Origin of the sequence: Bartonella rhinolophi (assembly GCF_036576165.1) — a bacterium.
Classification (GTDB): Bacteria; Pseudomonadota; Alphaproteobacteria; order Rhizobiales; family Rhizobiaceae; genus Bartonella.
On the sequence record NZ_JBAFWY010000003.1, the window covers coordinates 57,672 to 154,062 of the forward strand.

A 96,391-nucleotide genomic window follows, 5' to 3' on the forward strand; every position below is an offset into this window, starting at 1 on the left:
AACTTCATCCATAGCAACACGAATATCATCTCTCTTTCCTTGCCACCCCTCCAACAAAGCAGCAGTGAAAATGAGATCTTCAGAAACATCACAATGACGATAAGAATAATGCATATCTGCCAAACTCAAGATATGACGCTGTCCTTTACGATCAAGTGCATAAACCTCAACAACACGCGCAGCTGTTTCAATACCATTGGCTCCTGCATTCATTTTAAGTGCTCCTCCAAGACCACCAGGAATACCATGATAAAAATGAAATCCTGCAATCTCAGCTTCTAAAGCTGCTGCTGCTAAATGTTTATCTGCCGTAGCAGCACCAACCCAAAGACGCTTTAAAGAAACTTGCCGCACTTGCCCGAAACCTTTTGCTGAAAGACGAATCACAACTCCAGGAACACCCCCATCACGCACGAGAAGATTAGAACCAATTCCTACAATGGTGATAGGAACAGATTTAGGCAAAACTTGAAGAAAAAGAGCTAAATCTGCCTCATCAGTAGGTTGATAAAAAAGCTCTGCCAACCCACCAGTGCGAAACCACGTCACCTTCCGCATATCAACATTAGGCGTAAGCTTACCCTTGATACCACCTAACACCGGTTGCAATCGCGCCAAAAGCGCATCACCATCAATCTGTTGAAAATTTATCATTTTTATCAAGCACCATCAACTTATTAGGTAACGCATAAGCCCATTGTGTGATATTACCCGCCCCAAGAAAAACAATATAATCACCAGACTTAGCAGATGTAGAGACGATGGAAACAACATCCTCCAAAAAATTAATCAGACATACATCGCGATGGCCTGCCATTTGCAAATGTTCAACCAATTCTTTAGCACCAAAGCCAGCAATTGGCTCTTCACCTGCTGCATAAATTGGTGCAATCATCACTGTATCTGCGTCATTAAAACAAGCAGCAAAATCATCAAATAAATCACGTAAACGTGAATAACGGTGCGGCTGTACAACTGCAATAACCTGTCTTTTTGCACTCTCACGCGCTGCACGTAAAACAGCTTTTATTTCAACAGGATGATGCGCATAATCATCAAAAATCTCAATGCCGCGCCAACTCCCTGTTTTTGTGAAACGCCGTTTCACTCCACCAAATTCTGCCAAACCTTTTCTTATAGACTCACTTGAAATGCCAAGTTCATGCGCAATAGCAATTGCTGCAGTCGCATTAGAAACATTATGCTGCCCAGCCATTGGCAAAATTAAATTTTTAAACTCAGTCTCTTTCCCTGTTTTGCGCGAACGAACAAGAACATCAAAACACGTTTTTTGACCATCCATTGACAAATTTAAAAAACGAACATCAGCTTGTGGATTTGCACCATAAGTAATAACCCAGCGATCATCAATACGACTCGCCAACGCCTGAACCTCTGGATGATCAAGGCATAACACAGCAAAACCGTAAAAAGGAACATTTTCTACAAACTGCCGAAAAGCATCACGCACAGCACTAAAATTACCATAATGATCCAAGTGTTCAGAATCAATATTTGTAACAACAGCAATATCAGCAGGCAACTTTAAGAATGTACCATCACTTTCATCAGCTTCAACCACCATCCAATCACCGTCCCCCACACGAGCATTGGTACCATAAGCATTGATAATACCGCCATTAATCACCATTGGATCAAAATTACCCGCATCAAGGAGCGCTGCTACCATTGACGTAGTTGTTGTCTTCCCATGCGTACCGCCAACAGCAATTGCCCGACGAAACCGCATCAACTCTGCAAGCATTTCTGCACGCTTTACAACTGGTAAATGCCTCTTTTTCGCAGCTATATATTCAGAATTTGTTTTTTTTATAGCGGTAGAAATCACAACAACCTCTGCAGCTCCTAAATTTTCAGCAGAGTGACCTATATGAACATTAATTCCTTTATTTCGTAAACGTTCAACATTTGCATTATTAACTTGGTCAGACCCTTGAACTTTATAACCAAGATTATGAAAAACCTCAGCAATTCCACTCATGCCTATCCCGCCAATTCCAACAAAATGGATAAGACCGATATTAAGCGGCATTTTCATCAAAAAACTCCTCTCTAATATCTGACAGCGATTGCCCCACAATCAATGCCTCAGCTATATCTGCAAGACGACTAGTCGCATAAGGTTTTCCAACTTTTTTTGCAGCCAGCGCTTGTTTTTCCAGTAAACTTGGTGCGTAACAAGCTTCCATTAAAACAGCAGCAAGCCTTTGCGCACTTAAATCTTTTTCTGGTACAATTTGAGCAGCCCCCACTGCAGAAAGCAACGCTGCATTGGCTGTTTGGTCATGATCCAAAGCATGAGGATATGGAATAAGCAAAGCTGGTCGCCCAATGACAGCTATTTCACAAACGGATGAGGCACCAGCGCGTGATAAAATAAAATGAGAAAGTGCCATACGTTTAGCCATATCATCAAAAAAAGGTGCAATTTCTGCTTGCACACCCATATCGCGATAGATTTTTACCAACTCTACAGCTTCATCCCGAACTTGCTGAACAATGCGTAAGCGTTTACGTATCTTACTATCCAGTAAAGCAATTGCTTCAGGTACAATATGTGAAAAAAAAGAAGCTCCTTGACTCCCTCCAAAAACCAAAAAATGAAATGGCTTTTCACCAACAGCAGGAGAATAAGGAACTTTTGCTACTTTAAGAACAGCCTCACGTACAGGATTACCAGTTAAAAACGTTTTATGAGCGTGAGCACCGTTTGACAATAACAGACCACCTGCTATCGCGTGCACCACAGCTGCCAACACGCGATTAGCACGTCCCATAACAGCATTTTGTTCATGAATAAATGTTATACGCCTCGTTAAAAAGGCAACCAAAAGAGGAGGAACGGTAGGATAACCACCAAACCCACCCACAAGAACAGGACGCAGTTTATAAAAAAGAGCGCACGACTGCCCCATTCCCTTTAACAAATACCAAAGTGTTTTTATCAATGCCAAAGGGTGACGCCGTGCAAATGTTGCCGATGAAATAATATGGGTATGCTCTTCATCAAAGCAGCGCACAAAACGCTTAGCTCTTTCATCTGTTGCCAAATGCACATCATATCCGCGTCGCCTAAATTCAACAGCAAGAGCTTCTGCAGGAAAAAGATGTCCACCTGTACCACCAGCAACCAAAACAATCACTTTTTTATTTGTCATAAGCAGCGTCCGAAACAACAGATGAAGAAAAAGCTGAAAGACGCGCTTCTGGCCAGCGACGTGTCAAACTAAGCAAAATACCCATTGAAATAGCAATTGCTACCATAGATGAGCCACCATAAGAAATAAACGGCAATGTCATGCCTTTTGGAGGCATTAAATGAAGATTAACAGCCATATTAATCCCTGATTGAAAGCCGATCATCATTGCTATGCCAGTAATACCGAGACGCGTAAATGAATCACGCGTATTCAATGCTATATAAAGCGAGCGTATAACGATAAAGCCAAAAAGCATCATAATTAATATACAAAGGATAATACCATATTCTTCAGCAGCAACGGAAAACACAAAATCTGTATGGCTATCGGGAATAATACGTTTCACGGTTCCCTCACCTGGTCCTTGTCCAAACCAACCACCATTCAAAATAGCCTCACGTCCTACATCTACTTGAAAGGTATCGCCCTCACCTGTCAAAAAGCCATTAATACGTTCACGCACATGATGAAGAAAAAGATATGCGAAAATCCCCCCGACAACACCTAAAATAAGAAATAAAAAAATGACAGCAAGAGATACACCTGCAACAAAAAATAAACCGCCCCATGCGGCACTCACCAAAAGTGTTTGACCAATATCAGGTTGAAGAACAAGAAGCACACAACAAAAAGCATAAAGTGCAATCGCTAGCATGTAGTTAAGAATAATCTTACGTTGTACCTGCCCTGAAAAAAGCCAAGCTGACATAACCACAAAAGCAGGCTTCATAAACTCTGAAGCTTGTACAGAAACGCCAAATATAGAAATCCACCGCCGTGCTCCTTTTAATTCAGGACCAAAAAATAAAGTTGCAACCATAAGAGCAAGGGTCGTAACTAATAAAAGGGCACATAAACGACGAATATTACGGGGTGAAAAAAAAGAAATCGTAACCAAAGTAAAAAATGCAGAAGCACTAAAAATGATATGCCAGCGAACAAAGTAAAAACTATCGTCAATTCCAATTTTTTTCGCAATGGTGGGACTTGCTGCAAAAGAAAGCATAATCCCAATTCCCATCAAAAGTAAACAAGCAGCAAAAATGGAACGATCAATTGTCCACCACCAATTGGCAATCGGATCTCGATCTGCACGAGTAACCATCATATTCGCTTGATCCTTTTCATTTTTCTACTCAAAGTGATATATTTTCCCTATTTTTAGGCAAATACTTCAGCAATTGAATTACATGAAAAAAGATTCTGGAATGTTAACATAAATCATTTTTTTATATTTTGTGTTCCTTTCAATTGCGTAACAAAAGAAATAAACGCTTCCCCACGCGCTTCATAATTTTTGAATTGATCATAACTTGCACAAGCTGGCGAAAAGAGAACAACAACTTCTTTCGCCTTGCAAAAAGTTGCATCAATAGCTGCTTCATGCACTGCATTTTCCAAAGTTAAACTCATCGAAAAAGGAAAAATGGATCCAATAACACCAGAAAATTCTTCTGCCGAACTTCCAATCAAATAGGCTTTACGAATTTTATGAAAAAATCCTTTAAGAGCATCAATCCCACCTTTTTTCGCCTGCCCTCCAACAATCCAAAAAATATTATTAAACGCAGAAAGTGCGGGAGCTGATGCATCTGCATTGGTCGCTTTGCTATCATTGATAAACAAAACTGACCCAATTTTACGCACCTGCTGCATACGATGCGCCAATCCTTTATAACTCGCTAAATGCTTTTCTATATGTGGATCAGTAATTTTTAAAGCCTGCAATGTTGCCAATACCATGAGAGCATTTTGCGCGTTATGGCTACCACGCAATGCAGTCATACTCGCAAGATCCGCAATCATCTGACATTGCCCGTGGCGAACAGAAAAAAGTTTAGTTCCATCCGCATAAAAACCATTTTCAATAAAGCGTTCTTTAGAAATTGCCTCCACTTGACAACCTTTGTGAACCAATTGTTGGTACAAAACCTGACACGCCGTATCATCAACAGCAATACAGGCATGAGAAGCCTCAGCAACTAAATGTCTTTTGGCTTGCACATATTGAGCAAAACTGCCATGGCGGTCAATATGATCAGGCGTTAAATTCAATAAAAGACCAACAGTTGGCTTCAGAGATGGTGCCAAATCAATCTGAAACGATGAACATTCAATCACATAAATACATTTTTTAACAAATGGCTTAAGCATCAATATTGCAGTTCCAATATTTCCTCCCATCTGCACATCATAACCCATCTGTTTTAACAAATGGGCAAGCAAAGCTGTCGTTGTCGATTTTCCATTCGTACCTGTAATAGCAATGAATGGAACATCCTGATCGCAAAGGTTATAGTTCTGTAAAAAACGATTACGCGCACGGACAAATAATTCAATATCACCGATAATTTCTATATTTGCTTGACGTGCTTTATCAACAACCCAATGAGGCTTAGGGTAAGTTAAAGGAACTCCAGGCGCTAAAATCAACGCAGAAAACTCTGACCAATCCTCAAATTGGAGATCCCTTGTTGAAATATTTTTTTGACAAGCTGCTTGTACACCTGAAGGATTATCATCCCATGCAATCACTTCTGCACCACCATGCATCAATGCCTGCGCTGCCGCTAATCCTGATCGCCCTAATCCAAATAAAGCAACTTTTTTTCCCTTATAACATTCAACAGAAATCAAAACTTCACCTTAATTTAAGTGTTGAAAGACCAATCAAAGCGAGAACAATTGAAATGATCCAAAAGCGTATTACGATTTGGCTTTCAGTCCAGCCTTTTTTTTCAAAATGATGATGTATCGGCGCCATAAGGAACACACGCTTTTTTGTTAATTTGAAATAACCAACCTGAATAACAACTGAGAATGCTTCCAAAACAAAAAGCCCGCCAATGAAAACCAAAACAAGTTCATGCTTAGTTGCTACAGCAACAACACCCAACAGTCCTCCAAGTGCTAGTGAACCAGTATCTCCCATAAAAATAGCCGCTGGAGGTGCATTAAACCATAAAAAACCAAGACCAGCACCAACAACAGCGCCCAAAAGAACAGCCAATTCACCTGTTCCTGACACATAATGGATTTGTAGATAATCAGCAAAATTTATATTACCAGAAAGGTAAGCAATAAGAGCAAAAGAGAGAGCCGCAACCATCACAGGAACGATAGCAAGTCCGTCAAGACCATCAGTCAAATTAACTGCATTACCAGTTCCTACAATAACAAGAGTAGAAAAAGGAAGAAAAAACCAGCTCAAATTGATAAAGTAATCTTTCACGAAGGGCAACGCTAACCCAGGAGAGCCAACTTGTAAGATAGCAAAAGCAGCAATTGCTGCAATCAAAAACTCTAAGCTTAACCGTGCCTTACCAGAAAAGCCCTTCTCCGTTTGTTTTGTTACCTTAAGATAATCATCATAAAAACCAATTGCGCCAAAAGAAAGCATAACGCACAGCGATATCCAAAAATAAATATTCAATAAATTACACCACAAAAACGCTGAGACAACAATGCCAGTTAAAATCATTAACCCACCCATAGTAGGTGTTCCAGCCTTTTTAAAATGTGTTTGAGGACCATCAGCTCGAATAGGCTGTCCTTTTCCCTGCCGCAATTTGAGAGCAGCAATGATACTAGGACCAAACAAAAACACAATTAACCCTGATGTAAGCATAGCTGCCACAGTACGAAAGGTAATGTAACGAAAAACATTAACACCTGGGAGCCAATCACTAAGCGAAGAAAAGAATAGCAGCATAGTATAAAACCCTACTAAAATTATAGAGGAACCACTTTATAATGATCTAAAAGCGCAGTCACAATATTTGACGAATAAATACTATGGGATGATTTAATCATGATAAGATCTCCATCTGAAATTTCTGAAAAAATAAGTTGTAAAAGCTTTTCAATATTCTCAGCATAATGAACCGTGACATAAGCAGACAGATCGGTAATTAAACACTTCATTGCCTCACCAAATAAAAAAACCAAATGAGCACCAGAAGTACGTATTGGCTCTACTAGGTCACGATGAAGTTTTTCACTATAGGCTCCCAATTCGAGCATATCACCCAAAACAGCAATCCGCCTTCCCTTCTTTCCTACAGGTCCTGTAGTAAGAAGGTTAAGAGCAGCCTGCATGGAAGCAGGGTTAGCATTATAACTTTCATCAATTAAATGAAAAACACCACTATTTGGTAAAGACAACCGATAATGAATACCGCGACCTTTTTGGAGAGAAAAACGGCTCAACGAAAGGGCTGCACGCGTTAAATCAGCACCCACTGCATCACAAGCCGCAAGAACACCTAAACTATTTTGTACAATATGTCGGCCAGGGGCACCAATTTTAATCATCATATCACAACCGGAAATGCACACAGTCATATGGGAAGAATCTGTAAAAAGATGAAGTTCCTTTACTTGATAATCAGCAAACTTACTTTCACCAAAACTCAAAATCTTTTTCACACCATATTGTTCTGCTTTGTGAACTAAATAGGGGAAAAAATTATCATCTGCATTTAAAACAGCAACGCCTTCCTCATCAAATCCTTCAAAAATTTCAGCTTTTGCCTCTGCAATTTCTTCAAGATTTTTAAAAAAACCCATATGTCCAGCAGCAATACGAGTAATCAAAGCCACATGTGGACGAACCATCTTCACGAGAGGGCGAATTTCATTTTTATGATTCATACCAATTTCGAAAACACCGTAATCACTATCTGCAGGCATTCGCGCTAAAGTGAGTGGAACACCCCAACAATTATTCAAAGAAGCAAGATTAGCATGAACCTTCCCAACAGTTTCAAGTGCTTGTTTAAGAGCTTCTTTTGTCGTTGTTTTTCCAACAGAACCTGTTATCGCTATAATTTTAGCTTTTGAACGCTTACGTGCTGCTTGCGCAAGCTTTTCTAGTGCTTGTAAAACATCAGGAACAACAATCAATGGAAGAGATAATTTCTCCATTTTAGACAAGTGATCTTGCGCAATTACAACAGCTCCAGCGCCTTGATCATGAGCTTGTAGTGCAAAATCATGACCATCAAAACGATCACCTTTTATACAAAAAAAAATATCGCCTTTTAAAAGTGTGCGACTATCGATAGAAACTCCAGAAAAAGCTTCTGCTACACACCCAATTGCAAAACCATCCATTGCAGCTAAGAGTGCCTGTTTATCCCATAAAGCAGTCATTTATATCTTTCCTTTAAAGCAGAAAGCGCATGCAAACGATCTGAAAAAGGATATGTCTTCTGCCCTACAATCTGACCGTCCTCATGACCTTTTCCAGCTATAATCAATGTATCTCCTGCCTCAAGAATCCCCACTGCATAGGAAATTGCTTCACCACGGTCTGCTATTTCTATCGCTTCTGGTGCGGTCTGTAAAATATCTTTTCGAATTTTCTCTGGTGTTTCAGTGCGAGGATTATCATCAGTTACAATAACAATATCAGCCCTATTGGCTGCAATTTTTCCCATTAAAGGTCTTTTCCCCTGATCACGATCACCACCACAACCAAAAATAAGAATTAAACGCCCCTGCGTAAAAGGGCGAACAGAAAGCAATACTTGCTCCAAAGCTTCTGGCTTATGCGCATAATCTACATAAACAGGAGCATTATTTTCTGTCTTTCCAACCAATTCTAACCGACCAGGTGCTCCTTGCAAATTTTCAAGAGCACGAAAAACTTTATCAGAAGATACACCTGTTGCAATTGCTAATCCCGCAGCCACCAATGCATTAGCTACCTGAAAATCTCCAGCTAGAGGCAAGTCAAATGTATAAATATCATTGTCCATACGGCATTCAACACACTGTTTTGACCGTTGATGCTCAACACGATTAATTGTGATAAACTGCCCTTTACGCCCAACTGTTAATACACGACGATACGCCTGTTTGACATAATCAATAACTTTTTGCGAATAAATATCATCGGCAAAAATCACAGCAGGAGAATTTTGTGGCAAAAGCGTATCAAATAGTCTCATTTTAGCACGCAAATAATCCTCTACACACGTGTGATAATCCATATGGTCACGCCCTAAATTCGTAAAAGCAGCCGCCGCCAAATGAACCCCATCGAGTCGACTCTGATCCAATCCATGCGAAGAAGCTTCAAGGGCTGCATGTGTAACACCATCTTTGGTAATTTCATATAATAAACGCTGCAAAACTACTGGATCTGGCGTCGTAAGAGATCCATAATCGTTCCGTTTAGGAGAAATAACACCTATCGTTCCAATGCTGGCTGCACAAAACCCAGCATATTTCCAAATTTGCTGAACAAAAGATACAACTGATGTTTTCCCACTTGTACCTGTCACAGCCACTACAGTTTCAGGTTGAGAACCGTAAAAACGTGCAGCAGCTACCGCTAAACTATGACGAACATCTAAAACACGTAAAACTGGAACAGATAAGTTTTCGAACGTAAAATTACAATCTGTAACGATTGCTCGTGCACCGCGTTTTATCGCATCACTTATATATTGCCTACCATCGCTTTTACTTCCCTGAACAGCCACAAAAACATAACCTGGTAATATTTGTCGAGAATCTGCACTTATTCCCGTAACTTCAATGTGTCCAAGATAATCTTCCTTAATATCTTCTGAAAATAGCGCTCCAAGTAACATGACCACACACCTATCTTATGTTAGTTTTTTACCACTGTTTTTTAACAATCACATATTGCCATTTGGACTTAAAATTGGTTCATATTCTTTCTTAAAATCTGGTTTAATCTCTAAAAAACTAGCGGAACGGCGAATAATATTAGCAAGCATCGGTCCTGCATTCATCGCTGCTGTTGCCAATTTTTTTCCATCTTCAGGCTGAGGTTCATCAATAATTGTTAAGACAACATAAGCAGGATCATCAATGGGAAAAGCAGCGAGAAAACTATTGAAATTTTTTGTCTTAGAATATTTTCCATTTTCAACTTTTTCAGCTGTTCCCGTTTTACCACCAATGCGATAGCCCTCTACTTTTGCATTACGCCCAGAACCAATATTGCTGTTTAACTTATAAAGGTAACGCATATTTTGACTCGTTTTAGCACGCAGAACCGATTTTGCATGCTTCAAAGCTTGTTCTTTTGTATTTTTTAAAAATGTAGGTGCAATCAACAAACCACCATTCATTAAAGCAGCTGCTGCTACTGCCGTTTGCAAGGGCGTTGTTGCCATACCGTGTCCAAAAGAAATTGTCATAGAATGGATATCTTTCCAACGATGCGGCTCAACAGGATGGGCAACTTCAGGCAATTGTGTTACCATACGATCAAGTAAACCAAACCGTTTCAAAAAATCACGATGTCCATCAATTCCTATCGTCAATGCTTCTTTAGCAGAACCAATGTTAGAAGAATAAATAAAAACTTCCCATAATGTTAGAGGACGATTTTTTCCATGAAAATCACGAATAAAGTAATTTCGACTTGCTTGAATGGGTCGTGAAGCATCAATAATACTGTTTAAATGAAAAATATCCGAATCAAGTGCCATTGCAGTTGTAAAACTTTTAATGATAGATCCCATTTCAAAAACCCCAGCAGTCATCCGATTTAGGCGATCACTTTTCAAAGCATCCACAGGATTGCCAGGGTTAAAGTCAGGTATAGACGCCATAGCCAAAACTTCACCAGTGTGAATATTTAAAATAACTGCTCCTGCAGCAATCGCTTTATAACGCTTAATTGCTTGGGTTAATTCATCATGCACAATTGTCTGAATGCGAACATCTAGCGAAAGCTGAACCGGTTTTAATGACGATTCAGTTACAAAACCCGCAGCACGCAAAACACTCAAGCTAGCATCATCAATATATTTCTCCATACCTGCTATGCCCTGATTGTCAACATTAACCATGCCGAGAATATGTGAAGCTACAGAACCACCTGGATAAAAACGACGAATCTCAGTACGAAAACCAATACCTGGGATACCAAGTGCCATAATTTGCGATTTTTGCGTTGGCGTTAACCCACGTTGTATCCAAGAAAAACCAGACTTTCTTTTTAAACGCTTATAAGTTTCCTGCCAATTAAGATTGGGCAAAACTGTTGAAAGCAATTCTATTGTTTCATCCACATCAATAATGCGTCTTGGTTCAGCAAAAAGTGAGTAAGTTTTAATATCCGTTGCCAGTAAGCGACCGTTACGATCAACGATATCAGGTCGGGTTGCCAACTGAATAACTCTTGGCCCTTTTGCTTCTTCAATTTGTCCGCCTTTCATTCCATAAGAAATAAGACAGGCACCCATAATGCCGTACAAAATAAGAAAACATGACAAAGAAAAAAGCAAACGTAGGCGACTAGAATGCAAACGACGAGCAGAAAAATTATGAACGTCCAATTTATTATTTAAATGCTCTTTCTTCCACGAAAATAGAAATAATGTTTTTATCACTGCACGCCCTTTTGAATAACGCTACCCATACGTGAGACATGATTATCAGCCCCAAAATCTTTATTGTTTTCCAAAGTATTTTTTTTAATCACTTCTGCAATTTGATCATGTTGTACACGTACAGGAATATCTTCAAATTCAACAATTTGGCGTGGTTGAATTATATCTAAAGCAAGCTCTTTTTGATAACGCTTTGCAAGTCTTTGCATACGTGAAGGCTCTATCATTACAGCCCATTCAGCACGAAGTAGATGAACCATATTTTTTTCTGCAGAAATTTCACGTTCAAGACGACGAACTTCACTAATTCGTTTTTGAACATCATATTTTACCTTATAAGTGAAACCTGCTGTACAAATCATAATTATCGTTAAAATCATATCCACTGTGCGAAAAACTGTCATTTTTTTCGGCCTTCAAAACTGACAACCTCGCTCAAACCAAATAATTTCATATCTGCAGCAAAACACTCTGCTTCAGTGCGTACACCAACACGCAACTTTGCAGAACGCGCACGGGGATTTCGTTGTAATTCCTCTTCACTTGCAGTTACTGTACCTTTAAACAGAGGAAAAAATGTCGCTGGAGGAATTTTTATTTCAGGAAAGTAGCGTGATCTCCCACGTCCGCCTGAGCGAGCAGAAAAAAATCTTTTAACCATACGGTCTTCAAGAGAATGAAAACTAACAACCCCTAAACGACCTCCCGCTTTCAAAACACGTTCAGCAGCAAATAAGCCACGCGCCAATTCGCCAATTTCATCATTCACATACATACGAAGAGCCTGAAACACACGTGTTGCAGGATGAATGCGGTCTTTTGGGTTACGACCCACAAGTGCTTCAATGGCATTGGCAAGATCACCTGTACGCAAAAAAGGCCGAATACAGCGACGTTTCTCTATCATACGTGCAATTCTACCTGCATAACGCTCTTCTCCAAATATTTTAAATATCCGCGCTAAATCCTCTACTTTTAAATGATTCACAACATCGCTGGCTGTAAAACCAATCTGAGCCATTCGCATATCCAACGGACCATCTCTTTGAAAAGAAAACCCTCTTTCAGCTTCATCAAGCTGCATTGAAGAAACACCAATATCTAGAATAACCGCATCTACCTTCTTTTCAACTACGCGATCTAATTGCGAAAATTCCATTTGCACCAAACGAAGTCGTGGAAAAAATGTATCAACAAGCGGTTGTCCACCACGAATCGCGTGAGGATCACGATCAAGAGCAATAACATCTGCTCCCGCGCTTAACAGAGCACGTGTATAACCACCAGCACCAAAGGTGCCATCAATCACTTTTGCTCCAACCAATGGTTCAAGCCCAGCTAAAACTGGCTGTAACAACACTGGAATATGGCGTTCAGCTCTGTTACTCTGTTCTATCAAAATAATCCGTCTTGATTTATGCTTGTTCAAATCAATAGCCATCAAGGGCAGCTTATGCCATGATAACTAAAATTCAATCTCCATATCCATCACAATGAAAGAAAATGGAGCTAAAGTTGACCTGATGCATATATTGACGCACTATACTTAAAAAAATGTTATAATTTTCTAAAAATACACTCTTTATTTGAGTGTAGAGCAAAAAACACAAACCTTCATAAAAGCTCATATGCAATACTGAGTGTATACAATACCCATCACGCAAGTACCAGCTAGCATGTAGGTTAGATTCTGTATGGTAAAAATTACACTGATACAAAAACTATTCATCTAAAACGAATATACCATCTGCCTTACTGCAGTCTACCTAAATAAACTTACCTAAAAATTAGCTGTAAATTAAATCTTGCATATCATTTCTGTTCGATCTTGCTCCCAATGAAATGGAGATTACCTTGTTACATTCATTACTAAAAAAACCATATGCACTATACGCAATACTAGATGTATGCAATACCAATCACGCAAATATCAGTCGGCCTGTAAGCCGGGTTCTGTATAGTAAAGCTTACACTCTACATGGCAGCCATTCATCTGGGACGGATGTTACCACCCGCCTCGTGCAACCTACCCGAATGACTCGCCTGGAAACTGGCTGCAAGTTAAACCTTGCGCGTCATTTCTATTCGGTCTTGCTCCCAGTGGGGTTTACCTTGCCACATTCATTACTGAATGCGCGGTGGGCTCTTACCCCACCCTTTCACCCTTACCTATAAAAACAGGCGGTTTGCTTTCTGTGGCACTTTCCCTAGGGTCGCCCCCGCCGGGTGTTACCCGGCACCGTTTTTCCATGGAGCCCGGACTTTCCTCACTTGCCACCTTTAGGCATTGGACAAGCGCGGCTGCCTAGCCGACTGACACGCTACTTATAAAGCATTTTTCATGAAGTGAAAATAGCCTCTCATCAAGATATTTCACAAATCCTGTCAGAAAATTCTCATCTTTAAAGTATATCATTATCTTAATGAAGCGAGATAAGTTTTAACTTTAAGGCAATATTTTGCTGAAGTAGAATTCATTTTTTTTGCAGCATGGCCTGCATTATATTTAAGGATTGTGCCACATGTATTGCCACCACTCAATTTATATGCCCGCGCCAAATAACGCATACCATATTCAAGATTGGTCGCAGGATCATAAAGATCTTGTACAGAACCATTAAAACCCAACCCGCGTGCAGTAGATGGTTTAATTTGCATTAAACCTATCTCACCAGCAGCTCCCTTGGTATATGCTTTATAACTACTTTCAACATGCACAACAGCATGCGCTAAATTAACAGGAACATTATATTTGGCTGCCAATTTTTGAATGAGAGACTCGTAAGGACGAACAGCTACTTTAGAAGAAGTTATTACCGATTTATTACCTGAATTTGCAACATTTAATATTGCATAAGCCCAGCTCATCTCAAATACACATGATATAGCAAATGCCACACTTAGAACGATTTTCAAAAATTGCATTCTCTCTCTCTTCATGAATAATTCTTAAATTAAGACACAAAAAACCTACAGGTGTATTATATTTAGAAAAAAAGCTAAAGAGCGTTATAAAAATGAAAATATTAAGACAATTTCAATATAATTTTAATTACCAAAAGAAGCACGCTCACCTCATTTACTTTATATTTTTATATCGCAAAAATATCGAAAAATAAAAAAACTATAATGAAGATTTTAACGCACTTAATAAAGCACTATAATATATCCATTACTAATACAGCTGCCCCGTACCCAATTTTTAACTAATGAAAATACACTTGAAAAGCCTCTGTTACTTTTCACGCCCGATTATTAAATCCCCATTTATGTTAATTTCATAATCGCAACAAGCTAACATAAACCAAAATGCTTTCACCAAAACACCATAAGTTTCGTATATCATTTTAGAAAAAACAAAAACCACTATCCGCTCTTTCAGAAGCAGATAGACACTAGTTACACAAAATTTATGCCAAACAATATCGTTTGCCAAAATTAACCATTTTATAGAAAATAATACATCAGCTTTTAAATACACAGCATAGCTGAATAAACACTTTCATCCGCTTTTGGAAAATTTTATAAAACCAGCATAAAAAACTTCAATACCCATCGAGTAAAAGTTTATATTACTGACTCTCCGCCCGAAAATATTTTTCTTGTATATAATTATGGCACAATCACCCTTGTAACCATTTGTACTACACATGTCCATATTCAAGAATCGTACAAATAACTGATACTCTAAAAACGGTACTTTAATAGTTTAACTATCTCCCCTCTCCGTATAATGCTAAATAAAAAGTCAGAGAATCTCCCCGCACATTTTTCAAGGATGCTACATAGAGCATAACATTCACAGAGAATCAACAATAAATGTGATTTTTCTCAAAAAATAGCTAAAAATAAGCATCACTAATGTAAGGATGAAAAATAGCTTTTGATAAAGCGACAGAAATAACCTCACCAAATTTTTGCGCATCCTCATCGCTTTGACCATTCGCAGAAGCTATAATAACCGCATCCTGCCGTACTAACTCAACCAATTGCCGTTTTTGTTGAGGACTCATCTTAGAAAGGTTAGCTACAACATCTGGAAAAAATAACACTAATCTCTCTAAAAATATATCCCCTATTTTTGTTATGCTCACTTGACGAGAAGGCAGGGTTTCGTTGAATATAACTCGGTAAGGCCCCTTAATTTTAGGAATAAAAAAACTCGCTCCAAAGACAAAAAATATAAAAAAAACACAAACAATACGATGCATACAGCTCACTTATAAACATTATAAGACATAAAGCGCGCATCCCCCTATACGAAGAAAAATCTTCAACAACGAATCAAACTCCCACCCTTAAGAAAAACCAACCTCCCCCAATTTAATAATCCTCAATACTCCCCCTCACCATTTCACGCTATACAACACCAGATAGCTCACACTTTTTCAAAATCCCGCTTATAACACTTCATAAGACTTTCATATCACCCCCCCCAAAAGCCCGGCTGAGGATTCCCTCAGTCAGGCCAGACAATCTAAGGGATCCACGCGGGGGGGGGGAGGAGGCTCCCTGATCGTCCTCTCGCATCAACCACTAAGATAGCCGATGCAATATTTCTGCTATGGAATAAAATATTCTCAACAACAAGAAATTATTATCATCTCTCATGCGAAAAAATATAAAAAAGTTATGAATTGTTAAAAAGTGGAAATATTGAGGCAAAAAAATACTTAAATTGATCCAATTTGAAGCAATATTATTTTAAATACGCTAAAAAACATCTGTTGACCATCTTAACCTTTATTATTTTGCTAAAAAATCTATCACTGTAAAAATTTTAAAAACACAAGTAATTTTTATAAATCAAACTGCTATAAAGAGAAAATCATATCAACACAGTTATCACTTATTCGACAATGCCATCATTGAAATAAAAATATCTTTTAATCTATGCAAACCATATCAAAGATCAGAACACACGCACTAATGTAGGTATTAACGGCTCTCATCTTCCCAAAACAATAAACTAACATAACCTCAATACAATCAAAATAAAAATACTAAACCTTACATGTTTTCATTATAGATATTGAGAATCATCATCAAAAAAATTGTTACCTATAACGACATCAATGGTAAGCTTGAAAAATTAATTGCCGCACAAGACTAAAATTTTCAGTATATTTATTTTGAATCACTCATCGTCATAATCCAAGATAACTACAGATTATTTTGTAAACGATCAATAAACCCCAACGCATTACCTTGCAAGCAGCGATGAATATGAACGTTTTTTCGTCATCTTTCTTGCCTGCACTACTTTCATAAAATGATAAAATGGAAAATTTTTGTACTTAAAATTGCTGTGCTATATCTCATTCAACACACACTGTATCAACGCGAGCTAGATGACTTCACCTCTGTAAAAATCCTTGTTTATGTCTCCATATATTGAAACACTAGCACTGTATTTCATAAAAGATACGATAGTGAGAATGATAACCATTCAATAATTCTCTCAGTTCCTTCTTTGCACTTTCAACCAAGAAAAGTCAAAATCGGTAAAGTACTGTAGCAAATATAATTTATGCAAACTCCACGTGTTTATCTTTTATATCATCTATTAATAAACGCGGATCACGAGCAAGCCAAAGCTTAACCATCAACCCTTCTTTGTTTTCATTTTGCATAGGGACAAGACAAACTGTTTGTTCTAGAATAAGTCCTACATTTTTTAGCCATTGTTTTATTTGTAAATCTGAAAATCCAAGATGCATATAAGCATGGTGAGTATGTGAAGATTTAGTTTTATGGAAACAAAAATCCACAATTAAGAAACGTCCATTAGGGCGCAAAACACGCGCTACTTCATTAAATATTTCCTGAGGTCTATCAAGAAAATGTGAAACCCAATGAAGAATTACCAAATCAAAAATTGTATTCCCAACAGATAAATGCAAAGCATCGCTTCCAATAGCGATTTCAACTGCATGCGTATAAAGACCTGAAAACAATTTTAATACAGAGCCTGTACCTGCACCAATATCTAACATCGCCTCAAATGGTTTATTGCCGACAATTTCAAGCAAAGCATTTTCTACAACATAATCTGCAATATATGATGATAGCCGTAACGCATCCCACTGCGCAGCATTTTGTAAAAAATGCTTCTCAATCTTTTTTTGATGCTGCTTTTTAAGGTCTACTAAACGCGCTAAATCGTGCGCTAACATCACATCGCTCTCTGGCAAAGCTAAAATTGCAGCCATCACAATGTCTTTATCCCAACAACCATGGCAAAGCTTAAAATAAACTTCCTCCCCCTTTTGATAACGTTCAACCAACCGTGCCTCATACAATAAACGCAGATGCCAAGATACAAGAAACCGTGATTTATCAAGTATAAAAGTAAGCTCTGAAACCGTTAAATCTTCATGATACAAAAGCGCAAGAACACGCAAACGACTTGATTGTGCCATCGCTTTCAGCAACACAGTCATCGTATTCAAACTTGCCACTTTCCTCATAAATACTCCCTCTATCACTCATATAAACATTTGTTTCTATTAATAAAAAGTCAAGCAAAAGGCATACATATTTGCATTATTTTCGAGTGATTTTTGATGATAACATGAAAAATTAGACAACTGCTAAAGAGCTGACGATATGCATTTCACTATCACTTCACTGTAATAGCTAAAATGTTCGTACCCTACAGCGCACCAACTTTATACGAAAAATTTACCATTCCCCATCATAATTTAATAAGCAACAATTGGCTTATATATATCATCACCATAAAATATGATTATTTACTGCATGGAGGATATAATTCAAGATCGGCACTCTTTTTTATAACCCTATAGCTCTCATTGATACTCTATAACCTGTTATAGAAGAGTCTCTGCCTGCCTATAATAATAACATGCAGAAACTACTCTACGAAAGCCTATAAAGTCGTACCACAGAATGGAATTTTTTACTGATGAGGTTGAACGACCAAAACTCTATAACTTAATGGTCTCCATGCAAGTCATAATATGTAATGTATGCGATGATTTACATCAGATGGGTTTACTTCTATCAATTTTGATTTAAGCGTGATCAACAAAAATTTTACAAACGCACAATTCCCTTTTGAAAAACAAAGAGGACACAGACATCATCAATATTTTTTCAATTCAGCTTATAAACTTAAGACAAGATAGAAAATGCTAACGTGTAAGCGGCTTATAACTTACACGCTTATTGAGAGCATCTGAACCAAGACGGCGAATTTTATCAGCCTCATATTCGGCAAAATTACCTTCAAACCACTCCACATGACCATTCCCTTCAAAAGCTAAAATATGCGTTGCCAATCGGTCAAGAAACATACGATCATGCGATATAATGACCGCGCAACCAGCAAAATTCTCCAATGCATCTTCCAATGCACCCAACGTTTCAGTATCAAGATCATTTGTCGGTTCGTCAAGAAGAAGAATATTGCCTCCCTCTTTTAAAAGCTTAGCCAAATGTACACGATTACGCTGTCCTCCTGACAAATTTGCCACTTTTTGCTGTTGATCTGCACCCTTAAAATTAAACGCACCACAATAAGCGCGACTATTCATCTCATGTTTACCTAATTTAACAATGTCATTGCCGCCAGAAATTTCCTCCCAAACGGTTTTATCACCTGCCAATGAATCACGACTCTGATCAACATAACTCATCTGAGCAGTCTCACCGATGCGTATTTGACCCGAATCTGGTTGTTCTTGCCCCGTTAACATTTTAAACAAGGTAGATTTTCCCATACCATTAGCACCAATAACTCCCACAATCCCACCAGCAGGAAGCTTGAAAGAGAGAGAATCAATCAACACACGTTCGCCATATGCTTTAGAAAGATTATCAACTTCAATAACAACCTGCCCCAACCTTTCACCAATAGGAATAATGATTTGCGCTTCTTCGGGACGACGCTCATGTGCAGCCTGAACCAACTCGTCATAAGCCTTAATTCGAGCCTTTGACTTTGCTTGCCGACCTTTAGGGCTAGAAGCTATCCATTCTTGCTCACGTGACAATGCACGCTGACGAGCTGCCTCTTCACGTCCTTCCTGAGCTATACGTTTGGCTTTAGCCTTCAAATAAGCAGAATAATTCCCCTCATAAGGAATACCTTTACCGCGATCTAATTCCAATATCCAACCCGTCACATTATCAAGGAAATAACGATCATGTGTGACCAAAAGCACCGCACCAGAATATTCACGCAAGTGCCTTTCAAGCCAAGCTGTCGTTTCAGCATCCAAATGGTTTGTTGGTTCATCCAAAAGTAATAAATCAGGTTTCGACAACAGTAATTTACAAAGCGCAACACGCCGCTTTTCACCTCCTGAAAGTTTTGTCACTTCCTCATTGGCTGGCGGACAACCAAGGGCAGCCATAGCCATTTCTACTTGATTCTCTAAATCCCAAAGATTCTGACTGTCAATGATATCCTGCAGCCGCGCACTTTCATCAGCTGTTTCTTCAGTATAATTCATCATCAATTCGTTATAACGTTCTAAAATTGCCTGCTTATCCGCAACACCTTCCATCACATTGCCACGCACATCTTTGCTCGTATCCAGAATAGGCTCTTGCGGAAGGTAGCCACAACGCGCACCCTCAGCAAGCCATGCTTCTCCCGTATATTCTTTATCTAATCCAGCCATGATACGTAAAATGGTTGACTTTCCTGCACCATTTGGCCCCAAAATACCGATTTTTGCATCTGGATAAAAAGACAGATGAATATTTTCCAAAATTTTTTTATTGTTGTAAGCCTTACTAAGCCCAGCCATGTGATAGATAAATTGACGTGCCATAAATTTCTCTTATATCGTGTATACTATATTATTATTTATATTGTGCAGTATTAAATATTATGCGGCAATAGAGGTTAGAATTTTAAAAATATTTTACTTTTCTTAAACCTTGCGATAAACAACGCTTACTTCATATCAAGAGCTGTTAGCTTTATATTGATACATTTTTTTAATCTCACAAGCTTTACTATAATTCTGAATGCAAAAACATACCCCTTCGACGAGCAAAAAACAAATCTTTTTAGCTGTACCTGAAACATGCTATCAAACGCCATCTCTTTTTTCCATACCAGATATAAAACTATGTTTTTATCGTATCAAACCAACCTATCAGTGTGATATAATACCACAAAGAAAATCAATTCTCTACGCTCCCTCTTTTCTTGCTTTGTGGGCTTTACAATATACCATAGAAAATCCCTATCTCTTTTCATCGCTTTTGTGTCACGGAAAACAATGGTATTCACCTCTTGCCTTAATGTGGCTCAAGTTGCGTTTACAAAAAGACCGTTGCCTTATGGGATCTGATGTAGCAAGTCCTATGATCATTAAAGCCCTGCACCAACATGTAGCTATAAGTGACTACACTGCACTCTCCATTGGCACGTGGTTGCAATTAGTGAAAAATTATAAAACTAATTGTAAAAATTTATCCCAGCCTCTCTTTTGGCTTGATAATTATAAAAATTATACCAACATCCGCCAAATTATCTCCAAACTTTAAGACAAAATAGAGTCTTTAAAGGCTATCAAAAAAATAAACTTCCTACAGGAACATATTCATGGAAAAAAAAGCCTTAATCGTCATTGACATTCAAAATGACTTCTTGCCTGGTGGAGCACTTGCAGTACCGCAAAGTGAGACCGTTTTATCTCCTATCAATAATCTCATGGATCATTTTGATCATATCATTTTAACCCAAGACTGGCATCCAAAAAATCATTCTAGCTTTGCTTCTTTTTATCCTGAAAAAACGCCCTATGATACCATAAATCTTGACTATGGTTCCCAAATACTTTGGCCTGATCATTGTATACAAGGAACACAAGGGGCAGACTTTCATACATCTCTCAAAGTTGAGAAAGCACAACTTATCCTTCGAAAAGGTTATAATCAAAAAATTGATAGCTATTCCGCATTTTTTGAAAATGATCAAAAAACACCAACAGGCTTACAAAGCTATCTCAAAGAACACGGTTTTACAAAATTAATCATGTGCGGCTTAGCGACTGATTTTTGTGTCGGTTTTTCTGCACTCCATGCTATAAAATGCGACTTTCAAGTCAGCGTTTCATTAAATGCCTGTGCCGGTATTGATCTAAACGGATCGCTTAACACAATGCTCAAAACTATGAATGAAGCTGGCGTAGAACTTTTGATGACCTCTTAAAATTTTCTCTTACGCTACTGCAACGATAATAAAAATTTTTAACCTATCCAGACACAACATGTTTATTGAGATGGTGACGCTTAAAGCGAATAGAAGAATAAAACGCCATCCCAATAATACACACCCCAACAAATCCCGTTAACACCTCAGGAACCGATATAATGGTTTGCATATACATAATCACTGCAAGTACCAAGATCGCATAAAAAGCACCATGTTCTAAATAGCGATAATGCAACAATGTTTCTGATTCGACCAATATAATCGTCATAGAACGCACATAAAATGCACCTATACCAAGACCAATTGCTATAATAAAAAGGTTGTGTGAAAAAGCAAAAGCACCAATGACACCATCAAAAGAAAAACTTGCATCCAAAACTTCTAAGTAAAAAAATGAACCCAACCCCCCTTTTGTGACTGCAGATAAAGTGACTTTTGGAGCATCCAAAAGCGAACCAACGATTGCAACGCTTATAAATGTCAAAAGCCCATAAAGCGCAGCAAATAAAAAAGTCATTTTATCTTCTGGTGCAATCCACCTTGAAAAAAGTAACATCAGCATCAACATAATGGCAATATCAATCCCGACAAGCGACCCTAATTTTTGAGCAGGTTTTTCAATAAATGTTAACCAATGCACTTTTTTTTCAGAATCAAAAAAATATTTCAAACCAACCATCATGAGGAAAGTTCCTCCAAAAGCGGCAATACCCACATGCGCATTCGTTAAAATTGCAGCATACCGATGTGGTTCCCATATCGCTAATTTTACTGCCGCAATTGGATTAACCCCAATAGCCACAGCAACCACCAAAACCGGAAAAACAATTCGCATCCCAAATACTGCCACCAAAATACCCCATATTAGAAAGCGACGGCGCCATATCTGATTCATCTCTCCAAGGATACGCGCATTGACAATAGCATTGTCAAAAGACAAAGAAATTTCTAAAATCCCTAAAACACAACAAACAAAAAAATATTTAAGAAACCCAGCAGCACTTCCTGTTTCAAACCAACCAATCCCCCCACCTGCGAAAATGCCAATAATTGTGCAAAAAAAAGCTCCCCTAAAATAGCTAAATAGAGCCATCATCATTCCTCAAAATTTATTCTGTGACTCATTGCGCAAATCCAAAAAGTGCATCCTTCTTAATATAAAGATAGAATATACACGAAAATTTACATGGAATTTTTCCAAAGGAAAGCAAGAGAAAAATTGACAAATGCACTTTTTATTTGAAATGAATACCACTCTTAAATAAGATACGATAAGTTTAAAATTATTGCCTACTTACTAAAATTTTAAAAATAAAGAAACAAAAATTATAAATATTGACTACAAATATTGACATTACATAATAAGTTATTAATACATAGTGTGCTTTTATTAGTCAAAGCTTACACCATGATGATTTACTGAGGGAGATAATTCGTGGCACGTCCTGAAACTGAAGCAAAAACTATATTTGGAAAACGTTTACGTTATGTACGCCTCGCTTTAGGGGATCCATCACGTGAAGCATTAGCTAAAAGTTTTAGCATGACAAAAAACTCTATCGCTTTTTATGAGCGTGGAGAAAGGGAGCCTAATCTTAGTGTCTTACAAACATATCACACATTGTATGGGGTCAATATTAATTGGCTACTAACTGGGCAAGGAAAAATGTTTGACACTGAGTATACTAAAAGTGACTTTGACTGGAATTATTTTATTAAAAAAATTGAAAAGCTTGAAGAGATTCTTACCAACAGCGGCCGTAACGAAGAACCAAACAAAGAAAAAATTGAGAGCTCTTATGAAAAATTGCAGCAATATCTGTTGCCACAGAATTCATCCAATGATCTCAATCCCAAAGCGGCAACTTCTCTGATTGACATGAAAGCAAAGATGGCTAATTCTTATGCTCTTAGCCTTTTTATTGATTTACTCATTCGAAGCATATCACAAAAGGAGGTTATAGCTAATCAATAGACCTTTATATTATGAAATAATAATAAAAAACTCGAACTTTACTTGCATAGCAAAACACTTTGATTATTTTACGCAAGTAAAGTTCTAGGTGGCAAATAAAGTTTGTTTTTAGAATAGCATAACTAAATATGTTGCTAAAAATAAAAAAAAATCTTTCTATTTTAAATAAAAAAAAATAAAATTGCTTCGCGTATAAAGTATTTTTTAGCTTATTAACAGTAAACATTTTCTCATTACAGGATATAATTTTTATAGAATTTATTGTAAAATATTTATAAAATTTATTGTAAAATAAAAAAAATTAAGAGAAGTATATTGACTGCTTATTACAGTGACATACCTAACATTTATAAATCAGATGAATTGTATACTTATCTAGTCAATCGACGACTATTTTTGAGGTAGGAAGCATGTATTTTGAAGTGTTTCAGGGGGTTCATAATCAATGGTATTGGCGTTTAATCTCAGGAGACAAACAGAAAATTGCTTTCTCGAGTAGAGGCTATCCAACAAAGCAAGATATTCTAATGAATATTGAACAGATCAAAAAAATTACGCATAAAGCCTTTATTAGAGAGCTACAATCTTAGATTTTTTTGTTATTAAGATGAGATTTACTTTGTATATTACTTCTCATCACATTTTTATAATGAACAGCAAGGTAATGGATTTTTTTTCAATAATAAAATAACCCATTAACCAGCAAGAGTATTAGTTGTTATGAATTTAAAAAAATTGAAATAATTCCACTCTGCATAAAAATACATTATTATTACTTCATTTTAAAATAATTTGTACTATATACTATTTTTTCTAGCTCGCAATCCGATCCCACACGAAAATATAAAACTAACTTAAATTTCAAGAATTAAAAAAATAAATAAATCAATGTTAAAAATTGAATTAAAAACTTAAAGTTTAATTTATTCAATAATTGAAGTAATTCCTATATTTATCTAAAAAATACTATATTATGACTGTGGAATACAAATTCATAACTAAGCACAAAAAAAACCACATACTTGTCTCTTATTTTTAGCTTAGCCAAGCTCCCCTCAATTAAATAAAAAATATACAGATAACGATAATATTAGCGTGAACATTAACTTCACCATAGAATATTTGGATGAATAAAAATCTTTATAGCTTAGCATATTTTACAACTTCGCGAGAGGATATAACCATAATTCCATCCGGCAATATCACAAATCACAAGCGCGCTAAAAATCGTGTAAAGAAGTGAAGCTCAGGATATAAAAACTTCAAAAGCTTGTAGAATTAATGATTACAAAATCTCTTCATATTGTAACGAAGGGGAACGTGGGCCCGGAGGGACTCGAACCCCCAACCAAGCGGTTATGAGCCGCTGGCTCTAACCAATTGAGCTACAGGCCCCACAGACTGTTTTTCTCTAAACTAAAATGTTTCATGATACAAGAGCTTGCTTCAATTATAAGCCATCTTTTTCTCTTTTTTATCAGCTTTTGTTATCAAAACCCTAATTTCTTTACAAGAACTTCGGAAGATGAGAGAATGATAAATTGACAAATATAGAGGAATAGATATGACAAAAATAATTTTTCAACTATTAAATAGTTATCAAATGAGAGTAGCTATGATAGCATTCACACTGCTAGCTACTTCGTTTACCGTACATTCTGAAGAAAGCAAAATTAAAAATTCAACTATTACAGTTACTGCAACTGGCGAAAGCAAAGCAGCACCAGATATGGCAATTATTAATTTAGCCATTGTTACTTCCAATAAAATTGCCCAAAAAGCGTTAGCAGCTAATAATAAATCTATGACCAATGTTATAAACGCTTTAAAAAAAAGCGGTATTCAAGAAAATGATTTGCAAACTTCAGGACTATCCATTTATCAATCAAGTCCAGATACACATAATGCAAAACAAAATAATGAAAGCCTCTATTACGTTTCAAAATCTTTAACAGTGCGTATTCGTGATCTTTCTAATGCTGGGAAAATATTTGATCAAGCAATGGCGCTTGGTGTTAATTCTGTTAATGGTATTACCTTCACCAATACCAATACAAAACCTTTTTATAAAGAGGCACGGGAAAGAGCTATTGCTGAAGCGATTGAAAAAGCTGAAACTATTGCACAAGCAGCGCATTTAAAATTAGGAAAAATTATTAAAATCAATGAAAGCGATGATGGCTATCATCCAACACCGCGTCTCATGAGTAGTGCAATAAATACAAGCTCTGCAGATACAAATTTCTCAAGTGGTGAATTGAGCTATAATGTCAATGTTACTGTAACATTTGTTATTGAATAAGTCATATAATCAATACTAAATAATCAATTACCGTGTAAAACAATTATATCACTGGTCTTCATGTATAATACCAGTGATATATTGGAGATAATCTTCTTCAGACGATAATTCATCTTCATAAACTTCTATCTGTCCACGTGCAGAAAATGGTGTTTGATGCACCGTCTGAGAGCTTCTTGACACCAGCGGATGCCACCACTGAAGATCTTTTCCCTCATAAATCAATCGATAAGCACAACTTTCAGGAAGCCAACATGCTGTTTTAATCGTTTCAATATCTAGCGATATACAATCTGGGACTATTGCTTTACGGTGAGCATAATTCTGACATTGGCAAGTTTCTCCATCTAAGAGACGGCAAGCAACACTGGTTGTATAGATCTTACCTGTATCATCATCTTCCACTTTGTGTAAACAGCAACGCCCACAACCGTCGCAGAGGCTCTCCCACTCAGCAGTAGAAAATTCTTCCAGTTTTTTTACTTTCCAAAAAGGAATCTCTTTGCTCATAAAAATTGGCTGTGCCTTTTTCAAATAAAAAATTGATTAAAAAATGGAATAAATGAAACTTAATCTCAATAACTGCAGACATTTTTGTCTCTCTAAAAACCATTTAATTCAATATACTGCCTCAAAATAATTTTCTCAAAATCCAGTTTAATAAAAATGAAAGGCATTTTCAGTAAACATTTTATAAAAATAAACAATAACCCATCTCAATATCTTTCATGAGCAAACATTAACATAAACCATCATGCATGATTGTAAATATTGTACAGCATAAAACAATCACATAGTTTAAATGAAATTTTTAAACACTTACATGTTTAAGCATAAGTGCTTTTATAATGCCTCCATAAAGCAGAGTTTCCTTATTCATCGGGAAATGAATGTCGTTTAACATCAAATACTCTTAATACATTACTTTATGCATAAATGCACTTGCGCATACAAAGTAATGCATTAGATATCACACATCCCTTTTTTAATTACTACAACCCCCCCCCTGCAATTTTTGATCCGCTGCTTTATAGGTCACAGTATAAGTAGTAACAAAGCTAAAAGACAGTTTTACCAAGATTATTCAATATCTGCCCCGCAACCTTTCTCAAAAAGATATCTCAAAAACGATAATGATATATCTTTTATTCTTATTTATTAATAAATGGCGCATTTTTTAAAATGCGCCATAGACATTAAGAATCAAGAAAGCTACGCAATTTACGAGAACGGCTTGGATGCTTTAATTTACGAAGCGCCTTTGCTTCAATTTGACGAATACGCTCTCGTGTGACTGAAAATTGTTGACCAACTTCTTCCAACGTATGATCAGTGTTCATCCCTATACCAAAACGCATGCGTAAAACACGTTCTTCACGTGGTGTAAGTGAAGCAAGAACACGAGTCGTTGTATCACGCAAATTTGCCTGAATAGCTGCATCAATCGGCAATAATGCATTCCTGTCTTCAATAAAGTCACCTAAATGAGAATCATCCTCATCCCCAACGGGTGTTTCAAGTGAAATTGGCTCTTTTGCAATTTTAAGTACTTTCCGTACTTTTTCCAACGGCATAGAAAGTTTACTAGACAATTCTTCTGGCGTAGGTTCTCTTCCAACTTCATGGAGGATTTGGCGTGATGTGCGAACAATTTTGTTAATTGTTTCAATCATGTGAACAGGAATACGAATGGTACGTGCTTGATCAGCAATTGAACGCGTAATTGCCTGACGGATCCACCACGTTGCATAAGTTGAAAACTTGTACCCACGCCGATATTCAAACTTATCCACAGCCTTCATCAAACCGATATTACCTTCTTGGATAAGGTCAAGAAACTGCAAACCACGGTTAGTGTATTTTTTTGCAATTGAAATGACAAGGCGCAAATTAGCCTCCACCATTTCTTTTTTAGCAATTGTTGATTCGCGCTCACCTTTTTGCACTTGCGTAACAATCCGACGAAACTCGCCAATTGAAATGGCAGTTTCTTGTGCAAGATTTTGTATCTCGCTACGCAAACTTTGAATTTTTTTAGCTTCACGCGTTGAAAATTCTTTCCAACCACGCCCTGACAGAGACGCAACATAGTCAAGCCAATCTGCATCCAACTCACGACCTTGGTATTCTTTTAAAAAATCTTCATGACCAACACCGTAATTATTAGCAATCCGCTTCAGCTTACCCTCATTATGAATCAATCTCTTATTAATGTCGTAAAGCTGCTCAACCAAAGCTTCAATACGATTCTGATTCAAAGAAAGGGATTTTACTGCTTGAACCAGTTTATTCTTCAACTGAGTATATGTTTTTTTCTGAGAAGATGAAAGAGCTCCTTCTTTACGCTCTGCCAAGCTGCTTTCAACATGCTGATCTTGTAATTTTCGCAACTTTATATAAGTTTCAGCAATAAAGTCCAATGTTGCCATAACCTGAGGGCAAAGTTCATTTTCCATTGCAGTAAGCGATAAATTCACTTCATCTTCATCTTCATCCTCATCTTCAATGTCTATATTCCTCGCAATCCCTTCCATATCACGCGCATTATGAGATGACCGTTCCTCTTTTATTTTTTCAACTTCACTCCGTTCAATAAGTGGAGCCTGTTTAGCCTCTGGACCAGCATAAGTCATTTCAAGATCAATAATCTCACGAAGAAGAATGCGCTGCTCTTTTAATTCTTCACGCCAAATAATGAGGGCTTGAAAAGTCAAGGGACTCTCACAAAGTCCAGCGATCATTGTCTCACGCCCTGCCTCAATACGCTTGGCAATAGCAATCTCACCTTCTCGCGAAAGCAGCTCAACCGCCCCCATCTCACGCAAATACATGCGCACTGGATCATCAGTACTGTCTGTTCCGTCACGCTTAGTTGTTGTTGCAACTGCACGGCTAGTGGCCTCTACTAAATCACCACCCTCCATAGCAGATTCTTCATCATAATGCTCGGACTTAGCCTCATCTTCATCATCCACAACATTAATGCCCATCTCAGAGAACATCGCCAAAGTATCTTCAATTTGTTCAGACGTCACTTCATCAGGAGGAAGAACCGCATTCAGTTCATCCATCGTCACGTAACCATTTTTCTTGGCGAGTTTAATCATTTTTTTGATGGCATCATCAGAAAAATCGAGAAGAGGACTATCCAAACTCGCTTGGCCCTTTACTTCTGTATTATCTTTCTGTTTAACCTTTGTTGCCATACCGTTAACTCCACTTGACCACTACACAGCTTTTATGTGACCAATCTTTTACGTCCTTATTTAGCGTACCAACAATTTTTATATGCTTCCCTCCTCTTAGAGGAGACCTTTATTGAAAAGAATATATTTTGTATAAACTTTTCATTCACACAAAAACGCGGGAAAACCACAGAAGCTTCCCCGACACCTCTCAGTTTTTCTGAGACAATCTCTGCATCATACAATTAAGAACCAATTTCCCGCTTTTCCCAAAACTTAGTTGCCATTTTTATAAAAATGCCACAGCTACATAAACTTCCTCATACTAAAAGCTTTAGGTGACTGATTCGTTCAAAAAAAGCGAATCATTTTATCTTATCTTGCCTATTCCCGTCTATTTTTTCATCAAATTAGCGTCCAAGTTTCTCAATTAAAGCTTCTATTGCTTGCACCTGCTTCAGCTCAACTTGTATTTCATGAAGCAGACCAAAAACTTCATTATCAGGATTTTTAATGAGTTGCTCTTCAATATCTTGTAATCTCTTATGTAGGTGGTGTTCTCGAAGATGCAAGTAGATAGCTTGTTTTAATACAGTGCGAACATCTTCTATATCCCCTCCAGAAAAGACCGTACGCATACCAACACTTTGCACAAGATTTACCATACGTTCTAAAAGAGCTTTTTGTCCCCTTGTTTCTAGAAGAGCAATCATTGTCTCTCGATCATGAGGCTGTTGAATCCCAAGAATTTCCAACATAGTTTGATGAAAGCTCACCAATTGAGCACTTTGCAACTCCAATTTAGCAAGAAACTCAAAATTTTCATGCCATAACTCAGGATAGTAAGCTAAGATTAGTAAAATAACTGCCTCACGAACAGGAACAAAATGCGATGAATTACGCACCATATTAGAATTTTCCAACGAAGAAAAAGACTGACCTTTTAATATTTTATTCGAGGAGTTAGGATTATATTGTTCTGCACCTCTTTTTTTCGAAAAAGATGGACGAAAAAAATTAAAGAGCCGCTTCTTTATATCTTGAAAATAATAGCGGCGTACATCCTCATCCTTAATCGTAAAGATTTGCTGCTTCAATTGTTTTTCCAGCGCTGCCCGTGCATCTGGAGTTTCAAAATGCTTTCCATATATTGCGCGCCTCCATAGAAGCTCAATCAGCGGGATTGACTTTTGCAATAAAGAAGAAAAAAGTTGTGCACCACCTGCACAAATAATTTCATCTGGATCTTTGCCTTGTGGCAATAAAATAAAGCGTACTGACACTCCCGCCTTTAAAAGAGGCAATACATGATCAGCAACACGAAAAGCAGCGTTTAAACCCGCATCATCTCCATCAAAACATAAAATTGGGTTAGAGTCCATCTGCCATAAAAGTCCAATTTGCGCTTCCGTTAACGCTGTCCCCAAAGGTGCTACCACTCTTTGAAAACCAGCTTTAGTTAATGCGATGACATCCATATAGCCTTCAACAACAAGAACAGAGAAAGCTTTTGCATCTCCAACAGAACGGCTATTTTTGCGAGCTGCTGCTGCATTATAAAGCATATTTCCTTTATGAAACAGTACTGTTTCAGGACTATTAAGATATTTCGCCCGTGTATTTTTATTTAATGCACGGCCTCCAAAAGCGACTACACGTCCACGCAAATCTTCAATAGGAAACATAATACGATTTCTAAATCGATCATAAGAAACCGTGCTATCTTCACTTGATTGAAGAAGCCCACAATTTTCCATTTGTTTTATTGAAATCCCACGTGCACTCAAAGCTTCTTTTAAAGCTGTACGTCCCATTGGAGCAAAACCAATCCGAAAACGCTCTGCAAGTTTTGGTGTCACACCACGCGCATCAAGATAATTCCGCGCTTGTTCTCCTCCTTTATTGTGTAAATTATATTGGAAAAAGTCTGTAGCTATTTTCATAACATCATAAAGATCAGCCTTTTCCACTTGACGCTTATGGCTTTGTGGATCAAAGATAGGTAACGTCATCCCTGCAAAATCAGCTAAACGCTCTACACTTTCCGAAAAGCGTAATCCATCAAGTTCGCAAAGAAAGGTAAAAATATCACCACTTACACCACAACCAAAACAGTAATAACGGCCTTTGCGGTCATCACAATGAAAACTAGGCGTTTTTTCACCATGAAATGGACAACAACACCAAAAATCTCCTCGCGAAGGCTTGCTTTTTTTGGGATCAAACATCACCCTTTTGCCAATAACTGTTGAAATTGGTAACCTAGCGCGAATCTCATCAAGAAAATCAGGAGGAAAACGCATTATCTCTCACAGAGTTTAAAATTCTTTTTTGCATGTTTAACGACTTTGGAGCATAATTCCAATACTTCATATTATTTAAGCGGTTGAAAAATTTTAAAAGCTCAGCAGCATATCATTTAGAAATGGAGATAGAAAAAGTGATCAACTTCTTTGTTCAGTATCCGTTGTTAGAAACTATTATTTGGCTCATTGCTCTCATTCTCATTGCGCTTTTAATTAATTTTTTAGCACGAAACCTGCTTATTCATGGAGCAAAACGGCTTTCTTCTTTTCTTCCTCAAAATACAACCGCTGATATTGAGCGTGCCATTCAATACATGGCTAATATTACTGCAGCTTTTATACTTTCAGTCGGAATTAATTTTATCCCCACATTACCCAAAACATTCAGCACGATTATCCGCAATGTCTCTAATGCCTTTATTATTTTTGTCGTTACCCTCATCATTTCTGCTCTTCTCAGTGTCATTAATACCATTTACGAACAACGACCAACATCACGGTTAAAGCCGATAAAAGGTTATATTCAAATTGCCAAAGTTACACTTTTTGTTGTTACTGCAATTTTAATGGTTGCCACATTGCTTGACCGCTCGCCTCTTATTCTCTTTTCTGGTCTTGGTGCCATGGCAGCTGTTTTGATGTTGATTTTTCAAGACACACTCCTTTCCCTTGTTGCAGGCATCCAAATTTCATCTACTGATATGGTGCGTGTTGGTGATTGGATTGAAATCCCCGATCTGGGTGCAGATGGTGATGTTACTGAAATTGCACTCCATACCGTCAAAGTTCAAAATTTTGATAAAACCATCACCACTGTCCCTATCCGTAAGCTTGTAACTAATTCTTTTAAGAATTGGCGTGGAATGACAGAATCTGGTGGAAGACGCATCAAACGGTCTTTATTTATTGACCAGTTGAGTATCCGTTTTCACACAGAAGAAGAACAAAAATACCTTTTACAACTGAACTTGTTAGAGAATTATTTTGCGCAAAAAATACCACAAATCAATGAATGGAACGCCCAATTAGAGAAAAATCCTAATGTATTAGCCAATACCCGCCGTTTAACCAATATTGGCACTTTCCGTGCTTACGTTTTAGCTTATCTAAAAAAACATCTAGATATTAAACAAAATGAAACCATAATAGTGCGACAATTATTTCCTACACCCAACGGTCTACCTTTAGAAGTATATTGCTTCACTAATACAACCGTTTGGTCGGATTATGAAAAAATTCAATCTGATATTTTTGACCACCTTTATTCCATTCTTCCCAGTTTTGGTCTCAAAGTTTTTCAAAATCCAAGTGGCTATGATTTTATGCATGCCTTAGAAAAAAAATGAAATGGCAAACCTCAATTTTATAAATCTTGTTTATACATTTTGAAGTTTCCCCATATTCATAAACAACAGAGAAAGAGAAAGTATCATGGATGGTTCATTGATACTCCTTCGTCTTGCAGGCGCTATTTCCTTACTTCTTTGGGCGACACGCATGGTGCGCACAGGCGTTGAACGCGCCTATGGTGATAAACTTAAATTTAAAATGCGTCACGTCATGTCCAATCCATTTTTTGCTGTAGGTTTTGGACTTTTCACAGCAGTCATTTTACAAAGCTCTACAGCAGTAACACTCCTTGTTGGATCTTTTGTTAACTCTGGTTTTGTCTCTAGTTTAATGGGACTTATGGCTGTGCGTGGAGGAGAATTAGGCTCAGCACTCGTTGTCAAAATTCTTGCTTATGACCTTAATATCGCTGTACCGCTTTGTCTTTTCATCGGCACTTGTATCTTCATGACAACCGAAAAACGTGATTGGCGTCAGATAGGACGCATTGTCATCGGCATTGGTCTTTTACTTTTGTCTTTACAAATGACGAGCGCAGCCACAAAGCCTTTCCGTGATAGTGCAATTTTACCCAGTATCATAGGCTATCTTTCAACTGATCCTGTTTCCGCTTTTTTGTTGGCAGCAGCATTGACCTACCTGCTGCATTCGTCCATTGCTGGAATAATTTTATTGGTCAATTTTGCTAACTATGATCTTATCCAAGCTCAATTATGTATTATCATGGTTCTTGGTGTTAACTTTGGCTCTTCTCTCATAGCACCACTTTTAACACGCAATGCTCCCCCTAATGCTCGCCTTGTCCCATTAGGAAATTTACTCATGCGTGGAGCTGGTTCCATTCTTATTTTTGTCTTATTTCTTTCTTTTCAACCACCAATCACGTGGCTTGGTGATAATGCGTCTACTCAAACTATTAATGCCCATATCATTTTTAATGCTTTCATCCTTTTTGCTGGAATACCACTATCAAAATGGGTTTTAAAACTGACCACTAAAATTGTTCATATAAGTACAAAAAAAACGCAACCTAATAAAATTCTTAATTTATCTGATCAAACAGCTCTCGATGATAGCGTTATTGAGCGTCCAACTTTGGCACTTTCTAATGTTATGCGTGAAGTCATTCACATTTGTGATCTTGTAGATATTATGCTGGAAAAAGTTATAGAACTTTATGAAAAGCCTAATCCTATCATCACGCGTGAACTTAACCAGCTTAACACTTTACTGGACAAAAAGCATATTGCAATCAAACTTTACCTTGCACGATTAGCCGGACAAAAACTATCTGATGAAGAAGCTCTTCAAACACAAGAGCTTTTAGGCGCTTGTATCAAGTTGGATCAAGCCGGAGACATTATTATTCATAATATGCTAATGCTAGTAAAAAAGAAACAACAAAAAGGTCTGCAATTTAGCAATGACGAATGGAATGACCTGCTGCGTTTTCATGCCATTGTTCTAGCGAATGCGCATATTGCATTTAATGTTCTTGTCTCGCATGATGCACATACTGCGCATTTATTGGTGCAAAAAAAAGATCAACTCCGTAATTTAGAAAAAGAGATGAGCCTAAAGCATTTTAAACGCCTGCGTGAGGGTGATTTCAAAAATGTAGAATCATCTAGTCTTCATCTTGACACTGTCCGCGATCTGAAACAAATCAACTCTCTTTTAACCTCAATGATCTACCCAATCTTAGAGGCTCAAGGGTTACTCCAAAGTTCTCGTCTACGTCCTCCCCCTAATCAACAAATAGCAAAACTGTAACTTTGAGGTTCTTTTAACGGGAAAATTAATGATTTTCATTCAAAGTAAAAGATATATCGTGAAAGATACAGACATTAGCTAGATTGTGCATTGGCTATGTGTAACTGTTATATCAATATTTTTTTTGGTTCGACCTACACAACTTTTTGTAAAAAATTAAACAGAAATATTTTTAACATCACTCCAAGCATCATTGATACCGCAAATGCTTCCTTCTCAACTTTTTGAGCATTAATTTTGCTAAGTTGCCTTCATCACATCATTTCAGATTTTTCGAAACTTGATTGTATAGGCTAACAAAAATCCATCTCTCTATAAATGCTCTCTTTGGCACGCACAAAAAATTCTTGTACAGACATTCTTTCTTTTTACATAAAACTGTTTTTAATTTCTTAGCATTTTTGGGAACCATGCGCAAAGCTACATGTCTTTGTGATTTCATGGATATAATGTTAAACGCATAACATCACATGAATTTAAAAAAACAGAAAAGTGAAAATTGTAACAAAATTCCCACTCATAACATCCCCTCATACAGAAAAGAGATAAACCTTGATCTTTACCAAGCTCACCCTAGTTAAAATTAACAGTCTAGGTTCGTGCAAAGAAAAATATAATGGAAGGGAGAATATAATGGAAGATGCAAATATTGGCTGGATTGCAGCTATTGTTATCGGTGGCCTCGCGGGCTGTGCTGCACAATATCTTATGAAAAGCCAAACAGGAATATTTCTAAACATTATCTTGGGAATTATCGGAGCGGCGTTAGCCAGCTTTCTTTTTGGCCTTTTAGGCGTTAATTTTGTTGGTTGGGTTGGCTATCTTATTTCAGGTTTTATTGGAGCTTGCATTCTTATATTTGCAGGACGAAAAATTCGACCATAGAGCATTTATGTGTTTTTTAGAGGCACCTTTTGGTGCTTCTTAAGACCACTAAACATTTTCGTTGTGGCATTGAAGATGCGAGTTATTGGCTTTGGGGGAGAAAGTAATTGATTGCTCAATTTTCAGCCTTTTTGAACCATCATAATGTCGTTAAGTAATAACGGAGAACTTTGAGCAACGCGCTACCCCTCACTTATTGTGCTTTCATATGAAGAAGCAATGCGTTTACATTAAACCATTTTACGCTGTATTTGACGCGTAAATATCGTTGTCTTTAACATAGAACTGCTTACAAACATCACACTGATAATCAAAGCTTGTTAATTAAGCTGTCATCCCAACGTAATCAATAAATGTTATTATAAAAACTTACACTAAATTATCAAAATTTCCATCACCCAGCACTTAACCAACACATCTTTCACTAACAATAACGCTTTACTAAAAAACTCGGCGCCCGCTTTGAATCCATAAATGAAAGCAGAGTTGTTTTCGTATTAGTAAAAAATAAAAATACTAAAAAGAATACATCTCACACCTTTTTACATCTCTTCCGTTTAGAATCTTGCTGCCTTTGCATTTCTGCATTACAATAAAATCGTTTTGTATTATCCAGCATAACGCGTATGGAATACGGATTTAGGTGTAGAGCGAAATGATATCTGACCTCAAAGATTCTATCTTGCCGCCTCTGAAATGGCTATCCGATCAAGACCCTCCAGTACCAGCTGACATCCATGATTGGCTCATGGAAACGGGATCCATGACACGTCGACTAGAAAATTACTGCACTTGCGTACGTGTCGAACCACAACGTGAATGTTTCATTACGCGCGATAAACTGGAAGAAGAAGCTGAGCACCTGCCTAATAGCACGCGTTATTGGCTACGTGAAGTCATATTAATGGGAGACAATCAACCTTGGCTCCTTGGGCGCACTGTGATCCCACAAGAAACCTTATCCGAAGACAATCAAGCATTGATGAGCTTGGGGAGTGTACCGCTAGGGCGTTATTTATTTAGCAGTGGTCAACTAACCCGTGATTATATTCACATCGGTCGACAAAATACACTGTGGGCACGTCGTTCCCGTTTACGATTAGCAGATAAACCATTATTGCTAACTGAGCTATTTTTATCAGCTTCACCGCTATACACAACAAATCCTGCATAAATGGGAAGATGTAAATATCCTAAAGAAAGGATAATATAAAGAAGGAGCAGATCTCTTGTTTACCCATCAGCAAAAAAATCTACTAACTTGCTTGCTTCAAAGGATTTTTCTGCGATAACCTTTATTGTATAATTTATCTATCGACATTTTCCTATGCTCTTTACACACTTTTATAGCTTGACAGGTGTTATAACTTGATAGGCGAGCGATAATAAAAACACTTCTAAATGCCTTTTACATTACAGCATAGTAATTTACATTACAGATTTTTACGAAGTATTACCAACTTTAGAAAAATTCTTTTAACCTGTATAGCGTTTCTTTAGCCACGCAACCTTACCTCTCTATATACGGTATAATTTCTCAATCTTTGTTTAAGAAAACACTTAATAAAGGGTTTGCTCAACTTCCACTTCATCAAGTTGAAGTAAAAAGTCACAAATAACTACCATTTTTCCTTGTTCGTTCTCTGCCAATTTAAGCACCAAGATTCTTTATGCAGAATAAATACACACCAATTTTTCACACTATTCAATCACTTTAGCTAAAATGAGAGTGTATCTAGTGATCATCTCTCCCCACGATATTAATTAAACGAAACATAGTAAAATCATCCTTATCGTGCACTTTTAAAGCAATTTTGCATACCACCTCAATTTGATCATGCAATATAAATTTATCCAATTTTTTGAGAAAAAAACTATGTTTAACTATCTCTTATACATCTTGCAATGTATGAAAAAATAATTAATCTCCAAAGCTTGAAAAATCTAAAAACAAAACTTTACCTCTTCATGGAATATACTTATACTCTTAATCTTAAGCGAAACATTGCAATAACAATATACACAACATCCGTTATAGTTGTGCTTTTTATGTAACGTTGACCATTATATCTTTAAGATCACAAGTTGTGAGCGCGCTATGACACAAACTATCTCATTTCCTAATCCTTGGAATGTAAATAAACCTACAGCTCTCTTAGTACTAGCCGATGGAACAGTTATTCAGGGGAAAGGAGCAGGTGCTACGGGTGTTACTGAAGCTGAGATATGTTTCAATACTGCCATAACAGGCTATGAAGAAATTCTGACGGATCCATCATATAAAAAACAAATTGTTAACTTTACTTTTCCTCATATCGGCAATGTAGGAACAAATAATGAAGATATTGAAGATCTCACGCCCCTTAATTGTCATGGAGCAGTTGGTGCTATTTTCAAAGCGGATATTACGCATCCCTCCAATTATCGTGCAAATGAAAATCTTAATCAATGGCTTAAAACACGTAATATCATTGCACTTTGTGGTATTGATACACGAGCACTAACTGTTCTTATTCGTGAAAAAGGTGCACAAAATGGCATTATCGCCCACGACCCCAATGGAAACTTTGATATCAAAGCTCTAAAAGAACGTGCACAAAAATGGACAGGTCTTCTCAATCTTGATCTTGCAAAAGAAGTGACATCAAAGCAATTGATGAAATGGAATGAAAAACCATGGATATGGAACGAAGGTTATAGTGCAAACGATGTACACAATTTTCACATTGTTGTAATTAACTATGGTATTAAGCGCAATATTCTCCGTCTTATGGCTGCACACGGTGCACGTATAACCATCATGCCAGCAGATGTAACTGCAGAAGAAGTTCTAGCAAAAAATCCTGATGGTATTTTTCTTTCCAATGGACCAGGAGACCCAGCCGCAACAGCTAGTTATGCTGTTCCAACCATTAAAGCGCTCATTGAAAGTAATATACCAATTTTTGGTATATGCCTCGGACACCAGCTTCTAGCTCTTGCTGTGGGAGCCAAAACCATAAAAATGCACCAAGGACATCATGGCGCCAACCATCCTGTTAAAGATATTACCACTGGAAAGGTTGAAATTGTATCAATGAATCACGGTTTTGCTGTAGAGACAACATCTTTGCCACAATATGTTGAAGAAACACATATCTCCCTCTTCGATAACTCAAATTGCGGTATACGAATCATCGAAAAACCAGTTTTTTCTGTTCAATACCATCCCGAAGCTTCCCCTGGCCCACAAGATAGTCACTATTTATTTCAACGTTTTTGCAATCTCATTATGGATTATAAAAAAATAGCTTAACTGAAAATTTTACCTTTTGGATTTTTCTCAAAAGACCGCTTTTTGTGCACAAATATATTATCTAGTAATAGATTTACTCACTCTTTTCATAAAATTATAAATTTTATTTGTTGCCTAAATTATCTTTAAATGAACTTCTATAATAGTATCAAAAATAACTGATACAAATTTCAGAATGGCATTTTACTTAATTTATTACTAAAAATCATGAACAGTATTTCAAAAGATATATACATTTGGCGCATTTTGTAAAATATCATGGCCAATTTTGTTGACCACACTTAGCCCTTCTTACAATATCAGCATTTTCAAAAACTTAGCCAAATTTCAGATATAATGCACAATATAAGAAAACATTATAGAGGTTTAAAGAAACTTCCCCCCGTCCTAATTACGAGCACACTTTATAATCAAAGGATACATCATCACAAAAACTTGCAATTACAAACAATGAAACAAGTCTGCAAAAAAATTACAAACAGCACAACATAAAAAAACACGGAACCAAAAAAGGTACATCATATAAGTTCTTGATACCGTACATTACGTTAATGTTAACAAAGACTATATTCCACGATATTTTTTACAATTGACATTGTTACGATAAACGAACCACAGTCATCATTTATTTTTGATTTTTAAATATCCAGTTTCCCTTTTAATGAACACGCCATTACAACATCATCACCAAAGAAACCACATGAAGAATCTTACAACTTCAAACAACAAATATCACCACAATGGAAGGTGCATCATATTCACAGTCGCAATATAAAAAGCATATTCTTATTCAAAAATTTTATTTATCGTAAATAATAATTTATGCGTCTATGTGTATCTAACCAACTTTTATCTTCTATTATATGAAAAAAGAATGAATAAAAATATTTTATAACTTACTTTCTTTGTATATTAACCTATAAAGCTATTTTAGCCTCAAAATTTAAACACTCTATCTGCCACAATCGCGCACGGATATTTGTCACAGGGAAAAACCATGCCAAAACGCACAGATATAAAATCTATTCTTATCATCGGAGCAGGACCTATCATTATTGGTCAGGCATGTGAATTTGACTACTCTGGCACACAAGCCTGTAAAGCATTAAAAGAAGAAGGATACCGAATTATTCTGGTTAACTCCAATCCTGCCACAATTATGACAGATCCAGATTTAGCTGATGCAACTTATATTGAACCCATCACTCCTGAAATAGTTGCTCAAATTATTGCCCATGAACGCCCTGATGCTCTCTTACCAACTATGGGAGGACAAACAGCACTCAATACCGCTTTATCATTAAAGCGTATGGGAATTTTAGACCGCTACCATGTTGAGATGATAGGTGCAAATGCCGATGCTATTGATAAAGCTGAAGATCGTGCATTATTCCGCAAAGCGATGGAAAACATTGGCTTGGAAACACCGCGTTCTATGTTAGCCAACGCAACTGAACTCAAAGAAGAAAATCGCCGACTACATGCAAAAAAACGCGAAAAACTTAAAGCGCAATTTTCTGGTAATGCACTTGACCAAGCACTGGAAGAACTTGAGAACAATTGGCGCCATACTGAAGCTGACCGCAAACAGCATTATATAGCACATGCTACCGCAAAAGCAGTACAAGCTCTTGATATTGTTGGTCTTCCAGCCATTATCCGCCCTTCGTTTACGCTAGGTGGTACAGGTGGTGGAATTGCTTACAACCGCTCCGAATTTTATGAAATCATTGAACGCGGCCTTGAGGCTTCACCCACAACAGAAGTTTTGATTGAAGAAAGTGTTTTGGGATGGAAAGAATATGAAATGGAAGTTGTCCGAGATAAAAACGACAATTGTATCATCGTTTGTTCCATTGAAAATATTGATCCTATGGGGATTCATACTGGCGATTCCATCACCGTAGCCCCTGCCCTCACCTTAACCGATAAAGAGTATCAACGTATGCGTAACGCTTCTATAGCTGTATTGCGTGAAATTGGCGTTGAAACTGGGGGCTCTAATGTACAATTTGCTGTCAATCCAGAAAATGGTCGTTTAATCGTTATTGAAATGAATCCGCGTGTTTCCCGCTCTTCAGCACTTGCATCAAAAGCAACAGGTTTTCCCATTGCTAAGGTAGCAGCAAAACTCGCCGTCGGCTACACACTCGATGAGTTAAAAAATGATATTACAGGTGGTGCAACACCAGCATCATTTGAACCATCAATCGACTATATTGTTACCAAAATTCCTCGCTTTGCCTTTGAAAAGTTTCCTGGTTCATCGCCTGTCTTAACCACTGCGATGAAATCTGTAGGAGAAGTAATGGCAATTGGTCGCACTTTTCAAGAATCGCTGCAAAAAGCGCTCCGTGGACTTGAAACGGGTCTTACCGGTCTTGATGAAATTATCATTCCTGAGCACGCTGAAGGCGATGAAAAAAATTCTATCCGCTCTGCCATTGCAATACCAAGTCCTGATCGTCTACGTTATATCTCTCAAGCAATGCGTATGGGAATGCCTTTAAATGAAATTCACCAAATTAGCAAAATTGACCCATGGTTTTTGGAACAAATAGCCTCCATCATTGAGATGGAACAGCGCATTCGCACTTATGGACTGCCCCAAGATGCAGACAATTTACGCATGTTAAAAGCTATGGGCTTTTCGGATGCACGATTAGCCACCCTCACTGAACAAGATCCCGATGATATTGCTGCTTTGCGTAAATCACTTAATGTCCAGCACACTTTTAAACGTATTGATACTTGTGCTGCTGAATTTTCTTCGCCTACAGCGTATATGTACTCAACATATGAAACCCCCTTTGCAGGCGTAGAACACTCAGAAGCACAAATTTCTGAACGCAAAAAGATTGCTATTTTAGGTGGGGGACCAAACCGCATCGGACAAGGTATTGAATTTGACTATTGCTGTTGCCATGCTGCTTTTGCCCTGCGTGACGCAGGCTTTGAAGCTATCATGATTAACTGTAATCCTGAAACAGTCTCGACTGACTATGATACATCTGATCGCCTTTATTTTGAACCTTTAACGACAGAAGATGTTTTAGCTGTTTTAGAAACAGAGCAGCAAAAGGGTGAATTGGTTGGAGTAATTGTTCAATTTGGTGGACAAACACCACTAAAATTGGCAAGTACACTAGAAAAACATAATATCCCCATCTTAGGAACCTCACCTGACGCTATCGATTTAGCAGAAGACAGAGACCGCTTTCAAAAATTGTTGTTTAAACTGAATTTAACACAACCCAAAAATGGCATTGCTCATTCGGTTGAACAAGCGCGCCTCATCGCCCATGAATTGGGCTTTCCATTAGTTGTACGCCCTTCTTATGTTTTAGGAGGACGTGCTATGCAAATTATCCGTGATGAGCGTAGCTTGCAAAATTATTTGCTTGAGACAGTCCCTGAATTAGTTTCAGAAGAAATCAAAGCCCGTTATCCTAACGATAAAATGGGGCAGATCAATACATTGCTCGGTAAAAATCCACTTTTATTTGATACCTATCTAACAGAAGCGATTGAAGTTGATGTTGACTGTCTGTGTGATGGAGAAGAGACGCTGGTTGTTGGCATTATGGAGCACATTGAAGAAGCAGGTATCCATTCTGGTGATTCAGCATGTTCTTTACCAGTACATACACTTTCACATAAATTAGTGATTGAATTAGAGCGTCAAACCAAAGCGTTAGCAAAAGCGCTTCATGTTCGTGGCTTTATGAATGTGCAATATGCCATTAAAGATGACACAATTTATGTCTTAGAGGTCAACCCTCGCGCTTCGCGTACTGTCCCATTCGTTGCAAAAACAATTGGTCGTCCCATTGCTAAAATGGCCGCACGTATTATGGCAGGAGAAACGCTCCAAAGTACTCTTCAAGCTTATGGTGGATTACCATCTCAGCAACAAAAGCAACGTATCGCTGTCAAAGAAGCTGTCTTTCCCTTTGCTCGCTTTTCAGGTGTCGACACACTTCTTGGTCCAGAAATGCGTTCAACTGGTGAAGTAATGGGGCTTGATTATGAATTTGCACTTGCTTTTGCAAAAGCACAGCTTGGAGCTGGCGTTGAACTTCCAAAGGAGGGCACTTTGTTCGTTTCAGTAAGAGATGAAGACAAAAAGCACATCTTAACTCCCGTCAAACGTTTAATCGAGCTTGGCTTTTCTGTCTTAGCAACCAGCGGAACACAAAAATTTCTTTTAGAACATAATGTTAATGCAAAAAAAATCAATAAAGTACTAGAAGGACATCCTCATATTGAGGATGCCATTCGTAATCGGCAAATTCAATTAATTTTTAACACAACCAATACTGCCAGCGCCATCTCGGATTCTAAATCATTACGCCATGCAGCACTTATGCAAAAAGTTCCCTACTACACAACAATGGCTGGTGCAAAATCTGCAGCACAAGCTATAGAAGCACTCAAAAAAAATTGCCTTGAAGTGCGCTCACTGCAAAGCTATTTCACTTAAAGTGTTTTTTATACCAGAAAATACGCCATTTTTTCTACTTTTTATCATTTTTTGCTTTGTATAAAAAACATTGTGTAGAAAAATATAGATTAAAGCTTGCTTTTTATCCTCAAAACCTTTACATACAACCCTTATCGAACTTTCGGTTATGTGACTTTCTTTTCCGTGCGATTTGCACTTCTGACAAGACTTCTCCCACCTAATTTCGATCTAAAATCATATTGAAGGCTTTTAGCTTCAGTATACAATAATTGTATATTTTAAGGAGTTTCCTATGTCTACAGGAACAGTTAAGTGGTTTAACACAACAAAAGGTTTTGGATTTATTCAGCCTAGTGATGGAAGTGCAGATGTATTCGTACACATTTCCGCTGTTGAGCGTTCTGGTTTAAGTAACCTGCAAGAAGGACAAAAAGTTTCTTATGACGTTCTTCAAGATCGTCGTTCAGGAAAATTTGCTGCAGATAACCTTGCAGCCCTTTAATCTTTAAACTTTACTACATTTCATTAAGAAATCTTTGCCTTATCTTTCTAGGTAAGGTTTTTTTTATGGAAGAAACACTTAACTTTGCAAAAATATTAAGATTCTTCTTTTTCTCTTAAATCCTCCGTAATTATCAAAGAGTGCTTCCTTGTAAAAGACTTAAAAAAACGATATAAAATCTATGTCTGAAGCAAAGTTTCCTAAGAGTTTTTCTGCATTTTTATTGCATACAACGTAATCTCTTATAAAATATCTTCAAATCAATAATCATTTGCTTGTGTCGTATAAGGATTAAAATTATGGATTTTATTGCCGATAGGCTTTCTCTGATTAAACCTTCCGCAACAATTGCTGTTTCTCAAAAAGCACGTAATTTGAAAGCATTAGGTCGTGATGTTATTGCTTTAAGTGCTGGAGAGCCAGATTTTGATACACCAAACAACATAAAAAATGCTGCCATTGAAGCTATTCAACGCGGAGAAACAAAATATACGCCCATATCTGGTATTCCAGAGTTACGTCAAGCAATTGCCGCAAAATTTAAAAGAGAAAACAATCTCATTTATCAACCAGAACAAATCATTGTTGGTACTGGCGGTAAACAAATTCTCTTTAATGCACTGATGGCAACTTTGAATAAAGGAGATGAAGTCATCATTCCATCCCCTTATTGGGTTAGTTATCCAGAAATGGTTACCCTAAACGATGGTACACCTGTCTTTGTAAAAACCAAATCTGAATTTTCTTATAAATTGCAACCACAAGATTTAGAATCTGCCATCACTCACAATACAAAATGGTTCATTTTTAACTCTCCTTCAAATCCATCAGGTGCTGCTTATACATATGACGAATTGAAAAAGTTAACAGATGTTTTAGTGAAATATCCTCATGTACATATTCTCACCGACGATATATATGAACATCTAACATATGAAGATTTTACTTTTGTTACTCCAGCTCAGGTAGAACCAAAACTTTACAATCGCACACTTACAATGAATGGTGTTTCTAAAGCTTACGCTATGACTGGTTGGCGAATTGGCTATGCAGGTGGACCGCAGCAATTAGTGAAAGCCATGGATATCATTCAAGGTCAACAAACATCTGGCACAAGCTCTATTTCGCAGTGGGCAGCCGTTGAAGCACTTAATGGCCCACAAGATTTTATCATGCAAAATAAAAGTGTTTTCCAAGCGCGCCGCGATCTCGTCGTTTCTATGCTAAACAAAGCTCCTGGCATTCACTGTCCAACACCTGAAGGTGCCTTCTATGTTTATCCTTCCTGTGCAAAGTGTATTGGGAAAAAAACTCCTGAAGGTAAAGTGATCACTAATGATGAAGATTTTGTAATAGCGCTTCTGGAAACAGAATCTGTTGCTGTAGTGCATGGATCCGCTTTTGGACTTGGGCCAGCATTTCGTATTTCTTATGCAACATCAGAAAAATTGCTTGAAGAAGCTTGCTTACGTATCCAGCGCTTTTGCAGTAATTTACTCTAAAACTCTAAGCGTTATCCATTGTTACAGTTTTGGTGGAGTGGTCAGTTTTTTATAAGATTTTTTGTAATTGAATCATCACGCAAAAATAAATTGGATTCTATAAAAAATTTACATCAATAAAGCTACGTGGAGGCAAAATATATATCCCGATGATCAAGAAATAATCCTTTTTGAACTTTTACAGTCATGTTAAATTATTATTACCTAAAAACAGTTACATAGCGAGCAAATCCTACATTTATTAATTAAAATTTGCGACACTAAAACTCTCATACCCATAAATATACTTATTATGCGCTCAGTAAAATTTTTTTACTTCGCAGCAGCTATTATGGTTAAAGTCTCTCTCCAAGCTTTTAATATCTGTAAAAAATGGCTAAACATCCATAAAATTTCTGAATTTTTTTCTAATGCCTTTTCAAAACATCTCAATTTTTAAGCATTATTTTAATAAGTAAAAAAAAGCCGGACATCCCGTCCGGCAAATTTAGAAAAGCCCCAGAGAAAAAATCAATCTGGCAGACTTTCATAAGGGAACACTCAAGAAAATGCAATGGGAGGCAACATAATCAAGAGATATTACCTTATGTCACTTCATGTAGAAAAATACAATAAAAACTTAAACATATCTGCTATGCAATAAACACATAACTTCAAAATACTTCATCATTAAAAAGACCATTTACGGGCTTTTAGAAAAATATAATCCCGAAAAGCATTTAACTTTGCCAAATTTTTTAAAGCATCAGGATAACAAAAAAAGGTATCAAAGGAAGGAATATCAACCATATCAGGGAAAAGGCGTACGAATCGCTCATCGTTATTTACAATATAATCAGGCAGTACTGCAATACCAAGATCATGCATAACCGCATTCTTAATTGAAATAATATTATTGATTTGCAGTACTGGAACGCGCAAAGATCCATCACTTCTTCCAGCCTTTTCCAACCAATTTAAACCAGATAAATAAAGTGGAACAGGTTTACCAAATGAAATAATGCGGTGAGCATCTAACTCAGATAATTTTTTTGGCTTTCCATAATTTGCAATATAATTTTCTGAAGCGTACACATGCATATGAACTGTAAATAACCTCCTTTGTATTAAATCAGGCTGTTGAGGCTTATGTAAACGAACAGCACAATCTGCATGACGCATCGTCAAATCAAGTTCTTTATCATCAAGCAAGAGCTGAATCTGCATATCTGGATAAAGACTAAGAAATTCAGGCATACACTCCGCAAGCCATCCTGTTCCCATGCCAAAGGTCGATGTAACACGCAAATGCCCCATTGGTTTTTCACTGCTTTCACTTAACTGCGAGCGTGCATTTTCCAATTTCATCAAAACATCATATGTTGTGCGATAAAGAATTTCACCCTGCTCTGTTAAAATCAAACCACGTGCATGGCGCTGAAACAGAGAGACACCTACATCCTGCTCTAAAGCTGAAACCTGTCTTGAAATTGCTGATTGGGATAAACGGAGCTTTTGCGCTGCACGCGTAAAAGAGCCTGCTTCCGCTGCAGCATGAAAAACCCTTAACTTATCCCAATCTAATGGTGGTGTCACAATCTGTCCTCTAATTTTATTTTTTCTTACAGATGTTTATTTTCAAGTGTTTATGTCTGTAAATCTAAAAACCGTTCTGCTTCCAGTGCTGCCATACATCCTCTTCCTGCAGCTGTTACAGCTTGGCGAAATGTATTATCTGTTACATCTCCTGCAGCAAAAACCCCAGGAACACTTGTCGCTGTTGAATCGGGTGCCGTCCATAAGTAGCCACCTTCCTTCTGTTTTAGCTGTCCTTCAAACAAAGAGACTGCAGGATCATGTCCAATAGCAATAAATACGCCATCTGCATCCACCGTCACCTTTTGACCAGTTTTTACATTTTGAAGACGTATACCTTTTACAACAGCCCCTCTCGATGCCTGAGCTGGCAAACCAACAATTTCTTCTACCACATGATCCCAAATAACACGTACATTACCGCACGCAAACAGCCTATCCTGTAAAATTTTTTCTGCCCGAAAATGATCCCGCCGATGAACCACACTTACAGTCTTAGCCAAATGCGATAAATAAAGAGCTTCCTCAACGGCTGTATTTCCACCCCCCACAACAACCACGTCCTTATCACGATAAAAAAATCCATCACACGTAGCACAAGCAGAAACACCACCACCCATAAATGTCTGTTCACTCTTCAAGCCAAGCCAGCGAGCCTGCGCTCCTGTTGCAATAATCAATGCATCACAACAATATTGCGTTCCAGAATCCCCATATAAAACAAAAGGACGCTTTGATAAATCAGCTTTTATAATAATATCATAGATAATTTTCGTGCCCATATATTCAGACTGTTTTGCCATTTGTTCCATCAACCATGGCCCTTGAATTGGATCAGAAAAACCTGGATAATTTTCAACATCAGTTGTAATTGTCAACTGTCCTCCCTGCTGTAATCCAGTAACCAGAACCGGTTTGAGCATTGCTCTGGCCGCATAGATCGCTGCTGTATAACCAGCCGGTCCTGAGCCAATAATAAACAGGCGAATATGCGATTGTATCATAAGATTCCTTTCATTTTTTGTCTCTTAATTATTTTATAGACTATAATGAAACTTTGCCTTTAAAAAAACATTTTTCAACAGCTTAAATTGTAGTGTATACGTATTTTTTAGTTGCGCCAGAAGTGCAGATTCTTAATTTATTAGGATATACTGAATATAAAAATTAAGTTTTACCCTATAGATATAAAAGCGTAAATTTTCACAGATAAAAGACTGTAACAAAATAAAAAAGAGATAGGAAGCCATCATTTTTCAATTCATTATCAATGTCTGTGCACGGTTTGCATTAATTATGGGATTAGCAATGCTTTTGCCAATTTTTGTAGATCTGCGCGATAACAACCATGAAGGAACGGGCTTTCTCTATTCTTGTGCTATCACCACTATGTTAGCAACACTGATTCTTTTGGCAACCAGAGGTGCTACCTGTCGTTTTTCAGCACGGCTTGGTTTTACGCTTACCGTTTGCCTTTGGTTAACAGGAAGCGTAGTGGGTGCTCTTCCTCTTTATCTTTCCGCTCTCCCGATTTCTTTAGCAGGATCGATTTTTGAATCTGTCTCTGGAATTACAACCACAGGCTCCACAGTCATCACTGGACTTGATCATTTATCGCGAAGTATTTTATTGTGGCGTTCTATCATGTGCTGGATTGGAGGTATTGGCTTTATTGGTCTAGCTCTATTACTTTTGCCTTCACTTCGTGTTGGAGGAGTCCAGCTTTTTCATATGGAATCATCAGATAAATCTGAAAAAATATTACCCCGCATCAACCAAATTGCCAATGGGATTATCATAGCCTATGTTGGACTAACGCTTGCTTGCATGCTCTCCTATTTTGCTTCTGGCATGACCTTATTTGACTCTATCAACCATGCGATGAGCACAATAGCAACAGCTGGATTCTCAACTCATGATGCCTCTTTTGGCCATTTTTCTGATAAGCCAGCCATCTTAATTGTTGCAACAACCTTCATGTTACTCTCTGCCCTACCCTTTGTGCTTTACGTTAAATTAGTGCTTCCTGGTCACTCAAAACGCTTCATTGATTCGCAAGTAATTGTTTTTCTCAATATTGTTTTTCTCTTTAGCTTTGCTTTAGCAGCATGGCTGCGATTTCATGATCATCGTCCCTTCCACAAAATTTTTCTTGATGTGATTTTTCATCTTTCATCTATCATTACCACCACTGGCTATAGTGCTGAAGATTATCAGCTTTGGGGACCTTTTGCCCTTGGGATTTTTTTCATTGTTTCTTTTACAGGCGGATGTGCTGGTTCTACCTCTGGCGGTATGAAAGTCAATCGCTTAATTATTCTCTGGCGTATTGCACAAACAAGTATAGCAAAGCTTCTTTCTCCTAATGTAGTTGTAAAAACGCGTTACGATCATTCAATTATATCAGATGATGTTGCTAAAGCAGTTTTGCTCTTTGCATGCCTTTACATGTTCTGCCTTCTCATCGGCACTGCACTATTGCTCACAACTGGTCTTGACTTTACTTCTTCCTTTACAGGCGTCTTAACCGCTCTTTCAAATATTGGTCCAGGTTTTGGAGAAATTATTGGTCCTGTTGGCAATTTCTCTACAATTAATGATAGTGCCTTATGGATTTTGAGTTTTTTAATGCTAGCAGGACGTCTTGAAATTATAACTATATTTGTACTTTTTATTCCTGCCTTCTGGCGTGAGCAATTTTAATATTTGTAACAATAAAAAATTTACAAAAAAAGTGAACAATATATATTCCATCTTGATTCAACTGACAGAAGAATTTTTAAAAAGCTTCAAACAAATAATTATGTCAATGATATAAAACTGGCACAAAAAATGAAAATCCTACATCGTTTTTCTTGAACACATCAGCCATTTAAAATGAGGATAATTCATCAAAGAGTATCACATATCACTCAAGAGCTTTTACATAGATCAAAAATTTTATAACACTCTATTTGACCAGCTCTTTCTCTCACCAAAAAAGACACCGCCTCGTACGAATAGCACAATATCTAAATACATCTATAAATAGTTATTGATTCATAGAATATAGGTGATTTCTAATAAAGATAGTTCTTATATTAACGTATTTTTGATATTAAGCTTTATCATTGAAAATGCATTGCTGCTTCCGACGCTAGATCAATACGAACAGCTTTAATATTCTCCCTCATTAAAGAAGTGCTGCTCTACGTTTTAAAAAAAGCGTTATTATAAAAAAATAATGAATCCATGCTATTCGTAATCACAATACATCACTTTAAAATTACAAATTCCAATTTTTCTATAAAATATTTTAATAAGTTTAATTTATTTCTTTATAACGTCAAAGAAATTTTAAAATTTTACGAAACAATATTTTTTAAGCTGCAGTTCAATTGAATATTTATTTAAAAATATCCACTTTAAGATAGCTTATTTCATCTGTCTCTTAAAAAGGATTGAGAATATATTTAAAGCGTTTTTTCTGTAACCCCTTTTGTAAACATTGCTTCATAAATATTTCCAATTGCAGCTGCCTCTTTTTCCAGAAAAAAGTGAGCACGAACATGGGTTAAAGCTTTTTCCCCTGCCACTAACGTTTTTTCTAAATCAGCAAGATAAGGTTCAATCGCCGTAGTTAAAGCCAGCACATCTCCTGCTTTGACAACCGTTCCTGTTCCTTCTCCCACTAATTCTTTATAAGCTCCCGCATCACTGGTTACCACAGCAGTCTGAGATGCCATTGCCTCCAATGGAGTTAAACCAAAGCCTTCTGTACGAGAAGGTGCCACATAAAGCGATAGACGACGATACCACAGAGGTGTATCCTGTATCTCACCAAGAAAGATAATACGATCAGTTAAGCCAGATTCAGCAATTTTTTTGCGCATTTCTTTTTCAAAATTATAATTCTGCACTGTAGTGCGACCAGCAATAATTGCTGTCCAATCAGGATAACGTGGCAACAACGCTATCATTGCATCTACAAATAAATCAGTGCCCTTTGAATAACGCACGCGCCCAAAGCACCCCACCGCGTATTTTCCAGAAAATTTAGACGAAGAAAAACAGTCATTAATAGTTTTTGGTGGTGAAAAACGCTGAACATCTACTCCATGCATGATAACCTCATGAGGCACCTCTAAATAGGTTCCCGTATACACACTGGTCGCAATGACTTGGTTCATACGACGAATTAACCATTTAGTAAAAGGTCTATGATGACGTTGAGATGCCGATGTAAAAATGAGTTTAAGCTTCATTCGCAAAATATCGCGCAAAAAAACCCCACAAAGCATCTCAATATTGCGCCGAGCATGCCAAATACGAAATGGTTTACCTACGGGGCTTTTCCAAAGTCCGAAAATATCCTTAAAAGAAAGGGCTGGCAAATTTTTTGGCAACCCCACTCCCAAAGTAGATATAGCTACGCCTTGCTTTCGCTGCAATGGAATAAGCTGAATAATCGTAGACGTTACTCCTGAAGAGCGCTTTTTAAAGTGAGGCGCAATAACATCAGTCTGTTTCAAAGATACACGCATAATAAATAAGAGTATTAATTCCCTTTAGTGAATAATATTTTCCTCACATATCTTTTAATTAAATATACTGAACCTTAATAATTTCATAATTATGTGCACCACCTGGTGCATTTACTTCAATTACATCACCTTCTTGCTTGCCAATAAGTGCACGCGCAATAGGTGAAGAAATAGAGATTTTACCAGTTTTTACATCAGCCTCTTGATCACCAACGATCTGATAAACCTTTTTTTCTTCAGTATCCTCATCCAAAAGCTTGATAGTGGCTCCAAATTTAATTTTATCCCCTGAAAGACGTGAGACATTAATAACTTCCGCCCGCGCAATATAATCTTCAAGCTCATTTATCCGCCCTTCATTATGACTTTGCGCTTCTTTAGCAGCCTGATATTCAGCATTTTCGGATAAATCACCATGTGCCCGAGCTTCAGAAATTGCTTCAATAATGCGAGGACGCTCCTGTTGTTGGCGCCAACGCAGTTCCTCCTTAAGATTTTCAAAACCAGCTGTAGTCATCGGAAATTTTTCCATAGTCCGTCCCTTTCTGTTATACGGAAGGCTGAATAAAAATACAAAAAACGGCTTCCAAAATGACTTTTGGAATCCGAAAACCACAATCTTCTTTATTATATAGTACAGTATACCTGTTTTCCATATAAAAATAAAAAATGGCACAAAACACTTAATCTATTATAAACTGCTCCAATATTACAAACCTTAAAATCTTCAACTGAGCTTCTGTAATTAAAAACATATATGTATAAAAGAAACAATTGTATTGTTTACTGTTTTATCATAACCTAAAGCTTGCATAAGAATAGAAAAGAGGCTTGTATAAGGATAAAAGAAAAAGATCTCCTAAAAAATCCTCTGGAAAAAAATGAAAGAATTAGTAATTTTTTTTGTGCTTGGCACTCTTTTTTTAACCACGGCAGTGGCTGGAAGCGCAAATGTTGTTGTCACAAAAAACCTTAATTTGAGAGCAGGACCGAGCACGCAGTATGCAATTCGCGGTTTAATCCCTGCAGGGCAACTGGTATCTGTCCAAATTTGTAAAGGGAATTGGTGTCACATCAAATATAATGATCAAACAGGCTGGGTATCTTCTCGTTATCTTTCATTTAAAAATGGGAGTGATCTTTATCGCACATATACGGTGCTTTCAACCATAAGCTATAGCTATTATCCGTAACAATTGTTGCGGATATTACGACAAGTGCATTTTATAAATTATCATCGGTGCAAAAAACGATAAACACAAACAACTACAGCTATATCATCACATTCAATCATCACACTCAAAATGTCAAAAAAAACTCTCTCAGAAATTAATCAAATATCCAAAATTAACCAAGCATTTTATGAAATATTAAGAAAACCGAAAACAAACTACTAAGTAATGCTTTGTTGTTATCTTAACCAAGTTGTAAGATTCGGTATTATCTTCAAGCAAAACCTACAAATACTTTTATATCAAAGGATGTAATAATGAAAAATGGTGTCACAGCGACAGTGGAAGCTTTGTCTGCACTCATTGCCTCAGGCAATCCTCTTTTTAAAAATGGCGCATTATGGACACCCCATCGCCCTGTTCGTCCTGAAAAATCTGAAGGTGGCATTCCATTTCAACTCGAAACACCCTTTGAACCTGCAGGAGATCAACCTCAAGCAATTAAAACTTTGGTTGAGGGGATTGAAAAAAATGAGCGTACTCAGGTACTTTTGGGTGTTACTGGCTCAGGCAAAACCTACACAATGGCCAAAATCATTGAAAAAACACAACGCCCAGCGCTGATTTTAGCACCAAATAAGACTCTAGCAGCACAGCTTTACGGAGAATTCAAAAGCTTTTTCCCTTACAATACCGTCGAGTATTTTGTTTCTTATTACGACTATTATCAGCCAGAAGCCTATGTTGCACGTTCTGACACTTATATTGAAAAAGAATCCTCTATTAATGAACAAATTGATCGTATGCGCCATGCTGCAACACGTGCTGTACTTGAACGTGATGACGTCATTATCGTTGCATCTGTATCTTGTATCTACGGGATTGGCTCCGTGGAAACCTATACAGCTATGACCTTCAAAATACAAAAAGGTGATAAGCTTAATCAACGACAATTACTAGCTGATTTAGTTGCTCAACAATACCGTCGACAAGACATCAACTTTGTTCGTGGCTCCTTTCGTGTCCGAGGAGATATCATTGAAATTTTCCCTGCTCACCTTGAAGATCGTGCTTGGCGTCTTTCATTATTTGGTGATGAAGTAGAAACAATCACTGAATTTGATCCTCTAACGGGACAAAAAACAAGTGACCTTCAATCTATTAAAATTTATGCTAACTCACACTACGTCACACCGCGACCGACATTAAATCAAGCAATGAAGTCAATCAAAATGGAATTAGTGCAACGCCTTGATGAGTTAAATGCAGCTGGACGTCTTTTAGAAGCACAACGTTTAGAACAGCGTACAACTTTTGATTTGGAAATGTTAGAAACAACTGGATCATGTCAAGGAATCGAAAACTATTCGCGTTATTTAACAGGGCGAAAGCCTGGTGAACCACCACCAACCTTATTTGAATATATTCCAAACAATGCTCTCGTTTTTATTGATGAAAGTCATGTAACAATCCCCCAAATTGGTGGTATGTACCGAGGCGACTTTAGACGAAAAGCTACTTTAGCAGAATATGGATTTCGCCTGCCTTCCTGTATGGATAATCGTCCTTTGCGTTTTGAAGAATGGGACGCTATGCGTCCACAAACTATTGCTGTCTCTGCGACGCCTGGACGCTGGGAAATAGAACAATCTCACGGCATTTTTGCTGAACAAATTATCCGCCCAACAGGGCTTATTGATCCACCAACAGAAATTCGCCCAGCCAGCACTCAGGTCGATGATGTTGTAAATGAAATTCGTAAAACAATTCAAAAAGGCTACCGTACATTGGTAACTGTCCTGACCAAGCGTATGGCTGAAGATTTAACTGAATATCTTCATGAACAAAATATTCGCGTACGTTATATGCACTCTGACATTGATACATTAGAACGCATTGAAATTCTCCGTGATTTGCGACTTGGCATCTTTGATGTCTTAATTGGTATCAACCTACTTCGAGAAGGTTTAGATATTCCAGAATGCGGTTTTGTCGCCATTTTAGATGCTGATAAAGAAGGATTTTTGCGCTCCGAAACCTCGCTTGTACAAACGATTGGACGAGCAGCACGCAACGTAGATGGTCGAGTTATTCTTTATGCAGATATCATCACTGGCTCCATAGAACGAGCTTTGCAAGAAACACAAAGACGTCGACAAAAACAAATAGCTTACAATGAAGAGCACCATATCACACCGACCAGTATCAAAAAAAATATCGGCGATATTCTTAATTCAGAAAACGAAAATGACCATAATCACACAAATATTCCTGATTTTATTACGCAAAATAATATGGTTGGAAAAAATTTGACATCCCATATTCAACATCTTGAAAAATTAATGCATGAAGCAGCCGCTGACCTTAACTTTGAAGAAGCAGCACGAATTCGTGATCAAATTAAACAATTACAGAAAATAGAATTAACAATCGCTGACAATCCTGTAACGCCATAGCAAATAATTCATCTCATACATCGCATCTTTTCGCTAAAATAGCCAATAATATGTAAAAATATTATTCAATGTAAAATTTTACTTTTCTCATAAAAAATAAGGAACTATAATATGATGTTCTAAATTAACCTGAGTAAAATATATTTATTGAAAATAGATCTTCATTCCAATTTTATTTTGTAATTTAGCTCAACCAAATAGCTCTTTATTCGTTTTGTCAAAATAAAATCTAAAATCGTTCAGGCTGTATTCAGTTTAGTACGTATAAGATGCAGACAATATTTATAAAAGGAGTGTCGCTATGAAAAAATTTACTGAATTAACAGTACTATCTGCAGTATCAGCTGTAGCTATCTTTGTGCCATTAAATGCAACCTTTGCAGGCACAACATCAACTTTTGATGAGCGCTTTACAAGCAGCACAATAACCAGCCCTTCTTTCGGTAATGGTCACCAAATACAAACGCACACGCGTCGTGAACGTCACCATACGCGTCGTGAACAAAAAACACATCATTATACTCATATAGAACGCAACCATCATCATACTCACAAGCATTATGTAGAACGTAACGATTCGGGAGATACTTTAGCTGCTGGTATTCTCGGCCTTGCAGCAGGTGCAATTCTTGGTAATGTCCTCAAACAACCTGAGCAACCGCAAGTTATTTATCAAACGGCTCCACACAGCCAAGTAGTGTATCAAGAAGTTCCGCAAACTCAAATAATTTATGAGGTTCAACCAAGAACAGTATATCAAAATAATCAACAGTCAGGAGTAGCTGACTGGCTTCAATATTGCAAAGCAAAATATCGCTCATTTAACCCTAAAACGGGGACTTATCGAGGTCATGATGGCAAGGATCACTTTTGTTATGCTCCATTAACTTCTGCTCCGTCTCGCTAAAGAGAAGTCCTAAATGGTATGATAAAAATGCTCTAAAGTAATTTTTTCGTTTGTTTATCTGTTAATTGATTCCTTGAAGAAAGGGGTTCCACTGACGCTCATAACCTATTTGACTTCCTGGACCATGACCACAGATAAAACTAACATCATCACCTAAGGGGAGAATTTTATCCTCAAGAGACTTCATCAACTTTTCATGAGAGCAAAATGGAAAGTCTGTACGTCCAATGGAACCACGAAAAAGTACATCGCCCAATAAGGCGAAGCGTTCTTTTTCGTTGAAGTAGATGACATGGCCAGGGGAATGCCCTGGTGTATGAAGAACGTTGAATACATGTTCAGAAAAACGAACATTATCGCCATCTTCCAACCATTGGTCAGGGACACAGATACGTGTTTCTGCTATGCCGTAGATTTTTGCGCTTTCATTCACAGCATCCATTACAGGCTTATCATCACGATGTGAACCAATAATTTTAACATCCAACGCTTCTTTAGCTTGCATTGCAGCTCCTACATGATCAATATGACCATGCGTTATCCAAATAGCTTCAATGATAACACCTATCTTTTGGATCACCTCTTGAATCTGAGGCCAATCACCACCTGGATCAACTAAAACACCTGTTTTACATTCATCATCAAAAAGCAGAGTACAGTTTTGCTGGAAAGGTGTAACAGGGATAATATGTGCACTAAGATTTCCCATAATATCCTTTTCAAAATTAAATTTTCAATCTTATAAATAACGCTACCCAACTCCTTATAGAGTAAAATAGCCTGCTCGACAGCTTTATGCAACTTATGTAAACTTGAATTGTATGTAAACTGAATTTTATTAAGGTTTTGAAGAATGACCAATCAAGTTCAAGTTTTGCGTGATGACGCACCTCACCTTCTTGTGATTGATGATGACACTCGCATTCGCGGTCTTTTATTTCAATTTCTCGTTAAGAACGGGTTTCGTGTTTCAGTCTCTGCCAATGCTGATGAAGCAAGACGACAACTTGCCAGCTTACATTTTGACCTTCTTATAATAGACGTAATGATGCCTGGCGAAAACGGCATTAATCTTACCCACTCATTGCGTCAAACAAAAGACGTTCCCATCTTCATGCTCACAGCTTTATCAGAAACAGACAATCGCATCCATGGATTAGAAGCTGGTGCAGATGACTATCTTGCTAAACCGTTTGACCCTCGTGAACTTTTACTTCGCATCAACGCCATTTTACGACGTGGTTTCTCACCCAACCAATCCAAAATAGAACAGATTATCTTTGGACCCTATATGTTTTCGATTCCACGGCGCGAACTCAAAAGAGGGAAAGAAATTATTAAATTAACAGACAAAGAACGAGAAATGATGGTTATTTTTGCTGAAAATGCAGGCAATACAGTTCCGCGCCATAAATTTGCAACCGATGATAACAACATAGGTGAACGTGCCATTGATGTACAAATCAATCGTCTACGCCGTAAGATCGAAAAAAATCCAGCACTTCCCATATGGCTCCAAACTGTGCGAGGAATAGGGTATAAACTCCTCATTGAATAGGCGTAATAATGACCAAACCCTTAAGAAAATTTATTCTATGGCTCACAAAAAAGATGCCTAAACGGCTTTATGCCCGCTCTTTGATTATCATTATCGCTCCTATGGTTCTTTTACAAACAGTGATTGGTTACGTTTTTATGGAACGCCATTGGCAAATGGTTACCGAGCGTCTTTCAACCACTGTTGTCCATGATATTTCTGCCATTATTGATATCATTGAAACATATCCACAACAAGATAACTACGAAGATATCAAGCGTATTGCACAACAGCGCATGAAATTAAATATTTCTATCCTGCCACCTTCCCCTCTTCCGCATCCAGGACCTAAACCATTTTTTGCAATCCTTGATTATTTCTTAAGTGAAGAAATCACCCGTCAAATTAACCGTCCCTTCTGGATTGATACAGTGGGCGATTCTGATCTTATTGAAATCCGTATCCGCCTTGACGATAGTATCTTACGCGTTTTTGCCATGCGCAGCCAAGCTTACGCTTCCAATACTGGTATTTTTCTAAGCTGGATGGTAGGAACTGCTCTTGTTTTATTGCTAATAGCAATTTACTTTTTACGTAACCAAATCAAACCAATCCAACAATTAGCAGAAGCTGCAGAAAGTTTTGGGCGTGGTCGCCCTTTACCAAAAGGATTTCAACCACAAGGAGCTGATGAAATCCGTCGTGCTGGAATCGCGTTTTTACGTATGCGTGAACGTATTGAACGCCAAATCGAGCAACGCACCATGATGCTCTCAGGTGTGAGCCATGATTTAAGAACCATTCTCACACGTTTTAAACTGCAACTAGCGTTAGCAAATACTGATTTTGACACCAGTTTGCTAGAGCAAGATGTTAACGATATGCAAAATATGCTAGAAGATTATCTCGCTTTTGCACGTGGCGAAGGCAGTGAAAGTATTAAAACCTTTGACTTAAATGCTCTTATGCAAAAATTTTCTGCCGATGCTCATCTTCACAAGCGTCAATTTTTCTATACCATCGAAGGTCCCACACAAATACAAGCACGTCCCCATGCCTTCACCCGCTTGATCAGCAATCTTGTATCAAACGCATTTTATCACGCCAACACCGTTAAACTGACAGCTATATCCCAACAAGAATCTTTCATAATAACTATTGACGATGACGGACCTGGCATTCACAAAAATATGCGGACAGAAGTATTTAAACCATTCTTTAGGCTTGATAAAGCACGAAACCAAGATGCAAGCGGAACAGGTCTTGGTCTCTCTATTGCCCAAGATATAGCACGTAGCCATGGAGGCAACATCCAATTAGATGATAGTCCCTTAGGGGGACTACGCGCCATTATTGATATCCCCTTATAACAACAATTGTTAAATAAACTTTTTAAATAATTTAGGCATTCCCAACGGTTTCAAATAAAGTGTATTGCAGAGCCTTATAAGCGCTTTCACCAGCCCAAGCAACCATTTGAAATGCAGCATAATGACTTTCACAAACTTTAAGCGCATGTATCAACAATGTTTCAACCTGCACATGCGATGGGTGCAGCCCACCAGCCAACAAAAGCCCCTGTCGATAGATGACCGCATTATCGCTCTGCCAATAATCAAAATGCCCTAACAATAACTTTTCATTAATTGCTAGCAACAAGCGATGCATTTCTGCTGTTTGAGCATTTTTGATAAAAAGGTCAAATGCACAAGATAAATGAAGAGCTTCATGCGCTTCCATCCATGAAAAAGCAAGACGATAATTTGCCCGTGTTCCTTCCACACAAACACTAATTTCATCTTCTGCATTCCGCTCAAAAGACCAATCATATTTACAAGCAATCCGTTCGATAAAATCAACAGGATGCTCCTCTCTTTCTGTGACGCAAAATGCAAGCTCCATCATTAGCCCTCAATAATATGAACAACGTTATTAACAAAACATAAAGCGCCAAAACCGTAACAACATTTTGCTACAATCAAAGCCTTTACATCAAACAAATACACATTAAAAACATCAACAGTACACAATACCGAGAAACACATAATGCTTCCTGCGGCAACAAACTTGATAATAGTAAAACGAATCATCAAGTTTTTTCAGTGTATTGATACAATTTCATAGCGCCAGCCCCCCTGATTCAAAAAAAAAATTTTTTTATAAAAAGCAGATGAACAATTTTCTCTAACAGATTCAGGATTAAGCATTTTTTAGTTTTAGACATTATATTGAAAAATTGGGGATATTTTTTCCAAGGTTATAATTTTTTACGGAAATCATTTTATTTTTTTGACGTCTGCGTTTTTTCTAAATCATCAAGACGTTTCTTCAAATCAGCATTGTCTGCATGTACCTTTAGCACCATCTCCTTAAATGCTTCAAATTCTTCACGTGAAACGAGATCAAGTTTATTTGCTATCTTTTCAGCCTGTAAACGAACAGCTGTTCCAGCTTCGCGTCGTATACCTTGCGCAACATCGGCTGCATCTGTTGCTAATTTTGCTAATTCATCAAGAATACGGTTCGATCCATTACGCATGTGATTTTCCTTTAATTTTAGTTATTAACCCACGCACTATAGCGTATTTTCATAACATTTAGATATCGTATTTGTTCCCCCTACTCTATAGATTTTACGTTACTATAAGACCTCATCTGAGTCATTTTCACACCCTTTACCACCATAAATTTTTATCACTCAACGATAAAAACCTATAACTCTCCTGACTTGACCATCGTGCATTCATCTGTCATTTCTAACCATCATACAAACCTTACAAATGTAAAGCCCTTGCCCATGAATTCTTGCCCTGCCATTGCTTTTCCTACTTTTCTCGATCCTGTAATCGTCCATCTAGGTCCCATATCTCTCCATTGGTACGGACTTGGTTACGCTGTAGGCATTCTTTTTTCTTGGTGGTATGCGCAAAAATTATTAAAAAAACAATCCCTATGGTATGCTAACCAACCTCCTATGGATAGAGAACAAATAGGAGATTTTGTTACTTGGTCTGCCATCAGTATCATTATTGGTGGTCGCTTAGGACAAGTGCTTGTATGGGATCCTGCTTATTACTTTAGCCACCCCAGTGCCATCATTGCAGTATGGAACGGGGGGATGTCTTTTCATGGCGGTCTCATTGGTATCACCATTGCAATGATCTGGTTTGCACATAAAAACAATATCAATATACGAGCAATGTTTGATATAATTGCCGCAGGTGCTCCTATTGGTATCGGCATTGTGCGAATATGCAACTTCATTAATCAAGAATTATGGGGCAATATGACTTTTGTACCTTGGGCTGTTTGCTTTCCCCAAGATCCCCAATATTTACCGCGCCATCCAAGCCAACTTTATGAAGCACTTATGGAAGGGTTTCTTCTCTTTATCATCCTGTACATTCTTATTTTTGTCTTTAAAGCATTAAAACGTTCTGGTGCTGTAGCAGGAGCATTTATTACAAGCTATGCAATAGCACGTAGCATTGCAGAAATTTACCGTGTTCCTCAAGAAGACCCAGAATGGTTTTCAGCCCTTTTTCATTCCACTGGATTTACCTATGGCATGGCATTGTCTTTTCCTATGTTTCTTTTTGGTATTTATCTCCTTCTCCAAGCTTTTAGATGTGAATCTGGAAAATAATGACTACCCTCAAAGAGAAGATTAAAGAAATTATTACCCTCAATGGGCCCATCACTGTCAGTCAATATATGACGTTGGCACTCACAGATCCCCAATTTGGTTATTATCAAACACAAACACCTTTTGGACGCGCTGGCGATTTTATCACCGCACCCGAAGTGAGCCAATTGTTTGGAGAAATGATTGGCATTTGGATCCTTGCAAGCTGGAAAGCCCAAAATTGTCCTCATCCTTTCATTCTCGCTGAAACAGGCCCAGGACGCGGAACTCTCATGGATGATATTTTGCGTACCATTCAAAAATTATGCACGACAGCATTCAATGCTGCTGAAATTTTTCTTATTGAAATAAGCCAACGGCTTGCAAAAGAACAAAAAAAACGTCTTTCTTCTTATCAAAAACAAATTCACCGCATTGAAAATTTTGATCAACTCCCCTCAGGACATCTTTTTTTAATTGCCAATGAATTCCTCGATACCCTCCCCATCAATCAATATATTAAAATCAATGGAGAATGGAGAGAGCGCCGTATTACAGTGAATTCAAATGGGGACTTCATGTTTATTGCTAGCTTTCATAAACTTCCTTCTTCTTGCTTACAGTCCTACTGTTCTAAAATACCAGATGGAACAATTTTTGAGCATGCTCCCTTACGGCATCAATTTATGCAACAAATCAGTAACCGCTTAATGCAAATGAGTGGTTCTGCATTGCTTATTGATTATGGTTCTTCTAATCTTGCATTTGGTGATACGCTGCAAGCTGTTTCAAAACATAAATTTCGCGATATTTTTGATGCTCCTGGTGAGCATGATTTAACATCACATGTTGATTTTTCTTTTTTAAAAACAATAGCTCTTGAACAAGGCTGTTTTGCCGAAATTCTAGAACAAGGAGATTTTCTTTTTAAAATGGGTCTTCTGGAACGTGCAAAACAGCTTGGAGCCAACAAAAGTGCTGCACTGCAAGGTAAAATCTGCCAAGATATCGAACGATTAGCTGGATCAGATCAAATGGGAAAACTTTTTAAAGTCTTGCATGTGAGTGATAAAAATATACCACTCCCTCCTCAATTTTGACTGCCAACATAACACTTATATATTATACTTATAGTATTGTATTGACAAATATTGGCATCTCACACACCATTCCTACTTTAAAAATAATTATAGAAAGAACTTTGATGAAGCCTGTCCCTACGCCTATTCTTGCAAAAGATCTGTCTGCTTTACACACACATGGAATAAAACATGGCTTTTTTACGCGTCAAGGCGGTGTTTCAAAAAACCTTTATCACAGCCTTAACGTCGGAAAAAACTCAAATGATCACCCTGAACATATTGCACAAAACCGCACCTTAATTGCCAATTATTTTGGTGTTGAAGTACAAAATTTAATTACACTCCACCAAATACACTCTTGTGAAGTCGTTGTTGTTGACAAAGCTTTTATCGGTAAACCTCCTAAAGCTGATGCTCTTGTTACAACCACACAAGATCTAGTAATCGGCATTCTTACAGCAGATTGTGGACCAGTTTTACTGTCTGATCCGCAAGCAGGTGTTATCGCTGCTACGCATGCTGGCTGGCGAGGAAGCTTAAATGGCATTGTGGAAAAAACAATTTCTGTTATGGAAAAACAAGGCGCCAAACGGCATTCAATAACAGCGGTTCTTGGACCTTGTATTGGTTTTTGCCACTATGAAGTAACAAGCGAATTTTATGACCAATTTGTTGATTCTCATAGCAAATTCCAAAAATATTTTTTAAAAACAGATAAAGTAGGCCACTTTAACTTCAACCTATGGGCTTTTATTATGGATCAACTAAAAGAAGCAGGAGTTCATGCTTCTTGTCTGGAACTTTGCACTTATCAAGATGAACAGCGCTTTTTTTCCTATCGCCGCGCAATGCACCGTAACGAATCCGATTACGGACGACAAATTTCTGCTATTATGTTGAAAAATGAAAAATTTTTTTGCCTTACAAAAAATACCAAAACTGCAAAATAAAATTTTTCATCCCAATAAAAAATAAATCCATTTGTACTTTTGCTTTTTCATGTAATGGTCTCTTCACTGATAAAACACGATAACTTTGATGTTTAATTAGAATATTTAATGACAAAATACGTCTTTTAACATACTTTTCTCATTTACCTCAAACTAAGGTATAGAAAATATTAAAGCTGTCCTTTTATAAAACAATTGCAAAAAAGCTCAACCAATAGTGGCTTATTCCCCTACTGTTCCCAAATTTTTCTCACAAAATAACAAACAATTTCAGAAAAAAGAAAAGAAAGTATCCCTTTCTTTAACGATGATGAATAAAATTGTAACACTGTAGTAATTGTTTCCTTGCAATCTGACGACAAAAAGTTAAAAACCGTGTCACATTCTATTGTGATTATTTAGAGGTTCTACTATGAAACTTTTCTGTGGCAATTCCAACCCGCGTCTTGCTGAAGATGTTGCAAATTATTTAAACATTCCCTTAGGTAAAGCAACAGTGAAACGCTTTGCTGATCAGGAAATTTTTGTAGAGTTACATGAAAATGTCCGTGGGCAAGATGTGTTTATTTTGCAATCTTCATCCTATCCTGCAAATGATCATTTGATGGAATTACTCATCATGATTGACGCCCTTCGCCGTTCTTCGGCACGTCGGATCACAGCTGTTATCCCCTATTTTGGTTACGCCCGCCAAGACCGTAAACCTGGACCACGTACCCCTATTTCTGCAAAACTTGTTGCTAACTTAATTACTGAAGCAGGAGCCCATAGGGTTTTGACATTGGATCTTCATGCAGGACAAATTCAAGGTTTTTTTGATATTCCAACAGATAATCTCTATGCTGTTCCAGTCATTTCTCGCGATGTTAAGATGCATTACTCTCTTGAAAATGTTATTGTTGTTTCACCTGATGTTGGTGGCGTAGTACGCGCACGCTCCTTAGCAAAACGCTTAAACAGTTTACTGGCTATTGTTGATAAACGTCGCGAACGCCCTGGAGAATCAGAAGTTATGAATATCATTGGAGATGTATCTGGAAAAGACTGTCTTTTGTTTGATGATATTGTTGATTCAGGTGGAACCCTCTGCAATGCAGCAAGCGCTCTACTTAAACACGGTGCAAATAGCGTTACAGCCTACATCACACACGGTGTCCTTTCTGGAAATGCTATCGAACGCATTACCAACTCAGAAATGAAAGAATTGGTTATCACTGACTCAATTATGTCAACAAAAGCAATTGAAAACGCGCATAATATCCGTGTTTTGCCAATTGCCGATTTAATTGGGGAAGCAATTGCAAGAACAGCAGCAGAACAATCTGTCTCAAGCTTATTCGGTTAAACTGGCACCTTTGGATCTCCTGGTGCTGTTTCTACACCAAGCTCAGGGAAAGCTATAATGCGTTGACCGCTAAAATGGGTATGAATAACAACAAGTCCGCGCTCTTCAAAATAGGTTAAAAGTCGACGTGCTCGGCTTAAAGAATGGGTTCCGTAAAGACGTGCCAAAAGTGCATCTGACGGACATGGCTTTCCAGTTAGCGCTGCCTGTGCCACATTCAAAAAAACGCCTTGAACATCATCTTCTAAACTTTTCGATATATGTAAAATGCGTTTCCAGCTTTCACTTGCAGCAGTCTCTTCGTCAACAGCAGCCTGAGCGATAGCCAATTTACGCCGAAACTGCGAAAGATTAAAAGGAACTCCCGATATACCATGAATACGGCAACGAACCAAAAAATCCTGATAAAGCACCGCTGTTGAACGATAAGCAGCCTCAGGATCATTGATAATTTCACGAATAATATGTTCTGCCTGTATATCATGATTCACAACAGAAAATTCAGAAAATAAACTTGGCTTCTCTTCTAATAATTCTTGTTTTTTTTGCACAGCTTCTTCTAATATTTCATGAACTGATTTTTCCTTCACAGGTTCTCGAGAATGTTTAAATGGAACTAAAACTTCCTCTGGTGAAGCAGTAAAAACCAGTTCTTTGACATCTGTTCTCTTCGTTGGAAGCGGCATAAGTTTTGGACTAGAAGAACGCGCCAATGTTTCAACAGGGCCAATGACGATAGGTAAGGAACGCCGTGATAAAGCGGGACCTAAAGCTATAAAATGACCCCGCTCAAGATCTCTAAACATTTCTGCTTGACGGCGCTCTATCCCCAAAAGATCAGCAGCACGAACCATATCAATATCTAAGAAAGTTCTCCCGATTAAAAAGTTTGAAGCTTCCGCAGCTACGTTTTTCGCAAGCTTAGCCAAACGCTGTGTAGCAATAACACCAGCAAGACCGCGTTTTCGCCCTCGACACATAAGATTGGTCATCGCACTGAGCGAAATTTTACGTGCTTCATCAGAAACCTCTCCCGCAGCAGCTGGGGCAAATAATTGTGCTTCATCAACCACCACGAGCATAGGATACCAATAATCACGCTCCACATCAAACAATGCACCAAGAAAAGCACCAACGGCACGCATCTGTTGTTCATTATCCAAACCTTCAAGATTAAACACCACAGAAACCCGATGTTGGCGAACTCGGTAGGCAATACGTGTCAATTCTTGTTCACTACATTGTGCCTCAACAACAACATGACCAAATTTATCTGCCAAAGTTATAAAATCACCCTCTGGATCAATTACACAATGCTGTACCCATGAAGCGCTTTGTTCAAGCAAGCGTCGAAGAAGATGTGATTTTCCTGAACCAGAATTCCCTTGCACAAGCAGACGTGTTGCCAATAATTCTTCAAGATCAACGAGCGCTGGCATCGCTTTACGCAAAGCACTAGATTCTGACATCTCCCCCAAGACGATCTCAACTTTCATAATGCCTCCAGCCTCCAATTTTGAATATATCAGCAAATATTTGCTGCTTTCCCATCTGTATTATACTTGTAACATTTCCTCTTTCTTAACGGTAAAGATCATAGACTTTTCCCACAACTCTTGCATCTTCAAAAGGTTTGAATTATAGAACAAGCTTCTGCGTAGACACCCTTGGAGGCAACGCAGAATGGAGCAATCGCTATTTTACAGCGCATATCTTCATATTCATTGCAAAAACTGTTGTTGGTTTTTGGTGAATCTCCAATTATGTAAATAAGGACTTAAATCATGAGCAAAAGCTACACTCTTAAGGCCGAAATACGCGAGCGGGTTGGTAAGGGGTCCTCCCGTGAACTGCGCCGCAACGGTCTCATCCCAGCTGTCATTTATGGTGACAAACAGCCCCCTTTAGCAATCGCAGTTTCTTATAAAGAAATTTTCCACAAAATTCACGCTGGTGGTTTTCGTACCACCACTGCAACTATTACAGTTGGCAAACAAAAAATTCTAGTTTTAGCAAAAGATTACCAACTTGATCCAGTTCGTGACTTTCCCATTCATATAGATTTTTTACGTATTTCCGCAAAATCCGTTGTAGATGTGAGTATTCCTGTACACTTCCTCAATGAAGATACAGCTCCTGGGCTTAAACGGGGAGGCGTCTTAAATATTGTTCGCCATGAAATTGAATGTACTGCTCCAGCAAATGCCATCCCTCAAGCGATTGAAATTGATCTTGCCAACTACTCTCTGGGGGATTCTATCCATATTTCAGCAGTACAACTGCCTGAAGGTGTTACTCCTGTTATCCAAGATAGAGACTTTACCATTGCAACCATTGCAGCCCCTGCTGGCATGGATGTCAGTGATGACAGTACAGAACAAGAAAATGATGAAAATAACGCAAAAGCTTAATAAACTTCAAAAGGTGGGAGAAAACTCCCGCCTTTATTTAAATATTTTTTAACTCTTCACACTTTACTGAAGGTGCATATGTGGCTCATTGCTGGTCTTGGCAACCTTGGTTCATATTACCAAAATAACCGCCATAATATTGGTTTCATGGCTGTTGATGCCATTTACCAATCTTTTTCTTTTTCTCCATGGTCAAAAAAATTTCAAGCAGAAATCTCTAATGGGCTTATAAATGGTGAAAAAACTTTTCTTATAAAACCTCAAACTTTCATGAACCTCTCTGGTCAAGCCATTGGTGAAGTTTTACGATTTTATAAATTAGAATTGAAGAATTTAATTGTCATCTACGATGAATTAGACTTACCACCTGGAAAAGTACGTGTAAAAATTGGTGGGGGAAGTAACGGACATAACGGCATAAAATCTATTGACGCCCATTGTGGTGCTGATTACTGTCGCGTCCGCTTAGGAATCGGGCACCCAGGTTCTAAAGAACTTGTTCATCAACATGTTTTAGGAAATTTTACAAAATCCGATCAGGAATGGCTTCTCCCCTTATTAAACACACTTGCAAAAAATATTCCTCTTCTCGTCAAAGGTGACAATAGTCTCTTTATGAACGAGATTTCACGAGTAATGAAAAACAAAGACTTACAATAAAAAGTCATTTTTCTCGTACATAAGATGAATTAGCCTTGCTTGTTAAAAATTTCGTATACGTACTCTCTCTTTTAAGAAAAGACTCCTTTTAAGAAGGGAGTCTTTAAAGAGAAAGAACTTATCAAACGCAACGAGCTAAATCTGCACTCTTTAAAACTAAAACAATTCACTTGAATAGATAGTGGACATGAGTGGATCATTAATATTCTGTTGATTCAAAATACTGGATGGTTCCTCATTTTTCTGCAATACAATCACACGTGCACCAACAGGAACACGATCATAAAGGTCAATAGCATCTTGATTAAGTAAACGAATACACCCGCTTGAAATAGCTTGACCAATCGACCACGACTCGTGTGAACCGTGAATGCGGAAGAGTGTATCTTTCCCATTTTTGTAAAGATAAAGTGCTCGCGCACCTAATGGATTATCAGGTCCTGGTGGCATTCCCTTCCCCAAATGACCATAACGCTCTGGTTCTCGAGCCATCATTGCCGCAGTAGGAGCCCAACTCGGCCACTTGCGCTTGCGCTGTATAACTCCTTCACCTTCAAACTCTAATCCCTCCTTACCAACACCAATACCATAACGCAAAGCCTTTCCATTTTCACCTATAAGGTAAAGGAAACGTTCTTGAGTATCTATAACCAATGTACCAGGTGGGTAAGATGTATAGTAAACTACTTCTTGGCGCAAAAATTTTGGATCAATTGTTGAAAGGTCAATAGCGGGTAATGAATAAGACTCATTTATTACAGGACCATATAAAGCCCGTATTTCTTCTGGAACGTGCAAAACTTGTTGAGATATATTTGATTGACGAGTAGCACATGCAACCAAAGCCAAAGGTGCTGCAATTACAGTTGCAATTAAAAAGGCTCGACGAGACAACACTCTCATATTTTCTCCGATTGATTCATACGCAGACTTGCATATTATAAAAAACTTAGCACACTGTTAATATTAAGTGAGAATTTCTTACGATTAAAACTTTTACGACTAAAATAGGAGATATTTACAACACAACATTCAAAATTATACTTTCTTCCAAAATAGCTTTTTTATCCTTTCTTAAAAGCCAGAGACTATAACTTTTCTCAAAATATGCTATAAAAATATTCGGAAATATTTATTCTGACTATAAAATCAACAGAAAAGAAGACAGTTCATGGGCTTTAAATGCGGTATTGTAGGGTTACCTAATGTCGGCAAATCAACTCTTTTTAATGCATTAACAAAAACAGCTACAGCACAAGCTGCCAATTATCCTTTTTGTACAATCGAACCCAATACTGGCGAAGTTGCCGTTCCAGATTTTCGAATGGAAAAAGTTGCATCTATCGCTGGTTCAAAAGAAATCATTCCTACACGCATCAGTTTTGTTGATATTGCTGGGCTCGTACGTGGCGCTTCAAAAGGTGAAGGGCTAGGTAATAAATTTTTAGCCAATATTCGTGAAGTTGATGCCATTATTCATGTTTTACGCTGTTTTGAAGATGAGGATATTACCCACGTAGAAGGACATATTGATCCTGTTTCTGATGCTACAACTGTTGAAACAGAACTCATGCTTGCCGATCTTGAAAGTCTTGAGCGACGAATCGTACAAATCCGTAAACGTGCAACTGGAAAAGATAAAGAAGCTTTGACAGTTCTTCCTATGATGGAAGCAGCATTAAATTTGTTACAAAAAGGAAGTCCTGTCCGATTATTACTCAAAGACATCTCTTCCGATGAACGCTATATTCTTAACAGTTTGAATCTTTTAACTTCAAAACCAGTACTTTATGTTTGTAATGTAAGTGAAAATGACGCCGCTCATGGGAACAGCTTTACCCAAACAGTTGAAAAAATGGCAACAGAACAAAATGCCCAAAGCATTATCATTTCTGCTGCTATCGAAGCTGAAATCACTCAACTTAATGAAGAAGAAGCTACAGAATATCTTAATGCTCTCAACCTCTGTGAACCGAGTCTGAATCGGCTCATTCGTGCTGGCTACCACTTGCTTGACTTAATCACTTACTTCACATGTGGTCCTAAAGAAACACGAGCATGGACAATTGTACGCGGGACAAAAGCACCTCAAGCAGCTGGCGTCATCCACTCCGATTTTGAACGTGGCTTCATTCGTGCTCAAACCGTCAGCTACGAGGACTATATTGCTCTAGGAGGAGAAAATGGAGCAAAAGAAGCAGGCAAAGCTCGCGATGAAGGCAAAGAATATATTGTGCAAGATGGTGATATCATGTTGTTTAAGCACAATACTTAACACGATTCGTTTACACAACCTCCTACATCTTTCAGATAAACGAACGCTGCTTCTTGCGTAATTGTTTTAAAAACATTTACAAGATACTTTTTATTTAAAAAAAAACAGCGCCACCCTCTCTCTAGTAGCTGCTGTTTTTTCATAGAAAAAGAAACGTGCTCAATGTTTTTCATATTTAAATGCTGGAGCTTCTTTCAAAGAATCTTTTGTCGCATTTGTAATAAGCTTCCATTTTCCATAGTCATTTGTCATTTGGATTGTTTCTGGAGAAATGACTACATAGCTTTCTCCTATCCCAAGAAAACCACCAACAGCAATAACAATCCCCGCAATACTGTTTTCACGTAAAATAATATCTTTTACTTCGCCAATATGCTTATCCTCTATATTATATACATTCGCACCAATAAGACTTGAAGCAACGAAATCAGTCGCTGTAGGTGTAACATAACGCGCAGACATATCTGAACCTACCTGTACAGTCCCCGTTGAAAAAACGACTTCAGGTTCAGGAGATACTGCGAAAGATTGGGCATAAGCACTAGAAGCCAAAAAAACCGACATAAGAGTAGTAAATGCAATTTTCTTCATTTTAAATCTCCGTTTTTACTTTACAAACTCTCAATGCCTCATAATTAAATTTGTTCCCTCTACTTTCTCATAACCAATAACTTCAATCTTTTTTAAATTTCAATTTTTTTCCCTTCAACTGCATCAGATCTGACTTTTTTAAAACAAAAAACAACCCTTCACCGAAGTGATAAAAATAAGAAAAAACTAATTTTCTGATAAAACTCCCCGTATGAACCAATGCCTTACATCAGCAAAAACACCACACGCAACGACACCCTGTCCTTATACGAACACTGCCCTAAGGTAACACTAGAATAAAAAGCATCGCTTGCGATAAACTAAAGCTCACCCCTCAAACCATAAAAAATCTTCATGGCTTCTGCTACTTTCTGATCCCTTGCGTAAAAAATCTGTAATACACTCTGGTTCAACGATATTATAACCAGCTAAGAAATTAAGATAAAAATAAAAAACGGCAAACATACGGCACACACACCATCAATAATAAATTTTTCTCTGTGTTCGTTAATAAAGGTAAAAAAAGCCATAAAACAACAATATCTTTAACTTTAATAAGCATACATAACGAAAAAAACACTTTCTTCATCTGCTTGTATTTCAAAAGCGTTTAATTTGCCTGTCTAATTTAATGAATCTCAAAAATATGAAACCTCACAAAAAAAATCTTTCAAAAAATAGCTCTCAATGAAAATATTCTCTCAATAAGGTGCATTTTCATAATTGTCCAAATCCCTATGAAATATTCGCAGTCGTCTTTATTATCTTTCACAAATGTAATTTATGAAAATTTGTACCAAAAAATATTGGCCTCTATAATAATGGAAGCTTTGCTTCCCTTAAACTTTAAGTGGCTTGCCATTATCAAACTTAGCGAATTTTTCAGAAAAATTTCCAGCCCAATTTCACCCTGAATTTATTCAATCAACAGTTTGAGCGATTACTTCCTACCACGAGATTATAATACTGTAACTACACATTAAAACCAAAGCGTAAAACCTTGTATGACACTGCGCTCCCTATAAAATAGATAATGCTATCTAGATCATAAAATATTTTTTCTATAATAATTTTTGAATATTCTATTTGCTCTCAGCACTCAGTCACACAACACAGTCTTGCAAATCACATTAATCTATTCCTCAAGAATAAGCACAATATTTTTAAAGACATGCTTTTGCATATCTCATAATAAGTTTAATGCATATAACTTTCCCCCGAAAGCCTAAATGTCTGTAACACCTAAATGTAAAAACCATATGCTTTTCAATTATATTTCTGGAATAAACCACAGAGCTTCTTTATAAATCACAGAAAAAACATAAGGTATGGTGTATGACACTTCACATTGCTCTTTTTCAACCTGATATTGCTGGTAATACAGGAACGATTTTGCGTCTTAGTGCCTGTTTTGGTTTGCATGTACATATTATTGAACCTGCTGGCTTTAATCTATCAAATCGCAACCTTAAGAGAGCAGGCTTAGATTATCTTGAATATGCCTCTTTAGAACGACACATCGATTGGCAACATTTTATGAACACCATTAAACGCTTTAATCGTCGCCTTTTACTTTTAAGCACAAAAGCAGAAACATGCTATACAGAGATATGTTACCAGAAAAATGATGTTTTACTTTTTGGTCGTGAATCAGCAGGAGTTCCCGATTATGTCTATGAAACCGTTGACTACGTATTAAAAATTCCTATGCAACCACATGCGCGCTCTCTCAATCTTGCAATGAGTGTGGCTATAACGACAGGAGAAGCACTTCGCCAAATTGGTTATAATAAAGAAAGTAAAATTCTATGAAAAATGACAATAAATAGAATAAAAACAGTAAATTATTCAAAAATATTAATACTATAAATTAATTCTTTCTAATAATTCATTACGGTTTATTAAAAATCCGCTTTCGATCCATATCATTTCCAGCTCTTTGAGCTTTTGTCCTAAAAGCACTCCTTTAGGTAAACCTTTTTTCATCAAATCCTTGCCACTTATAGGAAAAGTCGGAATTTGCCATTTTTGAGCAAGCTGATAAAATTTGATATATTTTTCTGCTTTTTGTGAAATCTCACTTCCTCTCTGAGCATCAGCATGCGCTGCAGCCACGGATAAGGATAATTGATCTAAAACTGGCTGTCGATCATGAAAATAAATTAGCTTTTGCACAAAATTATCTGAACAATTCTGGCTTATCAATTCTAGCTCTGCCCACTTCTTTAACCGCATTGTTTCTTTATTAGATAAACGCAAGCGATGCGCCATTTCATGAAGACGTATAGAATCAGGAGGGAGAAGGCTTTCTAGCCGCAATAGCGGGTCTATTTTCCAGCCAAACGCTTGTTCTGCTTTCACAAGTGAATGAATCGCATCAATGCCCCATTTTTCTGTTTCAGGAAAAATGAGTGTCAAAATTCCGCTTTGGCGCATCCATAAAAGAGCACGTGTTGGATCTGAAGCAGACAGAAGTTTTTTCATTTCCCCCCAAATACGCTCAGATGAAAGTTTTTGCAGACCATCTTTTAAACGAACACATGCCTTCAATCCCTCTACATCAGGTCGTCCTGCTCCATACCAAGCAAAAAAACGAAAAAATCGCAAAATACGTAAATAATCCTCGCAAATACGATTTTCTGCAATTCCGATAAAACGTACTGTTCGGTTTGCAATATCATTCAAACCTTTTACTGCATCATAAAGCTGCCCAGCAGCATCACAATAAAGCGCATTGATAGTAAAATCCCGCCGCTCAGCATCTTTTTTCCAATCACGACCAAATGCTACTTTTGCATGACGACCATCCGTTTCAATATCAGAGCGGAGAGTTGTAACCTCATAAGAACATGACTCGGCAACCACTGTCACTGTACCAAATGCAACGCCTGTAGGAATAGCTTTAAATCCCGCTTCTTCTGCACGTACTATAACCTTTTGCGGCAAACAGGTTGTAGCAATATCAATATCACTAATAGGCTGCCCCAACAGCTGATTGCGCACTGCTCCTCCTACAATACGTGCCTCTTCACCATCCAAAGACAAAACACGCAGAAGTGTTTGGACATGCTCATGCTGTAACCAATCAACATGTTTAAAATTTTGTATTATGTTCACCCCTTAACCTTTCAAACAATTGCCATCATTCTTTTAGACAGATACCTTGTACAGGGTCACACTCTAATCCTCCACCCCTGAGAAAATAATTCCATTTGCCCAAAAGTGATTCCTCCATCTGTGCACGAATATTAAAAAAAACAGCCCACGATACTTCTTTTCTCTTCATTTTCTGCTACAAATCATAAAATATTCATTATCATGCAGAAAAAATTATCAATTTTACGACAAATGCCTTAAGGAAATAATATGAGTCAAAGCGATACGTTATCTAATTCTATTAAGAATGCCAATATCAGTAACGAAGCTCAAATAATCATTGATGATATTGATACAGTGCACAAAGAATTAGATGTTTTACAGCAAGAAATTGATAAAGTTATTTTTGGTCAAAAGCATGTAATTGAATACGCCTTAACAGCCATTTTAGCTGGTGGTCACGCTCTTCTCGTTGGTGCTCCAGGTTTAGCAAAAACGCGTCTTGTTGAAACATTGGGAACAGTATTGGGACTTAATGGAAAGCGCATCCAATTTACACCCGACTTGATGCCATCAGACATTATCGGTTCTGAAATTATGGATTCAGACGAAAATGGCAAGCGCTCTTTCCGTTACATCAAAGGTCCTATTTTTACCCAACTTCTCATGGCTGATGAAATTAATCGTGCCTCTCCACGCACGCAATCAGCCCTTCTGCAAGCTATGCAAGAATATCATGTCACTGTTGCTGGAGTCCATTACGACTTGCCACAACCTTTCCACGTGCTTGCAACCCAAAACCCTCTCGAACAGGAAGGAACTTATCCACTTCCTGAAGCACAACTTGACCGCTTTTTAATGCAGATCGACATTGATTATCCCGATCTTACGACAGAACGACGTATCATTTTAGAAACAACAATAGAAAAAACACAAAGTGCACAACCAATTTTATCAGCAGAAAAATTGCAAAAAATTCAAAAAATTGTCCGTAAAATGCCCATTTCCGAAAATGTTGTCGATGCCATTTTAAAGCTAGTCCGTTCAGCCCGCCCTGATAAAGATAACACCTTTGCAAACAATTATGTTGCTTGGGGACCTGGACCTCGGGCATCACAAGCACTTTCACTTTGTGCCCGCGCCCGCGCTCTTTATTATGGGCGTTTAGCCCCCTCACTTGATGATGTTGCAACATTGGCTCAGCCTGTATTACAACACCGCATGGCACTCAATTTTTCTGCACGAGCTGAAGATGTAACCATAAAAAATATTATCGACACTCTTGTGAAAGACGCCCTCTAATGGCCATTGGCAAAAAAGTTTTAAAAAAATCTCCGCTGTCACTTGCAACTCAGCTATATAAAGATGCTGAAAAGATGCCGTATTGTCTTTTACAAGCACGCCTTATTGCCAATACATTGATCACTGGATGGCACGGACGACGCAAACGCGGAAACGGAGAAAATTTTTGGCAATTTCGCCCTTATGTTGCAGGAGAATCCATTACACACATCGACTGGCGCCGTTCAGCACGTGATGAACATACTTACCTACGTGAACATGAATGGGAAATGACACAAACAGTGTGGATTTGGCCTGATCAGAGTGCTTCTATGCATTATTGTTCACGCTTTTCTCAAATCTCTAAGGGGAACCACGCTATTATTCTTTCTCTTGCATTGGCAACACTTCTTGCTCGCAGCGGTGAATATATTGCTATCCCCAATTTAATGCCCCCCACAATGACATCCAACGTAATAGAACGCATGGCACTCGCTTTAACGAATTATCAAGCAGAAAATTCATTTCCGGATTTTTCAACCATTACGCGCTTTTCACATATCATCATAATAAGCGACTTTCTTGATCATCCTGAAAAAATCATCCAACAGTTAGCAGCTTTATCTGCAAAACAAGTGACTGCCCATTTAGTTGAAATTGCTGACCCCGCAGAAGAATACTTTCCTTATAAAGGTCGTACAGAATTTTTTGATCCTGAAACGAAAGAAAAGTGCGTTTTAGGAAAAGCAGAAAGCCTCCGTGAACATTATTGCAAACTATATCAAAAAAGACGACAAGAATTAGCAAATTTTTGTTCACGCCAAGGGTGGAACTATCATGTGAGTCCAACTGACCGCCCCTTAACAGAAGTTATTTTACAGCTTGCAAACAAAATAGGTAGCTCTCCATCTTATGCAAGGAGGTCATTTTGAGTTTTGGCGCTCCTCTCCTTTTATTAGGGCTTTTATCCTTACCAATCATTTGGTGGTTATTACGGATAACCCCTCCTAGTCCGCGGAAAGAACTCTTTCCCCCTTTACGCCTTTTGCCTAAAGTCGCGCATCAGCAAGAAGCTGCCCGCCATACACCTTGGTGGTTATTGCTGTTACGGTTAACCATGGCAACAGTGATTATTATTGCTTTGGCGCAGCCTATTTGGAATCAAAAGCCAATTACACTCTCTGGATCTCAACCACTTGCACTCATTATCGATAATGGGTGGGCATCTGCGAAAGAATGGAAAAAACGTATTACTGTTGCCCAAACTCTTCTTTCTCAAGCAGAAAAACATCAAAAAAATATTTATTTGCTTGCTACAGCTGAAAATGACATCTCTCATATTGGTCCTTTCTCCGCACAAGTTGTAAAACAACATTTAATGAATTTGCAACCTCAACCTTGGCCTGTTAACCGCGTGCGTGCACTCAAAAAACTTGTTGAAATAAACAAAGAAAAATCTCTTGACATTGCTTACTTAAGCGATGGTTTACAAACGAGCGAAGATGATCAGGCTTTTGCCCTTATTGAACAGCTAAAACCCAAAACACTCTTGTGGTATTTGGCTGATATTTCTGATTTAATGGGTATAACAGCTATAGAAAATAATAATGGAAACATCGTCGCACGCACCATTCGTGCAACCATGCACGGCGAAGCTACAATCAATTTAAGCCTTTATGATTTAAACAATAAACTTCTTGGTCGCTTTACAACAAGCTTTCACGAAGGAGAAACAGCAGCTCTTGTTCCTTTTAATTTACCACTTGAATTACGCAATGATATAGCATGGATAAAAATCGAAAATCACGCCCATGCTGCTGCAACTTTCTTAATTGATAGCCATAATCGCGTAAACCGTGTTGCTCTTCTCTCTCCAAGTATCAATGAAATGGCACAACCCTTGCTTTCACCATTTTACTATATTATCAAGGCATTACAAGATCACACACAGCTTATAACAGCGGGAGGAAGAGAGCTCTCAGTTGATATTGATCATTTACTTAAACAAAATCCGTCTGTTTTCATTATGGGTGACATTGTCAATATGTCAAAAGAAGCAGAAAAAAGGCTCTCTGATTTTGTAAATAAAGGAGGGACACTCATTCGCTTTGCAGGAGAAAATCTAAGTACTACAGAACAGCATGATACCTTATTGCCAGTACCACTGCGCCTTGGAAAACGCCTGCTTGGGAGTGTGATGTCTTGGGCTAAACCACAAAAACTGGCACCTTTTGCAAAAAATAGCTTCTTCTCTGACCTTCCATTTCCAAAAGATGTAACCGTTTCACGCCAAATTTTAGCTGAACCAAGCTCGGATCTTTTTGAAAAAACGTGGCTCAGTCTTGCTGATGGAACCCCTCTTGTTACAGCAACTAGTCGTGGCAAAGGCACACTCATTTTTGTTCATATTGCGCCAGATCCTACATGGTCAAATCTTCCTCTTTCTGGTTTTTTTGCACAAATGTTGCAAAAATTAATCACATTCAGTGCTTATGAAAATAAAATCCCAGCAGACATCAATACAGCAACACTACACCATCCTTGGCAGACATTAACCGCTGATGGCATGCTACAAACTCCCCCCTCTCATGCTGTTCCACTCGTTATTGATGCGCAAAACCCACCTTTGCCCTCCTACCGTACTCCACCTGGACTTTACGGCTTTAAAAATAATTTTTATGCACTTAATCTTTTAAATCATTCATCACGTTTAATGAAACAATCGTCATTGCCCACCTCCTTGAGTGAAAGTCCTTTATCCTATGATACAAAAGAAAAACATCTCATTGGTACACTTTTAGGATTAGCGATTGTATTATTCGCCTTTGATAGTTTTTTAGCTTTATGGGTGGGAGGCGTTTTTTTTCTCAACCGACAAAACAATATGCTCTTTATTTTCTCTCTCACAATAGGTTTCATCACCTTATTCTCACATATTCCAACCGTTCATGCACAAGAAACAGAAAATTATGATAAAACTATAGTGCAAGCAGCAGGCGCCACACATCTTGCTTATGTTATAACCAATAATCATGAAATTGATGCAACAAGTAAAAGCGGACTAGAGACACTAAGCCAATTCATAGCAGAACGTACAATGCTTTCGCCCAGCTCTGTGATAGCGCTTGATCTTGATAAAGATGAGCTTGCTTTCTACCCTCTTATTTATTGGCCGATAGATTCTAACAGCCCTGTACCAACACAAAAAAGCCTTGAAAAAATAAATACCTTTATGAAACATGGAGGTACAGTTTTATTTGACACGCGCGACCAGATAAATGCCAATCTTAGTCTTGAAGGAACAGCCACCCCAGCCACCCAAAGGTTACGAACCATCTTACAAGGATTAAATATTCCAGCCCTTGAACCAGCATCAAAAGACCATGTCGTTGCACGTTCTTTTTATATTATGCCAGATTTTCCTGGTCTTTACCGTGGGTCACCTTTATGGGTTGAAGCATCATCAATGAATAAAAAAAATAAGAATCCTCTTACCACTGGTGATAACGTAAGTTCTCTCTTTATCACCGCAAATGACTTTGCTAGTGCTTGGGCACTAGACGCAAAAGGCACGTGGAAATATCCCCTTATTTCCGATGATCCGATGCAACGCCTGTGGGCATTTCGTGCAGGATTGAATATTGTTATCTATGTACTTACAGGAAACTATAAAGCTGATCAAGTTCATGTCCCTGCGCTATTGGAACGCTTTAACAGAGAAAGAAGGCAATGATCTCATTCATCACTTTTCAACCTTTTTTGCCTATCTCTTGGATTCTATTATTAGGGGGGGGAGCGGCTCTTTTTGCAATTATCGGCTTAGTTATACACCGCCGAGGCTCTTTATTACGTCTTATGGCATTGGCTTCACTTATCTTGACTTTGCTTAACCCAATAATAGTAACAGAACAACGCGAACCACTTAAAAGCACTGTAGGCATCATTGTTGACCGTAGTGAAAGCCAAACTTTTGGCACACGTATAAATGATACCAATGAAGCACGCGCGCAATTAACAAATCTGTTGGCTCGTTATCCACAATTTGAGCCACGCTTTATTGATGCTGGAAAACTTTCTAACAATCAATATGCACCCGCAACGAATTTGTTTAGTGCTTTAACCCAAGCTATATCTGATATACCGCCATCTCGTTACGCTGGTACAATTTTGATTACCGATGGACAAGTGCATGATATTCCACCATTAGTAGACCTTCACCACAAAGCCCCTATCAATGCTCTCATAACAGGAAGATCGGACGAATTTGATCGCCAAGTTAAATTTATTTCTCCTCCCCGCTTTGCTCTTATCAATAAGCCACAAAAGCTCTCCATCTTGGTAGAAGATAAAGGCAAACCCCAAGGATTTTTACCAGCGCAAGCAAACATTACTGTAAGCGTTAACGACCAAGAAGTTGGTCATTATTCTGTAACCCCAGGGATCATTTTTCAAACTGAAATTACGCTTCCTCATGCTGAAAAAAATATCATTCAAGTTGCAACCGATACACATAAAGGTGAATTAAGCTTTCAAAACAACCGTGCCATAACTGTTATTGAAGGGATTAGAGAAAATCTGCGTGTTCTTCTTATTTCAGGCGCGCCTTACAATGGTGAACGGACATGGCGTGATCTTTTAAAAGGCGATTCCAATATTGACCTTGTTCATTTTACTATTTTGCGTCCCCCCAACAAAGCAGACAATACGCCATTAAGCCAATTGTCACTTGTGGTATTTCCCACAACAAAATTGTTTGTAGAAGAGATTAATAATTTTGATCTCATTATCCTTGATGGCTACCAACATTCCGCTGTTCTTCCACTCATCTATTATGACTATATCGCCCAATATGTCAAAAATGGTGGTGCGTTGTTGATGGTAACGGGACCTGAATTTACGCAACAATATTCGCTTGCCCAAACCCCTTTGATAAGTATTCTGCCTGCATTACCAAATGGTATTATTATTCAAAAACCTTTTCGTCCCACCATCACACGAGAAGGTGAACGTCACCCTGTTACGCGAGATCTTGCAACGCCCACTTATCCAGCCTCTCAATGGGGACGGTGGCTACGACAAATTGCAATTCAAAATGCAGATAAAACAACTGCTCTCATGAAAGGTGCTGATGAACAGCCCCTTTTACTTCTTTCCCATGTTGATAAAGGACGTGTAGGCATGTTGCTTTCCGACGAAAGTTGGCTTTGGGCACGAGGTTTTGAAGGTGGCGGTCCTTATGCAGCCCTTTATCGTCGAATTTTTCATTGGCTTATGAAAGAGCCAGAGCTTGAGGAAGAAAAATTAAGCACCACAAGTGACCATCATCGTTTAACAATTCGTCGCCAAACGCTTAAAGATCACCCAGAACCAGTCGAAGTGACTTTCCCCTCTGGAAAGAAAAAAAATATCACTCTTACGAAAGAAAAAGAAGGTGTATTTACAGCAACTGTTCACACCGATGAAACAGGGATTTTCACCATCCGAAACGAGGATATAACAGTACTTTCTTCTGTAGGTGTGCTCAATAACCTTGAATTGTCTGACCTCATTTCAACAGAAGAAAAACTAGCCCCTATTAGTAAACATACTGGCGGGCACATTATGCGTTTACACCATAAGGAAGAAAAAAATATTAGCCTTCCCCCTATCAAGTTGACTCGGTCACAAACAGAACAAACATCTCCTTTTACGCATTCAATTATTCTGAAAGAAACAACTGAAACGCGTTTAATCAGTGCCTTTTATTTTTCGATTTTTTCTGGCTTTCTTGCACTGCTTGCTTGTCTTTTACTGTTTAGCAGCGTGTGGTATCGTGAAAGCCGTTAAACAATCTTGAAAATTTGTATAGCCACTTTAGAATGCCGTTATCTTGCAAAAAAATATACACTGCCAATAATACAACAATAATTGCACATACTCATTTTTTATAACTCAAAAACCAATAAAGTATAAATTTTTCAGATGCGTTTTTCGTATTTTCAATAAATCATTTTTCACTTAACAATCTTCTTTTGCCTCAAATATACACTAGCTTCTCTTCTTTTTTATTGCCTAAATCGTTTTCAGCGCTATGCTAACACCTATGTTTTATCTTATCCATATATCGGATGTGCATCTTTCACCTTTGCCGCAACCTTCCTTATTTGAACTTTTTGGGAAGCGCCTTACTGGCTATCTTAATTGGCAAAAAAAACGTAAGAAACAAATGGCAACAAATGTCCTAGAAACTTTGATGGACGCCTTAAAAAAGAAAAATCCTGACCACCTTGTAATCTCTGGAGACCTTGTCAATCTTTCTCTTAATAAAGAATTTGAACAAGCTCGTCATTGGTTGCTTAATCAAGGACAACCTCAAAACATTTCTTTAACGTTTGGAAATCATGATGCTTATGTCCGCGGAGCATTCCAAAAGGCATGTATCCTCCTGCAACCTTGGATCAAAGGCGATTTCCCTCAAAAAAGTACCTCTTCCTTTCCTTATATGCGCATTCGCAATAATGTAGCTATCATAGGTGCTTCTTCTGCCATTGCTACACCACCTTTTCAAGCTTCTGGCTATTTTGGAAAAATGCAAGCACAAGCTCTATCGCAACTTTTAGATGAAGCTGCAGCACGCAATCTCTTTCGTGTGGTAATGATACATCACCCTCCCTTTTCCCATGCAACCTCTTGGCATAAAAAATTATGGGGCATAGAACGTTTTCAAGAAGTGATCAAACATCACGGCTGCGAACTCATTCTTCACGGACATACTCATCTACCCACATTAAATATCATCGAAGGAAGCATGAAAAAAATTCCTATTGTCGGAGTTGCTTCCGCATCGCAAAATTTTGGTGACAAAAAACCTCCTGCTGGCTTTAACTTATTTGCTATTGAACGCTTGCATCATGAATGGCACTGTCAGCTGCAACGTTATAGTATCATCAATCAAAAAAATGAAATAGCGTGCACTGAAAAAATTGATTTTTAATTCTTGGCACTCAAATAAAAACAAAAATGTTACTTATTTCATGCTCTTTTAAACAGTGATATTATTTGGCAAACACTCTTATAAAAATTCTTTATACAAAAGGGACAACTGTCGTCCCAAGAGGTAGTTTAGCCTCATCTTCAGGCTCTACATGGATAGAAATCTGCACATTATTCACTTCTTTTTTAAGAACACTTTTAATTTTGTTGCAAATTTGATGTGCTTCTCCTACCTGCATTGCAGCTGGCACAACCAAATGAAACTCTATAAAAGTAGCTCTACCTGCAACACGCGTACGTAAATCATGCACTTCAAGCGCACCATGTGCATTTGCAGAAATCAGATCACGGATCCGTATAGTTTCATTTAACTCAATTCCAGCATCCATTAACCCCTGAATGGCACTGTTAATCACTTTTCCTCCCTGTAAAAGAATATTAACAGCAACTATTATCGCCAAAATTGGATCCAAAAGAGCCCATCCACCTACAAAAGCAGCAATCAGACCAATTAAAATGCCAAGCGAAGTAAAAACATCTGTTATGAAATGCATCCCATCAGCTTGCAGAGCTGGTGAGCGATGAACTTTCCCCTGCTGAACAAGAACCCGCCCCCATATGTAATTTATAACATTGGCTACAAGATGAATAACAAGCCATATTCCAGGCTCCTGTACTAATTCAACAGTGGAAAGAGATATCCATGCTTCTCTTACAATCATAACTGCTGCAATAATGATTAGTATACCTTCAAGAATAGCAGAAAAATATTCCACTTTATGATGTCCGAAAGGATGCTCTTGATCCGCTGGCTTCATACTTACTTTAACAGCCCACCACGCTGCAAATGCTGCAAGTATATTTACAATTGATTCTAATGCATCAGAATAAAGTGCAACCGAATCAGTAATGCGATATGCCCAATATTTCAAAGAAAAAACAATACAAGCAATAAAAATAGAGCGTAGAGCTAAGCTTTGTATATTGACTTTTATATCCATAACATCCCCCCCTTCTTCTTCACCCAATAAGTAATAACACTTTTAACCATACTCCCTATGATATTTTTTACCTGTCAGGACAATATTTCTTATCTCACAAACGCTTCAGCACACAATAAAAGGTGCTTCCACAACTCACTATTATCATTTGCAACAACGTCTCTGTTTTATACACCATAACGCAATGAATATAAAAAGGCATTAGTAACGTGGATATGATGAAAAAAGAAACAAGCCAGTCTCCTCAAGAAAAATTAAATACATCTCATTGATTATCAATAATTTCTTGCGTCACTGAACGTTGTTGTTGCCTGATTGAAAAAAGCACCGTGTTATTTTGCTCAAATTCCTCACGCTAACGCACCATCTCTATCAACTTTTTAAACATCGTACCAAACAGAATAATTGCACAAAGCACAAAAATGGTTGCTCAGCGTTTTGCTGGCAACCTTATTCTTATACTGTAAAAAAATATTATGACTGCCCCAACAATCTTAAAAATTATTTTCAAGATAAGGAGAACTGAGAACTGAGAACTGAGAACTGAGAACTGAGAACTGAGAACTGAGAACTCTCATCCCTCCCCCAAAAAAAGAATCTGGGCATTGGGGACCCAGATTCTTTTCCCTTAGTAATTAAGGGTATACAGAGCTTAGGAAATAGCGGGGACCTAAAGCCCTGCACCCGATACGGAAACAATACATCGCACCGCACTCGGTATTTTCATACTATACCTATAGTTGTATTATGTCAACATAGATTCTACCTTAAGTTTAAAATAATGCAATTTTTTACTTCTCTACTCACAAATAAAGTGAATATTCAGCATCTGAAAATTTAGAAAAAATAACGCTAAAATCTTCGTATAAATTTGAATATCACAACAATCCACGAAGCTAACAATTCGTGCCTGAATACTTATTGTAACATTCATAAAAAAATTTTGTCAGGCAATAACACCAATTTATCACTGAAAGCAGTAATATATTGTTAACATTGCTGCACTCAAAAGAATTTTCCACTCCAAGTTGCTCATAGTGACAAAACACCTCTCACCCCATCCCCATTTACAAGCAACATAATTAACATGTTCCATTTAGCCCTATCTCATTTATCGTATTTTGCAAAAAAACATATGTAATATTATGGGCTTCCATATTCACCGTGGTATACTTGGTGTCAACCAACACAGAACGCTCTTATCATTAAAAGTTTTTTTCAAAACAGACCTTGCCTTTGGTTTTATGCAGTATCTTTATTATGATAATATAGCTACATTTTTCGCAATGCACCCACCTTTATTACTTATGATGGCATTATCATTGAGAAAACCTTATGCAACTTGCTTACTAAAAAACCAACCAAACTCTCTATTGAGATAACTTTAAAAATATCTTCTATGCAAGATGCTGATACAAGCAGCATTATAAGACTTCAAACAATGCAAATTCTCAATGTTCTTCCTCTCTGCTTCACATTCTCCAGAAAAAACAACTTTAAAAACAAAGAATAAATGATAGCTTGCTCATCCACATTTACAAAAATAAAAGTCTTACACATTTCTATAGCCTACAGCTTCTCTTTGGTTTACAGACTCGATACTGCACAGATTTTGCATAAGCATATTTTGCCGATTCTGATTAGCTCTGCTAAAGGTAATAATATTTAAATTATAAAAAACATCCCATAATGGGTGTATATTTTGCTTACCAAGAGATTGCCTAAGAAGCAGTTGTTTTACATTCAGAAGAAAGAGACACTTTTGTTTCCAGATTGCACAAAATGCGCTTCAACATCACTTCAGTACCAGCAGCACGCTCTGAATGCGTCACAAAACCACCTCCAAGAACACGTGCTTCATCACTCTTATCGTCATAAATAACACAGGCTTGTCCTGGAGCTACACCACTTTCACGCTCTAGCAAATCAACAGAAAAAATTCCCTCTTGATAATGCAAACGTGCCAAATGTGGAGAACAAGTTGAGCGAACTTTTACTGCAACCTCAACACCATCAGAAGGGAAGCTGTCCAACTGTTCATCACCAAGCCAATTTACATCACGCAAAAAAAGCTTATGTGTTTCCAACATTTCACGTGGACCAACAATAACACGCGCATTTTCCACATCGAGATAAACCACATAAAGCGCTTCACCAGTTGCAACACCAATGCCACGACGCTGACCAACAGTATAATTGACAATTCCCGAATGTTTTCCCAAAACCTGCCCATTAATATGTACAATAGCCCCAGGGTTAGCAGCTTCTGGTCGCAATTTTGTGATAACATCGGAATATTTTCCCCGCGGAACAAAGCAAATATCCTGACTGTCATGCTTATTGGCAACAACAAAACCCATTTCTGCTGCGACTTCACGAACACGCGTTTTTGAAAGATCCCCAAGTGGAAAACGCAAATAATCAATCTGCTCTTGTGTCGTTGCAAAAAGAAAATAACTCTGATCACGTTCAGAATCGAGAGGGCGAAAGAGCGCTCTATGTTCGCCACGGGGGCGGCTGCGAATATAATGCCCCGTTGCTAAAGCATCTGCACCCAAGTCTCGTGCGGTTTCTAATAAATCAGCAAACTTAACGCTCTGATTGCATGCTATACATGGCACGGGAGTCTCTCCGTGTGCATAACTTTCTGCAAAAGGATCAATCACAGCCTCACGAAATCGTTTTTCATAATCAAGAACATAATGCGGGATCCCCAACATTTCTGCTACACGACGTGCATCTTCAATATCTTGCCCAGCACAACATGCACCCACACGATGTGTGGCAGCACCATGATCATACAGCTGCAATGTAATTCCGACTACATCATAACCTTCTTTTTTCAAAAGACCTGCAACAACCGATGAATCAACGCCTCCAGACATTGCAACAACAATGCGGAAATCTTCAGGTTGTCCTGGAAAATCAAGACTATTCAAAAACATATTTTATTCTCTACTTAAAGTGTATCGTTCACCGATATTCTTATGCACGCTATATATCGTTTTTTTATATTGCTTTTTTATCCTTTTCTACAACCAATAGCATCACTTTTTTAAAAAGCAGCTAAAAATGCACATAAGGCACAATGAAAATCTTCCTTACTCTGTGAATCAAAATGCAACTAAAGTAATTATAATAGACTGTTCCACTTACTTTTTGTGATATTTTTAGAATATTGGCTTATTTTATTAATTTTTTTCCCATAAATTTAGCTCTTTTTTAAAACTCATATTTTACATAACAAGTCGAGTCTTTAAGAAATAATAGAAGAAATAATGACCAATTTGACAAAAACACAAATAAAATATGTTACTGGACCGGACGGAAGTCCGCTCACAATTGCTGACCTTCCACCGAAAACAACAAGGCGCTGGGTTATCCGTCGCAAAGCTGAAGTTGTTGCAGCAGTTAGAGGTGGATTGTTAAGTCTTGACGAAGCGTGTCAACGTTATACTTTGACCGTGGAAGAATTTCTTTCATGGCAGAGTTTAATCGATGAGCACGGCTTAGCGGGACTACGAGTAACGAGGATTCAACACTACAGGTATTAATTACCATTAATAATGATTGGATCTCAATTTCAAAATACGATTCAAAACAGCCAAATATTTATTAAATTTGGCTGTTTTTTGTTTTTAACATGTCAATATTAAAGAGCTTCTCTTAAAAGCTGCAGCTTATATTATCCAGTCATGGAGTTAGATTGCATCAAGACACAGCTATCATCTGCTGTTGCCTCGTTTCCCCGTCCCCCAAGGCGCTGTGCACGTTGTAACTCTGTTTTGACTTCACGCAGAGCAATTGCAGCATTTTCTTTCTGAAGCCGCAAATCACGAATCGAATTTATAAGATTATCACGTCTTTGCCGCGCCGCACGCGCAAAAGCGGAATAAGCAAAATGATGAATATCATTGTTTCCAGATTTACATTCTTCATTTTCAATTTGTGCTTCTAGCTCTAACACCATTCGCTCAAATTCTTTGATCATCATCTCAAGCTGTGCAATTTCACGACGTTTTCCACGTACTTGAAACATCTTCAATCGCACCATACTTTCTCGCGATTTCATACTCACTACTCCTCAAACGTGCCAACTCAAAAATTTACATTCACATCATTAACGCATACTCTTCATTGCTCTCTTTTTACGAAAAATAAACATTCCTTTTCACTGGAAATTATAGCTTTTTCAACGTCCCTAAAGTATTTGCAAACATAACCCACTTTAAAGAGAGATAACTATTTTTTTACTTTTCATCTTCACTATAAGATCAAAGAAGTTTCAAACTCAGTAAATAATAATAAATTATAAAAAAGTAATTAAAAAATAATATATTATAATGATTTTTTAAGGTTAAAATTTAATAAAAATCACAACGCATTTTTCCATGAAATAAAAAATATATAACTTTTTTAAAAAAATTTTGTTAACCTCTTTTAAAAATAAAAACATTTTGTTAACCACTATCATAGATAGTGAGAAATTCAGTGGTGATTGTTACGCGTACTGCTGGAATATTCATAAACACTTTTTTTGAAAAGTGTTTGTTTTTATGAATCATTTTTTATAAACAATTGTTTTACTAGCTGTTTATAAAACAAAATAGCTCCTCTCAATGTGAGAAGAGTAAGATGAGGGATCTAAAATGCGCGTATTACTAATTGAAGATGATAAAGCAACAACTCAGAGTATTGAGTTAATGCTCAAATCAGAAAATTTTAATGTCTATATCACCGATCTGGGTGAAGAAGGAGTCGATTTAGGTAAGCTTTATGATTATGATATCATTCTTCTTGATCTGAACTTACCTGATATGTCAGGTTACGATGTCTTGCGAACCTTAAGATTAGCAAAAATAAAGACTCCTGTTCTCATTCTTTCTGGTATGGGCGCTATTGAAGATAAAGTACGTGGTTTTGGCTTTGGTGCTGATGATTACATGACAAAACCTTTTCACAAGGATGAGTTAATTGCACGAATTCACGCAGTTGTGCGTCGCTCTAAAGGTCATGCACAATCAATTATTGTTACTGGCGATCTCGTTGTTAACCTTGATGCTAAAACAGTCGAAATTGCAGGACGCCCTGTCCATTTGACGGGTAAAGAGTACCAGATGCTAGAACTTCTTTCTTTGCGTAAAGGTACCACACTCACCAAAGAAATGTTTCTTAATCATCTCTATGGTGGAATGGATGAGCCAGAACTTAAAATTATTGATGTCTTTATCTGTAAACTGCGGAAAAAACTGGAAGCTGTGTCTTCTAGTGCAGACTATATTGATACCGTTTGGGGACGCGGCTATGTGTTACGTGATCCAATTGAAGAAAACGTACGCAAAACCGCTTAAGCAATAATACACATTGTAAAATCTCGGAGTAGCGGGCCGAGGTTTTCGTTCCATTGTCAAACACAAGAACCCTTTCATAAAGAAAATATTCTGCAAATTAAGAGGGTCAAACGCTACCTATATCATCACTAGAATCTAAATTATCTTTTTTTGATACTACTTAGGCACTTTTATTTTTCTTAAAGATTTTTAATACTTTCTAAAAGAATACGATTATCAGTTTCCTCTATATTTATTTTCATGGCTGTCATATCAGCAAGTAACACTGTATAATAAAACTGAATGACATGAGCATCAATAAATTCTTCTTGTTTTTTTCCACTATATAAGTCCATAAAATGGGAAGGGATACGTAAAGTTTTACCGCAAATCTCAAATCGAAAAGAACGCTTATTCTCATCTTGCAAAATCATAACAACTATTTCACCACCACGAGAAACTGTTGCATTTGCAATCAATAAGAGATTGAGCAAAAATTTCACTTCATCTTTTGGTAAAAGCAGAGCAGGAGCTTTCCATTTTAAAATTGCTTTTTCTTCTTTCATATATTGTTGAGCGACCTGCTCAGCGGAACGCGTATCTATTTCACACCCCACGGATCCAGCAAAACCAAAAGCCAATCGTGCAAATTGTAGACGTGCAGAGGCACTTGCAGCAGAACAACGCACCAATTGCAAAGCGTCTTCTTCAGCTCCCCCTTCATCGTAGAGTTCCATCGCATTTTGAATGGCGCCAACAGGTGAAATCAAATCATGGCAGATACGGCTACAAAGTAAAGCAGCAAGATCAGTAGATTTCAAGGAAACAGCTAACGTCATAATTATTGATAACTCCCAGATTTACAAACAAAAATTTCACTTTAACGCAAAACTCTTAACATCTCATGCATATATATATGGAATTTTAATAATTATGCTATTTTTTGAGAAACAAATTCAATAATTTAAACAACCTTGTAGCTTATTTTCATTTAAATTAGGTAAAAATCCTCATATTATCTTTTTGTTTGTAACTCATAAAAGGAAAAATCTCATGGCTTTCTCTCTTCTGTTACGTTGGTACAAAAACATTATATCTTTGATATTCCTTTTATTCGTAGCTATAAGCGCTGCACATACTCAACCCCGATTAATAGAACAAAATGAGCCACGTTACTCATTGCAAGAAATTATCGACTCTGGCCACGCTTTTTTTGGAAAAACTGCAAGCGGAATAGCAGTTGCAATTGAAAATATCTTTTCACAATATGGCTATCCTAACGCTTATATTTTAGGCGAAGAGGCTTCTGGCGCCTTTTTTGCTGGATTAACCTATGGCGAGGGAAAGGTTTTTACTAAAAGCTACGGCCAGCATAAAATTTTTTGGCAAGGTCCTTCTGTCGGATGGGATTTTGGTGGTCAAGGTTCTCGTTTAATGATCTTAATTTATAATCTTAATAATATAAATAGTTTATGGGGACGCTATGGCGGTATTTCAGGTTCGGCCTATCTAGTAGCAGGTATTGGCTTTCACGTCCTTAAACGGGACAATATCCTATTGGTCCCAATACGTACAGGAATTGGTGCGCGTCTTGGTATTAATGTAGGATATTTAAAATTAACACCCAAACCGACATGGAACCCGTTTTAAACGGACTCTCATTACAAAGGGGATTTTATGCTTATCCAATCATTTCTTTTTTTTGTTCTTGGAATCGCCTTCACTTCTTGGCTATTGGTGCTTTTCGCCCCCTTTATTTGGCGCAGAGCTCTTCACTTTGCACGTCAATTTGTTTCTGCACAAATTCCATTATCACTCACGGAAATACAAGCAAATTACGACTTTCTCCGAGCTCAACATGCTGTGGAATTAGTGCGCAATGAACAAAAATACGACTCTTTGCAAAAAAAATACGCTCAACAAAAAATACAGTTGAGCCAAGCAATGGAACAGCTTTATCAATCATGTCTGCCCACACAATGCACACCCCATCCCTCTCACCAGAAAGAATCTATCAAAATAAAAAATGAACAAAGCACTCTCACAACAAATACTTTCATAATGGAAACCAAAACTATGCGTGAAAAAATCGCACACTATCAACAACGGTTACAAGAAATTCAGATCGATGATCTTGACACTACTTCTCATCATCAACTTCTAAATAAACTGCGTGAAGAAACGAAAGAATTGGCTGCAGCATTAACTGCTCAAATAGCTCTGCAAAATGGCGAAACTTCACCCATCAACACACTTGTCAAAAATTCTAAAAGCAAAAATGACCTAGCATCCCGTATTCGCGAAAAAATAATCTGCCTCTCAAAAAAACCTTTTACGTAGACTATTTTTTAAAGTCACTTAATATAAATATTTGAAGTTCACATTAATGTCATACAAAAAGCTCTTTACTGAAATACAGGGGACGATCTTTATATATGAGCGTCCCTATTTAAGAGAATACCTTCTCATGTCATCCTGCTTTTCTTAATAATAACCCAACAAAACACTTGCCAAGATGTAATCCGAATAAAAACTGCAGCTAAATAGTTTTCAAGATAAAGGCATTTCTTCACGAATAATAAAAATCTCTTATTCGCTGAATAATCATATCCTGCTCACTTTTCATCAAATAAGGATGCATAGGTAAACTTAAAACATAATTTCCCAAAGATTCAGAAACAGAAAGAGAGCCCTTTACATAAGGAAAGTGTTTATAAGCAGGCTGTTGATGCAGTGGGGTATTGTAATAAATCATTGTGGGAATAGAATTTTTCTGTAAATAATCCTTTAAACTATCGCGGTTTTCCACCTTAATGGTATATTGTGCGTAAGCACAACGAACTCCATTCTCCACTTCTGGAACTGTCACAATATCTCTCAAATTATCAGAATAATATTGAGCAATTTCCACACGCTTTTCCATCTCATCTTCAAAAATAGCAAGCTTTTCTAGCAAAATTGCAGCTTGAATCGCATCCAGACGTGAATTTAACCCGATACGCACATTGTCATATTGCGTTTTACCCTTACCATGAAACAAAATAGAGCGTAAAAGTACTGCTAAATCATCATCATTGGTCATCATAGCCCCCCCATCACCATAACACCCCAATGGTTTTGCAGGATAAAAGCTAGTTGCAGCCACATCACCAAAAGTACCACACATAACATTACCACTTTTGCCACCCATCGATTGAGCACTATCCTCAATAATAAAAAGATTTTCCTTCGCAGCTACTTCAGTAATTTGGGGATAATCAGCAGGAAGCCCAAATAAATCAACAGAAATGATTGCCTTTGGTTTGAGACGTCCCTCTTTTTTAACCATTTCGATTGCTTCACAAAGTTTTTCAACATCGATATTGAACGTATCAGGCATAACATCAACAAAAACAGGCTCAGCGCCTACCAAAGCAACAACTTCAGCAGTTGCAGAAAACGTGAAGCTAGGACAAAAAACAGCATCACCTATGCCAATATTTTTAGCCATAAGAGGCATCTTCAACGCATCAGTTCCATTAGCACACGCAATTACATGTTTAACACCAAGATAATCTGCCAATCGCTCTTCAAATTCTGTTACTTTTGGTCCCAAAATATATTGACCACTAGCAATAACATGTGCAATCGCAGCATTAATTTTATCTCCAATGCGCGCGCGCTGCGCCCCAAGGTTAATGAATTGCATATTAACTCCATTGATAATCACAATAATGCAAAGAAGCACTACTTATTTTCTTTTATCTCTGATAATTGACACTAGCAGCAGTTAAAATCCGTAAAACAGCAACAGCATCATCGCCATTTGTACGAGGCGATTGACGCGTTTTAATACAATGAAGGAAATGTTGCAATTCGCAAGTAAGTGGCAAATCTTCATTAATATCAATATAACTCAACTTATCAGTGTCAAAAGCCCACTCTTTATTTTCTTTCCAAACAGTAAAACGATGAAATGCCAATTTACGACTCCAAGGTTCCGTATCATCAAAAACAAGCATAGCCTTTGTACCAACAACCGTTAAACGTCTTTCGCGATAAGGACTAAGACGTGAAGTAAACAAATGACTCCGCACTCCATTTGGAAAATTCATATGAATATGAGAAAAATCAGAAAGTTGCTCAATTACAGCCGCCCCTTCTCCTCGAACTTCAAAAGGTTCACATCTTGTCAAAGCCAAAATCATTGAAAGATCATGGGGAGCAAGATCCCATAAAGCATCACTTTGTGTATGAAATTTTCCAAAGCCTAGTCGATGAGAATAAATATAACGTACATCACCCAATTCTCCTGCTGTCACTAACTCATACATTTTTTCAAAAGCAGGGTGAAACCGCAAAATATGACCTACCATAAAAATTCGCCCATATTCATCAGCAGTCTGAACTTGACACTCAGCATCCGATACACTCAAGGCAATTGGTTTTTCAACCAATACATCTTTACCATTTTTAATAGCGCGTAACGCATTCTCTGTATGAAATTGTGGAGGTAAAGCTAACACTAGCGCATCAATATCTTCATGAATAAAAAGATTATCTGGTGCAATAGCTTCAACACCATACATGCGCGCGAAATTCTTTGCTCGCTCAATATTAACATCAGAAACTGCTACTAAAGCTCCAAGACTTTGAAGCGTGCGTATATGATTACTCCCCCAATAACCACACCCTAAAACCGCTATACGTGGCAACATTTTTATGCCTTACCCTGCTAATCATATAAAAAACATACTTTTATATACTCCATATCGGGGATAAAATAGAATGACAAGCGAAAAGCTTAAAAACGATGCTTGACATCGTGCTATTCTACCTCTTATATCCGCAAAAGATAAGAGAACTTACAATATCGTCTTGGCGGAGTAGCTCAGTAGGTTAGAGCAGAGGAATCATAATCCTTGTGTCGGGGGTTCAAATCCCTCCTCCGCTACCGTTGTATTTTTTAGGAAAGTCTATACTTTCTTTACATGAGTGTAGCTGAGCGTTAGGTTTTGCATAATTTGACACTAAATTTTGCACCGGTTCATTTTTTTCAAAGAATTTTTAAAGAGCTTTCAAGGAATCTTCAAAGGTGTTTTTAAAGCCCTCCCTCCAAGAGCATTGTTTTCTTCTATGTCGTAAATTGCTATTCGAATTTAAGTCGCGGTAAAACCAGACACGTCCACCAAAAAACGCTCCGCAAACAATCATATCATCTAAAAAATTGGTAAGATTGTGGGTCAATGCAATAACATGTTGATCATCAGGTGAAATTCAATAAAATACATACACCGATCGCGTATAAAATACGTAACCCTTGAATAACGACTTTTGAAAATATTTCTCTCGAAAACAAAGTAATAAGTTGTAAGATTTAAAGCCAAGAAATTACAAACAGTTCTGGATGTTTCTTGCTGTAAATACTTCTTTTTCGTAACCAGTGATTACGCCGACGATTGTTAAGACGATTATTGATGTAAGCATTTTTAAGTTTACCAATCTTAATACTTTTTGAACATCTTTTTAAATTATCAATACCATACTTTAATTTTATAGTAATGATGAATGGTTTGAGTCCTCTTTAAGTTGCTTGCTTAACAAGTGATACACGGGAACCTAAATATAAAACATATTATCTATCGTTCCTTTAACTAACTCCAATTCATATATAATGGATGACTGACTTAGAAAATATTGTTCAGATAGACCCCCTATTACTGCTGGTTAAAAACTAAACCGCTTTCAGTTAACGCTTCGCATAAACAATTTCAATGCACCCAAGTTCACGTTTGCGAATTTTGTACTATGGCTGTAACAAACGCTTTTCCCAGCTCAATCTGCCAATAATCAAGATCGATTGTCATATAGAAGTTAAAGAAATACTCTTCCTTAAATGCCATGCGCAGCCAGTAAGTCCCCTGTTAAGATTCCCACCTTCTAAATAGACAGTGAAGACTGCATACAACGAAACGTCAGTTTGAGCAAAAAAAGAAAAAACTATTCAAATGTCTTTAAATCTACGCCTTAATAATGCGTAAATTTTCCGCACATCGCCCTGTTATGACGCACCAAAAATAGCTAAAGATCCCCATATATGTAAGATTATCCTGCATACATATAGAGTTCACTTCGATACGAAAGCTCTACATTTTCCTGCACTTCATATTGCTTTACTAATGTAACCAATTTTTGCAAATATTTTTCTCCATAGCGAGTGCAATGGCACGATGTGCTTGCATTGAGGAGCAACTTCATTCCCATGAAGGATTCAAAAAGAATTGTCATCACCCAATTATGCGTATGTAAAGTAACTTTTTCTGGATTTTCCCCAAAACCATCAACCATTTCCTATAAAAAATCAAAATTATAACAATAACAACGAGAATAATTAGGGGCTCATTTCTTTTAACAATGTCTCATAAGCATCTAAAAATTCACTATGCTTAAAATCGCGATTACTTTGAATGAACACCATTACACCATCACCTCGCAGTTGTTCTGAGATAGCACAAAGCAATTGAGGATGACCCATCCATTAAAACGCCTGTGCCGCAACGACAAGATCGACCTCACCGATTTTGGGTAATAAGCTTTCAGCTCGGCCTTTATATCACTGCACAATAGGAAGCTTTTTTCTCCTGCTTTATCATATCTGTCGATACATCAATAGCATGCTATTGATGTTTATCTTCTAAAAATTTGATAATTCCCTCTAATGCGATGCCTGTGCCAGTCCCCCACATCCATGATGAACAAATGCTTTTTGTCCTTAAAGGAAAGCAGCGTAGTTTTGGACAAAATGAAGAGGTAGCGTGGGTGATAGCGATCGTAATCATCAGCCAACCCGTCAAACTTTTTATTTTATGATCGAATGCTCTCTATCATAGATTATTCTCCCCTCTTAATAATTTTTGATATATATAATTGAGGAGCTCTCCTTCAGCCAGTATATTAAGCATAAACTCTGAAAAAAGACTGATTTAATATAAAGTAAGAATTTTACTAGTTATTTTTATTTGTTATCAATTAAATGACATAGTAAATCCTGCACCTAGTCCCCAGTGTCTTCCAGAATTGATTACAGATAAGTTGGATCGGGTATTACCATTCTCAGATGTATAACCAGCCCCAAAAGCGAGAGCAGACTGACTGCGCCATATACCACCAGCAATTCCAAAACTTAATGTCCCAGGCGTATCATCGTAACGTAAGTTAGATACTGCCAAACCAATAGCTGCAGCTTGTCTTGCCTCTTGCCGAACATGCTCAATTTCATAACTTAATGCCGCAAATTTCATATCAGTGCGTGAATTAGCTTGACTTATAGCATCACTGATTTTTTCATCCGTATATTTTTCTGCATTACCAAGAACTGTCTTCATCTTATCATGTAACTGACCACCATTCACTGCTTCTTTTGAGCCTGTTTCAACATAACCATTAGCAAGGTTATCAATCACAACTGGCTCACTTCCATTCCCACCAGCCAAAGTGATTTGATTGCTTTTTTTTCCATCGTCACCTGTATCGTAGGAAACCACACTATCTATATTCATACCTGCAGCATTGTTTAATTTTTCTTCAAGACTATCTACTTTATTTCCAAGATTGTCCAACTGATTGTTCATGTCCCAAGACTGTCCACCATTTACCGCATCAGTAGAGCCTCTCTCAACTTCACCATCAGCTACATTCATAATATTAGCAGCTTGGCCATTATGATTCGCGTCATAAATTTCTTTGTCTTTATTCCAGCTTAAACCGCCAGAGCTAGAAGGCACATAATTTTGAAGGTCATTAAGACGCTTATTGAGATCTAACAAACCCTGATCAACAGCAGCAAAAGCACCAGAAACACTATTATAATTCATCTTTTCAGCACGACTGTCAATAAATTGAGAAATATTAAAGCTAGGAGCTATCCATTCACCATTTTCATATTTAGCTCCACCACCCAAATAAGAAGCAAATTGTTTACTCATAAAATAAAGCTGTGAACCACTCACCGCTTCTGTTGAGCTCTCAGAAACTTCTCCATTCGCAACACCTGTAAAGATACGAGGCTCGCCATCTTTATTGGCAATACTCACCTTTCTGCCATCGCTCTTGCCACCAATGCTAATGACACCATCAGCACTTTTTACCAAACCATTGCCCGATATATGCGAAATCCGACCGTAAATATCTGTCAGAGATTGATCAACTGCCGTAAAAGCAGAACCTACACTCATATAATTGGCACTCTGGATCGCATAAGTTGGAGACTGACCGTTCAGCATATCC

At 37.6% G+C, this 96,391-nt stretch carries 74 protein-coding genes, 2 tRNA genes, 1 other RNA gene and 2 pseudogenes (1 of these 79 running past the window's edge); 37 read left to right on the plus strand and 42 right to left on the minus strand.

Features of this window, described 5'->3' with window-relative positions:
• The 16 genes from murB to ettA all read right to left on the minus strand — a co-directional run.
• Nucleotides 1-654, minus strand: the 5' portion of a protein-coding gene (gene murB / locus V5N67_RS03275) for a UDP-N-acetylmuramate dehydrogenase (RefSeq protein ID WP_332060475.1). It extends 333 nt beyond the left edge of the window; only the first 654 of its 987 coding nucleotides appear in the window; its start codon is at nucleotides 652-654; its stop codon lies off the left edge, out of view.
• Nucleotides 632-2,059 (minus strand): UDP-N-acetylmuramate--L-alanine ligase, encoded by a 1,428-nt coding sequence (gene murC / locus V5N67_RS03280; protein ID WP_332060476.1) that lies wholly within the window; start codon nucleotides 2,057-2,059, stop codon nucleotides 632-634. The genes murB and murC overlap by 23 nt, the downstream gene beginning before the upstream one ends.
• Nucleotides 2,043-3,179, minus strand: coding sequence for a UDP-N-acetylglucosamine--N-acetylmuramyl-(pentapeptide) pyrophosphoryl-undecaprenol N-acetylglucosamine transferase (locus tag V5N67_RS03285; protein ID WP_332060477.1), 1,137 nt, complete (start codon nucleotides 3,177-3,179; stop codon nucleotides 2,043-2,045). The genes murC and V5N67_RS03285 overlap by 17 nt, the downstream gene beginning before the upstream one ends.
• Nucleotides 3,169-4,326 carry an FtsW/RodA/SpoVE family cell cycle protein gene (locus V5N67_RS03290; RefSeq protein WP_332060550.1) on the minus strand — a complete coding sequence of 386 codons (1,158 nt, stop codon included), beginning with the start codon at nucleotides 4,324-4,326 and terminating at the stop codon, nucleotides 3,169-3,171. The genes V5N67_RS03285 and V5N67_RS03290 overlap by 11 nt, the downstream gene beginning before the upstream one ends.
• Before the next feature lie 116 nt (nucleotides 4,327-4,442).
• Nucleotides 4,443-5,858: a UDP-N-acetylmuramoyl-L-alanine--D-glutamate ligase gene (murD, locus tag V5N67_RS03295; RefSeq protein ID WP_332060478.1), complete on the minus strand. Its 1,416-nt coding sequence runs from the start codon at nucleotides 5,856-5,858 to the stop codon at nucleotides 4,443-4,445.
• Nucleotides 5,859-5,862: 4 nt separating this feature from the next.
• Nucleotides 5,863-6,933 carry a phospho-N-acetylmuramoyl-pentapeptide-transferase gene (gene mraY, locus V5N67_RS03300; RefSeq protein WP_332060479.1) on the minus strand — a complete coding sequence of 357 codons (1,071 nt, stop codon included), beginning with the start codon at nucleotides 6,931-6,933 and terminating at the stop codon, nucleotides 5,863-5,865.
• A 20-nt stretch (nucleotides 6,934-6,953) separates the two neighbouring features.
• Nucleotides 6,954-8,375, minus strand: coding sequence for a UDP-N-acetylmuramoylalanyl-D-glutamyl-2,6-diaminopimelate--D-alanyl-D-alanine ligase (locus V5N67_RS03305; protein ID WP_332060480.1), 1,422 nt, complete (start codon nucleotides 8,373-8,375; stop codon nucleotides 6,954-6,956).
• Nucleotides 8,372-9,823 (minus strand): UDP-N-acetylmuramoyl-L-alanyl-D-glutamate--2,6-diaminopimelate ligase, encoded by a 1,452-nt coding sequence (locus V5N67_RS03310; RefSeq protein WP_332060481.1) that lies wholly within the window; start codon nucleotides 9,821-9,823, stop codon nucleotides 8,372-8,374. Before V5N67_RS03310 ends, V5N67_RS03305 begins: the two co-directional genes overlap by 4 nt.
• 48 nt (nucleotides 9,824-9,871) lie before the next feature.
• Complete coding sequence (locus V5N67_RS03315; protein WP_332060551.1) at nucleotides 9,872-11,596, minus strand: peptidoglycan D,D-transpeptidase FtsI family protein; 1,725 nt, start codon at nucleotides 11,594-11,596, stop codon at nucleotides 9,872-9,874.
• The gene (gene ftsL / locus V5N67_RS03320; RefSeq protein WP_332060482.1) at nucleotides 11,596-12,003 is read right to left on the minus strand and encodes a cell division protein FtsL; all 408 of its coding nucleotides are present in this window, start codon (nucleotides 12,001-12,003) and stop codon (nucleotides 11,596-11,598) included. The genes V5N67_RS03315 and ftsL overlap by 1 nt, the downstream gene beginning before the upstream one ends.
• Entirely contained in the window at nucleotides 12,000-13,040 is a 1,041-nt protein-coding gene (gene rsmH / locus V5N67_RS03325) for a 16S rRNA (cytosine(1402)-N(4))-methyltransferase RsmH (RefSeq protein WP_442879235.1), read from the minus strand. Before rsmH ends, ftsL begins: the two co-directional genes overlap by 4 nt.
• Before the next feature lie 485 nt (nucleotides 13,041-13,525).
• Nucleotides 13,526-13,916, minus strand: an RNA gene (gene rnpB / locus V5N67_RS03330) — RNase P RNA component class A.
• A gap of 98 nt (nucleotides 13,917-14,014) precedes the next feature.
• Nucleotides 14,015-14,524, minus strand: a complete 510-nt coding sequence (locus V5N67_RS03335) for a lytic transglycosylase domain-containing protein (RefSeq protein ID WP_332060483.1) — start codon at nucleotides 14,522-14,524, stop codon at nucleotides 14,015-14,017.
• 917 nt (nucleotides 14,525-15,441) lie between these two features.
• The gene (locus tag V5N67_RS03340) at nucleotides 15,442-15,810 is read right to left on the minus strand and encodes a hypothetical protein (protein ID WP_332060484.1); all 369 of its coding nucleotides are present in this window, start codon (nucleotides 15,808-15,810) and stop codon (nucleotides 15,442-15,444) included.
• Nucleotides 15,811-17,127: 1,317 nt separating this feature from the next.
• Nucleotides 17,128-18,069 carry an ArsR/SmtB family transcription factor gene (locus tag V5N67_RS03345; protein WP_332060485.1) on the minus strand — a complete coding sequence of 314 codons (942 nt, stop codon included), beginning with the start codon at nucleotides 18,067-18,069 and terminating at the stop codon, nucleotides 17,128-17,130.
• A gap of 687 nt (nucleotides 18,070-18,756) precedes the next feature.
• Entirely contained in the window at nucleotides 18,757-20,403 is a 1,647-nt protein-coding gene (gene ettA / locus V5N67_RS03350; RefSeq protein ID WP_332060486.1) for an energy-dependent translational throttle protein EttA, read from the minus strand.
• A gap of 199 nt (nucleotides 20,404-20,602) precedes the next feature.
• Here ettA and V5N67_RS03355 point away from each other — a divergent pair, with 199 nt between their 5' ends.
• A complete protein-coding gene (locus V5N67_RS03355; RefSeq protein ID WP_332060487.1) occupies nucleotides 20,603-21,127 on the plus strand; it encodes a hypothetical protein in 525 nt (174 codons plus the stop codon).
• A gap of 58 nt (nucleotides 21,128-21,185) precedes the next feature.
• Complete coding sequence (gene pncA / locus V5N67_RS03360) at nucleotides 21,186-21,794, plus strand: bifunctional nicotinamidase/pyrazinamidase (protein WP_332060488.1); 609 nt, start codon at nucleotides 21,186-21,188, stop codon at nucleotides 21,792-21,794.
• Nucleotides 21,795-21,837: 43 nt separating this feature from the next.
• Here pncA and V5N67_RS03365 read toward each other — a convergent pair whose 3' ends face one another.
• Complete coding sequence (locus V5N67_RS03365) at nucleotides 21,838-22,890, minus strand: DUF475 domain-containing protein (protein ID WP_332060489.1); 1,053 nt, start codon at nucleotides 22,888-22,890, stop codon at nucleotides 21,838-21,840.
• 342 nt (nucleotides 22,891-23,232) lie between these two features.
• On the opposite strand from V5N67_RS03365, the gene V5N67_RS03370 reads away from it, so the two are divergent.
• Together V5N67_RS03370 and V5N67_RS03375 are read left to right on the plus strand one after the other, a co-directional pair.
• On the plus strand, nucleotides 23,233-23,772 hold the full coding sequence (locus V5N67_RS03370; RefSeq protein WP_332060490.1) for a helix-turn-helix domain-containing protein: 540 nt from the start codon (nucleotides 23,233-23,235) through the stop codon (nucleotides 23,770-23,772).
• A gap of 410 nt (nucleotides 23,773-24,182) precedes the next feature.
• Nucleotides 24,183-24,362, plus strand: coding sequence for a YegP family protein (locus V5N67_RS03375; RefSeq protein WP_332060491.1), 180 nt, complete (start codon nucleotides 24,183-24,185; stop codon nucleotides 24,360-24,362).
• 731 nt (nucleotides 24,363-25,093) lie between these two features.
• On the opposite strand, the gene V5N67_RS03380 is transcribed toward V5N67_RS03375, so the two are convergent.
• A tRNA-Ile gene (locus tag V5N67_RS03380) sits at nucleotides 25,094-25,167 on the minus strand.
• Between the two features lie 169 nt (nucleotides 25,168-25,336).
• Here V5N67_RS03380 and V5N67_RS03385 point away from each other — a divergent pair.
• Nucleotides 25,337-26,074, plus strand: a complete 738-nt coding sequence (locus V5N67_RS03385; RefSeq protein WP_332060492.1) for an SIMPL domain-containing protein — start codon at nucleotides 25,337-25,339, stop codon at nucleotides 26,072-26,074.
• Between the two features lie 48 nt (nucleotides 26,075-26,122).
• On the opposite strand, the gene V5N67_RS03390 is transcribed toward V5N67_RS03385, so the two are convergent.
• From V5N67_RS03390 to dnaG, 3 genes are all read right to left on the minus strand, one after another.
• Nucleotides 26,123-26,584 carry a YcgN family cysteine cluster protein gene (locus tag V5N67_RS03390; protein WP_332060493.1) on the minus strand — a complete coding sequence of 154 codons (462 nt, stop codon included), beginning with the start codon at nucleotides 26,582-26,584 and terminating at the stop codon, nucleotides 26,123-26,125.
• Between the two features lie 686 nt (nucleotides 26,585-27,270).
• Entirely contained in the window at nucleotides 27,271-29,280 is a 2,010-nt protein-coding gene (rpoD, locus tag V5N67_RS03395; protein ID WP_332060494.1) for an RNA polymerase sigma factor RpoD, read from the minus strand.
• Between the two features lie 389 nt (nucleotides 29,281-29,669).
• Entirely contained in the window at nucleotides 29,670-31,562 is a 1,893-nt protein-coding gene (gene dnaG, locus V5N67_RS03400) for a DNA primase (RefSeq protein WP_332060495.1), read from the minus strand.
• 137 nt (nucleotides 31,563-31,699) lie between these two features.
• Between dnaG and V5N67_RS03405 the strand changes: the two genes are divergently transcribed.
• From V5N67_RS03405 to V5N67_RS03440, 8 genes are all read left to right on the plus strand, one after another.
• A complete protein-coding gene (locus tag V5N67_RS03405) occupies nucleotides 31,700-32,911 on the plus strand; it encodes a mechanosensitive ion channel family protein (RefSeq protein ID WP_332060496.1) in 1,212 nt (403 codons plus the stop codon).
• A gap of 85 nt (nucleotides 32,912-32,996) precedes the next feature.
• Nucleotides 32,997-34,688, plus strand: a complete 1,692-nt coding sequence (locus V5N67_RS03410) for a Na/Pi cotransporter family protein (RefSeq protein WP_332060497.1) — start codon at nucleotides 32,997-32,999, stop codon at nucleotides 34,686-34,688.
• A 633-nt stretch (nucleotides 34,689-35,321) separates the two neighbouring features.
• Nucleotides 35,322-35,573, plus strand: a complete 252-nt coding sequence (locus V5N67_RS03415) for a GlsB/YeaQ/YmgE family stress response membrane protein (RefSeq protein WP_332060498.1) — start codon at nucleotides 35,322-35,324, stop codon at nucleotides 35,571-35,573.
• Between the two features lie 655 nt (nucleotides 35,574-36,228).
• Nucleotides 36,229-36,747, plus strand: coding sequence for a chorismate lyase (gene ubiC, locus V5N67_RS03420; RefSeq protein WP_332060499.1), 519 nt, complete (start codon nucleotides 36,229-36,231; stop codon nucleotides 36,745-36,747).
• 924 nt (nucleotides 36,748-37,671) lie between these two features.
• A complete protein-coding gene (gene carA, locus V5N67_RS03425) occupies nucleotides 37,672-38,868 on the plus strand; it encodes a glutamine-hydrolyzing carbamoyl-phosphate synthase small subunit (protein ID WP_332060500.1) in 1,197 nt (398 codons plus the stop codon).
• Nucleotides 38,869-39,865: 997 nt separating this feature from the next.
• Nucleotides 39,866-43,351 (plus strand): carbamoyl-phosphate synthase large subunit, encoded by a 3,486-nt coding sequence (gene carB / locus V5N67_RS03430; RefSeq protein ID WP_332060501.1) that lies wholly within the window; start codon nucleotides 39,866-39,868, stop codon nucleotides 43,349-43,351.
• A 274-nt stretch (nucleotides 43,352-43,625) separates the two neighbouring features.
• Nucleotides 43,626-43,835: a cold-shock protein gene (locus tag V5N67_RS03435; protein WP_332060502.1), complete on the plus strand. Its 210-nt coding sequence runs from the start codon at nucleotides 43,626-43,628 to the stop codon at nucleotides 43,833-43,835.
• Nucleotides 43,836-44,134: 299 nt separating this feature from the next.
• Nucleotides 44,135-45,337, plus strand: coding sequence for a pyridoxal phosphate-dependent aminotransferase (locus tag V5N67_RS03440; protein ID WP_332060503.1), 1,203 nt, complete (start codon nucleotides 44,135-44,137; stop codon nucleotides 45,335-45,337).
• Between the two features lie 669 nt (nucleotides 45,338-46,006).
• On the opposite strand, the gene V5N67_RS03445 is transcribed toward V5N67_RS03440, so the two are convergent.
• Together V5N67_RS03445 and trxB are read right to left on the minus strand one after the other, a co-directional pair.
• A complete protein-coding gene (locus tag V5N67_RS03445; RefSeq protein WP_332060504.1) occupies nucleotides 46,007-46,912 on the minus strand; it encodes a LysR family transcriptional regulator in 906 nt (301 codons plus the stop codon).
• A 50-nt stretch (nucleotides 46,913-46,962) separates the two neighbouring features.
• Entirely contained in the window at nucleotides 46,963-47,916 is a 954-nt protein-coding gene (gene trxB / locus V5N67_RS03450; protein ID WP_332060505.1) for a thioredoxin-disulfide reductase, read from the minus strand.
• A gap of 304 nt (nucleotides 47,917-48,220) precedes the next feature.
• Here trxB and V5N67_RS03455 point away from each other — a divergent pair, with 304 nt between their 5' ends.
• A complete protein-coding gene (locus tag V5N67_RS03455) occupies nucleotides 48,221-49,615 on the plus strand; it encodes a TrkH family potassium uptake protein (RefSeq protein ID WP_332060506.1) in 1,395 nt (464 codons plus the stop codon).
• A 749-nt stretch (nucleotides 49,616-50,364) separates the two neighbouring features.
• Here the strand turns inward: V5N67_RS03455 and V5N67_RS03460 are convergent.
• Nucleotides 50,365-51,435 carry a glycosyltransferase family 4 protein gene (locus V5N67_RS03460; RefSeq protein ID WP_332060507.1) on the minus strand — a complete coding sequence of 357 codons (1,071 nt, stop codon included), beginning with the start codon at nucleotides 51,433-51,435 and terminating at the stop codon, nucleotides 50,365-50,367.
• A gap of 58 nt (nucleotides 51,436-51,493) precedes the next feature.
• The gene (gene greA / locus V5N67_RS03465; RefSeq protein ID WP_332060508.1) at nucleotides 51,494-51,967 is read right to left on the minus strand and encodes a transcription elongation factor GreA; all 474 of its coding nucleotides are present in this window, start codon (nucleotides 51,965-51,967) and stop codon (nucleotides 51,494-51,496) included.
• 349 nt (nucleotides 51,968-52,316) lie between these two features.
• Between greA and V5N67_RS03470 the strand changes: the two genes are divergently transcribed.
• The 3 genes from V5N67_RS03470 to V5N67_RS03480 all read left to right on the plus strand — a co-directional run bounded on the left by V5N67_RS03470 (nucleotide 52,317) and on the right by V5N67_RS03480 (nucleotide 55,970).
• Nucleotides 52,317-52,628, plus strand: coding sequence for an SH3 domain-containing protein (locus tag V5N67_RS03470; RefSeq protein ID WP_332060509.1), 312 nt, complete (start codon nucleotides 52,317-52,319; stop codon nucleotides 52,626-52,628).
• 296 nt (nucleotides 52,629-52,924) lie between these two features.
• Nucleotides 52,925-55,063, plus strand: coding sequence for an excinuclease ABC subunit UvrB (uvrB, locus tag V5N67_RS03475; protein WP_332060510.1), 2,139 nt, complete (start codon nucleotides 52,925-52,927; stop codon nucleotides 55,061-55,063).
• Between the two features lie 301 nt (nucleotides 55,064-55,364).
• The gene (locus V5N67_RS03480; RefSeq protein ID WP_332060511.1) at nucleotides 55,365-55,970 is read left to right on the plus strand and encodes a BA14K family protein; all 606 of its coding nucleotides are present in this window, start codon (nucleotides 55,365-55,367) and stop codon (nucleotides 55,968-55,970) included.
• A gap of 61 nt (nucleotides 55,971-56,031) precedes the next feature.
• Here the strand turns inward: V5N67_RS03480 and V5N67_RS03485 are convergent, their stop codons facing one another.
• Nucleotides 56,032-56,679, minus strand: coding sequence for an MBL fold metallo-hydrolase (locus V5N67_RS03485; RefSeq protein ID WP_332060512.1), 648 nt, complete (start codon nucleotides 56,677-56,679; stop codon nucleotides 56,032-56,034).
• Between the two features lie 144 nt (nucleotides 56,680-56,823).
• On the opposite strand from V5N67_RS03485, the gene V5N67_RS03490 reads away from it, so the two are divergent.
• Together V5N67_RS03490 and V5N67_RS03495 are read left to right on the plus strand one after the other, a co-directional pair.
• On the plus strand, nucleotides 56,824-57,528 hold the full coding sequence (locus V5N67_RS03490) for a response regulator (RefSeq protein WP_332060513.1): 705 nt from the start codon (nucleotides 56,824-56,826) through the stop codon (nucleotides 57,526-57,528).
• A gap of 8 nt (nucleotides 57,529-57,536) precedes the next feature.
• Complete coding sequence (locus V5N67_RS03495; RefSeq protein ID WP_332060514.1) at nucleotides 57,537-58,877, plus strand: ATP-binding protein; 1,341 nt, start codon at nucleotides 57,537-57,539, stop codon at nucleotides 58,875-58,877.
• 31 nt (nucleotides 58,878-58,908) lie between these two features.
• Here the strand turns inward: V5N67_RS03495 and V5N67_RS03500 are convergent, their stop codons facing one another.
• Both V5N67_RS03500 and V5N67_RS03505 read right to left on the minus strand, forming a co-directional pair.
• On the minus strand, nucleotides 58,909-59,409 hold the full coding sequence (locus V5N67_RS03500; RefSeq protein WP_332060553.1) for a type III secretion system chaperone family protein: 501 nt from the start codon (nucleotides 59,407-59,409) through the stop codon (nucleotides 58,909-58,911).
• 379 nt (nucleotides 59,410-59,788) lie between these two features.
• Nucleotides 59,789-60,046 carry an accessory factor UbiK family protein gene (locus V5N67_RS03505; RefSeq protein WP_332060515.1) on the minus strand — a complete coding sequence of 86 codons (258 nt, stop codon included), beginning with the start codon at nucleotides 60,044-60,046 and terminating at the stop codon, nucleotides 59,789-59,791.
• 258 nt (nucleotides 60,047-60,304) lie between these two features.
• Here V5N67_RS03505 and lgt point away from each other — a divergent pair, with 258 nt between their 5' ends.
• From lgt to V5N67_RS03525, 4 genes are all read left to right on the plus strand, one after another.
• Nucleotides 60,305-61,153 (plus strand): prolipoprotein diacylglyceryl transferase, encoded by an 849-nt coding sequence (lgt, locus tag V5N67_RS03510; protein ID WP_332060516.1) that lies wholly within the window; start codon nucleotides 60,305-60,307, stop codon nucleotides 61,151-61,153.
• Nucleotides 61,153-62,232, plus strand: a complete 1,080-nt coding sequence (locus V5N67_RS03515) for a class I SAM-dependent methyltransferase (protein WP_332060517.1) — start codon at nucleotides 61,153-61,155, stop codon at nucleotides 62,230-62,232. The genes lgt and V5N67_RS03515 overlap by 1 nt, the downstream gene beginning before the upstream one ends.
• Before the next feature lie 104 nt (nucleotides 62,233-62,336).
• Complete coding sequence (gene pgeF / locus V5N67_RS03520) at nucleotides 62,337-63,164, plus strand: peptidoglycan editing factor PgeF (protein ID WP_332060518.1); 828 nt, start codon at nucleotides 62,337-62,339, stop codon at nucleotides 63,162-63,164.
• A gap of 412 nt (nucleotides 63,165-63,576) precedes the next feature.
• Nucleotides 63,577-64,509 carry a ribose-phosphate pyrophosphokinase gene (locus V5N67_RS03525; RefSeq protein ID WP_332060519.1) on the plus strand — a complete coding sequence of 311 codons (933 nt, stop codon included), beginning with the start codon at nucleotides 63,577-63,579 and terminating at the stop codon, nucleotides 64,507-64,509.
• Here V5N67_RS03525 and V5N67_RS03530 read toward each other — a convergent pair.
• Nucleotides 64,506-66,005, minus strand: a complete 1,500-nt coding sequence (locus tag V5N67_RS03530; RefSeq protein ID WP_332060520.1) for a helicase HerA domain-containing protein — start codon at nucleotides 66,003-66,005, stop codon at nucleotides 64,506-64,508. The genes V5N67_RS03525 and V5N67_RS03530 overlap by 4 nt on opposite strands.
• 288 nt (nucleotides 66,006-66,293) lie before the next feature.
• On the opposite strand from V5N67_RS03530, the gene V5N67_RS03535 reads away from it, so the two are divergent.
• Entirely contained in the window at nucleotides 66,294-66,920 is a 627-nt protein-coding gene (locus V5N67_RS03535) for a 50S ribosomal protein L25/general stress protein Ctc (RefSeq protein ID WP_332060521.1), read from the plus strand.
• Nucleotides 66,921-66,998: 78 nt separating this feature from the next.
• On the plus strand, nucleotides 66,999-67,580 hold the full coding sequence (pth, locus tag V5N67_RS03540) for an aminoacyl-tRNA hydrolase (RefSeq protein ID WP_332060522.1): 582 nt from the start codon (nucleotides 66,999-67,001) through the stop codon (nucleotides 67,578-67,580).
• Nucleotides 67,581-67,736: 156 nt separating this feature from the next.
• Here pth and V5N67_RS03545 read toward each other — a convergent pair whose 3' ends face one another.
• On the minus strand, nucleotides 67,737-68,477 hold the full coding sequence (locus tag V5N67_RS03545; protein WP_332060554.1) for a L,D-transpeptidase: 741 nt from the start codon (nucleotides 68,475-68,477) through the stop codon (nucleotides 67,737-67,739).
• A 274-nt stretch (nucleotides 68,478-68,751) separates the two neighbouring features.
• Between V5N67_RS03545 and ychF the strand changes: the two genes are divergently transcribed.
• Nucleotides 68,752-69,855 (plus strand): redox-regulated ATPase YchF, encoded by a 1,104-nt coding sequence (gene ychF / locus V5N67_RS03550; RefSeq protein ID WP_332060523.1) that lies wholly within the window; start codon nucleotides 68,752-68,754, stop codon nucleotides 69,853-69,855.
• A 159-nt stretch (nucleotides 69,856-70,014) separates the two neighbouring features.
• On the opposite strand, the gene V5N67_RS03555 is transcribed toward ychF, so the two are convergent.
• Complete coding sequence (locus V5N67_RS03555; protein WP_332060524.1) at nucleotides 70,015-70,446, minus strand: PRC-barrel domain-containing protein; 432 nt, start codon at nucleotides 70,444-70,446, stop codon at nucleotides 70,015-70,017.
• Between the two features lie 1,335 nt (nucleotides 70,447-71,781).
• Between V5N67_RS03555 and V5N67_RS03560 the strand changes: the two genes are divergently transcribed.
• The gene (locus V5N67_RS03560) at nucleotides 71,782-72,258 is read left to right on the plus strand and encodes a tRNA (cytidine(34)-2'-O)-methyltransferase (protein WP_332060525.1); all 477 of its coding nucleotides are present in this window, start codon (nucleotides 71,782-71,784) and stop codon (nucleotides 72,256-72,258) included.
• Nucleotides 72,259-72,309: 51 nt separating this feature from the next.
• On the opposite strand, the gene V5N67_RS03565 is transcribed toward V5N67_RS03560, so the two are convergent.
• Together V5N67_RS03565 and V5N67_RS03570 are read right to left on the minus strand one after the other, a co-directional pair.
• Nucleotides 72,310-73,563 carry a CCA tRNA nucleotidyltransferase gene (locus V5N67_RS03565; RefSeq protein ID WP_332060526.1) on the minus strand — a complete coding sequence of 418 codons (1,254 nt, stop codon included), beginning with the start codon at nucleotides 73,561-73,563 and terminating at the stop codon, nucleotides 72,310-72,312.
• A gap of 25 nt (nucleotides 73,564-73,588) precedes the next feature.
• Nucleotides 73,589-73,732, minus strand: coding sequence for a hypothetical protein (locus tag V5N67_RS03570; protein ID WP_332060527.1), 144 nt, complete (start codon nucleotides 73,730-73,732; stop codon nucleotides 73,589-73,591).
• Between the two features lie 80 nt (nucleotides 73,733-73,812).
• Between V5N67_RS03570 and V5N67_RS03575 the strand changes: the two genes are divergently transcribed.
• The 5 genes from V5N67_RS03575 (at nucleotide 73,813) to V5N67_RS03595 (ending at nucleotide 81,796) form a co-directional block, all read left to right on the plus strand.
• Nucleotides 73,813-74,844: an AAA family ATPase gene (locus tag V5N67_RS03575; protein WP_332060528.1), complete on the plus strand. Its 1,032-nt coding sequence runs from the start codon at nucleotides 73,813-73,815 to the stop codon at nucleotides 74,842-74,844.
• Nucleotides 74,844-75,755, plus strand: a complete 912-nt coding sequence (locus V5N67_RS03580; protein WP_332060529.1) for a DUF58 domain-containing protein — start codon at nucleotides 74,844-74,846, stop codon at nucleotides 75,753-75,755. The genes V5N67_RS03575 and V5N67_RS03580 overlap by 1 nt, the downstream gene beginning before the upstream one ends.
• Nucleotides 75,752-78,556: a DUF4159 domain-containing protein gene (locus V5N67_RS03585; RefSeq protein WP_332060530.1), complete on the plus strand. Its 2,805-nt coding sequence runs from the start codon at nucleotides 75,752-75,754 to the stop codon at nucleotides 78,554-78,556. Before V5N67_RS03580 ends, V5N67_RS03585 begins: the two co-directional genes overlap by 4 nt.
• A complete protein-coding gene (locus V5N67_RS03590) occupies nucleotides 78,553-80,649 on the plus strand; it encodes a hypothetical protein (protein ID WP_332060531.1) in 2,097 nt (698 codons plus the stop codon). The genes V5N67_RS03585 and V5N67_RS03590 overlap by 4 nt, the downstream gene beginning before the upstream one ends.
• Nucleotides 80,650-80,893: 244 nt before the next feature.
• On the plus strand, nucleotides 80,894-81,796 hold the full coding sequence (locus tag V5N67_RS03595) for a metallophosphoesterase family protein (protein WP_332060532.1): 903 nt from the start codon (nucleotides 80,894-80,896) through the stop codon (nucleotides 81,794-81,796).
• Between the two features lie 91 nt (nucleotides 81,797-81,887).
• On the opposite strand, the gene V5N67_RS03600 is transcribed toward V5N67_RS03595, so the two are convergent.
• A complete protein-coding gene (locus tag V5N67_RS03600; protein ID WP_332060533.1) occupies nucleotides 81,888-82,796 on the minus strand; it encodes a cation diffusion facilitator family transporter in 909 nt (302 codons plus the stop codon).
• Between the two features lie 1,721 nt (nucleotides 82,797-84,517).
• The gene (gene mnmA / locus V5N67_RS03605; protein ID WP_332060534.1) at nucleotides 84,518-85,741 is read right to left on the minus strand and encodes a tRNA 2-thiouridine(34) synthase MnmA; all 1,224 of its coding nucleotides are present in this window, start codon (nucleotides 85,739-85,741) and stop codon (nucleotides 84,518-84,520) included.
• Nucleotides 85,742-86,074: 333 nt separating this feature from the next.
• Here mnmA and sciP point away from each other — a divergent pair, with 333 nt between their 5' ends.
• Nucleotides 86,075-86,350 carry a CtrA inhibitor SciP gene (sciP, locus tag V5N67_RS03610; protein ID WP_332060535.1) on the plus strand — a complete coding sequence of 92 codons (276 nt, stop codon included), beginning with the start codon at nucleotides 86,075-86,077 and terminating at the stop codon, nucleotides 86,348-86,350.
• Nucleotides 86,351-86,481: 131 nt separating this feature from the next.
• On the opposite strand, the gene V5N67_RS03615 is transcribed toward sciP, so the two are convergent.
• The gene (locus tag V5N67_RS03615; protein WP_332060536.1) at nucleotides 86,482-86,868 is read right to left on the minus strand and encodes a flagellar export protein FliJ; all 387 of its coding nucleotides are present in this window, start codon (nucleotides 86,866-86,868) and stop codon (nucleotides 86,482-86,484) included.
• Between the two features lie 577 nt (nucleotides 86,869-87,445).
• Between V5N67_RS03615 and ctrA the strand changes: the two genes are divergently transcribed.
• Complete coding sequence (gene ctrA, locus V5N67_RS03620; protein ID WP_332060537.1) at nucleotides 87,446-88,147, plus strand: response regulator transcription factor CtrA; 702 nt, start codon at nucleotides 87,446-87,448, stop codon at nucleotides 88,145-88,147.
• A gap of 179 nt (nucleotides 88,148-88,326) precedes the next feature.
• On the opposite strand, the gene chpT is transcribed toward ctrA, so the two are convergent.
• Entirely contained in the window at nucleotides 88,327-88,965 is a 639-nt protein-coding gene (gene chpT / locus V5N67_RS03625; protein ID WP_332060538.1) for a histidine phosphotransferase ChpT, read from the minus strand.
• A 214-nt stretch (nucleotides 88,966-89,179) separates the two neighbouring features.
• Here chpT and V5N67_RS03630 point away from each other — a divergent pair, with 214 nt between their 5' ends.
• Nucleotides 89,180-89,776, plus strand: coding sequence for a DUF1134 domain-containing protein (locus V5N67_RS03630; RefSeq protein ID WP_332060539.1), 597 nt, complete (start codon nucleotides 89,180-89,182; stop codon nucleotides 89,774-89,776).
• A 27-nt stretch (nucleotides 89,777-89,803) separates the two neighbouring features.
• Nucleotides 89,804-90,466: a hypothetical protein gene (locus V5N67_RS03635; protein ID WP_332060540.1), complete on the plus strand. Its 663-nt coding sequence runs from the start codon at nucleotides 89,804-89,806 to the stop codon at nucleotides 90,464-90,466.
• Between the two features lie 229 nt (nucleotides 90,467-90,695).
• Here the strand turns inward: V5N67_RS03635 and V5N67_RS03640 are convergent, their stop codons facing one another.
• Both V5N67_RS03640 and V5N67_RS03645 read right to left on the minus strand, forming a co-directional pair.
• On the minus strand, nucleotides 90,696-91,814 hold the full coding sequence (locus tag V5N67_RS03640; RefSeq protein ID WP_332060541.1) for a DegT/DnrJ/EryC1/StrS family aminotransferase: 1,119 nt from the start codon (nucleotides 91,812-91,814) through the stop codon (nucleotides 90,696-90,698).
• 52 nt (nucleotides 91,815-91,866) lie between these two features.
• Nucleotides 91,867-92,823 carry a Gfo/Idh/MocA family protein gene (locus tag V5N67_RS03645; protein WP_332060542.1) on the minus strand — a complete coding sequence of 319 codons (957 nt, stop codon included), beginning with the start codon at nucleotides 92,821-92,823 and terminating at the stop codon, nucleotides 91,867-91,869.
• A 162-nt stretch (nucleotides 92,824-92,985) separates the two neighbouring features.
• On the opposite strand from V5N67_RS03645, the gene V5N67_RS03650 reads away from it, so the two are divergent.
• A tRNA-Met gene (locus V5N67_RS03650) sits at nucleotides 92,986-93,059 on the plus strand.
• Between the two features lie 185 nt (nucleotides 93,060-93,244).
• Here the strand turns inward: V5N67_RS03650 and V5N67_RS03655 are convergent.
• From V5N67_RS03655 to V5N67_RS03675, 3 genes and pseudogenes are all read right to left on the minus strand, one after another.
• Nucleotides 93,245-93,367 (minus strand): annotated as a pseudogene (locus V5N67_RS03655) (phage tail protein); the annotation flags it as partial.
• An 843-nt stretch (nucleotides 93,368-94,210) separates the two neighbouring features.
• Nucleotides 94,211-94,951: pseudogene (locus V5N67_RS06830) on the minus strand (class I SAM-dependent methyltransferase).
• 179 nt (nucleotides 94,952-95,130) lie between these two features.
• On the minus strand, nucleotides 95,131-96,391 hold a 1,261-nt coding region (locus V5N67_RS03675; RefSeq protein ID WP_332060546.1), incomplete at its 5' end, for a YadA-like family protein.

Coding starts and splice junctions, on each gene's coding strand:
- murC (WP_332060476.1), bottom strand. CDS start 2,059: ATGAAAATGCCGCTTAATATCGGTCTTATCCATTTTGTTGGAATTGGC.
- V5N67_RS03285 (WP_332060477.1), bottom strand. CDS start 3,179: ATGACAAATAAAAAAGTGATTGTTTTGGTTGCTGGTGGTACAGGTGGA.
- V5N67_RS03290 (WP_332060550.1), bottom strand. CDS start 4,326: ATGGTTACTCGTGCAGATCGAGATCCGATTGCCAATTGGTGGTGGACA.
- mraY (WP_332060479.1), bottom strand. CDS start 6,933: ATGCTGCTATTCTTTTCTTCGCTTAGTGATTGGCTCCCAGGTGTTAAT.
- V5N67_RS03305 (WP_332060480.1), bottom strand. CDS start 8,375: ATGACTGCTTTATGGGATAAACAGGCACTCTTAGCTGCAATGGATGGT.
- V5N67_RS03310 (WP_332060481.1), bottom strand. CDS start 9,823: ATGTTACTTGGAGCGCTATTTTCAGAAGATATTAAGGAAGATTATCTT.
- ftsL (WP_332060482.1), bottom strand. CDS start 12,003: ATGACAGTTTTTCGCACAGTGGATATGATTTTAACGATAATTATGATT.
- rsmH (WP_442879235.1), bottom strand. CDS start 13,040: ATGGCTATTGATTTGAACAAGCATAAATCAAGACGGATTATTTTGATA.
- V5N67_RS03335 (WP_332060483.1), bottom strand. CDS start 14,524: ATGCAATTTTTGAAAATCGTTCTAAGTGTGGCATTTGCTATATCATGT.
- V5N67_RS03340 (WP_332060484.1), bottom strand. CDS start 15,810: ATGCATCGTATTGTTTGTGTTTTTTTTATATTTTTTGTCTTTGGAGCG.
- V5N67_RS03345 (WP_332060485.1), bottom strand. CDS start 18,069: ATGAGGAAAGTGGCAAGTTTGAATACGATGACTGTGTTGCTGAAAGCG.
- ettA (WP_332060486.1), bottom strand. CDS start 20,403: ATGGCACGTCAATTTATCTATCACATGGCTGGGCTTAGTAAGGCTTAC.
- V5N67_RS03355 (WP_332060487.1), top strand. CDS start 20,603: ATGCAAAAACATACCCCTTCGACGAGCAAAAAACAAATCTTTTTAGCT.
- pncA (WP_332060488.1), top strand. CDS start 21,186: ATGGAAAAAAAAGCCTTAATCGTCATTGACATTCAAAATGACTTCTTG.
- V5N67_RS03365 (WP_332060489.1), bottom strand. CDS start 22,890: ATGGCTCTATTTAGCTATTTTAGGGGAGCTTTTTTTTGCACAATTATT.
- V5N67_RS03375 (WP_332060491.1), top strand. CDS start 24,183: ATGTATTTTGAAGTGTTTCAGGGGGTTCATAATCAATGGTATTGGCGT.
- V5N67_RS03385 (WP_332060492.1), top strand. CDS start 25,337: ATGACAAAAATAATTTTTCAACTATTAAATAGTTATCAAATGAGAGTA.
- V5N67_RS03390 (WP_332060493.1), bottom strand. CDS start 26,584: ATGAGCAAAGAGATTCCTTTTTGGAAAGTAAAAAAACTGGAAGAATTT.
- rpoD (WP_332060494.1), bottom strand. CDS start 29,280: ATGGCAACAAAGGTTAAACAGAAAGATAATACAGAAGTAAAGGGCCAA.
- dnaG (WP_332060495.1), bottom strand. CDS start 31,562: ATGCGTTTTCCTCCTGATTTTCTTGATGAGATTCGCGCTAGGTTACCA.
- V5N67_RS03410 (WP_332060497.1), top strand. CDS start 32,997: ATGGATGGTTCATTGATACTCCTTCGTCTTGCAGGCGCTATTTCCTTA.
- V5N67_RS03415 (WP_332060498.1), top strand. CDS start 35,322: ATGGAAGATGCAAATATTGGCTGGATTGCAGCTATTGTTATCGGTGGC.
- ubiC (WP_332060499.1), top strand. CDS start 36,229: ATGATATCTGACCTCAAAGATTCTATCTTGCCGCCTCTGAAATGGCTA.
- carA (WP_332060500.1), top strand. CDS start 37,672: ATGACACAAACTATCTCATTTCCTAATCCTTGGAATGTAAATAAACCT.
- carB (WP_332060501.1), top strand. CDS start 39,866: ATGCCAAAACGCACAGATATAAAATCTATTCTTATCATCGGAGCAGGA.
- V5N67_RS03435 (WP_332060502.1), top strand. CDS start 43,626: ATGTCTACAGGAACAGTTAAGTGGTTTAACACAACAAAAGGTTTTGGA.
- V5N67_RS03440 (WP_332060503.1), top strand. CDS start 44,135: ATGGATTTTATTGCCGATAGGCTTTCTCTGATTAAACCTTCCGCAACA.
- trxB (WP_332060505.1), bottom strand. CDS start 47,916: ATGATACAATCGCATATTCGCCTGTTTATTATTGGCTCAGGACCGGCT.
- V5N67_RS03455 (WP_332060506.1), top strand. CDS start 48,221: ATGCTTTTGCCAATTTTTGTAGATCTGCGCGATAACAACCATGAAGGA.
- V5N67_RS03460 (WP_332060507.1), bottom strand. CDS start 51,435: ATGCGTGTATCTTTGAAACAGACTGATGTTATTGCGCCTCACTTTAAA.
- greA (WP_332060508.1), bottom strand. CDS start 51,967: ATGGAAAAATTTCCGATGACTACAGCTGGTTTTGAAAATCTTAAGGAG.
- V5N67_RS03470 (WP_332060509.1), top strand. CDS start 52,317: ATGAAAGAATTAGTAATTTTTTTTGTGCTTGGCACTCTTTTTTTAACC.
- uvrB (WP_332060510.1), top strand. CDS start 52,925: ATGAAAAATGGTGTCACAGCGACAGTGGAAGCTTTGTCTGCACTCATT.
- V5N67_RS03480 (WP_332060511.1), top strand. CDS start 55,365: ATGAAAAAATTTACTGAATTAACAGTACTATCTGCAGTATCAGCTGTA.
- V5N67_RS03485 (WP_332060512.1), bottom strand. CDS start 56,679: ATGGGAAATCTTAGTGCACATATTATCCCTGTTACACCTTTCCAGCAA.
- V5N67_RS03490 (WP_332060513.1), top strand. CDS start 56,824: ATGACCAATCAAGTTCAAGTTTTGCGTGATGACGCACCTCACCTTCTT.
- V5N67_RS03495 (WP_332060514.1), top strand. CDS start 57,537: ATGACCAAACCCTTAAGAAAATTTATTCTATGGCTCACAAAAAAGATG.
- V5N67_RS03500 (WP_332060553.1), bottom strand. CDS start 59,409: ATGGAGCTTGCATTTTGCGTCACAGAAAGAGAGGAGCATCCTGTTGAT.
- V5N67_RS03505 (WP_332060515.1), bottom strand. CDS start 60,046: ATGCGTAATGGATCGAACCGTATTCTTGATGAATTAGCAAAATTAGCA.
- lgt (WP_332060516.1), top strand. CDS start 60,305: ATGAATTCTTGCCCTGCCATTGCTTTTCCTACTTTTCTCGATCCTGTA.
- V5N67_RS03515 (WP_332060517.1), top strand. CDS start 61,153: ATGACTACCCTCAAAGAGAAGATTAAAGAAATTATTACCCTCAATGGG.
- pgeF (WP_332060518.1), top strand. CDS start 62,337: ATGAAGCCTGTCCCTACGCCTATTCTTGCAAAAGATCTGTCTGCTTTA.
- V5N67_RS03525 (WP_332060519.1), top strand. CDS start 63,577: ATGAAACTTTTCTGTGGCAATTCCAACCCGCGTCTTGCTGAAGATGTT.
- V5N67_RS03530 (WP_332060520.1), bottom strand. CDS start 66,005: ATGAAAGTTGAGATCGTCTTGGGGGAGATGTCAGAATCTAGTGCTTTG.
- V5N67_RS03535 (WP_332060521.1), top strand. CDS start 66,294: ATGAGCAAAAGCTACACTCTTAAGGCCGAAATACGCGAGCGGGTTGGT.
- pth (WP_332060522.1), top strand. CDS start 66,999: ATGTGGCTCATTGCTGGTCTTGGCAACCTTGGTTCATATTACCAAAAT.
- ychF (WP_332060523.1), top strand. CDS start 68,752: ATGGGCTTTAAATGCGGTATTGTAGGGTTACCTAATGTCGGCAAATCA.
- V5N67_RS03555 (WP_332060524.1), bottom strand. CDS start 70,446: ATGAAGAAAATTGCATTTACTACTCTTATGTCGGTTTTTTTGGCTTCT.
- V5N67_RS03560 (WP_332060525.1), top strand. CDS start 71,782: ATGACACTTCACATTGCTCTTTTTCAACCTGATATTGCTGGTAATACA.
- V5N67_RS03570 (WP_332060527.1), bottom strand. CDS start 73,732: ATGAAGAGAAAAGAAGTATCGTGGGCTGTTTTTTTTAATATTCGTGCA.
- V5N67_RS03575 (WP_332060528.1), top strand. CDS start 73,813: ATGAGTCAAAGCGATACGTTATCTAATTCTATTAAGAATGCCAATATC.
- V5N67_RS03580 (WP_332060529.1), top strand. CDS start 74,844: ATGGCCATTGGCAAAAAAGTTTTAAAAAAATCTCCGCTGTCACTTGCA.
- V5N67_RS03590 (WP_332060531.1), top strand. CDS start 78,553: ATGATCTCATTCATCACTTTTCAACCTTTTTTGCCTATCTCTTGGATT.
- V5N67_RS03595 (WP_332060532.1), top strand. CDS start 80,894: ATGCTAACACCTATGTTTTATCTTATCCATATATCGGATGTGCATCTT.
- V5N67_RS03600 (WP_332060533.1), bottom strand. CDS start 82,796: ATGGATATAAAAGTCAATATACAAAGCTTAGCTCTACGCTCTATTTTT.
- mnmA (WP_332060534.1), bottom strand. CDS start 85,741: ATGTTTTTGAATAGTCTTGATTTTCCAGGACAACCTGAAGATTTCCGC.
- sciP (WP_332060535.1), top strand. CDS start 86,075: ATGACCAATTTGACAAAAACACAAATAAAATATGTTACTGGACCGGAC.
- V5N67_RS03615 (WP_332060536.1), bottom strand. CDS start 86,868: ATGAAATCGCGAGAAAGTATGGTGCGATTGAAGATGTTTCAAGTACGT.
- ctrA (WP_332060537.1), top strand. CDS start 87,446: ATGCGCGTATTACTAATTGAAGATGATAAAGCAACAACTCAGAGTATT.
- chpT (WP_332060538.1), bottom strand. CDS start 88,965: ATGACGTTAGCTGTTTCCTTGAAATCTACTGATCTTGCTGCTTTACTT.
- V5N67_RS03630 (WP_332060539.1), top strand. CDS start 89,180: ATGGCTTTCTCTCTTCTGTTACGTTGGTACAAAAACATTATATCTTTG.
- V5N67_RS03635 (WP_332060540.1), top strand. CDS start 89,804: ATGCTTATCCAATCATTTCTTTTTTTTGTTCTTGGAATCGCCTTCACT.
- V5N67_RS03640 (WP_332060541.1), bottom strand. CDS start 91,814: ATGCAATTCATTAACCTTGGGGCGCAGCGCGCGCGCATTGGAGATAAA.
- V5N67_RS03645 (WP_332060542.1), bottom strand. CDS start 92,823: ATGTTGCCACGTATAGCGGTTTTAGGGTGTGGTTATTGGGGGAGTAAT.